The following is a 100,260-nucleotide window of genomic DNA, read 5'->3' as shown; positions in this document are numbered from 1 at the left end:
TGGGCATGAAGCTAAACATGCGATTATGGGTTCCGCTCCTGATACAGAGAGTAAAAAGGAACTCAACCGCCGCGGTGATCGCGCCTATCGCGACGCCATGCGTCGGTGGCAGGATTCATATCATAGGGCCGTCGGGGTACCTTCTGGGCTCACACGACTGGGGCCAGCGCGACGTCGCTTATCCAGGGAAGCATGGCATGCTGAGCAGGTGGCAGCGCAAGCCGTGAAAGCGGCGGAAGAGCGAGCCGCCAAGTATGTAGAGGCTGTGAAGTCCAAAGGCTCCGCGTACGCAGACAGGATCAAAGCGGAAGCAACCGACATCCGGAAGGACGCGGAGCTTCGGGCGTCGAAAGCGAAGGCGGCCCAAGCCCGGGCAAATCACCTTGAACGGCAGGCGCAGGGTGCCCTCGAACGCGCCAAGCTGGAAGCGGCACGAATCCTTTCCAGGGTCGCGCCATATCGAAAAGCAGGAGCGTTTGTCCGGTCCATCTGGGACGGCCTGAGCTCTTCAAGGATCCGGAAGAAGGTCCGATTTGAATTCGCCCAGCAGATCGAAAACCTCTCCCGGGAGGCGTCGGAAGAAGCGGCGTTGCGACGTCGCGCCGAACAACGGGCGTCGGAACTTGAAGGGGCCGTACGCAATTCCGAGCTGATTCAGGCCGCGACGTCTCGTGAGGTCTACCGCCTGAAAAGGCGGTTGGAGCCCGAAATCATCGAAAATCCAAATCTGTTGACGTCAGAAACGGCCCTCACAGTGCCTTCCGGAGGTGGCCATGGGTATTAGGTCGCGGAAATCCAGTTTTGAATCATTGATCTCTCGCGGACGCCGACGATCGTGTCTCGATAGATGGCGGCACGACGCCCTTGTCCGTTTCCGGAAGCGACGTCGTGTGACGCCGCGACGAAGGGTGGTCTGGCTTTTCCTTGTTCTCGCTTGGCTTTTGTCCACCTCACGACCAACAATCTTTGCACCATTTTTCAGGAGAAATTCGTATGCACCACACCGAAACCCGACGCCCGATGAAACTTCTGATCCGCGACGTCCTCAGAGCACGTCACGGACGGAGGGATTTTCTCGAGCACCCATCCGTCGCAGAAATTCACCGGAGGCTTCCGGACGATTTGCTCGAGTGGTTCGAGACGGTCGTGATTATCGACCGGGATCCATTGACGATCTTTTGCGGTCCGATCGAAAAGTCAGACCGGGGCTATTTTGAGATATGGAGGTACATGAGGGACCGAGACTATCCGGGTCCTGATCCGGAAAGGCCGACCGACGACCCCGACGGTGGTAACGACGGAGGAACAGATGCAGTCTCAGGCTTGCAGCCACCTCATTGATTTGCGGCTACGATCAGTACAGTAACTTGACGCTCGGTATCGGCCGCGGTATCGCTCCGAGTATCGCAACTCGTTGGCCGCCTCGAAGAATTGGCGGAGTCCTGCGCTCGAGTGGTCTCGCGGAGTGGAATCCCTCTCTCTCCGCCACTATCACCCTTTCGAACCCGTTCAGACCGCTTGCCCGAGGCGGATTTTCTCCTGTTTTCAAAGGGGTTTGCCGGTTGGGCGCGAACCGCTGAGACTCGGGTGCGCAGCGTTTTCCGTCTCTGAATGGCCTCTCGTCTCTGGTCGGGCGAACCGCGCTGATTTCGGTTCGGTCGAAAATTTCTTCATCTTTCCAATGACCTGACATACAACCCCGCCAAAACTGCGTGCCCTGTTTCCATCGCTGTCGAGCGAGACAGAGACCGAACATGCAGGAGGCGTAGCCGATGTGGTTGCTGGTAGTGGAACGCGTGCCGATGACGGCACTTGGCAGGGTTCGAGGCCGGAAAACGTTGGAGAAACAGTGATCTTCCACTTATCAAGGGATGCACAGTGCCCGTCCCACTCGGCCAAGCGTCACGCCGTCGGGTGGGTTAGTCGGCCGACAATATTGTGACCAAGAGAGCAGTGATGGCCACGTCTTTGAAAGCTGAAGAGTATCGCTTGGAGAAAATCTTCTCCGACGATTTCGTCTATTCGATCCCGCCCTACCAGCGTCCGTATTCGTGGACGGAAGATCAAGCCAGTGAGTTGCTGGACGACATTCTCGCCGCGCAGCCAGAGTCAAACCAGGAAGCGGTTCCTTATTTCCTCGGAAGCATTGTGCTGATCAAGGATGCGTCGCAGCCAGAAGCAGACGTGGTCGATGGCCAGCAACGACTGACAACGCTGACGATCCTTCTGGCGGTGCTGCGCGACATGGCCAAGTCCGCGGAGATCCGGGATGAACTGAACCGGTTCATATGGCAGAGGGGAAGCACGATCACAGGCAGAGCCGACCATTTCCGGCTCACTCTACGCCCGCGGGATCGAGATTTCTTTCGTGATCATGTGCAGAAGGACGGCGCGGTTATCGACCTGGTTGCGAAAGATCCGGCGGGGCTCGCTGACACACGCCGTCGGGTGCACGAAAACGCCCGGTACTTTTGGGGCGAATTGTCGAACCTTTCAGAAGCGGCGCGTGAAGGGCTGGCAGCCTATCTGATACAACACTGCTATCTCGTCGTCGTCGCAGCATCGGAGCCCTTCTTCGGCCGCGAGATCGGCGATGGTGGTGACCTCGCCGCGCTCCATCCGCTGCCGCCATGCCCATGCCCGGCCAATGGCGCGCAGCACGCGGGGATCCTGTCCCGGCGGCGGGTCCGGCGTCTCGACGTCCTTCGGCGGCAGGATGCGTGGCCGCCCGCCGCGTTTGCGGACCGTGAGCGGGATGTGGACGCGAATCGTGTCGTTCGCAGGCATCAGGCGGCATCCTCCTGCGCGGGCGTCATCAGGCTCGCCAGCGCCCCGAGCCCGTCATGGCGCAGGTCGATGTCGAGCCCACCGCCAACGCTCCAAGGTGCGGTGCGAAATCGTCCAGCGTTCTGCCAGTTCTTTCTGATTCAAGCAGGTTGGTTTCATCATCGTCTCCTTCTTCGCAACTCACAGCGGTTGTAGCGGGACGAAGGCGTGAAAGAAAAAAGAGAGGCAAGTCAGTGTTTTGAGGCGCGCTGCGCAAAGGAGCCGCGGCCGCAAAAAACCTTCAACGCGCCCGGCGAGAGCGCGAGGAAGCAATCGTATCGGACGCTATTCTTGGAGAAACGTGGCAGGTGGTCGGGATTTGAACCTGCCCGCTGAGCGGAGTTTTTGCGTATCGCTTTCCCTCCGCCATTTTATTTCCTGTGATTTCCTGCGGCTTTGTAAGCACGGGGGAATTGGAAGCACCTACGCAATAGGATTATCGCTTCAGGCACACCCCTCTCGCCGGTTTTCTCCGGCTTTTTTTTGCAAATCTGCAGTCTGTCAACCTTCTCCAGAGACCGGTTTGGGCATTGGCCTAAATGCGCCCCATCCGCCCTGCCCTTCCGGCAGACCGCTTTTCTCGATCAAAATTCCCGGTTTGGCCCGGGGTGCTGGCACATTCACCTCAGGCGCCATCTGCCAGGTCCGGATTTCATGACTGATATCGGCAGTGGGGCTCGACAAATAGCCTCTGTGTCCGCGCAGACCCATCGGATATAGCTTGTTTTGCTGCGCCTCATAAGCCGCACTTTGATTGCTGCAAACGCGCATGCGCATGTCTTGTGGGGATGTTCCGAGGTTGTTTTGGAGCGCCCCAACCGATTGCCCAATTGTATTCAAGCGGCCGTCAAAGGCCTGCGAAAGGAGCATTGCGGCGCGCTGCCCGCGCTCCCGGTCCGTGGTTGCGCCTAGCACCACCACCATCAAATGACGTTGCCCCCGTTCGGCGAGCGCGACAATATTCCGTCCGGAAGAACACAAGAAGCCGGTTTTCATGCCCAGTGTCCCCTGAAATCGCGTGAGCAAAGCATTCTTGGAGGTTAGTTCCTCGCCGTCGATCACGACCTTCGAGGTCTTGAAGATCGGACGGTGCTCCGGAAATTGCTGATAGATGCTCATCGCCAAGATACCGAGATCGCGCGCCGAAGTCTGTTGCTCCGGATGATGCAGGCCGTTCGCATTCTCAAAATGGGTCGCGGTCATTCCGAGGTTTGATGCCTCGGCATTCATGCGCTGGACAAAGGCTTGCTCTGATCCGGCAACCCTTTCGGCGAGTGCCACCGCAACATCATTGGCCGAGCCGACGAGGACGGCGTAAAGCGCATCCTCCACGGTCATCACCCGCCCCGCGGACAAACCGGATTGAAGTGACTTCTGGCTCATCGCCCGCTTCGACATCAGAACCGGCGTGTCGGGGCCAATTTCTTTGTTTGCCAGAGCCTTGAAGGCAACAAGGGCGGTCATCAGTTTCGTGGTTGACGCGGGATACCAGGGATCTCCCGCCTCCGTGGCATGAAGCACGGCCTGCGTATCCAGATCAAAGACAAGCTCAGGCGTCGCCAAGGCCGGCTGGCTGGCAAGACTGTAAAGGAAAACGGCAGCCAGCAGGAAGCGGCCCGCAATCGTATTCGGAAGGCAAATCAGGATACGGCGCATGGAGACGATCTGGGTCAGGAGGACAGTCAATTGTGGCTTATTTATCCGTAAAAGTGCCAACAATATGCCGAAAGAGTTTTTTGGTACATCTTTGCCCGGCTCAAACACTTCCCTTGCAGCCTCCCTGCCCGCTTTCGTCGCCACCAAAACCCCGCCGCCTTTACAAGAGCTGCAATTGTGCCGACCATCAAGGGCGAACCTTCGGAAAGACAAAACCGGGGCTGGCAAGGCAAGAAACCTGTCTGCGTCTCCGTACCAATTGTGCGGGTGTCTTTTGCATGCGCATGTTTTTGCCAACCCCGGCCATAACCGCATGGCTGGCCAATGCTAATGCTGAAGGATACGGTCATGAAGACCCTGATTGTCGGAGCCGGTCCGACCGGATTGAGCGCTGCCCTTCAACTCGCAAGCCACGGCCTGTCCTGCCGGATTGTCGAGCAGCGTACAAAAGCCTCGGAACTTTCCCGCGCAATCGGAATCACGCCGTCAACCATTGACGCGCTGAGACCTCTTGGCGCTGCGGATGCCATCATCATGGAAGCAATGCACCTTCAGAAGGTCGACCTGTATTGGGGCAAAAAGAGGCTGATGCAGCTGGACATCGGTGCATCCGGTTTCAAGGACCAGATGATCCTGGGATTGCCGCAGGACCGAACCGAGGAAATTTTGCGGGAGACACTGGCCGCAAAGGGCGTTGAGGTCGAATACGGAGTTTCGGTAGAGAACATCGCAACCGATGAGAGCACAGCGACCGTGACCTTCTCGGACGGCACGACAGAAAGTCATGACTGGGTTGTCGCCGCCGATGGTATTCATTCAAAATGCCGGAAGAGCCTCGGGATCGGCTATCCGGGGTATGATTTGCCCGAAGTCTGGTCGATCGCCGATGTCGACCTTGCAGAAGATTTCGATTCAGACCGCGTGAACATTCAATTGCACGGTAGAAGTGGCTCCGTTGTCATTACACTACCCATGGAAAAACACCGGGTTCGGGTCGTCTCGGCAACACCGGATGCACTGGCTGCGCTCAGTGCGCCCTTGCCCATCATCAATATCCGCCGCACCGCGACCTTTACGATTTCGGTACGTCAAGCTGAGAGCTATGTGAGGGGACGGGTTCTCCTCGCCGGTGACGCCGCCCACTGCCATTCGCCCGTGGGTGGACGGGGCATGAATCTCGGGATCGCCGATGCTGTTGCTGCTGGAAAGGCCATCGCGGAAGGAACGGTTCCGGAGTATTCGGATGCCAGACACCGGGAAGGCAAACGCATTCTTCAAAAGACCGAGGCGGCCCGCAAACTGATCACATCACACGCCCCCTGGAACAAGGCATTGGTCTATGCTGCCGCCATGGCAATCAACAGTTTGCCACCGGCCCGCAACGCCTTTCTCAGGAGTCTGACCCAACTCTAGGCCGGACAGACCATTGGCAAACAGCATTGCGTCTTATACCAAGTGCCCGAATTATGGCTTCCCTGAACCGCTGAAACGGTTCTTCAAGGCCAAACACGGATCGTCCCTCTCAATTGATCGTGTCAGCCAGATATAATCGGCGGGTGTGTCCCGCGGAAACAGACCTGCAACGGCTGCAAGCGTAGTGTTTTCCGGCACTTCCTCAAACATCACGGTTGCCACGGAGCCGTTCGCGTCTTTCAGATATCTCGGAACGCCCCGGTCCTTGCGCACATGGCCTTTGCCTGCAACCAGCACCGCCGGACCCGTGGCTGGCGTCTGCCGCAGAGCGTCGGCGAGATATGCATCCCGGAACCGCTGAACAGCACTCATGTTCGGGATCGCTTCGACCGGCAACAGATCGCAGTGAGAGGCCATGATTTCGGCACGCAAGCCTGCTGCTTGTCTCGGAGAAAGTGGATCGGTGAGGCCGAGGCGCGCCCGTTCGCCACCATCCAGCGCCACCAGTCCCGCCGCCGAGACCGACCGCGTCGCCTGCCGTCCGGGCAAACCAGCCGATATGCTGACATTCCGCGCAAGGGCTGCGTCGACAACCGGGCGGTAAAGATCAAAGCCCGGCCACCCGCTCCCGGCCCAATCCACCTGCTCGGCAAATATGCCGGAAGACTTTTCGCCAAGCTGGTCAAAAACCGAAAGGGCCTCCTCCTGATCCTCGCTCAGCATTTCCATCACGACTGCCGGACGCTGGTTAGGCGCGATGCGGCCGATCAGGTATCCTTGCAGCTGGTGATGGTCAGGATTGTCGTGGACTTCACCCAGAAGCACAAACCGCGCCTCTGACAACCGGGAAATCAGTTCTTCAGGCGACAGGAAAACCTGATCGGCGACAGACCAGATCCGGCCAGCTGCAACCTCGTTCTCAACATCCCCCGCCGCCCAATCCTTCCAGGAAGCTTGCGCGGATGGGGTCAAGAGCGCAACAGCGGCCAAAGTGCACAGGGTCGCCGCAAGGAAGGAACGCCGGGCCGTCCTGAACCAATCCGTCATCCCTTCATTCCTTCCCTGCAACTGTCACCCCGCGATCAACTAGGGCTCTAAGGTCATACCGCCATTGTTTACCGGTAAATATGGGCCTCGTCCGGGAAGCTGCGGTCGCGCACCTCTTCGGCGTAGGATTTGACAGCGGATTCGATTTGCTGCCCCAAATCCCCGTAAACCTTGACGAATTTCGGCGGCTGGTCGTTCAGACCCAGCATGTCCTCCAGAACCAGGATCTGGCCATCACATTCGGCTGAAGCACCAATACCGATGGTCGGAATATCGATCTGCTTGGTAATACGCGCCGCAAGAGGCTCGACCATGCCTTCCACAACAACCGCAAACGCGCCAGCTTCGGCAACAACACGCGCGTCTTCTTCATGAAGCGGCCAGCTGTCTTCCTGACGCCCCTGGGTCTTGAAGCCTCCCATCACATGGCTTGACTGCGGTGTCAGCCCGATATGGGCCATCACCGGGATGCCGCGCTCGGTCAAATAGCGAATGGTTTCTGCCATCCGCTTGCCACCCTCCAGCTTCACGGCCCCGCAGGAAGTCTCCTTCATGACCCGCGCTGCATTGCGGAAGGCGACGGACGGGCTTTCCTCATAGGTGCCGAACGGCATGTCGACAACGATCAAGGCCCGCCGGGTCCCGCGTACCACCGCCTGGCCATGCATGATCATCAGATCAAGCGGCACACCCACGGTGGTTTCCATGCCATGCATGACCATGCCTAGGCTGTCGCCAACCAGAATGAAATCCGCATACTTGTCGACAATCGCAGCCGTGTGGGCGTGGTAGGACGTCAACGAAACGATGGGCTCGCCACCCTTTCGCGCTGCGATTTGCGGCACCGTGATGCGGCGGACTGGTTTCTGCGTGCTCATGAGGCATTCCTTTCAGGAAAAGCAAAAAACGTTCGGCTTAAGGTGCCGGATGCGAGGGGCTGATCACTTTCTGGTCGATCAGAACAACCGGTCCGAACCGGACAACCAGCAACACGACGGCATCCGCAACCAGATTGCCGGACAGTTCGGCAAGCGTTTTGGCATCTCGAATGTCGACGCTTCTGACTTCGGCATCCGGCGCCTTTGCAAGCGCCGCCCGGATCACCCGGTCTATTTCAGTAAGATCAGACGTTGATAGCGCACAGTCTTGCGCGGCTTTGAGCGAGCGGTTCAGCGCAACGGCCTGGGCGCGGTGGTCCGGGCTCAAACGGACATTGCGCGAGGACATCGCCAGGCCGTCAGGTTCACGAACCGTCGGATTTCCAATCACTTCCACCGACATATCGAGGTCGTTCACCATCTGGCGGATCATGGCCAGCTGCTGATAGTCCTTTTCCCCGAAGACCGCCTTGTCGGGGCCGACAATATTGAAGAGTTTGGTCACGACGGTCGCAACACCACGAAAGTGTCCGGGCCGGAGGGCCCCCTGCAAAATGCCCGAGAGACCCGGCACTTCGACATGGGTGTCGCCAACGCCAGCATACATCTCGTCAACATCCGGCATGAACACCGCATCCACGCCTTCGGCTTCCAGAAGTCTCAGGTCGCGCTGCTCGTCCCGCGGATAGGTCTCAAGGTCCTCGTTCGGCCCGAACTGTGTCGGGTTTACAAAAACGGATACCACAACACGATCACACTCGGCTTTTGCCCGCCGTACAAGCGACAGATGCCCCTCGTGCAAAAAGCCCATGGTCGGCACCAGACCAACCGTCTCACCGTTCCGCTTCCAGTCCCTGACCACGTCACGGATCGCTCCCTTTGTGGAGCAGATCTGCATATTCCAATCCTCCCGCGGTTGGCTTTTTCAGACGCCAACTTCACTTCGCGGGTGCAACATATTCCAGGTGCGTTGGCGAGGTCTACCCAAAACGTCACCTGTCAATCATTGCAGTTAATTAAGCCGTCAAAATTTACCGTCATAGGAGCGGTTCGAAATCCGGCAGGCAAGCAACGTAAAGCCGTCCCGCTTGAGGGCAGCCAGCGCTTCAGTCTCAAGATCTGCCGTGTTGTCGATCCAGACCCCATGCCCGCCGTAAGCCCGCGCGACTGCCGGGAAATCGGTTTCGCCAAAATCGACCCCCACATTCGGCCTCTGGCTCTTGCGCTGCTTGAGTTCGATCAGCGCCAGCGACGTATCGACCATGACGCAAATGATCACCGGAAGCTTGAGATCGCGCAAGGTCGAGAGTTCCCCCAGGCACATTTCGAGCCCGGCATCGCCGACAAAGGCCAGCACCGGACGTTTCGCATCGACCAGCCGGTGCCCCATGGCAAGTGGAACCGCACAGCCCATGGTGCACAGGGCCGACGACTGGATCATGCCGCGCGTCTGGTCACACTCCCAGATCTGGCTGGCCAGGATCCGGTGCGCCCCGCTGTCGGCGCTGACAACGGTTTCGAATGGCATGACATTGCGCAGGACGTGAAAGGCCGTTGCGGGACCCCAGCCCTCCGGCTCCGGCGCGAAACTGGATTTCAGCTTTCCGCGCGTTTCCGACGGCTTTCCGTCCGGCCAACTGGGCATGCTCCGGGGCCGGGCCGCCGCAAGCGCTTCAACCGCTGGCCGGATATGACTGCGCAGACTCACGCGTGCGGCATGCATGCCATGGGTTCGCAAGACCGGGGTCACATCAATAACCGGTGCCGCATCCGGCCAGGGATTGCGCCAGTTGATCCGCATCTCGATCGGGTCATAGCCAAGCAACAGGATACAGTCACTCTGATTGATGAAGGGGAGCAGAATGTCGTCCGCTTTGGGAGACAATCCGGCCCCGCCCAGCGCCAGCGGATCGGATTCGGGCATCAAGCCCTTGCCCTTGTAGGTCGTCACAAGCGGGATCCGGAAAGACTTGCAAAGAGACGTAATCTCCGCCCCGGCCGCTTCATTCACCGCATCGACACCGGCAATGACGACCGGCCGTTCCGCCGATGCAAACAGGATCCTTGCAGCGTCCAGATCGGGCCCGCCCGCAGCTAAAACAGCCGTTGGACGGCTGGCGAAAGTTTCAGACCAGGGTTCACCGGTTTTGCTTTCCGCGACCCTGATCGGCACGTCGATGTGAACCGGCCCCGGCTGGCCATCAAGCGCAATTGCCAGCGCCTTTTCCATCATGACGTCGAGCGCACCGAGCCTCGCCGAAAAGCTCGCCTTCACGATCGGACGCAGCAGCTGCTGATGATCAAAAACCTGATGGGTATAGCTTTCCGCCTCCGCGTCATCGACGCAACCGGTCAGAAACACCAAGGGCACACGGTCCTGCCAGGCATTGGCAACCACATTGATGGCGTTGGCTGCCCCCGGTCCGATTGTCGCCAGCAAAACGCCCGGCGCGCCGTCCGCATGCCAGCCGCCCTCGGCCATGAACCCGCCCGCGTTTTCGTGCTTGACCAGAACAAAACGCAAACCGGCCCGGTCCAGACTGTCCATCAGCGCAAGCACCTCACCACCGGGGATCCCGAAGGCGTGGCGGCATCCGGCCGCGTGCAGTTTGCCAGCGATGATATCGGCGCCGGTGGTCATGGGCGGGGGTCCTTAAATCTTGTCGGGAGTAGAGGTCTTCTGAATGATACCGCGGCTTGCGAGCGCGTCGAGCTGGTCAGCTCCCAGCCCCAAATGGCGGTGCAGGATGTTGCCGGTATCAGCCCCGAGACACGGCGGTGCGGCTTTGTATTGAACCGGTGTGTCGCTCATCTTGATCGGTGAACCGATCAGATCCACCGAACCGCTCAAGGGATGGGGCAGCGTGATACGGAGATTGCGCGCCAATGTATGCGGGTCGCTGAAAACCGCGCCCAGATCGTTGACCGGGCCGCAGGGCACACCAGCTTCTTCCAAAAGCCTGATCCAGTCGGCTGCCGGCTTGTGAATTGTCAGCTTGCGGATGATCGGGACGAGCACTTTCCGGTTCCGGACGCGGTCCGCGTTGCGGGCAAATCTCGGATCCCCGGCAAGTTCCGGAGCGCCTGCAATTGCACAGAACCTCTCAAACTGGCTGTCATTGCCGACCGCGAGAATGAACGGGCCATCCTCGGCCGGAAATGTCTCATACGGAACAATTGTCGGATGCCCGTTGCCAAGCCGCCCGGGCACCTCGCCCGAAACGAGATGTGCCGCCCCCTGATTGATCAGCCACGAGACCTGGGCATCAAAAAGCGACATGTCGATATGCTGTCCCTTGCCGGTCCTGGTCCGGTGATTGAGTGCCGCGAGAATCGAAACCGACGCATACATCCCGCACATGACATCTGCTATCCCGACGCCGGTCTTGGTGGGCGTTCCGCCTTCTTCGTCCGGAAATCCCGTCAGAGACATGATCCCGCCCATCCCCTGGATCAGGAAATCATAGCCAGCGCGATGGGCATAAGGCCCGGTCTGGCCGAAACCGGTGATCGAACAATAGATCAATGCGGGATTTTGCCCTGCAAGCGTCTCATAGTCGAGACCGCGCCGCTTCAGATCCCCGACCTTGAAATTCTCAACCAGAATATCCGCCTTGCCTGCCAGCTTGCGGATCAGGTCCTGGCCCTCCGCAGTCGACAGGTCGATGGCGACCGATGCCTTGTTCCGGTTCGAGGAGAGATAGTAGGCGCTTTCGGCGGTTTCCTGTCCGTCCCGGTCCTTCAGGAAAGGCGGCCCCCAACCGCGCGTGTCGTCGCCCCGCCCAGGCCGCTCGATCTTGATGACTTCCGCTCCCAGGTCCCCAAGGATCTGCGTACATGTCGGCCCGGCCAGAATACGCGACAAATCAAGTACGACCAGACCATCGAGAGCGCCATTTTTGACAGGCGTTTCAGTCACTTTTCATCCTCAAACTGATCGTTGGTAGAGGACACAAAGCCGGTGATCGGGTCAACCGGAAAACGCCCGGCAACGATCACGTGCACTCACCATTGCGTCAGAGTCCGGCCGCAAGCTTGACAGCACTGGCTCAGGATTTCTTCTGTTGCCAGTCCCGCTTTTGGACAAGCGCAAGCCAGGCACGTTTGATCCAGTCGGCTTTCACGCTATGGCCTCCCTGATGCAGGCACAGTTCCAGAAACCCCTGTTCCGGTGTCCAGCTCTCGCAGGAAAGTTCGCCGTCATCATAGGTGTTTGACGAGGTTTCGGTCAGCCCGTCCCGGCGAAGCCAGACATTGAAGCTCTCCATGACATCGCCTTGGTGCCAGCGTCCGCCGCCCAGCGGGCGCCCGCCAAAGGGAACGGTCTTGTCTTGCGTACCGTGGACATGAAAAAGGTAGGGTGTCTTGGTGGCGCATTGATCCGGCAACGGTTTCCAAAAGGCTCCGGCGATCGGGGCATATCCGGCAAAGCGTTCCGAGTTGTCGCAGGCCATGTACCAGGTCACAAAGGCGCCGGACGAAAAGCCGCTCAGCATGATCCGGTTGCGGTTGACCGGAAAGCTCGCCACCACGCTGTCGATGACCTCATCAAAATACTGAAACTCGTTACGCAAGGCCCGCGGCGCATTCGGGAAGGACCAGGTTCCCTCGATGCCGTTGACCGCAACGAAGGCAACGCCAAGGTCATCGGCCATTTTCAGGAAGCTCTTGTTCCGGATTTCATTGAGCCCGCTCCCCTTGTAGCCATGGACAAAGAAAATCGCCCCGACCCCTTCACCTGGCTGGATACCGGGAGGCAGGTGGATGAAGTACTCGCCGTCGGCAACCTTGCAGGGCTTCTCGCCGCCGCACTTTTCCGCGTTGGCAAACGATGTTCCCCCGAGAATACTGAAGAAGGAGAAAAAGACCGCGACGAGAAAACGACCTGCCATGCGAAACCTCCGACAGCACAAACACCAAGACCGGTGCTCACAGTATGGCCGGGTACACTCAGTTCAAGACGCTCACGGGAATTTGCTCAAGCCCGGACACGCAGCAACACTTCCAAACGAACTGATTTTCAAACTCGCTGCAGGAACGGCACAGTCCAGCTTAAGTCCAGTCGCCTTCGGTTGGAATATTCAGAACCCGGCCGCAATGCTTGCAATGGACAGCATCCGGATCATGGCGGCTGAGACCGCAATCGGGGCACGGCAGATTGACTTTCGAAGGGCGGAAAATCGTCTGGACCAGCCGCAGGAACAAGGCCACACCGAAAATCATGATCACCACGGTCATGATCCGGCCCACCGTGTCGGTCATGGTAATATCGCCAAACCCGGTGGTTGTCAGCGTTGTGACGGTGAAATAGAGCGCATCCATATAGTTGTTGATGTTGGCGTTCCGGTCGTGTTCGACCACAAACACCACCGCCGTTACGACGAAGATGAACACGATCAGATTGACCGCCGACTGAAATATCTCCTCGTTCCGGCGAAACCATTTCGAGGCATCCCGCAATTCCTTCAAGAGGTGGTAGGACCGCATCAAACGCAGCATCCGCACCACACGCAGGAACCCGAAGTTTTCCATCAGCGCCGGTATGACCAGCGAAACGATCACGATGACATCCGCAATCGAGGTGAAACTGCCGACATATCTCCAGGGGCGGGGCGCGGCGATCAGGCGGGCGGCGTAGTCAAGAAACAAAACGCCAGCAATGACATAGTCGATATCGTGATAGACACGATCCGGATCGATCATGGCCGATACAATGAAATAGCCAATCGTCACGATATCAAAAACCAACAGCGCATAACGCCAGATCTTGGCCCGTGTTGACGACCCGAAATAGAGCTGCCGCAGCGCCTGCTGCAGGTCCTCCATGAGCGTATGGCCGCTGTCCTTGGACACCGGTTCCGATGACCCGGCGGTTTGATCGGTTTTAACGGTTCGCTCTTCAGTCATGTTTCTCGTCAAGTTCCATTACGGGTATCAGGATCTGGTCCGCTTTAACGGGTCACCCAGCGACACGGTTCTTTACCATCCCTTCATGCTGTTGAGAAAAGACAAAGCGATCGCCAAATTCTCCACAATCGATCCAAGAGGGTGGAGACCGAGTGCGCTCAACTGCTGCAAGACAGCTACGATTGGAAGAAAACTGTCCATTCCGGTCATCGCTTTGTTCCCCAAGGACCGTTCCGGGGATTAAGGTCGACCAGATTTCAAAGCCAGGGCTTCGAACGAAAGGACCTTGAATGTTTGACCACTCGGGAAAAGTGGCCCTTGTAACGGGTGCAAGCCGTGGAATTGGTGAAGCTGCCGTCCGCAGTCTCACAAAGTCAGGCGCTTCGGTTGTTCTGGCGGCCCGGAGCACGACAGATATCGAACGCATCGCCCAGGAAATTTGCGACGAGGGGGGGCATGCGGAAGCGATCTCTTGCGATGTCAGCAAGTATGATGATGTCGAAGCCGCAGTTTCCCTTGCTTTGTCCCGATTGGGCCGACTTGATATTCTGGTCAATAATGCGGGCGTGATCGAACCGGTGAGCCGACTTGAAACCAGCAAGCCAAGTGATTGGGACAAGGTTATCGATATCAACGTAAAGGGCGTTTACCACGGTCTGCGGGCAGCAGTGGAGCCGATGTTGAAGCAAAAAAGCGGAACGATCATCAACATCAGTTCAGGCGCAGCAACCGGTGCCCTGGAAGGCTGGAGCCATTACTGCGCTTCCAAAGCAGCGGTCCTGTCCTTGACACGCTGCGCCGACAAGGAATGGCGGGAGAAGGGAATTCGCGTGATGGGCCTCAGCCCCGGCACGGTTGCGACCGAAATGCAGGTCCAGATCAAGGCCTCCGGTATCAACCCTGTCAGCCAGCTCGACCCGAGCGTCCATATTCCGGCCGGCTGGGTTGGCGAAGCAATTTCATGGTTGGCAACCGAAGCAGGCGACGCTTACCTAGGAACGGATTGCTCGCTGCGCGATGAAGGCGTTCGCAAGGCCGTCGGATTGATCTGACGCCCCTCACACGGAAGCTCCGGGCCTGACTTTTCGGGCCCGAACAAGAACGGCGGCCGGAAGCCGCCGTTCGTTTTTTCCTGGATCGCAATCAGATCAGGTTTGAACCATCGTCTGTCAGATCCAGACCGACGATCAGCGGGTCGTGATCAGATGCGGCGAATACACCGTCATCATAGAAGGCCGAGTCGGTGAAGCTGTTGTCGTAGCTCAACAGATCCGGTTCGTCCGCATTGATATGCCATTCGGTGAGGCCTGTGACCTGATCGGAGAGACTATCGGACGCCAGAGCCTGATCCAACGTACCGCGCTGCCCGTCGAACACGTAGCTGTAAGCCTCGTCCTGACCGATATAAGTGTCGATCAGATCCGTGTAACCCGCATCATCACGCACCGACTGCACCGGGTCTTCCTGTGCATAGGCATTGAAGTCACCAAGCACCAGGAAGTCGTCATCGCTCACCCCGATCCCGGCAAGAGCCTCCGTATAATCGCCTTCCAGCCAAGCGGTCAGTTCGCTGGCCGCATCGGTCCGAACCTGGTTCCAGTAGCCTTGACCATTGCCTGTGTCGTAGTTCGGGTCGGTGACCAACGCTTCGAGAGCGGCTTCGACACTTGCGATCTCGTCCTCTGGGATTTGGTTTGCATCCAGTGCGGACTGAACGGCTTCAGCCAGATCTTCAAGGCCACTGTCGCCTTTCGACTTGAAGTGGTTCGAGACAACCGTGAAGGTTTCGCCAGACTCGATCTCCTCGAAAGTTGCTGCAACCGAAGGCCGGTTCCGCTGATTGTCATCGAGTTGATCCGACGAGGACACATATGGGTGCAAGGACTCGGCAACTGCAAACGTCTCTGCCGAGGAGGCTTCCTCGAACTCCAGGTAATCGGCATAAACAAGGCTGACTTTGGTGGTGTCATAGATGATGCCGGTCGTAATGGCATCGGTTCCAAGGAAACCGGTCTCGCCAAGTTCAGCCGGATCGACATATGCATAGACAGCGCCCGAGCCGAGCTCTTCCGCTTTGGCGTTAAGGGCATCCACGAGGTTGGCAATCGCCGAGCCCTCGCCAAAGCCGTTGTTTTCCAGCTCTTGCAGGGCATATACTTCCGCGCCTGTCGCGGTCAGCGCATTCACCAGCTTGTCGGTCTGGCGAACCAGCTCTTCCGCACTGTCTGCGCCGCGCGGGTCCAGCGTGCCGCTCGGCCCCGTTCCAGCTCCGGATTCATCAATCGTGGTGAAGTAGTTCAACACGTTGAAGCTGGCGACCTGGATCGAGCCGCCGACGTCTTCCGGCGTAGCCTCCCGGGCACCGGAATTGGTGGTTTCATCGATCGTCAGCTGACCATCGACCACCAAACGGTAGTCGCCTTGGCCTTCGGTAATCACACCGTCAACCGGCTCGATGATTTCGGTTCCAAGCCGCAGCGTCGGACCAGCGTCAGAGAAACTGTCGCCGCTGTCCAGAACACCATCCCCGTCATCCCCAACATTGGCGGGAACATAGCCGAAGCTGTCCGGATTCTGGCTCGAATTGCCGTCATCCAGAACGATCCGGTTGTTGGCGTTGGCCTCCTGCAAGGCGGCAATTTCATCGGCCTCGGTTTGAGCATCGTACAACTGGGTCGGCTGAACCTGGGTGCCGGCACTGATAGTCACATCTCCGTAGCGATCAAAATTGAAGTTCTCGATCACTGTGAGCGGCGCCTCGTTGTCACCGGATGACAGGGAAACCCGCATTCCCTCATACTGCTCGAGATTCGTTGTCGAGGTGAACGGCAGTTCCAGCGCGACTTGCGGCGGTAGAGCATAGCCCGTACCGACCGTGACAATCGATGTGATGTTGGAAAGTTGCGTCGCGCCCGAAAACTCCTCAACGGTTCCAGTGACCTCGACGAGATCCCCAACGGTTACGTCCGGCGCGCCACCGGTATAGACGAACAAGCCCTCGGATGTGAGGTCATCGCTGTCATAATCGGATTCTTCTTCCTGAATGTAGAAACCGTTTGCGGTGATCTGGGTCACCACGGCGCTGACCACGACATACTCTCCAACCAGCAGGCTCGCCGAGCCTGTCCCCTGGATTTCGGAAATGTAGCGGGCCGTTGCATCGCTTCCACCATCGTTCCCGGAGCCGCCAGCTGTCGGCGTATAGGTCGTGGAATCGGAAAAGCTGGTTGCAGCGAAGTCACCGGTGCCGTCCGTCGACCGAGCTGCACCGGCTGCGAGGAAAGAGCCATCGAGACCGACGACATTTTCCGAGTAGAGCAAGCTGTCCCCGCCGTCAGTCAGAGCAACAGAGTCGACCACATCGCCCGTCGTAAACTCGAGCACACCGTCATCATCCGCATCAAGATCGTCGCCAAGTGCGGCCTCAACACCGGAGACGAGAAGGAACGAAGATGCTTCGTTGGCCAAAGTGTTGTCCGCAAAGGACAGATCGCCTGTTAGACCGAAAGTGGTCTCGGCTTGAGCACTGGAGGCAAGGAAGAACCCGTTTTCACCGACCAACTGACCATCAAGATCAATTACACTTGTTACCTCGCCACTGCCGTCGATTTGCAGGATCGCATATCCGTCGAGCGAGGCGCCCGCCTCACCAAACAGCTCGACAAACTCCCAGTCTGTTCCGGACGTGCTGACAGCGATTTCGTTAATGACAACCCCGTCGAAGCTGCTGCCACCGTCATTTGATGCACCGGACGTTTCTGCTGCGGGCGCGTTCCAGCTGCCGTCCTCTGCGCGTTGTAGCGACTGACCGGCTTCTGTCGAGCTGGTTTCCGAGACGCCAATATCGGTTGAGGTCAGCCCTGCCGCAGTTCCTTCGGTCGCGGTTAAGGTACCCTCGTAGCTGAGGAATTCGACAACCTCGGCTCCCTTGGTCAATGCAATTCCGTCCGGGCTGCCGTTCTGGATGCCGTTGGAGGGCAACTCCCACACATAGTAGTCGTAGGTACCGTCGGTGGTCCTGGTCAGCGAGACAAGCTCGTTGCTGTTATAGACCGTACCATTCGATCCATTATAGAGTTCAAGGCCGTATTCACTGATATCGGCACCGGCCGTGACCCGGATTTCGATGAACTCTCCGGTGTCCGTGCCCGCATTGTCATAGTGAATTTCGTTGATCCGGGCCTCGACCGCCGGCGTGTCCGTCAGACCGTTAACCGTCACGCTGACGGTAGCCGTCGTTTCGCCCCCCTGACCGTCGCTGACGGTATATGTAAACGTATCGATAACCTGTTCGCCGTCGTTTAGATCCTCGAACTGACCGGAGGGGCTGTAAACAAGTTGCCCGTTTTCGAACGTGATTGCCGCCCCAAGCGCGCTGGTTGCCTCTACCGACGTGATTTCAAGCGCATCACCGTCAAAGTCGAAATCATTTGCCAGCAAGTCGGATGCGTTCAGCACCAGGTCCGTGTCTTCATCGGTTTCGGCCGCATCATTTTCGGCCAGAACCGCATTGTTGCGCCCATCGAGATAGGCGGTGTAATCGTCCGCTTCGAAATAGAGCGCTTCGACGCCGTTGAGCCAATCGGTCTCGACGACCGATCCATCTTCGGCGATCTGTGAGACCGTAGTCAGGTCGATCAAGCGCCCGCCAACACCGGAATACCCTGAAACCCCGTAGTCGCGCACCGATCCTTCGAAAGTTGCAGTGTCAAAGCCTTTTCCTCCCGCAATGAAGTCATTGCCGGCACCACCTGCGATGACATCATCACCGCGCCCGGCAAAAATCCGGTCATTTCCATCGCCGCCGAAAACACTGTCATTTCCACCGAGCGCGAAAATGAAATCGGCCCACTCGGAGCCCTCCAGTTCATCGGCCCACGGGCTTCCAAAAACCGACCCGAAACGAAAAAAGAAACTCATCACCACTCACCCTTGCCTTGTATCCGCAACTTATGCGCACTCCATTGGCAAGGGAGGATTTCAGTTTTATGTCGGAATTCAAGTCCATATAGTTAGCAGGCAAAATATTTTTTTGCCAATTAAATCAGCTAGTAAAAGAAACTGAGCTTTAATGGACTAGCCAAAAGTCTAAGCAATTACCCCCTAAAAAACGATAGAAGGCCAAAAAACCATGCCAGCGCTCACTTTAAATCAGAAGTTGCATAACGTTACGCAAACGGAATGCAACAGCTGAAAATTTTCCGGCCCGTCATATGTTCACTCTGGAAGAGTCAGACAAGAATCCTGATCATTAGCAATATTATCAATTTTTTGACCAATCGGTAAATTTTTAAAGACCCGCCACAAAGCCGAATTCTTGACGAACTCTGGGAGAGCTTTTCACATCAACCGCAACCACTTCGATTGCCCTTGCCGGAAAAGCGTTTTACGGTGGTGAAACCACTGTTGAAAAGGGGACACCGGCTTATGAAGACTCCGCTGATGCTTCTGGGAGCACTTTTTGCCGCTATTGGAACGAGCGGCTGCCAATCAAGCAGTCAAACGACAGAAGCGATTGTCGGGCCGGATTCTGTTACGGTGATCGAAGGTGGCGCAGTTGAAAGCGATGCTCCGGACCGGAATGTCGTTGATTCAATGCGCGGACCGGACGGTCCGCCGAACGATTGCCCAGGCATGCTTTCGGAAGGAACTTCCTTGAACGCGGGCTGTCCATAACCAAGTCTTGGCCGCACTGCTATGGGCTTTGTTTTCCGACACTGCCCGCCTTACGTCCTCGATTCATGTCAGAACCGTTTTATAATCCGTTGCTTGAGATTCTTGCGATGATTTCTGGCCCGGTGCTGGAAGTGGGCCGGATATAAACAGCGGGCAGGCAACTCATTTGAACAAGCAATCACAACAAAGAGGGCCGCTGAGCGGCCCTCCCATGAGATCGAATCGACCTGAAATCCGGACATGTCCCGGCGAATTACTTCGCTGCCAGAGGCTGCTCCAGCACCAAACCAATCCGCCCAGATCCCTGGGCCGCATTCGGATACTCACTAGACATGGGCACACCTCCTTTCTTGCTATTGAACACAGTTAAAATGTTAGGCGCCTAAACCAGATCCGCAAGTGCAAAAATGCAGCAACCGAGTGTGAATTTGCATCAATTCGTACCAGTCACGGCCCCGTCAGCTATCGCTTGAAACACGGTATCGAGTTCCTGCGCGAGCTGCTGCAACGCCTCGCCGCCTTCATTCATGTAGGGTTCGAATACAAAGCTTGGTGTTTTCCAGGAAAGCGTTGCGGTGCCATCGCTGTTTTCGGTCACATAGAACCGGATCGGCGCCTCAATCCCTGCCGCGATCGAAGCTTCCAGCATCCGGCGCGCATAGTCATTCCGGTAAACGCCCACGACCCGGTTTCCGGGAATTGTGTACCCTTGAGCCTTGGCTCCGGCGGAAGCGCTCGCCTGCGTCACCAATCCCATCTTTTGCGCCTTGACCGATGCTACGAGGCTGTCAACCAGCGCCGGAAAACTCTTGTCCGTGTTGATGATCTGCCAGCCTTTTCGTGGCTCGATACCTTCTGCCAGTGCCGAACTGCCGACAATCAAGGCGACGAGAAGAAGCGGATAAATCAGATAGTGTTTGGGCATGTGAACCTCCTGACCCTGCCATGTGCTCTCATATCTGGTCGGGATTTCTGTCAGAATGAGGCCTTCGGGTTCACACCTGCCTCACAAAGCAGTGTGCCGCGCTGTGATGTCATCGCATTCCGAGCCCGAGCCTGAGCCGGGTTCCGACAAGACTGCCTGCGAAACCAAAGAGCAACCACAGCCACCCGTGCAATGAGCCAGATACCAGCCCGCCAAGATAAGCGCCAATATTGCATCCATAGGCAAGCCGCGCGCCGTATCCCATCAGCAGTCCGCCGGCAAGCGCTGTGAGAACGTCCCTGCGAGACAAGTGCCAGACCGGCGCGAAGCGCCCTGCCAGTGCGGCCGCCAGCATGGCGCCAAGGATAACGCCGAAATCCATGACCGATGTCGTGTCGTGGAAAACACTGTTGTTCAGGGCGTTCGGTTGCCAGCTCCAGTAGGGCCATGTGTCGACCGGGACACCGGCTGCTTGAAATATCTTTGCACCCCAAAGAGCAAATGCGGATGTGATCCCCCAAGGCCGGCCGACGACGAGGAATGTCAGCACACCGGCAATCGCCAGCATTAGAGCTCCAAACACCACCGACCACGGCCCCCGCAGATAGGAGACGGTCTTGAGTGGCAGGGCAATGCTGCCATGGGCCCGCCGCTCGATGAAAATGGTTATCGCTCCAATCAGACCAAGGATCAAAGCCGTGATCGCAAAAGCCGCCGGCGGCCCGAAATTCTCGACAAGGGAATATGCGGGCAAGGACGGCAACCTGTTCCACAAGTGCAAATGTGCCGTCGCCAGAACCGAGCCGAGCACGAAGGCGGCGAGCGTTACCACCATTCGGGTTGAGCCGCCCCCGACGGTGAATAATGTGCCCGATCCACAGCCACCGCCAAGCTGCATGCCGATGCCAAACATGAATGCGCCCAATGCCGCAGCCACCCCAAACGGAAACACAAAGCCCCCGACCGGCCAGCCAAACTTGGCACCCCAGGCCATCAACGGAAAGGAAAACAGGCTTGTCAACAAAATGAGCAGAAATTGCGCGCGCAGTCCCGCGCCGCGTTTTTCGGTAACGATCCGCCGCCACGCAGCCGTAAACCCGAAACTTGCATGGTAGAGGGATATGCCCGCGAACCCGCCAATCAAAACCGCGAATGCCTGGCGCGCACCACCTGTTTGGAAAGCCGCCACAGTCACCGCAAAAAGCAGTGCCATTGCCCCAGTAAGAACAATTTTCTGGGTCGAGACTGGTGATGGCTTAAGCATGTGCTCTACTTAACTCTCCGGTTGGAACCTGTTAAGGTCCAACCGCCTTTTCGAAATACGGCCAGAAACCTTCCTGATGGTGTTCTGGCGCAAGAAATCGACACACACACAACACCTTTTTGTGTGTTGCAGTTCAACATTGCCCTGCGTTTTCTTGCATCGCAGGACAAGTCAGCGAAATAAAGGCGGCCGGATGCGGGTAACAGATCAGTTTGGATATGAATTGACCACTGCAACCGCAGCTGTGGCACCACATTGGGATCAAACCGCTCTTGGGTTTTTGGCGCATGGCAAATCAACGCCTGCCCATCTGGAAGCCGCCTTGTCCGAAGATCCCGACTTTGCGCTTGGCCATGCCGCGCGCGGGCTGTTTTGCCTTCTTCTCGGACGGCGTGAACTGATCGGGACTGCAGAACAGTGCTGGAAGGTGGCGGTGGCCTCGGCACAGAATGCGCCGATCACCCGGCGCGAAACGGCCTTTGTCGAGGCATTGCGGGCCTGGCTGGACGGTTGGCCTTCCCGTTCGGCCGACATACTCGACAGTGCGCTCGTGAAAGCCCCGAACGATGCTCTTCTGGTCAAGATGGTGCACGCGATCCGGTTTGTGCTCGGTGACGCCACCGGCATGCGCCGATCGATTGAAACCGTATCAAAATCCTATGACGCCAACCACCCGGCCTACGGATACATTCTTGGCTGCCGGGCTTTCGCCTTGGAGGAAACCGGAGAATACAAGGCAGCAGAGGCCGCCGGGCGTGAGGGCCTTGATCATGCCGCTGACGATGCCTGGGGTCTTCATGCAGTTGCCCATGTGCATGACATGACAGGGAATTCCGAGAACGGCATCTCCTGGCTGGAAAGCCGGCCTGCATCCTGGGCACACTGCAATAACTTCGGATATCATGTCTGGTGGCATCTGGCGCTGATGTATCTGGACCGGGGCGACGCCGACAAGGCACTGGTGCTTTATGATACCGAAATCCGCCGGGATCAGACCGACGATTACCGCGATATCTCCAACGCCGCGTCGCTCCTGTCACGGCTTGAAATCGAAGGCATAAACGTCGGCGGGCGATGGGACGAACTTGCACACCTCTCGGACCAGCGTGCGGAAGACGGCTGCAATGTCTTTGCAGACCTGCACTATCTCTTGGCTCTCTTGAATGGCGGCCGCCGGCTTGGCGCGGAACGGTTGCTGACCAGCTTGCGCGAGCGGGCCTTGCAACAAGGCGATCTGGCACGGATCTCGAAGCACGCGGGCGTCTCGACAGGAGCTGGTCTGGAGCAATACCGGTTGGGCAACTATGCCTCGGCCTACACCATGCTGACCGCTGCGCGCGGTGACCTGTTTCAGGTTGGAGGCTCACATGCCCAGCGCGATGTGTTTGAGCGGATCACCATCGATGCCGCCCTGCGTGCAGGGCTGTCGGACGAAGCGGAAGGTTTGCTCCATGATCGTGCGCACAAGCGCGGTGCATTTGACAGCTTTGCGGAGAGGCGCCTCGCCGTGTGCGAGCGCATGCGCAAGGCCTCTTTGATCATGGAGGACGAACGTTTGCGGGCAACACCCGCGTGATTTCAACCAGCGCCCCTCGGGCGCTTTTTCATTTGGAAGCGGCCACACCGGCCTTAGCAGTGATTTGAAAAGTGAACGCGCAACCTACGCAGAAAAGACCACGTGATCCCCGCCTCGACTTTTATCGGGGCATCGGGATGTTCATCATCTATATGGCACACTTGCCCTGGAACTGGTGGAGCCTTTGGATCCCAGCCCGTTTCGGCTTCTCCGACGCAACGGAGATTTTTGTTTTCTGCTCCGGCATGGCCTCGGCCCTCGCCTTCGGCAAGATCTTCGATATCCACGGAATGGCCATGGGTACTGCCCGTATACTGCATCGCATGTGGCAGGTTTACTGGGCTCATATCGGCCAGTTTCTGGTGATCGCCGCCGGGCTCGTTGCGCTTCACGAAAGCAACTACCTGCAAGAGTGCTGTGATCTCACCCAGGATTATGTCGGCAGTCTAAACATCTGGAAACTCTACACGGACACAGCTGTTACCCTACCCGCCTTCCTGACACTGACGTGGGTGCCCAACTACTTCGACATTCTGCCGATGTATGTGGTGATCCTCGCATTGATACCGGTGATCATGCTGGCATCCAGGGTGTCGGTGCGCGCCGCCTTCGCCCTGTCGATCGGTTTGTGGCTGCTGGCACAGTTCGGATTATTGAATCTTCCCGCAGAACCCTGGTCCGACCGGCCCTGGTTCTTCAATCCGTTTGCCTGGCAACTGATTTTCTTTACCGGTTTTGCCTTCATGCGCGGCTGGATACCCGCGCCGCCGGTCAGCCGGAAACTCATGGCTGTTGCTGCGACGGTGCTGATCGTCACCGTTCCCTTCGCCTATTTCCGGATTCATTTGAATGTCGAGTGGATCCAGGACGTTCGCGCCGTTATCAAACCGCTCTGGATCAAGACCGAATTCGGCTTGTTCCGGTTCATTCATTTTCTCGCGCTTGCCTATCTGGCGTGGGTCGTAGCCGGAAAACATGGCCAGCGCTTGATTGGTCATGGCCGCGTCTGGGACGGCTTTGTCGGTGTCGTGCAGAAAGTCGGCCAACAGTCTCTCGCCGTATTCATGGCAAGCCTTGTCATTGCCCAAGCCGCCGGCATCCTGCGCGATATGATCTGGGGCCGCGGCGAATGGATACCGCAGATCCTGTCGAACCTGCTGGGGTGTCTTGCCCTGGTTGCCGTTGCCTATGTGGTCAGCTGGTTCAAGAGCCAGCCTTGGCGCAAGCCCCCTGCCCTGCCACCGACCGCAGGTGATCCCATGGCGGGTGCCGGACATTCAACGGCGGGTGATCAAGCGTCTCTTCGGGCAAGGTCCTCGCGCACGCTCGCTGGCACTCCGGCTGCGCAATAGGCCTGAAATTGGCCTACATTCCCAGTCGACAGCTTGGAAAGCGGACATACCGGCCGGTTTCGGCCGGTATTTTTCAAACTGGAGGTGGCCAGCCGTCAGTGCAGGCTCACCATGCGAAGCTCCTGGTGAAAGGCATTCGCAAGTGCTGCTTCGCGGCTGTCAGATACGAGAATCGGGGTTCCATCCGCATTGAGCAATGCCCAAAGTGTAACGCCTTCGGGCACCGGCGGCATTTCGGGAAACAGCCGTGTAAGCTCGGCCGACTTCAACGGACGTATGTAACCGACTGTTCCGGAACCGAGTTCACACAAGGCATCCTTGCTCATGGCAACAGGGGGCCGATCCCGCCAATCCATGGCGGGGCTGTTTGGATCGTGCATCAGTATCTCCGTAATTGTTTTCCGGCAGTGAGTTACTCGCCGCTGGAGATTTCTATTCTTCGGATAACCCGTTCAGGTTCGGGGCGCGCAAGGTCAATGGACAACAAACCATCCTTCAGGTCCGCACCCAGGATTTCGATACCTTCCGCAAGAACAAAGGCACGTTGAAACTGCCGGGCCGCAATTCCGCGGTGCAAATAGTCCCTTGTCTTGTCATCCTCTTGCCGCCCGCGGATAACGAGTTGGCTTTCTTCAACAGAAACCTCAAGCTGCTCACGGGTAAACCCCGCGACCGCCAGCGTAATTCGGATCACGTCGCCACGTCCGTCATTCTTCGGCAAACGCTCGATGTTGTAAGGCGGATAACCGTCATTGGCGGCTTTGGACACACGGTCCAGTACCCGCTCAATATCATCGAACCCGAGCATAAACGGGCTGGAAAACGCAGACATGCGTGTCATTCTCAAAGTCCTTTTAAAGCGACCTTGTTCCTGAACCCTTCCGAGGCATTCAGGCTGGGGACCTTCCCCTTGATAATTTTGAATATGGCGTCTGCCGAAACCGGATTCAAGTTTCCGTAAAGTCGTCAAGTTTTTCCGGTATGAGGGAAAGCTGGCGACAATGCGATACAAGACGCGGATTTTCCTTTAGCAATCCGGCGATTGCCTTGGCAGCCTCCCGAATCGGCTGTTTGTACCGCGCATCCTGATGAAGCACCAGCCAGCGTTCCGTCGTCAGGTCTTTGACCGGCTCTCCCACCCTTTGGAACTCGGTGAAAGCATCGCCGACAAAACAGGGCAGGAGCATCAACAGGTTATGGCGCTGCATCAGGTGAACAGCGTGGAAGGAATTGTTGACCCGGACCACAATATCGCGGCCATGTAGTGTTTCTATCCACTGCGCCGTCGGGGACTGCGCCTGATCCTCCGACAAGCCAATCCACCCAGCACTTGACCTCCCGGAAAAGCGGGCGGCCCGATACACGCAAAAAGTCACGTGGCCAACCCGCTGACCGGCAAGCCAAGGCTCCGTTGGCCGCGCATTCCGGATCCCAATGTCAACTTGCCTGCGGGCGATGTCACGCCGTTTCAGGTCTGACAGGAACTCCGGGGACCACATGTCCTCCGGCTGCCAGATCCTGTCGGCGTGATCGATAATCAGACGCATGGTCCAGTCCCCGGCCGATATTCGCACCCGGGGCTTCAGGCCCTGTCCGTCACACCAGCCATCGATAGTTCGCGCCGCGCTTTCCATGTCAGCTGCACGCGACAAGAAGTCGGTGCCCGCCTCCGTGAGGGCATATCCTCTTGCACCCCGTTCAAAGAGCCGCCGGTTAACCGCCTCTTCCAGCGCAAGCATCCGGCGTCCCAGCGTGGCCGCACTCAAGCCGGTTTCACGTGCGGCCCCGGCCAGTCCACCATGCCGTGCAATCGAGAGAAACAGGCTCACATCCTGCCAATTGAGAGATTGTTTCATGAATGAAAGATCTTTTTCAAATTAAAAACAATGCTTTGAAGTCATCCTATACGAAACTGGCACCCATCAGAAAGAAATGTTGATAATTTGCAGGTGCCCGAAAATGAGCCACCCTCTGTTCCTGTTTGGACTGAGATCACCGCGCGGGTCCATCCCGCTCGCGCGCAACGATCCGAGAAAAGCCCTTTACCCAAATGCCGAAGAGTTCTGGGGGACAGGCCACCAATCCGCGCAAATTCAGGCAACTCTCGAAGGGCCGGGGTCTTCCCCTCTTGCCCGGGCATTATACCGCCTTCATGGTATCCTTGACCACATCGTTCGACGAGCATTGCGAAGGCGCCGCTTTGACCCCCAAGAACCTTGACACTTGCTGCGTATCTTTGCCGGCAAAGACCAATGTCTTCCAATCGGACGATACCCTGTTCCAGCAAGCCGGACCCGCTCCCGCCGCCAAGCTGGCCAAAAAACTGCGCAAGGACTTGCACCTGGATGGATGAGCGAGACCGGAAACCGTCCAAAACTCTTTCGCTCACGATCGTGATGCTCGCGCAAGTCGCGGGCATGAGTTTGTGGTTCATCTCCGCTGCCACCCTGCCCGAATTGATCGCCGAGTTCGAAATCTCAAAAACCCGGCAGGCCGCGCTTTCCAGTGCTGTGCCAGCCGGTTTCGTCGCCGGCGCGATCCTCTCTGCATTGGCGGGTTTGGCGGACCGTATGGATCCACGAAAACTTTTCGCCATGAGTGCCGTCGGTGCAGCCATGGTGAACGCCGCGCTTTTGATCACGTCGCCAGACGGAAATCCCGCTGTGCTGGCCCGTTTCGCAACGGGTGTTTTTCTGGCAGGCGTTTATCCGGTCGGTATGAAGATTGTTGTTGGTTGGGGCCTCAAGGATCGAAACATCCTCGTGTCCGCCTTTATTGCCGCGTTCACCTTCGGATCGGCTGCCCCCTACCTGATTGCCTATCTGGGCGGCGCGGAGTGGCGTTGGGCTGTCGGCATCACGTCAACCGCTGCCCTGATCGGCGGCGTTCTGTGTCTCGGGATCGGATTGGGCCCCTATCACAGCAGCGCAGGCCGGTTTGACATCAAAACCATCGCGGAGGCCTGGACAAACCGCCATGTTCGCCTCTCCTATGCCGGATATCTGGGACACATGTGGGAACTCTATGCCATGTGGACCTGGATCAGCGTTGCCTCTGCCGCGTCATTTGCAACAACACTCCCGCAAGCGGAGGCAAACGGACTTGGCCGACTGACCGCATTCGCTGCGATTGCTGCCGGAGGTATCGCCTGTCTCCTGACAGGCCCTTTCGCGAACCGGATCGGCAAAATCAATCTTGCGATCCTTGCCATGATCACAAGTGGCTCCTTCGCCGTTCTGACAGCTTTCAGTTTTGGCGGACCACCCTGGCTCACCATCGTCTTTGCTATCATCTGGGGTGCCGCCCTTGAACCGGATTCCGCGCAATTTTCCACCCTGGTCGCGGATCATGCCCCCGCAAGCAAAGTCGGGAGCCTTTTGACCATACAAACCGCGCTCGGCTTTTCCCTGTCCTTTTTCGCGGTGCAGGTGACACCGCTTGGCGCAGAGGCTGCCGGTTGGCCAGTCATGTTTGCCGTCATGGCACTCGGCCCGGCTGCCGGAACTGTTGCCATGTTGAGGCTCAAGAGACAGCCATGAAACCCGATCACAGTGCGCAAAAAATGACCGGCAGGCTTGAAGTACGTCTACCCTGTACCCTTGCCGTGCTCCAACGTTGCCGTCATGATCCCGTCAGTCACACCTTTCGAGCTCCCTTGCGAAGGTCACGCCTTGACACCTGAAAAATTCGACCAGTTCTGCGCATCGCTTCCGGCAACAACCAATGTGGTCCAGTGGGGCAATGCATCCGTCTGGAAAGTCGGTGGCAAGATTTTCGCGATTTGCTCACGTTGGGGAACTGGTGATCATCCGCGTTACGGGTTCAAGTGTTCGGATCTGTCCTATGACATGCTGATCCAGCAAGACGGGCTCATACCCGCTCCCTACCTCGCCCGTGCCAAGTGGGTGCAGATGGAAACACCCGGCGCGCTTTCGGACGAAGACCTTGCGGCCTATATCTCGGCCGCCCACCGGATCATTGCCGCCAAGTTGACCAAGAAGCTGCGCAAGGAGCTGAGCCTGGATGTCTGATCACGAAGCACCACATCCCGGCCGATCCCGGTTTACATCCCTCACGATCCTGTTGCTTGCCGAACTGGCGGGAATGAGCCTGTGGTTTGTGTCAGCGGCGATATTGCCGGACATGGTTGCAGAATCGCATATCTCGAGCACCCGGCAAGCGGCCATGTCCAGCTCCGTTCAGGCCGGATTTGTTGTCGGCGCACTGTTTTCAGCCATCTCCGGACTTGCCGACCGCATCGATCCGCGCAGGGTTTTTGCCGTTTGCGCGGTCCTTGCGGCGCTGGCCAATGCATCTCTGCTTGTGACACAACCGGGGGGCAATCTGGCAATTGCTGCCCGTTTTGCAACAGGAGCCCTTCTAGCCGGTGTCTATCCGGTCGGACTGAAGATCGTAGTCGGCTGGGGCCTGAAGGATCGCGGGTTTCTGGTCTCAATCCTGATTGGAGCCTTCACCCTCGGTTCCGCCGCTCCCTATCTTTTGGCGTATGTCGGCGGAACCGAATGGCGGTGGGCTGTAACCGCAACCTCGGTGGCTGCCGCAGCTGGCGGGATCGCCTGTTTGCTTACCGGATTGGGGCCCCATCATAGTTCGGCCAGCCGTTTCGACATCCGAACCATTTCAGAGGCCTGGACAAACAAGCGTGTTCGTCTGGCCAATGCCGGTTATCTCGGGCACATGTGGGAACTCTACGCCATGTGGTCCTGGATCGGGGTCGCATCTGCCGCGTCCTACGCTGCGACATTGCCCGGTTCCGAGGCGACCAGTCTGGGCAGGCTGACGGCCTTTTGTGCAATTGCCGCGGGCGGCATTGCCTGCGTTGTTGCAGGGCCGATTGCGGACCGTACGGGCAAAGCCAGAATCGCGATTTATGCCATGGTGATCAGCGGCTCCGGCGCGCTCCTGACTGCATTGAGTTTTGGCGGCCCTCCGTGGCTGACATTCGCTTTTGCGATTTTGTGGGGCGCTTCAGTACTTCCTGATTCCGCACAGTTTTCAACGCTTGTCGCAGATCATTCTCCGCCGGAAAAGGTCGGCAGCCTTCTCACCTTGCAGACAGCCCTCGGCTTTGCCCTGACGTTCTTCACGGTCCAGGCCACCCCGCTGCTGGCTGGAGCCATCGGCTGGCCGATTGTCATGGTGCTCATGGCACTAGGCCCTGTCGCCGGAACGATTGCGATGATCAGGTTCCGCGCGTTGCCCTGAACCCGGTTCACACTTCTTCCCCGCCTGCGTCCGTCGAAATGTTCGAAGCGGGAGGGGGAGAGGCCATGGCTGCCGGACAAAGCGGAATTGACGTATCCCACTATCAGGGCGATATCGATTGGCAAGCCGTTGCAGGGGCTGGCATCTCCTTTGCCTACCTGAAGGCAACGGAAGGCACCGGATACTCAGACACAACATTCGCCGGCAATTGGGCCGGCTGTCAGGATGCCGCCATCGCAAGTGGCGCATATCACTACTTTCTGCCACGAGACAGTTTCCTGCAACAGGCCGAGAACTTTGTATCCGCCCTGAAAAGCGTCGGCTATGACCGCAGCAAAGACCTTCCGCCTGCCATCGACTGCGAGGAAATGGACGGCAGCAGCCCGGCAGAGTATGTGCATGCGCTTGGCTCCATGACCCACCTTCTGGAGAAGCTTCTATGGGTCAAGCCGATGATCTATACGAGCCCCGGCTTCTGGAACGGCCTTGGCAACCCGGACTTCTCTCAATACCCGCTGTGGCTTGCCGAATACACCAGCGCGCCGCAACCAAACGTCCCGGCGCCCTGGTCGGCCTACACGATTTGGCAGTATTCCCAAAAGGGCCAAGTGTCCGGCATCAGCGGCTATTGTGACAGCGACATTTCCAACCCGAATCTCGCTCTCGGGCCATTCAGAGGATCAATCCTGAACTGGTTTTGAAAGAGATCATCCGCTATCCAGCAAGCAGCGCCGGTTCTTCCATCTGTAGCTCAAACGCGCTGTATCCAAAATCCTGTCCGTTGACCCGCAGCGAAACGGCCTGCGTGCCGGAATAGTATTTTCGAGTGGTGATCGGACGGATCGCATGGGTACGGGACAGGCGCAGCTGTTCGCCAGGCCGGAGGGTGACCGTCGTCCACTTGAACACCTTGCCCGACAGGCTACCATTAGCCTTCCTGAAGTGAACCACATAATCTACGAGCAGGGTTTGTTCCCTGGCACTTCTGGATGTCAGAACAACATCAAAGGCGAGCGCAGAGCCAAACCGGACGGTTTGGCCGGCGATCCCGGGTCCTTCCACGTCAATCAGGGGACTGTCGAGGCCGAAGGCGCGCAAGGCTTCCGGGTGGCCGTTTTTGATCAGGCTGCGGCAGGCATGTTTCACCAAACGCTGCCGGTTCCTGCCGGCACCCTGCAGCCAACTGGCTGCAAGGTCCGCAACCAGATCCGGATGATCCTTGGCAATGTCGTTCAAATGATTGGCCACCGACCGGCGCACATAGTCTTCGGGATCGTCCTTCAGGGCCTCCAGCAAAGGCAGGGTCGGGCTCGGGTCTGCGATCAACTGCTTGAGCTGCATGCCCCATGGCAGGCGGGGCCGGGTTCCTTCCGAAACCAGACGGCGGACATGCTTGTTCGGGTCGGCAACCCACAGAGACAGGATATCAAGGGCCGTGTCCTGATCTGCGTCCAGAAACGGTCTGACGTCGAATTCGGCAGTTGCACGTTTGGTCATCTCCTTCAACAACGCAAAGGAGGCCTCGAAATCACCAAGCCCGTACCGGCTCACGATCATTCCGAGCGGCATCATACCCCAACCCCGGATGCCGTCCGCGTCACTGCCACGATCAATACCGGCCCCGTCTTCACTCGGGTGCAGGATCTTGCGCAGCACCTCATAGCGTTTCGCAAGGTCCAGGGGCAGCACTTCATGCAGTGCATCGGCAATGCGCTCAGAACGCTGTTTCAGCTCCAGCGCAGGCAGGTCTGTCAGGAGCGCGTGTTCAAATACCTGCCGCTGAAAATCCGGAAGATGACGTTCCAGATGCCCGCCAAGGCACTGAACCAAGTCTGCCGAGATCTTGTTTTTAAAGGGTTCCATGTGGCCATACCGTTGCAATGTCGTGCCGGGACAGTTCCTCATCCGGCCATGAATGGCAATCCGGCAAGTTGCCCGCTCCTGACACCCTTTGTCAGGAGGCCGAGAATCGCGACGCTTGCAGAAAAGTACCGCTTGAAAACACATAAAAGCCGCCCCGGTTTCCCGGAGCGGCTATCCGCGATCGGCAGCCCCCTCGTCTGGCCGCCTCTCTTTAGATCCTAGTGCGGCACGCGTTTGCCCGTGCCGGCATCGAAGAAATGAACATCAGCCGGATCGGCCGCAAGTTGCAGCTTCGTACCTGGTGCGTAGCGCGCATGGCTCGGCACACGGATCACCATTTCCGGCCCACCTTTCCCAAGACTTGCGTAGACATAGCTTTCCGCGCCAACCGGCTCGAGAACATTCACATCAAGCTCCAGCAAGAGACCCGCGCCATTCCCTCCTTCGCCGTTCTCGACAACACGAAGGTGTTCAGGACGCACACCGATGGTGTAGCGATCCCGGCCATGGAGATTGGCCCCGCTCAAACCTTCGCCCTGTTCAAGCATAAGACCGGATCCGTTTGCCTTGACGGGCAAAAGGTTCATCGCCGGTGACCCGATAAAGCTCGCGACAAAGGTCGAAGCCGGCTTGTCATAGACGTCGATCGGAGAACCGATCTGTTCGATGTTGCCCTTGTTGAGCACCACCAGCCGGTCCGCCAGCGTCATGGCCTCCAGCTGGTCATGGGTGACATAGACGCTGGTCGTGCCCAGGGAGCGCTGCAAGCGCTTGATCTCGACGCGCATCTGGACCCGCAGCTTGGCATCCAAGTTCGACAGCGGTTCGTCAAAAAGGAATGCAGCCGGTTCGCGGACAATCGCCCGCCCCATGGCCACACGCTGGCGCTGGCCGCCCGACAGGGCACGCGGCTTGCGGTCGAGATAGTCGCCGATTTCGAGAATGCCGGCAGCCTCTTTTACCCTTCGGTCGATTTCCTGTTTGTCCATGCCGCGGTTTTTCAAACCGTAGGCGAGGTTCTTGTAGACCGACATCTGCGGGTAGAGCGCGTAGTTCTGAAACACCATCGCGATGTCCCGGTCTGCGGGATCGATCTTGTTGACGACACGCTCGCCGATTTTCACTTCACCGGTGGTGATGTCCTCAAGCCCGGCAACCATGCGCAAAAGCGTGGACTTGCCACAGCCGGACGGTCCGACAAGAACGATGAATTCGCCATCGTCGATGTCGATGGAAACGCCTTTGACCGCCTCCACATCGCCGCTGTAAACCTTGCGGACCGTATCGAGAGTTATCCTTGCCATTTGTTCCTCACTTGTCGCTCTCGACGAGCCCTTTGACAAACCAACTTTGGAAGACCACCACGACAATCACCGGCGGCACGATGGCCAGGATCGCCAGCGCCATGGCCTCGTTGAAATCCGGAATCTGCGCGCCGACCCAGACCTGCATGATCTGCTTGATGCCGCGCACCAGGGTGAACATGGATTCTTCGGTCGTGATCAGCGTCGGCCAGAGATACTGGTTCCAGCCGTAGACGAACATGATGATGAAGATCGCCGCGATCATGGTTTTAGACAGTGGCACCAGAATATCCACGAAGAACTTCCAGGGCCCTGCCCCATCAATCCTTGCCGCTTCCATCAACTCATCGGGAACCGACATGAAGAATTGCCGGAAGAAAAAAGTGCCCGTTGCCGATGCAATCAGGGGAACGATCAGGCCCGAATAGGTGTTCACCATCCCGAGCCCCTGCACGATCTCGTAGGAAGGCAGGATCCGCACTTCCAGAGGCAGCAGAAGCGTGCAGAAGATCACCCAGAAAAAGAACGTCGCGAACGGAAACCGGAAATAGACGATCGCGTAAGCCGCCAGCATGGAAATGACGATCTTGCCTATCGCAAAGCCCAGCCCGAGGATCAGCGAATTCTTGAGCATGACAAGACCGTCGACTTCCTTGGTAAAGCCGCCCGCCCGGGTCAGGACGGTTTCATAATTATGCAGGAACTGGCCGCCGAAATTGAACTGAAGGCCGTCCCGGTAGACCGTGATGGCATCATGGGTCGAGGTCAGGAAGGCAAGCGCGACCGGAGCGACCATGAAAAACACGCCGCCAAGCAGAATCAAATGGTCGGAGAGACGAATGCGGTTCATGGCGGTCCTCACGAATAATGCACGCGCCGCTCGATCAGGCGGAACTGGATGACGGTCAGGATGAAGACAAGCAGCATCAGGATCACAGACTGCGCCGAGGAGCCGCCGAGATCGTTGCCCCGGAAGCCGTCCAGAAACACCTTGTAGACAAGGGTGACGGGATTGTTGCCGGGCTCCTGTTTGACGATCACGTCGATGATGCCGAAGGTGTCGAACATGGCGTAGGTGATGTTGATGATCAGCAGAAAGAAACCGGTCGGGGCGAGCAGCGGAAAGGTGATGGTCCAGAACCGGCGGAAGCTCGACCGGCAGTCGATGCTCGCAGCCTCCTGAACGGACTTCGAGATGCTTTGAAGGCCCGACAGAAAGAAAATGAAATTGACCGGTATCTGCTTCCAGATCGCCGTCACCGTCATGGCAAAGCCGGTGTCGAAGTAATTTACGCCGACCTGCATGTTCCAGCCGAACAGACGGAAGAGGTCCACCATCGGCCCCACATGCTGGTCGAACATCAAAACGCCGAGCAAGCCCGCAACCGGCGGAGCAACAGCGTAGACCCACATCAGCAAGGTCTTGTAGGTCGATGCCCCGCGCAGAACCTTGTCCGCCTTGACCGCAAGCAAGAGCGCAATCCCGAGCGACAGGAAGGTCACCAGAAAGGTGAAGACGGCGGTGAACCACGCCACCCGGCCATAGTCTGTCGAGGTCAGCGTATCAGTGAAATTGTCGAGACCGACAAAGGTGGAGCCGAATCCGAAAGGATCTTCGAGATAAAACGAGGCGCGGACGGCCTCGGCGGCCGGCCACAGGAAGAAAATCGCGACAATGGACAACTGCGGCACAAGCAGCAGATAGGGAATAAGGCGCGACTGAAACTGGACTTTTTTCATTGCCCTACCGAAACAGGCAAGGCGGGCACGGACTATAAAAGTCTACCGGCCCGCCGGATTACCGAAGAAAACGGGGGCGCAACAGCACCCCCGCCAAGCTCATGGAGCCGAACGCCTAGTTCTCGGTCGTCTTTGCGAACCGCTCGAGCAGCTTGTTGCCATCGGTTTCGATGGTGGCAAAGGCTTCGTCGACAGTTGCATCGCCGGTGAGGATCTTGCCGTATTCGCGGTTCATGACGTCACGGATCTGGACGTAGAAGCCCATGCGATAGCCCTTGGTCCAGTCACCACCCGGCAGGGTCAGCTGCTTGATGCCGATTTCGGCAGCCGGCGTGCGCTCGTAATGGCCGTCCTTGGTTGCCAGTTCGTAAGCGGCGTTGGTGATCGGCACGTAGCCGGTGTCCTTGTGCCACATGTACTGGACTTCCGGAGACGTCAGGTACTCGTAGAAGGAAGCAACACAGTTGTTTTCATCAGCCGGCTTTCCGGCCATGGCAAAGAGGGCCGCGCCGCCGATGAATGTTCCGGTGCCGGCACCTTCAACGCTGTCCCAATAAGGCAGGTAGGTGGCCGAAAACGGGAACTCGACGGTTTTCTGGATGCCGCCGAAGGACCCGGAAGAGCCGAGCCACATGGCCACCTTGCCTTCGTTGAACGGGGTCTGGTTGTCGCCCCAGCCGGTGCCGTACCAACCGAAGTGGCCATCATCCAGCCACTGCTTGACGGCCTTGAAGTGGGCCTTGATCGGCTCGCCAAAGACCAGCTCTGTGCCGGTTGCACCTTCGTAGCCATTGTTGTTGGTCGCGAACTGCAGGTTATGACGCGACATGAAGTTCTCGGTAAAGATCCACGGCAGGTGAGACTGTGCCAGCGGAACGTACCCTGCGTCCTTGAGCTTGGGCGCGATTTCCTGGAATTCTTCCCAGGTTTTCGGCGCTTCGACGCCAGCTTTTTCCAAAGCCTCGACGTTGTAGTACAGGATCGGCGTGGACGAGTTGAACGGCATGCCGATCATCTTGCCGTCGCTGTCCGCATAAAAGTAGCGAACGCCGTCGATATAGTCTTCGATGTCGAATGCCACACCGGCTTCTTCAAGAATGTCCTGGGCCGGAACAACAGCACCCTTTGCACCGATGATCGTTGCAGCTCCTGCATCGAACACCTGAATGATGTTCGGCTGTTCACCGGCGCGGAAGGCCGCAATACCTGCGGTCAGGGTCTCTTCGTAGGTGCCCTTGTAGACCGGCGTGATCGCACAGACGTCCTGAGACTCATTGTAGCCATTGGCGATATCGACAACGACTTCGCCCAGACGGCCGCCCATGGCGTGCCACCAGGAAATGTCAGTTGCTGCAAAAGCGGTGCTGGAGGTGCCGAGCATGGCAGCCGCGGCCACAAGCCGTGCGGCGGTCTTCTGATAAGCCATTCCTGTGCTCCCGAATGAAAGGGGGAAATCCCGTGACGGAACTGATCAACACCCCGATTTTGCAGGGGCGCTGTTGTGATTGCCCGCGCTTGATATGATTTTCATATGAAAGTTATATGTCGTTCACATGAACGATAATTGACAGCTATACGAATACAGCTTCGTATTATGCGCGCATCAAATAAAAAAACTACTTTAAGTAAATTTCAGAACAGAACCCTGCGTGGTTTGCCATCTAACATTCTGTAATAAGATTGAAAATCCGGGCAACCAGTAAGCGCTCAACGTCAAACATGACAATAAGATTTCGCCTGTGAAAAGGTTTAAAGACCAGCATCTGTAATTAACACGCTCATATGAAAGACCTGTGTCGCTCGCACGACCAGTTTGCAACATCGCCTGATGGACAAATTCACAACCGCACCTGAACGGGCCCCATTTTAAACATGCGCATGCGGCATTGCGCTCATTTCCGCCATATTCGAGCAGCCTCGATTACACTGCGCCGTGACCAAGACCCGGCTGTCTCCGTCCTGTAGTCACGATAAGAATCTGAAGCCCCTGCGGAATTTTGGCGTTGCGACCAAGGCCCCGTCCCCATTAACAATTCGTAATAATTTCGCCACACGCCCGCCTATCCTGTCACTCCCAAGGGCTGGGTTATGACCGCGCCATTTGAAAAGGCGCTTACAGGTACGGGAGTTTTTTTCATGTCAGAGCCGAGCGCTTACGAGACATACATGCTCGAACTCATCAACCGGGCACGCGCTGATCCAGATGCCGAGGCGGCTCTCTACGGTATTGATTTGAATGAAGGTCTTGCGCCCGGCACGATCGATTCCGATGCCAAGGAGCCTCTTGCATTTTCCACCGACCTGAACGCTTCGGCAGAAGGTCACAGCCAGTCCATGCTCGACGACAATTATTTCAGTCACACCGGAAGCGATGGCTCCTCGGCTTCCGAACGCATTTTTGACGCCGGCTGGACATCGGCGACCGGAGGCTGGGCAACCGGCGAAAACATCGCCCTCAGCGCCAGCACCAGCCCGGAAGTCGGTTTCAACATCGAGACGATCGAAGAACAGCATGAAGGCCTGTTCCTGTCGGAGGGCCACCGCACAAACATCCTGAGCGACGACTTTTCCGAGGTGGGCATCAGTCAGCAGGTTGGCGGCTACACAAGCGGTGGGTTCACCTACTCCAATACCTCCATGATCACCCAGAACTATGCCGAGGGAGGGCGCACTTTCCTGACCGGCGTTGTTATTGATGACACGGATAGTGACGACTTTTACGATATCGGCGAAGGTCTTGGCGCAGTCACCATCACTGCAACCGGCGCCTCCGGAACCTACACCACCACGACTTGGGATTCCGGTGCCTATTCCCTCGAAGTCGAGGATGGCAGCTATACCGTCACCTTCTCCGGCGGAGATCTGGACGGGACCATTACCAAGCAGGTCACCGTCGATGGCGAAAATGTCAAGGTGGACGGCTTTGCGGATGAAGCGGCGTCAACGTCTCCCGCTCCCGATACGGATACGGATACGGATACGGGCGATGATGATGAGGAAGCGCCAGAGGATACATCCGGTACCGGCACGTCTGAGTCTGACGAAGAGCCTGTCACGGACCCGGATGTCGTGGCAGACACCGGAGTGTCCGATGATGTTGAAGACACTGACGAAGACACCGGGGATACGGCGGATGCCGGCACCGGTTCGGATGCCGATACCGGTGATACGGATCCCGACACCGTCACGGATACCGGAGATGACGAAACCGATGTCGCGGATGACAGCGCAGATGAAACTCCGGTCGAAGACACGGATGACGATGTGGCCGACACTTCGGAAGATGACACGGACACCGGCATGGGAGACGATGGCGAGGATGTGGTGATCGTGGATCCGGCTCCCGAACCCGATGAGGACCACGGCGTCTGTGGCGGATTTGGCGGACGCGATTGGGAACCCGGCCAGATCATTACCGAGACCTTCGCAATACTTGACGACTTTGCCAGCGACATCGGCGGGCGTTTCGGGCACAGGCTTTCCAACATCCTAGACCGGCTGGAAGACAGCTTTGAGCGCGTCAGCGACAACAACCGGCTGCTTGACCGGTTTGAAGACCGGATCGAGGACGGCCCGATCTTTTCACGCCTGCTGGATCATCAAGAAGAGGCGAACGTCCTTGCGGACGGTCAGACATTTGGCCGTGGAGATCACACCTCGGACGCAACATTCGACGAAATTGCGGATTACGGGTCGTTCTCCAATGAGCAGTCAGCCATGAGCGACGACGCTCACTGGTTCAGCTAACACATTGCATAGTGTGGTCAGACAACGCGATCAGTGCGTGTGTCTGACCACAGACTTGTCCAGCCATTCAACCATGCCGGGAAACCGGCATTGCCGTAATTCGACTGTCCAGGATAAGTCATGAAACGGAATAACGGGATACCGGATCCCGGGGGGCCTTCTCAGCAGCGAATGGCGCCGCAGATAGATCATCGGACACACAGACCAAGGGCAACGGCGGAGAACTCTATCCCGCTACCTGTCTGCACCGAAGCATATTTCAAACTCTGGAAAATGGTGGAGCCAAGGGGAGTCGAACCCCTGACCTCTACAATGCCATTGTAGCGCTCTCCCAACTGAGCTATGGCCCCTTCCGATATGGCCGCCGGATTGGGTCCCGGCGTCGATGGAGGCGGTTTATAACCACGCCGCCCCCATTGATCAAGCAGAAAATCGCGTTTTTGGGATCCTGTCGTGTGGATAACCAAAAAGAGATCGATTTTCCTTTTAAATCAGAGCCTTAACGATCTGTGTCGTCGTCAGAGATCTCGACGCGAATGCCAGGCACGGCTTCGCCATCCTCGTCTTCATCTTCAATGAAGACGTCGTCGTCGCTGGATGTGTCCGCAATCTCGACGTCATCATCATCGATATCCGGCACGTCCTCGCTTGCACCCTCGGCTTCGGCATCGGCCTCTTCCAGGGTGACGATCTCAGGACCTGCGACGTCCTCATCTTCATCATCGTCTTCCGTCGCCGCAGCTGCCTTGGCAGCCTTTGCCGACCGGGAAACCATGACGGCCTCGAAGATCGTGCCGCATTTCGGGCAGGTGATCGGATCGCGATTCAAATCGTAGTATTTGGCGCCGCAGCTTGGGCACAGCCGCTTCGTGCCAAGTTCAGGTTTTGCCACTGTGCTAACCCTTCGTCTTCTTTGGAGTGCGCGCCCCATAGCCTTAAGAGCGCCCCGGTGTCAAAGCCAAATCGACAAAAACACCGGCGAACCGTTGTTCTGCATGAGTGGACGGAAATTTCAAGATGTATGATGGATGACGCCCGCGCCAGCCCGTGATAGGGAAACCCCAGTTTCGATCACTGCAAAAAGTAAGGACCCGTCACCTTAATGTCGCATGCTTCCTCGCCCACCCCACTGCGGTCAAAGGCTTCCGGACCGCTCTCAGGCACCATCCGGGTTCCCGGCGACAAATCGATTTCGCATCGCGCCCTGATGTTTGGCGCATTGGCGGTCGGACGCACAACTGTCTCGGGTCTGCTCGAATCCGAAGACGTCTTGGCCACCGCGGATGCCATGCGCGCGGTCGGCGCGGTTATCGACAAGCACGAAGACGGCAGCTACACGATCGACGGCATCGGCCTTGGCAGCCTGCTGGAACCGGAATCCGTCATCGACTTCGGCAACGCCGGTACCGGTGTCCGTCTGACCATGGGCATTTTCGGCACGCATGACATTGCAGCCACCTTCGTCGGCGATGCGTCCCTGTCCAAACGCCCGATGGGCCGTGTCTTGGATCCCTTGCGCGAAATGGGCACCAGCGTGATTGCGCGTGACGGCGACCGGCTGCCCGCCAGCATTCGTGGCGCGAAGCAGCCGCTGCCGATGACCTACCGGGTTCCGATGGCCTCCGCACAGGTCAAATCCGCTGTCTTGCTGGCAGGCCTGAACGCGCCGGGCGAGACAACGGTCATCGAACCCATTCCGACCCGCGATCACACCGAAAAGATGCTGGCAGGCTTCGGCGCAGATATCACGGTCAAAAAGAACGAGGCCGGAGAACGGGTCATCACCCTCAAGGGTCAGCCAGAGCTGAAACCACAGGATCTCGAGGTCCCCTGCGACCCGTCCTCGGCTGCCTTTCCGATCGTGGCAGCCCTGATTGTGCCGGGCTCCGACATTACGGTCGAAAACGTCCTTCTGAACGAGCACCGGACCGGCCTGATCACCACCCTGATCGAGATGGGCGGTGATATCGAGATCTCGAACCGCCGGGTTTCCGGCGGAGAAGAAATCGGCGATATCCGGATCAAGGCCAGCAAGCTAAAGGGCATCACTGTCCCGGCGGACCGGGCCCCCTCCATGATTGACGAATACCCGGTTCTGGCCGTTGCCGCCGCCTTTGCCAAGGGCGACACCTTCATGCCCGGACTGGACGAGTTGCGGGTCAAGGAATCCGACCGCCTCGCTGCCGTCGCACGCGGGCTTGAAGCCAACGGCATTCCTTGCAAGGAAACCGAAGACACGTTGACCGTCACCGGCGCTGCGAATGACATCGGCGGCGGGATTGTCGCCACGCATCTGGACCACCGCATTGCCATGTCGTTCCTGATCCTGGGACTGGCGAGCCACAAACCGGTCACGGTTGACGACGGTGCCGTCATCGCAACCAGCTTCCCAACCTTTGCCAGCCTGTTTTCCGGGTTGGGTGGTGTGGTCGAGACTGCGGATGGTGAGCCGGAATGATCATCGCAATAGACGGGCCGGCCGCGTCCGGCAAGGGAACCCTTGCCCGCCGCCTGGCCACGCATTTCGAGCTGCACCATCTCGATACCGGTTTGACCTATCGTGCGGTTGCCGCAGCCCTGCTCGCCAATGGCTTGCCGCTCGGTGATGAACAGGTCGCCATCGACGTTGCCAGGAACCTTGATCTTGCCAAGATGGACAAGAGCGTCCTGTCTGCTCACGAGATCGGCGAGGCAGCCTCCCGGATCGCCGTGCTCGGCGGCTTGCGGGAAGAACTTGTCAATCTTCAGAAGCGGTTTGCAAGCACTCCGCCCGGAGCCGTTCTGGATGGCCGTGATATCGGAACGGTTGTCTGTCCGGATGCGGATGTGAAGCTGTTTGTCACCGCCTCGGCGGAAGCCCGGGCCCGGCGGCGCACCGACGAGATGGCGTCGAAGGGACAGGAGGCTGTTTTTGCGTCGGTACTGGACGATCTCAAGCGCCGGGACGAGCGGGACAGCACCCGGTCGGTCGCTCCGATGAAAATCGCTGACGATGCCCACTTGCTTGACACCACGGAAATGGATATAGAAACCGCGTTCCAGTCGGCTGTGGATATCGTGGCAAACGCCCGCAAGAACTGAGCCTGACCGAGCAAAAGCATGGGGTACACAGCCTGTACCCCTTTTTGCTTTGCGTTATCGGTTTGGCACAATTGCATTTTGGCATGGCTCCCCCATCTGGAACGAAGGTACGGACGGCGCATTTGCGCCCCCGTACAAACCAATAAAATACGGATTTCGGACCCTTTGCCCCGCCGGCTTGCGCGCGACTGACCTGATTGGTCCACGCAAATGGGCTCAAATCATCTGAGCCCCAAAGGGTGTCTTGAAACCGGATCGCAACACAAACCGGCCGGCGGCCTGCCAGGAATGGCATCAGGAGTTTAAATGTCTGAATTGAACCCCTCCACCGAGGATTTTGCAGCTCTTCTCGAAGAGTCTTTTGTCCAGCACGACCTTTACGAAGGTGCAGTTGTCAAGGGCACCGTTGTCGCAATCGAAAAGGACCTTGCCGTCATCGACGTCGGCCTGAAGGTCGAAGGCCGCGTTCCGCTGAAGGAATTCGGTGCCAAGGGCCGCGACGGCGACATGACCGTCGGCGACGAAGTCGAGGTTTACCTGGAGCGTGTTGAAAACGCCCTCGGTGAAGCCGTTCTGTCGCGCGAAAAAGCCCGCCGCGAAGAAAGCTGGGTTCGTCTCGAAGTCGCTTTCGAAGCCAACGAGAAAGTCACCGGCCAGATCTTCAATCAGGTCAAGGGTGGTTTCACCGTCGATCTCGACGGCGCCGTTGCCTTCCTGCCGCGCAGCCAGGTCGACATCCGTCCGGTTCGCGATGTCACCCCGCTGATGCACACGCCGCAGCCGTTCCAGATCCTGAAGATGGACAAGCGCCGCGGCAACATCGTCGTGTCCCGCCGTGTCGTTCTGGAAGAAACCCGCGCCGAACAGCGTTCGGAACTGGTCCAGAGCCTCGAAGAAGGCCAGACCGTCGAGGGTGTGGTCAAGAACATCACCGACTACGGTGCGTTCGTCGATCTCGGCGGCATCGATGGTCTGCTGCACGTCACCGACATCGCGTGGCGCCGCATCAACCATCCGTCGGAAGTTCTCACCATCGGCCAGACCGTCAAGGTGCAGATCATCCGCGTCAACCAGGAAACGCATCGCATCAGCCTGGGTATGAAGCAGCTCGAAACCGATCCGTGGGATGGTATCGAAGCCAAGTATCCGCTGGAAGCGAAGTTCACCGGCCGCGTGACCAACATCACCGACTACGGTGCATTCGTTGAGCTGGAGCCGGGCATCGAAGGCCTGATCCACGTTTCCGAAATGTCCTGGACCAAGAAGAACGTCCACCCGGGCAAGATCGTTTCCACCTCTCAGGAAGTGGAAGTGATGATCCTGGAAGTCGATCCGGTCAAGCGCCGCATCTCTCTCGGCCTGAAGCAGACCCTTCAGAACCCGTGGGATGCGTTTGCAGAACAGTACCCGTCCGGCACCGAAGTCGAAGGCGAAGTCAAGAACAAGACCGAATTCGGCCTGTTCATCGGCCTCGACGGCGACGTCGACGGCATGGTCCACCTGTCCGACCTCGACTGGAACCGTCCTGGCGAACAGGTCATCGACGAGTACAAGAAGGGCGACATGGTCAAGGCCGTTGTCCTCGACGTGGATGTCGACAAGGAGCGGATCTCCCTCGGCATCAAGCAGCTCGGCAGCGATCCGATGGAATCGGGTGCAGCTGGCGAAATGCGCAAGGGCTCCATCGTGACCTGTGAAGTCGTCGAGATCAAGGACAGCGGTCTGGAAGTCAAGATTGCCGACAGCGACCTGACGGCTTTCGTCCGCCGCGCTGACCTGTCCCGCGATCGCGAAGAACAGCGTCCGGAGCGTTTCTCCGTTGGCGAGAAGTTCGACGCACGCATCACCCAGTTCGACAAGAAGACCCGCAAGGTCGCCGCGTCGATCAAGGCACTGGAAATTGCGGAAGAGAAGGAAGCAGTCGCTCAGTACGGCTCCTCCGACTCCGGCGCATCTCTCGGCGACATTCTGGGTGCAGCCCTCAAGAAGGCCGGCGAAGACGAATAAGTCTTCAAAAGCTTGCAAAGCTCAGAAGCCCGGCGGGAATCCGCCGGGCTTTTCTTGTTAACCGATCCTGTTTCACCCCAACGGCACGTCTTTACAAACACATTTGAGCCTCTACGTTAGGCATACGCTCGAGGACCCGCCAAATGCGCAGCCTCAAAACTTACTCTCCAGACAGAATTGCGAGACGACAGATGACCGAAGTCAAATCGGGCGATACTGTTCGTATTCACTACAAGGGCACGTTGAACGACGGAACTGTATTCGACAGCTCGGAGGGGCGTGATCCGCTGGAGTTCACGGTTGGGTCCGGCCAGATCATTCCCGGCCTCGACAGCGCGATGCCCGGCATGCAGGTGGGTGACGCCAAACTCGTCAATGTCGCGGCAGCCGATGCCTATGGCCCGGTTCAGGAAGCGGCACAACAGGAAGTCCCGCTGTCCCAGGTGCCGGATCACATCCCTCTGGAGATTGGCGCGGAACTCCAGGTGGAAACGCCGGATGGCCAGATCATGACCGTCAGGGTCGCCGCATTGAGCGACGAAAGCGTTCTACTCGATGCAAATCATCCCTTGGCCGGGCAAGACCTGAATTTCGACATCACACTGGTCGAAATCGCCTGATTTGGTGCGGACTGCGACCTTTCTCGCAGTCCGCACACCCCGAACCGGACTGCCGCAAGACAGGCGGATTTCGGCAGCGAGCGGCCGCAACCCGGTTGTTTCGATTGCCAGCTTCCTCCCTCAGGCGCATCTGCGCCTCATAAAGTCCTGATATTTCTTGTTATCTTCCCTAAGCATTTGCATTTTTTCCGGTTCTGTCTCTATGTATGGTCAGTTTCCGATCTTGTGAGGAGTTTCGCCGAACATGACCCTCGATGCTGACGCGCTCGTTGACCGGCGGCGCTTGCGCCGAAAACTGACCTTTTGGCGCGTTGCCGCCTTTGCGATTGTTGCGATCGCCCTGATTTCAGCGATCGGATACGCAGCTGGTGTCGGTGGATTGTCGAAACGCGCCGCGCATGTGGCACGGATCGACATCAACGGCGTCATTCTCGATGACCGTGACCTGATCGAGATGATTGAGGAAATGTCGGAAACCGAAAGCGTTCGTGGCGTTGTCCTGTCAATCAATTCACCTGGCGGCAGCACCACCGGCGGCGAGGCCATCTATGGTGCCCTGAGAAAACTTGCCGACAAGAAACCTATGGTCGCCGAAATCCGGACGGTTGGCGCATCAGCCGGTTACATGATCGCACTCGCCTCCGATCATATCGTTGCGCGCTATAATTCGATCACCGGCTCGATCGGTGTGCTGTTCCAGTACGGAAATGTCGCAAGGCTGCTCGACACAATTGGTGTGAGCATCGATGCGGTCAAAAGCGCGCCCTTGAAGGCAGAACCGAATTACTATTCCCCCGCCTCCCCTGAGGCGGTCGCCGTTCTCGAAAACCTTGTGAATGATTCCTTCGAGTGGTTTACAGCCCTGGTTGCAGAGCGGAGAAACATGGAGCCGAACCGGGTCAAGGAATTGGCAAACGGCGCAATCTATTCTGGGCACGCGGCCAGGGAAAACGGCCTGATCGACGAAATCGGCGGTGAGGATGTGGCCATTGCTTGGCTCGAAGACAAGCGGGACGTGCCCAAGGACCTCCCGATCATCACCTGGAGCGCCGTTGATGAGACTGCAGACATTCCGTTTGCCTCTTCTGCTGCCCGCGCTTTCGGTGAAGGCTTCGCCAGTGGGCTAATCCCCGGTCTTGATGACGCTAAGGGGCTGATTTCACGAGGGCTTGTTCTTGACGGCCTTGTCTCGGTTTGGCAGGCTCCTGTAGCGGTAGAAAATGGCTCGTCCAATCGAGGGGACGGTAATGATTAAATCCGAGCTTGTACAACACATCGCAGAGCAGAACCCGCATCTGTATCAGCGCGACGTCGAAAACATCATCAATGCTATCCTGGATGAAATCACGGAAGCCTTGATGCGGGGCGACCGGGTCGAACTACGCGGGTTTGGTGCATTTTCAGTCAAGAACCGCCCGGCGCGTGTCGGCCGCAATCCGCGGACCGGCCAAAAAGTCGAGGTTGACGAAAAGCACGTGCCGTTTTTCAAGACCGGCAAGGAAATGCGCGAGCGATTGAACGACGGTGTGGATCACGGCGACGATGACGATTAATAAGCCGATCCAGCCGTCTGGACATATTCTCGCCGGGTGAACGTAGAAAATAGCCCCCGTTTTTGGACCACCATCTGGCGGCACCCGTTTGAAGCGGACAGGAGGACTTGTTTGTGAGCCGATTTGTCAAAAACCTGATCCTGTTCGTGATCGCCTTGTTCATTATCCCGCTGTCGGTCGCAAATCGGCATACGGTTTCCCTGTCTCTCAACCCGTTTGATCCGCAGGACCCGAGCCTGACGGTGACCAACATCCCCCTGTTCTGGATCATCTTTGCCAGCCTTGCGGTGGGGATCATCGTCGGTGGCATGGGGGCCTGGGCAAAGCAGGGGCGCTGGCGCAAGGAAGCCCGTGTCAAACGCCGCGAAGCTGACAAATGGCACAAGGAAGCCGATCAGTTGCGCGAACAGGCCAAGATCATGGCTCCCGATACCGGCCGTGCGGGTCTTCCCCGGCCGGATGATCGGCGCGCGGCATAGGATTGGGCAATGCGGGTCATCTCCGGCAAGGACATGGCTGCTGTCCTCGACTGGCGAGACCTGATTGAAACATTGCGCCGGGCTTTCCGGTCACAAACGGTTCACCCGGATCCAACCCGCTACCGCATAGACCGTACTGTCCAGACCTCCGGCGCTCTTAAAATTGATCCGGCATGGACGAATTTTGCCGCGCAGGGACATTGCGGCCGCGGTTATATCGGTTGCGGCCTGGCACTGGAACTGCCCGCCAACCAGCACGGAGCCGAACCTGCAGGGTCGGGGGTTTATGTTCTTTTTGCAGGTAGCAATGGCGCGCCGCTTGCCCTGCTCGACCGCACCTACATGGCAAGTTGGAGACACGCCGCCCTGCATGCCCTGGCAGCCTCCTATCTGTCCCGGGAAGACAGCAGCCGTGTTCTGGTCTTCGGCACATCTCCACTCTTGCCGTTTCTGCTGGCTGCCTATGCCTCTGTGCGTGAAATCCGGACTGTCCTGATCTCGGGAGCGGATGACACGGTCTGCCGCAAGCTGTCTTCAACACAGGGATTGTCCCGCCTCTCCATCAGGCCAACCGACGATACATCTGGCGCCATCTCCGGTGCAGACATCATTTCCGTCGTGGTCGGCGGTCTACCCGATCTTTCGAACCACGATATCAGCCCCGGACTTCATGTCGATGTCATCTCACCACAGGCCAGTGTCCCTCCATCAGTCCTTGACGATACGCGGCTGTTTGTCAGCGACAGGCGCGACGCTGCAAGTTTCGCAAGCTTGGAAATCGCGGCAGATCTGCAGGAAATCGCTCAGGGCGACAAGGCCGGGCGGCGCTTTTACGGGCAGTTCACCCTGTTCAAGTCCGGAGACAACACCGGACTTCTGGACCTCGCCACGGCCGGCCATATCTTTCTGCGTTGTTAACGGCTCTGATGCAGGTGGAGCCCTCTTTATACTTTGCTTCTTTGATACGAGTGTTGTTACGGGCGGAGTGAAGCGCACATCAGGATTTTTCCTGGATGACCTATGGCGGACATTGCACGACGGCTTCTATCTGAGAAAAGTCACCCTGCTTGACCTCGAATGGCTTTAGTCGGGCCTCTTGGTGTGCGGTGTGTAAACAGGCAAATGCCATCCGAAATGGATCGCCCCGCCTCTCAAGGCGAATGCAATTGCTCCGGCGATCAAGGCGGCCAACCATCCGTTCGAACCAAGGTGGCTCAACAAAACAAAACCGCCCGCCCCGGCAAAGGCTGCACTGACATAGATTTCCTGTTTGATCACCGCCGATGGCTCGCTGGCAATCACGTCCCGCAACACACCTCCGAATGTTGCTGTAGCCACACCCATCAAAATGGAAACCGAAACGGTTTCATTTACACTCAGCGCTTTGGCCGCTCCCATTACCGAGTAGGCTGAGAGACCGACCGCGTCGGCCCAACGCAGCGGTTTGCCCAAAGCCTCGACCACATGCGCAAAAAACCAAACAATTATACTGACCCCGAAACAGACGAGCAGATAGCCATTGGAGTGTGCCCAAAAGACGGGAACGCCCAAAATCAGATCCCGCAACGTCCCGCCACCGATCCCGGTCAAGGTCGCAAAAAAGAGGAAGGCGATGAAGTCCAGCCGTTTGCGCGAGGCTACAATCGCGCCCGAAAACGCGAACACAGCTACACCGAGGTAATCAAGAAGCTGAAACAGCACGTGAAACCCTCCAAAAAGAAACCGCTCCCGGCCAACAAGCCGGAAGCGGTCACATCATATAGCCTATCAAAAAGCGGTGTCAGGCGCTTTTGTCGACAGTCTGTCCCGGCTCTGCAGTGTTCGACACAGCTGCTTCCTTGGGTCCTCCCTTGGAAACACCAACCATGGCCGGCCGCAAGACGCGCTCCCCGATCACATATCCTGCCTGTACGACCTGAACGACCGTGTTGTTCGGCACCTCGGTATTCGGCACCTCGAACATGGCCTGATGGAAATTCGGGTCGAACTTCTGGCCTTCGGGGGTAAGTTTTTTAACGCCGTTCTTTTCGAGCTGATTGAGCAGCTCGCGCTCGGTCATCTCGACACCTTCGATCAGGGACGCGATACCTGCATCGGCGTTCTTGCGGTCTTCATCGGGCAGAAACTCAAGCGCCCGGCGCAGATTGTCGGACACCGTCAACATGTCGCGGGCAAATCCTGCGACCGCGTACTGGCGGGTATCCTTGAGCTCCTTTTCGGTCCGGCGGCGCAGGTTTTCCATCTCGGCGATGGCGCGCAACGCACGATCCTTGAGGTCGGCGTTTTCCGCCTTCAGAGCTTCGGTCGGATCCACGCCCGGTTCAGCCGCCGGGCGCTCCGCTGCAGCTTCGGCAGCCTCTTGGGCAGCGGCCGCTTGCGGGTCGGGCTGGTTGTCCTGGGTCGGTTTGGTCTCGTCGCTCATCTGTGATCCGTTGAAATGTCAGTCAGCTATCGCCGAACATCTAAATAAAGATGCCCGGAACGGTTAGGCATGAGCATAACCATTCCGAGCCGTCAAGGTTTTTGGCGCTAAATTCGCAAAGTGCCTTAGAGTGCGCTCTTGATCCAGTCGGAAAGCTTGCCCTTGGGAGCGGCGCCGACCTGAGTTGCCATCGGCTCGCCGTCCTTGAACATGATCAGCATCGGGATCGAGCGGACGCCGTATTTCATGGCCATGTCCTGGTTCTCGTCGATGTTGAGCTTGGTGATCTTGACCTGTCCCTGAAGCTCTTCGGAAATTTCTTCCAGCGCCGGAGCAATCATCTTACACGGACCGCACCATTCAGCCCAAAAGTCGACAACAACCGGCTCGGAAGACTTCAGAACATCTGTTTCGAACGAAGCGTCAGATGTGGTGGTGGTAGCCATATTCAGCTCACTTTCATTTTGCTCATCACGGCAGACGCCGTTTCATGTTGGCCCGAACGTAGGTACCCGGAAATGATCCGTCAAGCAGCAGTGCCATCGCTGCGCAGGCCTTTGAATGTTTCCTCAAGAACTTCTGAAGACAATGTCATCAGGCGGGGGGCAGAAGTCCAGAGCAATGCCGCTTCGATGGTTTTTCCGGGATAAATCTGCTTGAGCAATTCGCGGTAGACCGCAAGCTGGGCGCGGTATTCGAGAGGAACGGCTGCAGCGGAGCCGGGCACAAACGCATTCGTCTTGTAGTCCAGGATCAGGACGCGGTCTTCATCGACCAGCAACCGGTCGACCTGGCCGGAGACCTGCACCTCCTTGCCATCTGATGCAACCAAAGTCCCGACAACGGGCACTTCGGCCCGGGCATTGCGCGCAAACAGCGGTTCGAAAGCAGGGTTCTGCAAGATCGCATGGATTTCAGACAAGAGTTCTCCAGCGCGCTCCCGGAAAGGCTGCGCCAGAGCTGTCTCCACATACCGGCATGCAGCCTCTTCGCGCTGACCGTCATCAAGATCCGGCAACAATTCGAGCAAGCGGTGGATCAAGCGGCCCCGCTCCAAAGGCCAGGACCCGGCATCCTTGCGCGCCTCCAGCCTGTTTGCCGAGGAGACCGGTTCGACCCCTTCCTTCAGTTCCATGGTTTCAAACACCTTGGAAGGCTGCAGCCTGAGTTTGCGCTTCAAGGGTTTGGCCGGATCAAGAAGCCAGCCGGGAAGTGCCGGTTCCACGGTCTCGGCCGGAGCGATACTTTGCGCCTTCCTGTCCGGTTCCCGCGCCTCGCCTTTTTGCCATCGCCAGCCCATGGCAACACCGTCCGCCGAGACCAGCTCACGCGCCTCGGGACGCAAGGCCATGACCACCAGATTGTACCAGCACTGATCGTGCGCACCGCGCTTCGGCGCCCAGCCACACACCACCAGCCGGTCTTCGGCCCGGGTAAGCGCAACATAAAGCAGACGCCGGTATTCTTCTTCCGTGCCTGCCCTGAGTTCGGCAAGGGCCGTGTTGTGCCAGCTGGTCCGGTCCTGCTTGGGCGGCAACCAGACTAGCCCTGGCGGCACGCCATCGCCATTGCCGCGGGTGCGGGGCAAAAATGCAGGGTCATGCTGAGAGGAAGACGGCGCCGATCCCGGGTCGACCAGGATCACGAAGCGCGATTCCAGCCCCTTGGATCCGTGCACCGTCATGATCCGGACCATGCCCTTGGCGTTTGTCAGTTCGCGCTTGATTTCGGCAGGCGCGGCTCCCAGCCAGGCGAGAAAGCCTTCAAGACCCGGGGTGCCGGTCTGCTCGTAATTGATGGTCAGTGCCAGAAACTCATCGAGCACGTCGTCCACTTCCGCACCCAACCGGGCGCGGAACTCCCGCCGCCCGCCATCGGCCGACAGAAGCCGGGCATAAAACTCGAACGGCGGCATGAAGTCGGCGCGGGCCCGCCACATCTCGATGCGTTTGCGCACGCCCTGCCATTTCGGCGAACCGTCAGAGGCCTTGACCAGCGCCTGCCACAAGGTGCCCGCCCGTGCGCTACCCGGGGTCTCGCGCGCGATTTCGAACAGGTCTTCATCGCCGAGCTCAAACAGTGGGCTCTTGAGAACACAGGCCAGCGACAGGTCGTCTTCGGGCAGCAACAGGAACCGGCCCAGTGCCATCAAATCCTGAACTGCAATATGTTCGGTCAAAACCAGCCGGTCACTCCCGGCTGCCGGAATGTTGTGTGCCTTCAGCTCCCGGTTCAACACCTCGACAAAGGGGCCGCGCTTGCGCACGAGGATCATCACATCGCCGGGAGCCGCGATCCCCTCCCGCATCCAGTCCCTGATGGTTCCGGCAATCCGGCGCGCGACACGGACCATCGGGCTGTCATTTCCGACATGATCGACCGGCGTGCGCCAGTCCTCCGGCTCTGCCACCTCTTGCGCACTTTCAAGCGGCCAAAGGTCGACAATGCCCGGATCCCTGCGGATCGCCTCATGTACGGGGGCCTGCACTTCTTGCGAGAGACCACGGTGGGCGCTTTCGGCCTCGAACACCTTGTCGACCGCTCCAAGCACATCGGGGGTCGAGCGGAACGACAATTGCAAGTTCACCGAATGAAACGGGTGCTCCGCGAAATGGGCACGTTCGGAAAAGTCCCGGCGCATCAGGTCGAAATAGGCAGGCACCGCGCCTTGGAACGAGTAGATTGATTGCTTCTCGTCGCCCACCGCAAACACCGTGCGCGTGCGCTCCGTTGCCCCCTCACCTGCAAAAAACTCCTGTGCCAGCGCGGTGACCACTTCCCACTGGCGCGGGCTGGTGTCCTGCGCCTCGTCGACCAGAATGTGATCCAACCCCTGATCCAGTTTGTATTGCACCCACTGGGCGGCATCGGACCGGGACAAGAGCTGTGCGGTCTTGACCACAAGGTCCTCGAAATCGAGATAGCCGCGCGAGGTCTTGGCGTGTTCATATGCACCGATCACACCATGGGCGAGCCTGAGCACGGCCGATGTACCCTCAAAGGTGATGAGGGCCCTGCGCGCATCCAGCAAGTCCATGAGACGCATCTGTTCGGCCACAAGCGCCTCGACCACATGGGGAAAGCCCTCGTTGATCTTCTTTGTGGCGAGTGACTTGCGCGGCTCCAGCTGGGCGGTCAGAAAAATCGGCAACCATTTGGCCCGGAAGAGACCGGCATCGGAAATCCTGCAAGTCTCGGCAAGCGCTTCTGCCCGCTGGTTGTCGGTCTTTGTGCCCGTACGCAGGGCCTCGGCATAAGCGAGAGCCTCCGGTTCCGGGATCAGTGTCTCGGCCTTGAACCGGGCATCAAATGCTGTCAGCGAAGGTGACCCTGAAATACCAAGCTCTAGCGCGAGATCCACAAGGGCCTGTTCCAGTCCACCGGCATCATTGAGCCAGCGCCGGAATGCATCCCGGTTCTGGATCAGTTCTTCCAGTGCCTTTTGCGCGCCACCATCACTCATCAGGTCGATGACCGATCTCAACGCCCTTCCAAGCAGGCTGTCCGGATTGGTTTCGGCCGCATTGAGAACACCTGCCTGCGCCTCGGCCATCAGCTCTCCGGCGATCCGGTCATCCAAAACGGAAAAATGCCCGGCCACATTGGCCTCAAGCGGAAACTGGTGAAGCAAAGCTTCGCAGAAACCGTGAATTGTCTGGATCTTCAGACCGCCCGGTGTTTCCAGCGCCCGGGCAAACAATCTGCGCGCCATCGCAAGACGTGCGGCACCGGGAACCTGGCCCTCGATATCGGCCAGCTCGCGGCTCAGGTCCGCATCGTCTTTGGTGACCCATTCCCCGAGGATCTTGAAGACCCGCGTTGCCATTTCAGCCGCCGCCGCCTTGGTGAAGGTCAGAGCCAGAATGCGCGAGGGATCAGTCCCGTCAAGCAACAACCGGACAACCCGGCGCGACAGCACAAAAGTTTTGCCCGAACCGGCATTGGCACTCACCCAGGCGGAAGCCTGCGGACGGGACGCCAGATCCTGCCGTTGCCGGGTCGCTTCTGGGATTTGAAAGCCGCTCATTCTTCGCCCTCCCCGCCCGAGGACCATTCCTGAACCCGCGCCAGATGATCATAAGGTCCGCCGAACTGGCGCTCCTGAAACACCCGTGCCCGGGACAAATAGCCCGTCGCGGGATCGGCATAATGCGCGATCAGGGCTTCGAGACGGGCCCAGGCCTCCTCGATAAACTCGCCGATCTCGTGTTCTTTCGGCGTTCGGGGCAACTCCACCAGCGGATCGGACCCGCCTTTCAACTGAATGTACAAGAGCTCGGAAACCGGATTTGTCGACGGGACATTGGAAAAACCGCCTTTTCGGACAAGAGCCGCTTCCAGCGGCATTTGCGGGGCGAGCAGGGTCTCCACCTGCTTGATCGACGGGGCCTGACCGGTCTTGTAGTCGATCACCGAAATCGTCCCGTCCTTCATCAGATCAATCCGGTCGGCCCTGCCGCGCAATCGGAAAGACCGCCCGGGAAGCGTCAGTTCAACGCCACCACCGACTTCAAGAAACCGTTTGTCCACAGACGGCGCACGCTTGGCTTCAAAGGCGACAAAAGCGCTGGCAATGCGTTCGAAACGCGGCCACCAGAGCGCCCGCACCGCCGGAAAGGCGTCAAGCGGTGCGAACAGCTCCCGCCCAATCCCGATCAGGGCCTCGACTGCGTCCCCGTTGAGAGGTCCGTTCCAGTCACTCAGGAACCGCGCCAGCGCATCATGAATGATCACGCCCTTGTCAGCAGCCCCCGGAGCGCCACCAATCGGGTCCACCTCCTGCAGCTCAAGAACATGCCTTGCATAGATCGCATAGGGGTCCCGGATCAGTTTCTCGATCTCGGTGACCGACAGGCTGACAGGCCGTGCGTCAAGCGGCGGTTTAGGGTTTGGCCTTGCAGCCGGGCGTACCGGCCCGTCATTCTTGTCCAGCCGGTCCGCATAAGCTGTATAGATCCGGCCGCGCGCCTCCATAGCTGCAGCGACATCTGGGCCAGCCAGCGTCTGAAGGCGTTGCAGCCAGCGGGAGGCCACAGTCGGCGCGCCATCGGACCGCAAGGCGCGGGACAAAAGCACGCGGGAAGCACCCAGCCCCTGGACAAAATCATGAGCCGACGCCCCGATCCGCCGTTCGGGCGGGTCCAGCCCAAGATCCCGTTTCATCGGCCGGTTAAGCCAGGGATCATTGCGGGTTCGTTGTGGCCAGACGCCCTCGTTCAAGCCGCCGAGAATGACGCAGTCGGCGGTTTGCAGCCGGGCTTCGATCGGGCCCAGAATTTGGACACGCGGATCGCCCGGCAGACGTCTGCGCACGGCCGTTCCGGACATTAGCGCCGGCAATACGGACGGCCAGTCGCGCGGCACCAGGTCAAGCCCGGTGTTCTCCGCCTCCAGAAGCCCGGCAAAAAACGCTGCCAGTGCATCGCCGGTTTCACCCGCATAAAGTTCGGCGTCGCTCAGCGTTTCATCCATGGCGACTGCCGAGATCACCGCGACATGGGCCTTGGCGAGGTCCACAGCCGGAATGGCATCGGATTGGTCTGCCAAGGTCTCGAGCGGGGCAAGGGCCTTTTGAAGCCGTAGAACCAGCTCCTCGATCATGGCCCAGTCAGCGTCGTGGATCTTTTTCCAGCGCGGAACATGGCGGGAGCTCGCCGCTTCGTCACGGGATGCGTTGATCGCCAGCAACAGTCCCGCGGTCCCCGGTCTCGGGCGCGGCCCGCGCAAAACGCCACGCTCAAGCGCACGTGCAGCCGACCGGATGTCCTTGGCACTCAGGCCAAGGCGGCAGAGCGGGTGTTTCAGAAGCGACAGGAGATCAATCGGCTCACAGCCCTGCAACGCCAGTTTGGCGGCCAGAACGGCCAGAATGGCAGGCGGCGTCTGGTCCAGCGGACGACCCGCACTGTCATCGACCTGAATGTTCCAGCGCGCCAGCTCGGAGGCAACCCGGCGGGTCAGCATCCGGTCGGGCGAGATCAGCATGGCCGTTTCGCCGCGTTCCAGCGCTTCGCGAAGGGCAATTGACACGCTCAAGGCTTCGTCCGCCTCGTTGCGCGCGAGGATCACGCCGACATTGCCAAGTGCAGTGCTCGCCGAGATCGTGCCCGCCTTCAAAAACGCCATCCATCCGTCGGATGTGTCGGCCGGACGCAGGGCTTCGGAAATCAGGATGTCCCGCTGCAGATGATCCGGGTGCGGGGCGGCCCCCAACTCACGCACAGCCGACCGGTCGATCGACAGGCGGCGCAGAAGCTGCCGCAAGGATTGCTGCGGATGAGAGGCCAGAGATGTCGCGGGCGCGCGCTTTCCCGCTTGAAGCGGTGTTTCCGGCAGGTCTTCGGCAAGCGCCTTCCAGGAGGCTGCGTCCATGTGAAGGTCCAGCCCGGGCAGCACCAATACGCCTTGCGGCAGGGCTGCCACCGTTTTCAGAAGTTCGGCAGTTGCGGGAACCGACCCCGTGACACCGGCCACGATCACCGGTCCCTTTGGCGGATGGGCGGCCAGACGTGCAGCCCCCCGGCGGATCAGCTCGGACCGCCGCATCTTGGGATCCATGCGCTCTGCTTCACCCAGAAAGGCAGGCCACGCAGACTGGACGATTTGCAGGAACTCCAGCGTGACTTCCCAGTACCGGGCATGTTCTTGCGGAACCAGTCCGGTCAGGTCCGACCAGTCCGCTTCCTCGATCTGGATCTCGTCCATCAATACCAGCAGATCGCCGGCAAGCCAGGCTGCATCTGCCGCCGAGGCCGGGATGCCAAGAGGCTCTTCGGATCCGAGCTGCAAAACCTCACGGCGCAGTGCGCCCTTCCAGGCCATGACAAGCCGCGTCATTGCCAGATGGCGTTCAATCGGCGGCATGGCGGGGGGGAGCGGTTCACCGTCGCCTGCCCCGTAAAACGCGTCGAGATCCTCGTCCGCGTCTCCCACCGGCAGGATGCGGGGCAACAACACCGGACGGCCACCGAAGGCTTCCTGAAACAGCTCCGGTAACAGGCGTGCGGCACGCCGGGTCGGCAGATAAAGGGTTACTTCCGACAGGAGCAGCGGATTGTCGAGCGGACGGAAGCCGGGCAGCAACGTGCCATCGACCAGTGTCTCGACGAGCCGGGGCAGAAACGGGACAGAGGCGGGAATGGTATAAACGGTTTGACCGTGTTCACTGACTGTCATGTCCTACGCAGCGCTCTCGCGAACCGCATATTCCGCTGCCGCAATGGCATCGGGCGTGCCGATATGCAGCCAGATGCCCTCCATCTGCACACCGAACAAGCGGCCTTCCTCAATCGCCTTGTCGAACAGCAGGTTCATCGAAAACGGGCCATCCGGCGCGTCATCAAAAAGTCTTGGATGCAAGATCGCGGCACCTGCGTAGGCAAACGGAGTGACATCACGTTCCGGCCTGCGGCTTAGCGTACCGTCCCGCGCCATCTGGAAGTCGCCGCGGCCGCCATACCCAACCGCATGCACCGTTTCGGCCACCAGAAGAAGCGCATCCATGCGGTCTTCGTCCCAGGCATCTATCATGTGCTCCAGATTCGGCTTTACACCCTCGATCCAGTAGGCCGTGTCGGCATTCAGCTGGAAAAAGGGCTCACCGCCCAGCATCGGCAGTGCCTTCTTGATGCCGCCGCCGGTTTCCAGCAGCATGCCGCGCTCATCGGATACACGAATGTTCATGTCCTTGCGCCGGCGCACATGAACTTCAACAAGATCGGCCAGATAGTGGACATTGACGACGCAGGTCTTCACGCCCGCCCCGGCCAGACGGTCAAGGCCGTGGTCGATCAGCGCCTTGCCATTGACCTCGATCAGCGGCTTCGGTGTCGTTGCCGTAATCGGGCGCATTCGTTTGCCGCGCCCAGCCGCCAAGATCATTGCATTTTCCGGGCGAAACCGTTCTGTCGTCATGTTCGTTGTCCAACCTTCTGCGCGGACGCGCCCGGTGTCTCACCGGCGCAACGCGCAGATCCAATCCTTGATGTCCCGGAGGACAGGCGCATCAAGCACCCTGTCCAAATAGGCCTGCATGCGCGGCACATGTGCAAGATAGGCCAGCTTTCCGTCTCTTCGTGCCAGCCGGTAAAACAGACCAAGGATCTTGAAGATCCGCTGCGCCGCCATGACCGCCAATGCATCCCGAAACCCTATCACATCAAAGCCGGGCTGGTGTGCCATTCTTGTCTCGAGATACGTTTCCTCAAGCTGTTTTTCCAGTGCGCGATCAACTGTTGCCCGCGCATCATAAAGCAGCGACCCGAGGTCATAGGCGAGCGGTCCGATCATCGCATCCTGATAGTCGATCAAACCGAGGCGCAGCGCCCCCTGGTTGTCTTCCCGCCACAGGATATTGGGCGAATGATAGTCGCGCAGCACCAGCCCCTGTTCACTCTTGTTCGCCACATTGAGAGCGGAGTTCATCAGTGTCATGAATTGCTGGTGTTCATCCTGGGACGGCTCATGCGCCATTGTTTCCGGCACATACCAGTCGAGAAACAGCCGGGCTTCCTGAAGCAATGCATCGCGCGAATAAACCGGCAGATCATACACCCCGCCTTCCGGCAGCAAGATTTGCCTTTCCGCCGCCCCCTGGGCATGCAGTTCGGCCAACAGAATGGCCGCCGCTTCATAACGTTCGGCAACCGGTTCGCCACCAATGGCGATCCGTTCGTCGCCGAAGTCCTCCTGAAGGACAAATCCATGACCGCGATCAGCGGCAATCGTTGCGGGCACCGGCATGCCGAGGTTCTGCAAGCAAGACGTTACCGCAATCACCGAGGTTACATCCGACGCCCGGTATACTTTCCGGTTATAGGCGAGGGCGGCCCCGGACCCGGCTGTCCCTTCCGGTTCGGGCCAGTCCATCAGGATCAGGTTTTGTTCATCCGACTTGATGCGCTCGTACCGCCGGGTCGAGGCATCTCCTGCCAGATAGGTGCGTGATGACCCGGCGCTTGCCGACCGGTTCAAAAACGACCTGATCTCGAGCGTACGCGCGATCCGCCCGGACCAGGCAGGGTCGGCCGACGCAAAACGCGCCTCGCGGCCTTCGCCAACTTCGGTCAGTTGAATCCAGAGTGCTTCTTGAGGAAAAAGATGACCGGCCTGCTCGGGCCATTCCACCAGAGCCGCCCCGGTCTCGAGCAGCTCGTTCAGTCCGAGCTCGTCAAGCTCCTCCGGTTCTTCCAGACGGTAGAGATCGAAATGAGCGACCGGCAAATGCGGGAGGTCGTAGTTTTGAACCAATGTGAAGGTCGGGCTCGGCACTTCAAGATCTTCGTCACCGGCCAGATTCTTGATCAACGCCCGCGCAAACGTCGACTTGCCGGCTCCAAGGTCCCCCGACAAGGCCACTAGATCGCCCGGTTTCAGGATCATGCCGATATCTTCGGCCAGTTGGACCGTTTCAGCTTCGTTCAAAAGTGTTTTTACGGCAAACACGCCTTCAAGGCCCTGAAGGGTCAGTTCGGACAAATGCATCGCTCCGGCTTACTCCGCAGCAACCCGTCCGGTTGCCTGCGGCTTTTCGGGGAAGGAACAGGTCACTGTCGTGCCTTTGCCTTCCTCGGACGCAATGTCAACAGTTCCGCCATGCAATTCAACAAAGCTCTTGACGATTGACAGTCCAAGACCTGCTCCCTGACGTTTGGCGCCGGAATCGTGCCCCACAAAGCGGTTGAACACCTGATTCAGGACCTCTGCCGGGATCCCGCAGCCACGATCCTTGACGACAAACAGGACATCCCCCTTGTCGCGGCTGCAGGTAACATCGATGACCCCTTCTTCTTCCGAGTAGCGGACCGCGTTCGAGATCAGATTGAAAAGCACCTGACGCAGACGCTTTTCATCGGCAACCATGACACCGATGTCCCCCTGAACATGAGTGCGCAGATTGATCCGGGCTTCCTTCAACCGGTCCTGCAGCCCTTCAATGGCGGCATCCACGGTTGCTGCGACATCCACTTCGCCAAGATCCAGCTCCATGATTCCTGCATCCAGCGTGGCGAGGTCGAGAATGTCGTTGATGATCGCAAGCAGTGCTGCCGACGACGACAAAATGTAATTGGCATATTCATCCTGCCGGGCAGAGAGATCTCCGAATTTGGGATCGGAAAGCAGCTGCGCAAAGCCGATGATGTTGGTGAGCGGGGAACGCAACTCGTAGGAGACGTGCTGAATGAAGGCGTTCTTGAGTTCATCGGCCTGTTCCAGCGCCTCGTTCTTTTCCAGGAGCGCACGCTCGACATTCACGCTGTCGCTCACATCGACAAAGGTCACGAGCGTTCCGCCATCCGGCAGCGGAACCACCGAGTAATCCAGAACGGTTCCGTCATGGCGCTCCATCCGGTCCCCCGCCTGAATGCGATTGACCGGCAATCCGGTAACACGTTCGGCAAGCCTGTCCCATGCGTTCCTTTCGTCCGGCCGCAGCATGCAGGCCTCGACGATTTTCTTCACATGGGGCATGTCGGTGAGCTGGTCCTCACCGAGGCTCCACACCCGGGCAAAAGCCGGGTTCCATAGATTGAGGCGGCCATCGGAGCCAAACACGGCAACCGCCTCGGACAGATTGTCGAGGGTTTCGCCCTGAACCCGCGTCAATGCGTTGAAACGGCTTTCGAGATTGAGCTGTTCAGTTACGTTTTCGTAAATGTAGGTGACGCCACCTTGCGGGTGCGGGTTGGCAATCACCCGCAAGGTGCGCCCGTCCGGCAGATGCCACCAGGTTTCGCGCGCCCTGACCGACTGGTAGCTCTCGAGCATCTTGCTGCGCCAGCCGCGATAATCCGCCTGTTCCGGCAACTTGCGCGCCGCCCGCAAGGCATCCAGAACGGCGCCGTCCTCCGGACGGCCTTCAAGAAACGCCTGATCGAGGTCCCACAATTGCCGGAAGGCTTCGTTGTGGAATTGCAGCCGATGATCGGCGCCGAAAATGGCCACGGCCGTCGCCAGCTGGTTCAGGGTCCGGCCATGGAATTCTTCCGTTCGCTTCAGTTCTTTCCGAACGCTGTCGAGCTCACTGACATCAACGGCCATGCCGGATGAGCCGACATTCGCCGTCACATCGGTCACCTCGAACACCCGCCGCTCTCCGGATGTGACGATCGGGATGCGATCCGTGTAAACGCCGTCCTCCTTGCGGCCTGCATCCATGGCCGACAAGGCATCTGCATCAAGGAACATTCTCGCATCACGAATGGCGCTGCCGGTGTCCGGTGCCTCGACCGCTGCAGCATAGGCCGCGTTTGCCCAGATCAGCCTGCCTTCCGCATCGCGCTGCCAAGCCGGTGCAGGCACCGCATTCAATAGCGCATGCAGCATGTGCAGCTCACCGGAAATCCTGGCGTTGCGTGCGGCGAGCTCCGCCTGCATCTGACGCTCACCGCTCAAGTCGCGCAAGCGCAAGACCACGGCGCCACCGGTCGTGCGGCCTATGGCTTCCACAAACGTTCCGGTCAGTGTTTTCAGCGTCAAGGTAAATGCTTCGCCACGGCTGAACAGAACATCCAGATGACTTTCCAGATCCGCCGCGCTTTTCGGGTTGAGCCAATTGCCGAAGGCCAGAAGGGAAACTGCGTTTTTCGGAACGCCGGATCTCTCTGACAAAATGCCCCAAACCTGCGGCACAGCCCCGTTGCCGGTCCATGTGATGACCCTCTGCTCATCCGTGTTGAGCATGGTCTCGAGCCGGTCGACCTGAAACTTCAACTCCCGGTTTTCAGTTTCCAGTTGCCGTGTCAACCGGACAGCTTTCCGCCGGTAACGCACGAGGGCTGCGGCAGCGGTGACAGCAAAAAGCGAGAGACCTGCGGCAGTTCCGAGAAGCATGATCTCGTCGGGACTGATGTCGCGGGTCGGCAGATTCCAGAACCCGTCGGCCAGCGCCGGGGTCCACGGTGCGAAAACGGCAAGGACAGCCGCCCCGGCCATTCTGATTTTTGCTGGAATCCTGCCGTGCCACGCCACACGCAACCGCGCGCCGCCCGATTTGCCTTTCGGCATCTGATGTTCCCCTTACGCCGCCTTGCCCGAAGAACCCGGACCGCCCCGACCGCCGAAGCAGAAGCCGAATCAGAAAACACATGTGCCTCTTGTTTCCTGATTCGATAAAAACATAACTTTTTTTGGATTCGCGCTGAAGAGTCTCTTAGCGAAAAGTTAACGGATCGAGCAAAATTTGATCTGACTGGCCGCCAAACAAAAAGGGCCGCCAAACCGGCGGCCCTACATATTGTGTTTATTCCAACCTCAGATCAGTACTTGTAGTGCTCAGCCTTGAACGGTCCGGTCTTGCTAATCCCCAGATATTGGGACTGCTCGTCCGACAGCTCGGTCAGCGTGACGCCGAGTTTTTCCAGATGCAGGCGTGCGACCTTCTCGTCGAGATGCTTCGGCAGGACGTAGACCTCGTTCTTGTACTTGTCGCCCTTGGTAAACAGCTCGATCTGCGCAAGCACCTGGTTGGTGAAGCTTGCAGACATCACGAAACTCGGGTGTCCGGTTGCATTTCCGAGATTCACAAGACGGCCCTGCGACAGAAGGATCATCCGCTTTCCGTCCGGAAACTCGATCATGTCGACCTGATCCTTGACCGGACGCCACTTGAAGTTCTTGAGTGACGCAACCTGAATTTCATTGTCGAAATGACCAATGTTGCAGACAATCGCCATGTCCTTCATGCCGCGCATGTGGTCAAGGGTGATGATATCCTTGTTGCCGGTCGCGGTTACATAAATATCGCCTTCCGGCAGAGCCTGGTCGAGGGTCTTGACTTCGTAACCGTCCATGGAGGCCTGCAACGCGCAGATCGGATCGATTTCGGTCACGATCACCCGTGCCCCGGCACCTGCAAGCGACTGGGCAGACCCCTTGCCGACATCGCCATAGCCGCAGACAACTGCAACCTTGCCCGACATCATCACGTCCGTGCCGCGGCGAATGCCGTCAACCAATGACTCACGGCAGCCATAACGGTTGTCGAACTTGGACTTGGTGACGCTGTCATTGACGTTGATCGCCGGGAACGGCAGCTCGCCCTTCTTCTGCATGTCGTAAAGACGCAGAACACCCGTGGTGGTTTCTTCCGAAACACCCTTCAGATTTGCCTTCACCTTGGAGAACCAGCCCGGGTTCTTTTCCAGCCGGCGCTTGATCGCCGCGAACAGCGCCTCTTCTTCCTCGTTGGACGGATTGTCCAGAACACTCGGATCCTCTTCCGCACGCGCGCCCAGAAGCACCATCAAGGTCGCATCGCCACCGTCGTCGAGGATCATGTTGGCGGTTTCGCCATTGCCCCAATCAAAGATCTTGTCCGCATAGTCCCAGTATTCTTCAAGGGTTTCGCCCTTGATTGCGAAAACGGGAATGCCAGCGGCGGCGATTGCAGCGGCAGCCTGGTCCTGCGTGGAGAAAATGTTGCAAGACGCCCAACGCACCTCGGCACCCAGTGCCACCAGGGTTTCGATCAGAACCGCGGTCTGGATCGTCATGTGCAGCGAACCGGCAATGCGGGCGCCTTTCAGCGGCTTTGAGTCCCCGAACTCCTCGCGGCAGGCCATCAGACCCGGCATTTCATGCTCTGCGATTTCGATTTCGGTGCGGCCCCAGTCCGCCAACGCAATATCCTTGACGATGTAGTCGGTCATGAAAATGTCCTGAATTTTCCGGCTCTCGGCAGCCGTTTTGGGAGAAGGCGGGAGGCGCTGAGCCGGGATCAGCAAACAGCCGCCGCCACAATATTCGCGGTTATAGCGCAGCGATTTCCCGACTTCAATAAAGATATAAAGAATTCTTTATATCGCAAATTCTCAGATCTTTGTCGTTATCAAGTCCTTGGGAAGCAGGTCATATCCATATGCCCCGTCGAACCAGACAATCGCAATCGCAACGACAGCCGCCCATACAATGCTGGCAAGTGACCCGATCAGAAAATATTCTGCAAAGTCCCTGTGGTCGAGTTCCTTGTGGCGCGCCACGGTTTTCAAGGCGATGACGGCCAAAATCACTTCCCAGCGGTCCAGAACGAGCCCGACCATGATCAGACCACGCTCCAGATGGCCAATCAGCCGTCCGGCATTCATTTCACTCCGGACCTCGGGAGCCGGTTCGCCAGTCCGGGGCGCCCCGCTTAGCCGGATCACGGCACGGGCAACCAGTGTTCCGGCAGGAAACAGTGCCAAAAGGGCCGCGAAATACCCGAGCACAGGCCAATAAGAGAGAATACTCACGTGTCACAATCCCTCAAGCCTGCCAACCGGTCCTGTTCTGCGAGAAACCCGGAAACCGCCGAAACCTGGCGCTGGTATAGATCCCAATTGGCGGAGTGCAGCCCCTTGTAAACCGACCGTACGCCGACACCTCTCGTTTTCGCGACCGCTCCGACATCTCCGCCCAAGTCGCGCAGAGCAAGCACATACCCGAACTGGCTCGTGCTCCAGCCGGTTTCCATATCCGTTAGCCCCTCCCCCACCGCATCCAGCAAATCGGACACAGGCTTTTGCCGGCCAAGGACAAACCGGTAGGCAGACGGATCTTTCTTGGCGTTCAACCGGTCTCTGGTTTCGGCCAAACCTTCGCCCAGCATATTCCAGGCCCGGTCCCGGTTCAGCGGTGTATGAAGCGTCACCAGACCGAGCGCGAACCGGCAGGCAATGCCGGACTTCAGCAGCTCGAGCCGCAAATGATGAATGACCTCAAAACCGGAGTGCAGGCTCCGGCAGAGCCCTTGAAACTCGTCGCCAAGGGTAATGGTAAGAGGCGAAGAAATGGTTCCATCATTGGCGCGATTGGCCTGGTCTATGGCCTCATTGAATCGGGAGTTCAGTTCTGTGGCGCGCGCAGGTGTATCAGCGCTGGCGCTGCTGCCAACAATATCGCCCATTACAACAGCATATCGGCATTCTTGCTCGATCAAGGCCAAAGCACCTCAAATCATGCATCAAACCGGACCATAGGAACATAATGAACCATATTAGGTTCAAAAATCAACTATGAACTGAAAATGGGTCAATTCGATCAGGTGAACCGATCGTGGTGCGGCTTTAGTCCCGCTCACCGAAACCATCTTCGACCAGCTCCGTGATCGCAATGAGAACTTCACCAGCCTGAGGGCCGGAAGCGGAAACGAAAATGCAGCATCCCGGGCTCGCCGCCAGCATCATCAACCCCATGATCGATGTTCCGCCGACTGTCTGACCGTCCTTGGAAACCGTTACTTCGGCGTCAAATGTCTCGACCAGCTTGACCAGTTTGGCGGATGCACGTGCATGCAAACCGCGCTGGTTGACAATGGTCAGTTCTTTTTGAAACGAATGTACGTCCATACGTGTGTTTAGCTTTGTCCCGACAAGACCTGGCTTGCGACCGAGATGTATTTCTGTCCGGCTTGGCGCGCTTCGTCAACCGCTTCGGAAATATCACGATCCGTCCGGACACTTGCCAGCTTGATCAGCATCGGCAAATTGACCCCGGCGACCACTTCAACCTGCTTGCCGTCCATGACGGATATGGCAAGGTTCGACGGCGTTCCGCCAAACATGTCTGTCAGCAGCACGACACCCTTACCCTTATTCACGGCCTCGACAGCCGACAGGATATCCTGCCTGCGCTGCTCCATATCGTCGTCGGGACCGATCGAGATCGTTTCCACCTGTTCCTGTGGCCCAACGACATGCTCCAGCGCTGCCTTGAACTCCTCCGCGAGGCGGCCATGCGTGACAAGTACTAGTCCGATCATCCGTCCTGCAGCCCATCCCCAGCTTGTCATAATCTACAATTCAGCCTGCGTTGCGGCTTGATGCAATGTCGACAACACTTGGACGACTTGCAAGCAAAATCGGGCGGAAATGATCAAATGTAAACTGGCACATTGGGGAAAAGACGTTTCAACGCCCACCTCAACCGGCATACGGCATCGTCCGGACGGCCTTGTGCCACTGTGACAAGAGGCAGGTTTGTCCCTTCAAGCTCAATCGCACCTATGCAGTCTTCCGGCAGGCGTTCAATCCGGTCAATCGCCGCGAGCTTCATAACAATATGCACCATCGATGCCGGTTCGAAAGCTGTTTCAACAATTCCGAAGCCCCGTAATTCCAACAATCCGGCAAGTTGATCCGGAACACGCGCAATCAGACTGCCTGACCGGGCAGTCAACTCGACCCGGTCATCGGCGACAAGGGCTGCAAAATGGCCTTTTGATCCGGCCAAGCCAATCATGTGTTCACTCAGCGCCGATTTTCCTGCCCCGGACGGTCCGAGGATCAGAACACCAAGGGTGCCAATGACAACACAATTGGCGTGTTGCGTCTGCCGGGTCATCTGTCGGCGCCTGCCGGCAAAGTGATGACAAACCGGGCCCCGGCAATCCGCTCCTCCCCGGTCGTACGATCCACCTCGAGGCGGTTCTTTGCACTGATATGCCCCTTGTGGGCCTCAATGATCTGCCGGGAGATCGACAACCCAAGACCGGAATTGTTCCCAAACCCTTCGCCTTCCGGCCGGTCGGTATAAAACCGCTCAAAGATACGGTCAGGATTCTCGGCGCGAATGCCGCGGCCGTCATCATCGACGGTGATCTGCGCCATTTTGCCCTGCCGGCTCAAACCGATGCGAACCGCGCCATCTTCAGGCGAAAAGGACCTTGCATTGTCGATCAGGTTGCTGATCACCTGACCAAGGCGGATATCGTGTCCGAGAACCTCATATGGTTTGGCACCGGGCGCATTCGAGACCGTCAGCAGAACGTCGGCCAGATCCTCTCCGCCACGCTGGTTCGCGGCATCGGCAATCGCGCGCAAAAGAACCGCGAGGTCGACCGGCTCAGCCTGCGCACGTGCAAGCTCGGCGTCCAGACGCGATGCATCCGAAATATCGGTAATCAACCGGTCGAGCCGCCGGACATCATGCTGGATAATATCGAGCAAACGATCCCGCGAACTATCCGTTTTGGCCAAAGGCAGGGTCTCAACGGCGCTGCGCAAGGATGTCAGCGGATTTTTCAATTCATGCGCCACATCGGCGGCAAATTGTTCGATTGCGTCGATCTTGTTGTAAAGCGCGTTGGTCATGTCGCGGAAGGCCCGCGCCAAGTGACCGATCTCGTCCTGCCGATCAGAAAATTCCGGGATTTCCTCGCGGGTGTTGGACCCCTTGCGCACACGTTCTGCAGCCGCAGCCAGGCGGCGGATCGGCCCTGCGATGGTGCCTGCAAGCAATATCGACAGAAGTATGGTCACTGTCGCCGCGACCAAAAAGACCCGCATGATCGCGATCCGTTCGGCACGGACGATCGCATCAATGTCGCCACCTTGTGTCGACAGCAACAAGGAACCGAGGACAGCCCGGAACCGCTGGATCGGCACAGCTACGGAGACAATCAGCTCGCCGCGCGGGGTCACGCGGGTGAACGTCGCAGGGGCACCCGAAAGAGCGGCCTCCACTTCGGGATAAACCCGCCCGTCTCCACCGCCCGCCTCCTGATAAACCGGCAAGTCCCCCTGACGAAACCACAACTTCAAGCGTTGCCAGACGGTATCGACCAATCCTGGTTCGTCCGCTGTTGGCGGCGGCAAGTCGAACTTCAAAATCTGCGGACCGGAATAAAGATGCCGGGAATCGAGGATCAGGGTTCCTTCGGGATCATAGATCCGGGCACGGGTTTTCGTTGGTGAAATCAGGCGCCTGAGCACCGGACCAACACGCTCCGGATTGATTGGAAAGTCGAGACTGTCCAGATCGTCGACACTCGGCGTGAGACTCTCGCCCGCCTGAAGTTCGAGCAATCGTTCCGGATCGACGGTGATGGCTCCCGTGTCGACCGTTGCCGAGGCGGCAATCGCCCCCGCAATAATCTCGCCTTGGGTCAGCAGGCTTTGTACCCGGGCATCAATAAGCCCCGCCCTAAACTGGTTCAGATAGAGAATCCCGATCACCAGCGCGATCAGACCGATCAGGTTGATCAGCAAAATCCGCCGCGTGAGCGACGACAGGACATAGGTTCCGAAAATCTGCCCAAGATGACCGAACAACCGGCGGCGCATCCGTTTGCTTCGCAGACGGCGCAATTGCCCTTTGTCCGGGGCCCCAAAAGCCTTCCGGGACTGAACTCCGCCGGGTTTGTCCGTATCAGCCGTCATGAACGGGGGTTTCAGACCTCTTTGAACCGATAACCAACACCATATAGCGTTTCAATCATGTCAAAGTCGTCGTCAACCACCTTGAACTTTTTCCGAAGGCGCTTGATGTGGCTGTCGATCGTCCGGTCATCGACATAAACCTGATCGTCATAGGCGGCGTCCATCAGGGCGTTCCGGCTCTTGACGACACCAGGACGTTGCGCAAGGGCAGACAAGATCAGAAACTCGGTCACCGTCAAGGTCACCGGCCTGTTGTTCCAGGTGCAGGTATGACGTTCCTGGTCCATCACAAGCTGCCCGCGTTCCAGCAACTTGTCGCCGTCCTCACGCGGTGCCGTCGCATCTCGCGGTGCGACCCGCCGCAGGACGGCGCGCACTCTCTCCACCAGAAGACGCTGAGAGAATGGCTTCCGGATAAAATCGTCGGCCCCCATCTTGAGACCAAACAGTTCGTCGATCTCGTCATCCTTGGATGTCAGAAAGATCACGGGCAAGTCGGAAGACTGGCGCAGCCGGCGCAATAGTTCCATACCGTCCATACGCGGCATTTTGATATCAAAAATTGCGAGTTGGGGCGGATCGGTCTCCAGTCCGTCAAGCGCCGAAGTACCGTCCGTATAGGTCTGGACGCGATAGCCTTCGGATTCGAGAGCGATCGAGACAGACGTCAGGATGTTGCGGTCATCATCTACCAGCGCGATTGTCGGCATGCTGTGTCATTTCCATTTTTTAAGTCGAACGAAGTCAGTTCCGTTTCATCTTGAACATAGCGGCGCAAGTCTTGGAACTTTCATGACGCGCTGCTCGGCCTTTGGCACTCCAAATGCGCAGAAATTAAGGCGGACTCTGCGTATATAGCATGTAGCATCGCAAATTAAACCAATATGCCAGCAAAACAATTGCGGCGTCGCACTAAGTCTTTCTTTACGTAATATCGCAAATGACAGGCTTCACCGGCCACGCAACCTAACCGGCTTCCGGCCTCTGAGAGACACGTCGTGATGCGGATGAAAACCGCACCGGGCATTTTCGCACCCCCATTTACGGATTTCGTTTTTTTCCTTTCTTTCGAAAGAACTCAAAAAACGAAACTTTGCGAAACCAAAATATTTATCTTCATCATGCGCAAAAATAAAAGATGGCAAAAGACTATCATTAAATCGATTTAACAGCCCAACCTATCCTTTCGCAGCCTTGTTGACCATGACGACTTCCCATAGGTTCGCAAGCCTCCCCACCGGCCATTGCAAATCCATATTTTTTCTCGGCGGGGATAGATTATCAATGCATAAGGACATGCGAGATCATGCTAGAAGTCGGTGTCAGGAATCCCTCCAACGGCGTTGAAACCTTCGGCCTGAGCGGGTTGAACGCCGTTTACTGGAACCAGAGTGAACCTGCCCTTTACGAATATTCGATCTCGCGCGGCGAAAGCCGGGTTGCCGCCGGTGGTGCCTTGGTTGCCGATACCGGCGTGCACACGGGACGCTCTCCGAAAGACAAGTTTGTCGTGCGTGATGCCCAGACAGACGGCACGGTCTGGTGGGACAACAACGCTGAAATGTCGCAGGAGCACTTCGAAGTCCTGCTTGCCGACTTCAAGGCCCACGCAAAGGGACTGGATCTGTTTGTCCAGGATCTGTATGGCGGCGCAGATCCGGAGCACCGGCTGAACGTTCGGGTCTTCAACGAATATGCCTGGCACAATCTGTTCATCCGCAACATGTTGCTGCGGCCGCAGGCGGCGGAGCTTGAAGGTTTCGTGCCTGAAATGACGATCATCGACCTTCCGAGCTTCAAGGCCGACCCGGCTCGACACGGCTGCCGCAGCGAGACGGTCATTGCCTGCGATTTCAGCCGCAAGATCGTTTTGATTGGCGGAACGTCCTATGCGGGCGAGATGAAGAAATCCGTCTTTACCTTCCTGAACTACCTGTTGCCGCAAAAGGGTGTCATGTCGATGCATTGTTCGGCAAATGTCGGCAATGAGGGGGATACGGCGGTGTTCTTCGGCCTTTCGGGAACCGGCAAGACAACACTCTCCGCAGATCCGCAGAGGACCCTGGTCGGAGACGACGAACACGGCTGGAGCAAGACCGGCGTGTTCAACTTCGAAGGCGGCTGCTACGCCAAAACCATCAAGCTGTCAGCCGAGGCCGAGCCGGAAATCTACTCGACCACCCAACGTTTCGGCACTGTTCTTGAAAATGTTGTGCTCGACGACAACCGGGTTCCGGACTTCAACGACGGCTCCAAGACGGAAAACACCCGCGCCGCCTATCCGATCCACTTCATCTCCAATGCCAGCAGCACCGGCCGCGCACCGGTCCCCAAAACAATCATCATGCTGACAGCCGATGCGTTTGGCGTCATGCCTCCGATCGCCAGACTGACCCCGGCCCAGGCGATGTATCATTTCCTCTCGGGCTACACCGCAAAGGTCGCCGGCACGGAAAAGGGCGTCACCGAACCGCAGGCGACCTTCTCGACCTGTTTCGGTGCCCCATTCATTCCACGGCACCCATCGGAATACGGCAATCTCCTGCGCGACCTGATTGCCGAGTATGATGTCGACTGCTGGCTCGTGAACACCGGCTGGACCGGCGGCGCCTACGGAACCGGATCACGCATGCCGATCAAGGCGACACGCGCCCTGCTTCACGGCGCTCTGGACGGGACCTTGCAGGACGCCTCTTTCCGGACCGACACGAATTTCGGGTTCGAAGTGCCTCTGGAAGTGCCCGGCGTCGATGCCAGGATCCTGACGCCCCGGGAAACCTGGGCCGACAAGGAAGCCTATGACGTACAGGCCCACAAGCTCGTCCAGATGTTCATCGACAATTTCGAAAAGTTCGAAGACCATGTCGATGGCGCCGTTCGTGAAGCGGCTCTGGGGATTTTGACCGCAGCGGAATAAGCCGGACCACGGAACACACCTCCATTGAAAAGGCGCTGCGCTTGCAGCGCCTTTTTGCGTTCGGGCATCACGAGATTTGCGCTTTAAGATTGGTTGTTCCACCGCCTATACTCGGGCCAACCGGGAGCGCGTCATGAGTGAACAACCCTTTCCTTCCAATCTTGATATACTGGCGACCGCAGAAAGCTGGGCGAAGGCCGGGCGGGCGATTGCACTGGCAACGGTGACCGAAACCTGGGGCTCCGCACCACGGCCGGTCGGGTCTCATCTTGTCATTGATCAGGACGGCAACTTCGAAGGCTCGGTTTCAGGAGGCTGCGTCGAGGGCGCTGTTGTGGCCGAAGCGGTCGACGTCATCGCCAGCGGACACCCTACGACCCTGGAATTTGGCGTCGCCGATGAAACCGCCTGGCGGGTCGGCCTGTCCTGTGGAGGCCGCATCCGTGTCTATGTCGAGCCGGTCACGAACTGAGGAACTTTTTTACCCATGCCCACGTTGGAAACCCTGATTGCCTTTACGGCTGCGACAGCCTTGTTTGCCTATATGCCCGGTCCGGCCCTGCTTTACACGGCTGCACAAACACTTGCGCGGGGCCGCGCGGCCGGGTTTGCGGCGGCGTTCGGCATCCATGTTGGTTGTTATGCCCATGTGCTTGCAGCCACTTTCGGGCTTTCGGCCATTTTCTCGACCGTCCCGGCGCTTTATCTTGCTCTGAAACTGGCGGGCGGTGCGTATCTGGTCTTCCTCGGCATCCAGATGATCCGAACGCGCATGGCAGGCGGCACACCTGATGTTTCGATGCCCGCAAAGTCCGGCAGACGCGCCTTTATCGACAGTGTTCTGGTCGAAGTGCTCAATCCCAAAGTCGCCGTGTTCTTTATTGCCTTCCTGCCGCAATTCGTCTCAGCAGAGGCCACCTTGCCCATCTGGGCACAATTCCTGATCCTCGGCACCATCGTGAACTTCGCTTTCACATCTGCCGATATTTTTACGGTTCTGTTTGCATCAGCCGTGAAAAAACGCATCGGTGGCAGCTCAAGGTGGCAGGATATCACCCGGTGGCTTGGCGGAAGCCTTCTGGTGGGCCTCGGATTGAAACTCGCAACAGACAAGGCCTGAACCGTGGACCTTCACCTGCTTTCGAAACTCAACGCAGAGCGAGCTGCCCGGCGCGCTGCGATCCTGATCACCGAAATGGAGAGCGGCCGGCAACGTCTTGTGGGACAGGGCGATGCCATCGCCAGCGACCCGTTGGGCGGGGAGCTGGAACAACGTTTCCGCTCGGGCAAATCCGGGATGGTTGAAACCGATGGCGGCCCTGTTTTCCTCACGGTCAATGTCCCTCCCCCCCGCGTCGTCGTGATCGGTGCTGTCCATATCTCGCAAGCTCTGGTACCCATGGCGCAGCTGGCGGGATTCGACATCACGGTGATCGATCCCCGCACCGCCTTTGCGACCGAAGACCGGTTCCCTGCAGACACGCTTCTTGCCGAGTGGCCGCAAGACGCCTTGAACAGGGTTCAGCTGGATGCCTATACGGCGCTTGCAGCGGTGACACATGATCCGAAGATTGACGATCTGCCGCTGCAACGCGCGCTCGAAGCCGGGTGTTTCTACGTTGGTGCTCTCGGAAGCCGGAAAACACATGGCAAACGCCTCGAAAGGCTGGCCCGGGCAGGTGTCGGCGAGACGGCACTTGCCCGCCTCGACGCGCCGATCGGCCTCGACATCGGAGCGGCCAGCCCGGCGGAAATCGCCGTCGCCGTCCTTGGAGCCATCATCAAGGCCCTGCGCAAAGGTTCGGAGTAGTCATCAATGAGATTCGGCCCCATCCCGGTCGTTGAAGCCGAAGGATGTGTTCTGGCGCATTCCACCCGATTGAATGGCGAGACCTTCAAGAAGGGCCGGATTCTCTCCAGTGACGATATAGCCGCTCTTGAAGGCTGCGGTCTCGAGACTGTCAGCGTCGCAAGACTGGAAATCGGCGATGTTCTGGAAGACCAGGCCGCCACACGCCTGGCAGCAGCTGCCGCGAACACCGGGTTGAGACCGGATCCTGCCTTTACCGGGCGTGTCAATCTCTTTGCCGCGCATGCCGGGGTTTTCACCGCGGACGCCGAGGCGATCAACTCCGCCAATCGCATTGATCCGTCTCTGACAATCGCGACCCTTCCAGACTATTCGAGCGTAGAAAAAGGGCGGATGGTGGCAACGGCCAAGATCATTCCCTTTGCTGTTCACGAGGAAGACCTGAAAGCCGCGGAAAAAGCCGTGCACCGGTCCTTGACCCTCCATCCATTCAAAGCCCACCGTGTCGGATTGGTCGCAACCAGGCTGGAACATCTGAAGATTGCCACCATGGACAAGACCCGCCGCGTGCTGGAGGACCGTCTCCGGCCGAGCGGAAGCACGATCATCTCCGAAAATCGCACTGCCCACGAGGTCACCGCGGTCGCAGATGCGATTCGGCAACAGCTCTCTCTCGGCGCCGAACTTCTGGCCCTGTTCGGCGCATCCGCCGTGGTTGACCGCGATGACATCTTGCCCTCCGCGATCGAGAAGGCGGGCGGAACCTTGCTTCACTTCGGAATGCCGGTTGACCCGGGGAACCTGTTGCTGCTGGGGTCCGTCGATGGCAAACCGGTGATCGGAGCGCCCGGCTGCGCCCGCAGCCCGAAAGAAAACGGATTTGACTGGGTGCTGGACCGTTTGCTTGCCGGCCTGACCATAGCACCGGAAGACATCACCGGGATGGGGATCGGAGGGCTATTGATGGAGATCACTTCGCGGCCGCAACCGCGCGCGCCCAAACCGGCCCGGCAAAGCCCGAAGATCGCAGCCGTCATTTTGGCGGCAGGCAAATCCCGGCGCATGGGAGGCCCGAACAAGCTTCTTGCAACGCTCGACGGCAAGTCCCTGATCCGGCGGGTCGCTGAAGCGGTAGGCGAAACGGGCTTTGCGCAAAGGATCCTCGTGACCGGGCATATGGCCGAGGCAATAGAGCAAGAAACCGCCGACTTGGGCATTGCCCCCGTCTTCAACCCGGACTTTGAAGAAGGCATGGCAAGTTCCATCCGCAAAGGGATAGCAGAACTTGATGACTCAATTGATGCGGTCATGATCCTGCTCGGCGACATGCCGGGAATCGATGCCAAGGTGATGGACAGGATCATCAACACCTACCGTTCGTCGGCAACGGCAAAGATCGTCCTTGCAGCCGCGGGAGGCAAACGCGGCAACCCGGTCCTGTGGGACAAAACATTTTTTGGTGACCTGTCAAATCTGGTGGGCGACATCGGGGCCCGTCACCTGATAGGTGCGAACCCGGACGTTCTGGAACAGATCGAGATCGGAGATCCGGCCCGGCAAGATCTCGATACCCCGGAAGCCCTTCAGGCAGCGGGAGGAAAGCTTCCCGTGTGATTAACCCGGTCGCTTCTGCTTACAGCAGTGGCCGGGATAGATCTGCTTTGCTATGCGTTATACGCAATTCTCCCATGTTAGCTATTCTATTGCAATTTTATGACGGGGCTACTATTTACCTTGAGCGCTCGCAAATGAGCACCTGACGGGTGGGGTCTGTTGACCTGGGCGCGAGCAAAATCCGTTTTAACCAAGGCTGTTCGGATCCTCTCCTCCCGAGGATGGTCGAGCGCTTTCGCCGTAGGCGAGTTTAAAAAGGTAGGAAAAATGAGCGATCTGAGCCTCCCGCGTCCGGGCCGTTGCAAATGGGCTGAAGGCGAGTCCGGCAACTACACATTCCCTTGCGCCAACCGCGTTGAACCGGGCGTATCCTATTGCACAGACCATGCTGCAATTGTTTACATCCCGCCGGAAGAGCGCCGCCGCAACCGCTCGGGCGGCGGCATGAGCCTGTCCTTCAAGCGGGCAGCATAAGTTTCAAGCTGCTTGAAAATAAAAGCAGAATTGTGCGGGCCCCGAGGGGTACAAGCACATACTTGAGAACCCGGCCTTTGGCCGGGTTTTATTTTTTAGCCATCCAATCCGGTTTGGCGTCTGTGTACGATCGGCCGAACTACCGATCTGCCCCACCGATCCTGAACACACAAAAATCGCCGATACCGGCAAGACAGCAGACCAAATTGGTTGCGGGCCACAGCAGGGCTTTACGCTGCACCAACAAAAAACGCGGCCAGTGGCCGCGTTCAAGAATTCTGTTCGGGAAAGCCCTGAAGATCAGGCGGATTTCAAAGCTTCGGCCACTTCGCGAAGTTGGGTCAGATGCTCTTCCGCCCGCTGCCTGGTTTCATCGTCACGCGCATCCGCCACATCTTCTTCAGCATCCTTGATGTGCTGATTGAGAATGTCGGCATTGATCTCGGTGACAGGTGTCGCCTGTTCGGCAAGAACCGTCAGACCCGCTTCCGTCACATCGGCAAAACCGCCGCGAACGAAATACTCGTCAAGTCCATCGCCGTTCTTGCGCACCTTGAGAATGCCCGGCTTGATCGTCGACATGAAGGCCGCATGGTTCTTCATGACGCCAAATTCGCCCTCGGTGCCGGGAACGATGACTTCCAGAACCTGTTCGGAGAGGAGCTGGCGCTCCGGAGAGACCAACTCAAACTGGAAAAGTTCAGCCATTTGGCGTCTTCCTTGTCAGTCCTGTTGTTGTGATGGCCACAATCAGCCACCAGAAAAAGCCAGCCGGACACCGCACACAGCGGCATCCGGCAAGACAAGCTTATCAGGCAGCTTCAGCAGCCAGCTTCTGAGCCTTCGCGATTGCTTCGTCGATGGAACCAACCATGTAGAACGCAGCTTCCGGCAGATGGTCGTATTCACCGTCCACCAGACCCTTGAAGCCCTTGATGGTGTCTTCCAGGGAAACCAGCTTGCCCGGAGACCCGGTGAAGACCTCAGCCACGAAGAACGGCTGCGACAGGAAGCGTTCGATCTTACGCGCACGGGCAACGGTGAGCTTGTCTTCTTCGGACAGCTCATCCATGCCGAGGATGGCGATGATGTCCTGAAGCGCCTTGTAGCGCTGCAGCGTCCCCTGAACGGCACGGGCCGTTTCGTAGTGCTCTTCACCGATGATGCGCGCATCCAGCATGCGGGACGTGGAGTCCAGCGGATCCACAGCCGGGTAAATACCCTTTTCCGCGATGGAGCGGTTCAAAACGGTCGTGGCGTCCAAGTGGGCGAAGGTCGAAGCCGGCGCCGGGTCGGTCAAGTCATCGGCCGGGACGTAAACGGCCTGAACGGACGTGATCGAACCCTTGGTCGTTGTAGTGATGCGCTCCTGCATGGCACCCATGTCGGTTGCCAGCGTCGGCTGATATCCCACGGCCGAAGGAATACGGCCAAGAAGCGCGGAGACCTCGGAACCGGCCTGGGTGAAGCGGAAGATGTTGTCCACAAAGAACAGCACGTCCTGACCCTGATCGCGGAAGTGTTCTGCAACCGTCAGACCGGTCAATGCAACACGTGCACGTGCCCCGGGAGGCTCGTTCATCTGGCCGTAGACAAGGGCTGACTTGGAGCCTTCGCCGCCGCCTTCCTTGTTCACGCCGGATTCGATCATTTCCCAGTAAAGGTCGTTGCCTTCACGGGTCCGCTCGCCAACACCGGCAAACACGGAGTAACCGCCGTGCGCTTTCGCGACGTTGTTGATCAGCTCCATGATCAGAACGGTCTTGCCGACGCCTGCGCCGCCGAATAGGCCGATCTTGCCACCCTTTGCATAAGGCGCCAGAAGGTCAACGACCTTGATGCCCGTCACAAGGATTTCAGCATCGGTGGACTGCTCGATGAACTCCGGCGCTTCCTGGTGAATGCCACGCTTGGCTTCGTGCTTGATCTCGCCTGCTTCGTCAACAGGTTCACCAATCACGTTCATGATGCGGCCCAAGGTGCCTTCACCAACCGGCACCATGATGGCGGACCCGGTGTCGACGACTTCCTGACCACGCACCAGACCTTCGGTGGAATCCATCGCGATGGTGCGAACAGTGTTTTCGCCGAGATGCTGAGCCACCTCGAGAACCAGGCGGTTGCCCTGGTTTTCTGCTTCAAGAGCGTTCAGGATCAACGGCAGGTGGTCATCGAACTTGACGTCGACAACGGCGCCGATGACCTGGGTGACCCGTCCGACTACTTTGTCAGCCATATCCCTAATCCTCGTCTCGATCCCGTCAGAGCGCTTCCGCGCCCGAGATAATTTCAATCAGTTCCGTCGTAATCTGAGCCTGACGCTGGCGGTTGTAGCTGATCGTCAACTTGTCGATCATGTCGCCTGCGTTGCGCGTCGCGTTGTCCATTGCGGACATGCGCGCGCCCTGCTCGGAGGCCGCATTTTCAAGCAGCGCCCGGAAGATCTGAACGGAGATGTTGCGCGGCAGAAGATCGGCAAGGATCTCTGCTTCGCCCGGCTCGTATTCGTAAACCGTATCGTCCTCGGTGTTCTCGTCGACTTCCGGCAGCACAACCGGGATCAACTGCTGCGCAGTCGGCTCCTGGGCGATCACCGATTTGAAGTGCGAATAGAACAACGTACAGACGTCGAACTCGCCGGCTTCATACATGGCCAAGACCTTGCGCCCGACTTCATCCGCATTGGCGAACTGGACGTTCTTGACGCCGCGCAGCTCGACGGTTTCGATCACATATTGGCCAAGGTCGCGCTTGATAGCGTCGAAGCCTTTTTTGCCGACACAGATAATCTTGACCGTCTTGCCCTGCGCAATCAGGCTGCGGGCATGTTCACGCCCGCGCTTGGCAATATTGGTGTTGAAGCCACCGCAGAGACCGCGTTCTGCCGTCGCAATGATCAGAAGATGCGTCTGATCATTGCCGGTTCCCGCCATCAGCTTCGGCGCGTCGTCGCGGCCCTCAAAGGCCACAGCGAGGTTGGCCAGCACCTCACCCATGCGATGCGCATAGGGCCGGGCGGCTTCCGCAGCTTCCTGAGCACGACGCAGCTTCGCCGCGGCCACCATCTGCATGGCCTTGGTGATTTTCTGCGTCGCCTTCACGGAGGCAATGCGGTTTCGTAAGTCCTTCAGGCTCGGCATGGCCGCCCCTGCTCCTTATCCCGGCGTGAAGTCTTATGCGAAGTTCTTGGTGAAGCTGTCGAGAGCTGTTTTCAGCTTGCCCGTCAGTTCGTCATCAAGAGCCTTCTTTTCCCAGATGGCATCCATGAGATCCGCATGCTCACCCCGGAAATACAGAAGCAGAGCTTCTTCGTATTCGCGGACCCGGTCGACCGGCAGCTTGTCGAGATAGCCGTTCACGCCGGCAAAGATCACAACAACCTGCTCCTGGGTCTTCAGCGGCGAAAACTGCGGCTGCTTCAGGAGTTCGGTCAGACGCGCACCCCGGTTCAAAAGACGCTGGGTGGTCGCATCCAGATCGGAGCCGAACTGGGCAAAAGCCGCCATTTCGCGGTACTGCGCCAGCTCACCCTTAATCGGGCCTGCAACCTGCTTCATCGCCTTGATCTGGGCCGAAGAACCCACGCGGGACACCGACAGACCGACGTTCACGGCCGGACGGATACCCTGATAGAACAGATCGGTTTCAAGGAAGATCTGACCGTCAGTGATCGAGATCACGTTGGTCGGAATAAACGCGGACACGTCGTTGCCCTGGGTTTCAATGACCGGAAGTGCGGTCAGGGAGCCCTTGCCGTTTTCTTCGTTGAGCTTCGCAGCGCGCTCCAGAAGACGGGAGTGCAGGTAGAAAACGTCGCCCGGGAAAGCTTCACGTCCCGGCGGACGGCGGAGCAGCAGGGACATCTGACGATAGGCAACAGCCTGCTTGGTCAGATCGTCATAGCCGATCACGGCATGCATGGAGTTGTCGCGGAAGAACTCACCCATCGCGCAGCCGGCAAATGGTGCCAGGAACTGCAGCGGAGCCGCATCGGAAGCGGTCGCGGCAACAACGATCGAATACTCGAGAGCACCAGCGTCTTCCAGCGTCTTCACGAACTGGGCAACGGTGGAACGCTTCTGACCCACGGCAACGTAGATGCAGTAAAGCTTGACATCTTCGTCGTCGGAAGCGTGCAAAGGCTTCTGGTTCAGGAAGGTGTCGAGAATGATAGCGGTCTTGCCGGTCTGACGGTCACCAATGACCAGCTCGCGCTGACCACGGCCAACCGGGATCAGGGCGTCAATCGCCTTCAGACCCGTCGACATCGGCTCATGCACGGACTTGCGCGGCAAAATGCCAGGCGCCTTGACGTCCACACGGCGCTTTTCGGTCGCCTCGATCGGGCCCTTGCCGTCGAGCGGATTGCCGAGCGGATCAACGACGCGGCCGAGAAGACCCTTACCAACCGGAACTTCCACGATGGCACCGGTCCGCTTGACCGTATCGCCTTCCTTGATGTCACGGTCGGAGCCGAAGATAACAACACCGACGTTGTCGGATTCCAGGTTCAGGGCCATGCCCTTGATACCACCCGGGAATTCGACCATCTCACCGGCCTGGACCTTGTCCAGACCGTACACACGAGCAATACCGTCACCGACGGACAGCACCTGACCGACTTCAGAGACCTCGGCTTCCTGGCCGAAGTTCTTGATCTGGTCCTTGAGGATAGCGGAAATTTCCGCGGCCCGAATATCCATCAGCCGACCTCTTTCATCGCGAACTTAAGTGAGTTGAGTTTGGTACGCAGCGATGTGTCGACCATGCGCGAGCCGAGCTTGACGACGAGGCCGCCGATCAGCGCAGGATCCACTTTCGCTGTGATTTTTACGGTTTTGCCGGAGGATGCGGACAACGCGTCCTTCAGGGCAGCGGCATGCGCGTCGGACAGCGGGGAAGCCGAGGTCACTTCAGCCGTGACTTCACCGCGCTTTTCAGCCAACAGCATCTTGAATGCCGTAATCATGCCGGGGAGAACGAAGAGGCGCCGGTTCTGGGCGGCCAGCTTCACGAAATTTGCAGCGAGGCCAGAGATGCCCGCCTTGTCGAGCAGTGCAGCAAGGGCAGCAACCTGCTCTTCAGCACTGAAAGCGGGGCTTTTCACGAGACGGTCGAGATCTGCGCTTTCATTGAGGAAACCCTCAATCTTGCCAAGATCCCGCTCCACGTCTGCCGTCACGCCTTGCTCCTCGGATAGATCGAGAAGAGCGGAGGCATATCGTTTTGCCACGCCGGATACGAGAGATACGTTGTCAGTCACCAGGTCCGAGCTCTCTGACGCATTTCAAGCCCCGCAAAGCCGGAACGGCCGCAAGGCATTGAAAAATTGATTTTATTCAGGGTCAGAAGGTATGACGGTTAAACCGCTCCCCCAAAGCCGCGCCTCAATTAGCACAGGGTTTTCAAGCTTGCAACTTCACCGGAGGCCTGTTCTTGCCGTTTTGGCGCGGTTTTTAACGGGAGAGGCACAAAACATCGCCAAATCAATAGCGTAAGACTACGGCCGTATTTAGCCGTATTCATTGATAGAAACCCTGGGAGACGCTTCAAAGCAGTGGAACACCAGCGCTCCCTGTCAAAAATGCTAAGATTCTTCGGATCAGACGGTAGCCGTAACGGCGTGCTTCTCCAGCATGGGTTCAAATCCGCCGAAGATCATGCGCTTCATGCTGAATACTTCGTCTGCGTTCGGCATGGCTGCCTCCCAGCGGGGATCGTCCTGCATCTTGCTCATGCAGGCGTCGGCAGTCGATTTGTCTGGCCAGATAATCCAGGAGAGCACGACCGTTTCGTCCTCTTCCTTTTTGACCGCCATCGGAAAGGATGTGACTTCGCCATCGGGAACATCGTCGCCCCAGGCCTCACAGGAACTGAGCGCACCGTATTCTGCAAACAGCTCCCACGATTTTTCAGCTATTTGCCGGTACTCTTCCTTCCTGGCCGTTTTCACCGGCGCCAGAAAACCTTGGACATATGCCATCGTCATTCCTCTTGACGAGAACTCTTTCAAAAGCTTGCCACAGGGTTGTGTTGTTATCAACGCAATTGACCGAATTGAACACTTCAAGCGACACCGACCGCGACTGAATCAACGGCGCGGATATGGCTGCAGCCCTGTCGAAGCCCGTCAGAATGCAGATACACCCTATAAAAAATGCTGCGGATCGATATCGACCTGCACACGCAAACCCTTGACCGGCTTCGGCCCAGCGGCAAGCCAGGCCCTTATATACCCCTGCAAGTCAAATTGCCGGGGCGCCATCGCCAGAAGCCGGTAGCGGTAACGTCCGCGCACCATGGCAAGGGCCGCCTCAGCCGGCCCTAGAATGGTTACTGCACCATCTTGCGGCGCAGCCCGTGCAACAGCCCGGGAGAATCCGTCAGCCATGGCCTTGTCCGGCCCGGACACGACGATTGCCGCAAGCCGTCCGAAGGGCGGCAATCCGGCATTTCTGCGCGCGTCGATCTCTGCGAGATAAAAAGCATTGGCGTCAGAGGCAAGCAACGCCTTGATCACCGGATTATCAGGCGCATAGGTCTGAAGAAAACCAACCCCGCCGCCTGTAACGCGCCCTGCCCGGCCCGTTACCTGCCCGAGAAGCTGAAACGTCTTTTCCGCAGCCCTTGGATCTCCATTTGCAAGGCCCAGATCCGCATCAATCACACCGACCAGCTTCATTTTCGGAAAATTATGGCCCTTTGCGACCAGCTGGGTCCCGATCACAATATCGGCGCCGCCGTCCTCGACGATTTTCATCTCGCGCCGCAGCCTGTCAGGACCACCGGGCAGATCAGAGGACAGGACAAGCACCCGGGCTTCGGGAAACTTGCCGCCGACCTCTTCGGCGATTCTTTCCACACCCGGTCCACAGGCGACAAGCGAATCGGCCGTGCCGCAAGACGGACAACTGTCCGGCACCTTCTCCGAATGCCCGCAATGGTGACAGACAAGCCGCTTTTGAAACCTGTGCTCCACCAGCCAGGCGCTGCAGTGACCGCATTGAAACCGGTGGCCGCAGGTCCGGCACAGGGTGAGTGGCGCATATCCGCGCCGATTGAGGAACAGAAGCGTTTGTGCTCCGTTGCCGAAGGCATCCTTGATCGCGCTCAACAGCTGTGGCGCGATCCACTGCCCGCGCTCCGGCCCGTCATGGCGCATGTCGATCGCCTTCAGCTCCGGAAGCTCTGCACCTGTGGCCCGTTCAGGCAGAAGGACGTGCCGGTACCGGTTGAGATCCGCATTGACGCGGCTTTCCACCGAGGGCGTTGCAGAAGCGAGAATGACGGGAAAGCGCGAAATATGCCCGCGCACCACGGCCATGTCGCGGGCACTGTAGGGCACACGGTCATCCTGCTTGAAGGCCGTATCATGCTCTTCGTCGACGACGATCAGCCCGAGATCGCTGAAGGGCAGAAAAAGGGCCGAGCGGGCCCCGATCACCACACGCACATCCCCACTGGCAACACCGCGCCAGACCCTTGCCCGGTTCTTGGGCGAAATTTCGGAATGCCATTCGGCCGGGTAGACGCCGAACCGCTTTTCAAACCGGCGCAAGAACTGTTCGGTGAGCGCAATTTCAGGCAAAAGCACCAATGCCTGCTTGCCCCGGCGGATCGCCTCGGCGATGGCCTCGAAATAGACTTCCGTCTTTCCCGACCCTGTCACCCCGTCGATCAGGGAAACGGCGCTGCCGCTGTCAAACGCCTCGATCAACTGGTCTGCTGCCCGCTGCTGTGAGGCCGTCAGGACGGTTCGCGCATAATCGACATCGGGTATGGGAGGCGGCGGAGTGGCAGGCAAGGCCACCCCTTCCAGAACATTTTGCTGCAACAGGCCGTCAATCACCGACGCGCTGACGCCAGCGGCGTGCGCAAGTCCGCTCTTGGTCCAGGCAAACCCGTCTTCCATGGCCGCCAGAACACGCTGGCGCGCCGCAGTCATTCGATCAGGTTCCGCCCCCTCGATCCGCCGTACGCCCGGTACCGGCGGCTCCGGCTGAAGAGCCTCCTCGGATCGCAGCACCATGCGCAAGACCATTCCCGGCGCAGCCAGCGTCCAGTTGGCGACCCAGTCCACGAACCGGCGCAAGTCCGGGTCGAGCGGACGCGCGTCCTGGTAAACATGCGCCATTGCCTTGAGTTTTTTGGGATTGATGGCCGCATCCGGCTCACCATCCCAAACCGCGCCAAGAACTTCGCGCGTCCCGAGCGGCACCCGGACAATGGTGCCCGGCTGCACATGGCACCCCACCGGCACACGATAGGTATAGGGCCCCGGGACGGCGACCGGCACCAGAACACTGGCAATGCGATCAGGTTCGAAGTCCGGTTCGTCAAAAAACACGTCTTGCCGCCTTTCGGCCCATATCGTCCGTCACCACCCGGCAGTGCCAAACAGGCGATTCCGGTATCTGCAACTCAGATTCCATTCGAATCGGGGTTCTTCTGACCATAATCCTACGCTAAACAGGCGCCGATAAGAGATCCACGGTGCGGTCGTAGACCGCCTGCAAAGCGCATGTCTATAGGACGTGCCATAGGGAGCTGTACATGAAGTTTTTCGTCGACACCGCAGACACGGCAGAAATTCAGGAACTGGAAGCCACCGGCCTGCTGGACGGGGTGACCACCAACCCGTCGCTGATTGCCAAGTCCGGCCGCCAGTTCAAGGATGTCATCAAGGAAATCTGCGGCATCACCAAAGGCGATGTCTCTGCCGAAGTTGCAGCGACCGATTTCGAAACCATGATCAAGGAAGCCCACGAGCTGCGCAAGATCGCCGACAACGTCGTGATCAAGCTGCCGCTGACCTTTGACGGACTGAAGGCCTGCAAGCAGCTGAGCGAAGAAGGCACCAGGACGAATGTCACGCTGTGCTTCTCCGCCAACCAGGCGCTGCTCGCCGCAAAGGCGGGTGCAACCTACATTTCGCCGTTCATCGGCCGTCTGGACGATATCCATTTCGACGGTCTGGAGCTGATCCGCGAAATCCGTGTGGTCTATGACAACTACGGCTTCGACACGGAGATCCTTGCGGCCTCGATCCGGACCCCCAACCATGTCAAGGAATGCGCAATCATCGGTGCCGACGTCGCAACCGTCCCGCCGGCAACCCTGAAGGCGCTGGTCAAGCACCCGCTGACCGACAAGGGCCTCGATGCATTCCTCGCAGACTGGGCAAAGACCGGCCAGAGCATTCTCTAGGAACCGGTTTCCGGACTGATTTTGAAAGCCCGGGCCGCGTGGTCCGGGCTTTTTTCAATGGATTAACCCTTCGGTTGGCCCTTTCTGGCATGAAGGGAACATGACTGCGCATCCTGATCCAGACGCCCTCCTTGTCTTTGCAAGAAAAGACGTCCTGACCCGCATCTCGGCCTGGTTGGACCATCTGGGCGAAGAACGCCGTTTGGCCGACAAGACGCTTGTGGCCTATGAGCTGGACTTGGAACAATTCCTGCGGTTCCTCACAGGGCATTTGGGTGGCGCACCTTCCCTTGCCGACATCAAGGATCTGCGGCCTGCCGACTACCGGGCCTTTTTGGCGTATCGCCGGGCGAACGGGGTGCAAAGCCGGTCCCTGGCGCGAAGCCTTGCCGGGATCCGGTCGTTTCTCAAGTTTCTGGAGCGGCGCGGCGAGGTCAATGCGGCGGCGTCGGATGCAGTGCGCCCGCCACGCCCTGCCAAATCCCTGCCCAAACCGGTGCCCGTGAAGGAGGCCAGGGACATTGTGGGCGGCGATTTCGGTCTGGAAAGCGCCCCCTGGATCGAGGCGCGCAACACCGCCGTCCTGACGCTTCTTTATGGGTGCGGTCTGCGCATATCAGAGGCGCTGTCGCTAACCGGACGCACAGCACCAACCCCGGAGACAAGAACCATCCGCATCACCGGCAAGGGCGGAAAGGAACGCATCGTTCCCACCCTGCCGGTCGTGGGCGAAGCCGTGGAAGCCTATCTGAAGCTTTGCCCCTATGTTGTTTCAGCCGATGGCCCGTTGTTTCTGGGTGCGCGCGGCGGTCCGTTGAACCCGCGCATGATCCAGCTCGCCATGGAAAAGCTGCGGGGCGCACTCGGACTTCCCGATTCTGCCACGCCCCACGCCCTGCGGCATTCCTTTGCAACGCATCTTCTTTCCGGCGGCGGAGACTTACGTACAATTCAGGAATTGATGGGGCATGCGAACCTCTCAAGTACCCAGATTTACACCGAGATTGACAGTGTTCAGCTGCTCAATGCCTACGACAAGGCGCATCCACGCAAGTGACACCCGAAAATCTCCTAGAATTTAGGGCTTTTTCGCATCTTAGGGGGTGCATTTTCATAAAAAGCTGCTAGGGTCCGGCACTTCCACAGCGTATATGATCACGCATTCCCTACGGCGGCCGTCCGGCACCCCGGCGCTCGTCGGCAGACATCAGGAGAGAACTTGCAAGTACTTGTCCGCGACAACAATGTCGACCAAGCCCTTCGTGTGCTGAAAAAGAAGCTGCAGCGCGAAGGCGTTTTCCGTGAAATGAAAACCCGCAAGGCTTTCGAAAAGCCTTCCGAAAAACGTGCCCGCGAGAAAGCTGAAGCTGTCCGCCGCGCCCGCAAGGCTGCGCGCAAGCTTGCTCAGCGTGAAGGCCTGCTCGGCGCTCACAAGCGCTAAGTTGAACTGCTCCAGTCACGACAAGGCCCGGATTGCGCGCTCTTAACCAGCTGCGCACCGGGCCTCGTTCCATTTGCAGTGTCAGATTTGGCATTGTCTGCCGCACGTTTAATCGACCCTTAACACGATCCGGGCCACAGTCCTGTCTCCATCACATTTGAGGGAGGCATCTTTTGCGCATTCCGGCTCTGGTCCTCGTTGCATTGTTTTTGAGCGCCGGTCCCGCCAATGCGGACGCGGCCTGCCCGCTGCCTGAAGACGGCGTTTGGGTCAATCCCTACGCCAAGCGGAAAGAAATCACACGCATAGAAATCGAAAGCACGTGTCAGGACGGAACTGTCCGGGCGCGCGTCCGGGCGTTTACGTCTTGCTCCCCCCGCGACTGCAAATGGGGTTGGACCGACGCGGACTTGCGCGAGCGCGGTGGACTGAGGGTGGATCTGGTCGGTTTTCTCGGCACAAAAGCGATGACCCTCACCCGGTTTGGCAACCTGCTGGATGCCCATGTAATCGACAAGCCTCATGATCCGGACATTGCCGCGCAGGAGACGACATACAACTTGATAAAAAAATGAAAGAAACCACCCTTATATTCGCAATATTATTTCATAGTAAACATTGATTCATTTTGTATATGACCTATCCTCAACCCTGGTTGCACAAAACCGTGCAAGACACGAGGATGGAGAAGCCTATGCGTATCCTTTCCCTGACAGTCGCGACCCTCGCGGCCTCCGCTTTCGCGATCGCTCCAGCTGCAGCCTGCAACTGGATGAAATCGGCTGAAAGTGAACAAATGACCGTGGCAACCCTGCCGGCAGACGATGACGCAGGAACCGTTTCAATCGCAACGAACGATCTGAGCCTTGAAACAATCAAGCAGATGGACTTGCAATCCGGGACCGAAACCACGGAATAATATCAGACCTCCCAAAACCCGGCCGTTCATCCCGTGGACGGCCGGGGATTTTTCAAGAGTTTCCATCAAACACCGGACACTTGATGGCTCAGAACGTCGTGGCGGTACTCCCTGATGCCTTGCACAAGGATCTGCCAAGCAGAGGTTAGGAACAGGGCCGCCATCAGTCCCGCAACGACCAGATCCGGCCAGCCGGTCGTCGTTGACCAGACACCAAGGGCCGCGAACATCACCGCGATGTTTCCGATCGCGTCATTGCGCGAACACAGCCACACGGACCGGACATTGGCATCTCCGTCCTTGTATCTCAAAAGCAAAAGCACGCTGGCCAGATTGGTCACAAGCGCAAGAACACCGATACTGCCCATGACCGCTGCCTGCGGGACCCCAACGAAAATCACGTGATAGGCCGTGGATCCGAACACCCAAAGACCCATCACGCTCAGGCTTGCTCCCTTGACCATGGCTGCCATTGCCCGCGTCTTCAAGCTCGCACCGATCACGGCGAGGGAAATGCCATAGGTGACTGCATCACCGAAGAAGTCGAGAGCATCCGCCTTGAGCGCTTGCGAACCGGCTGCCTGTCCGGCAATCATTTCGATAACGAACATCGCGCCATTCAAGAAAATCACCAGCCAAAGGCGGCGCTTGTAGTCTTTCGACAAGCCCTCAAAGGCCGTTCTCGAGGTGTTTGCGCAGCAGGCACCCATTGCTCTCTCCAGATTGCTCTTTTCTGTTCCTGTCTGCTACCTTACCTAAAGGCTATAGCGACTAGAGGTTCAAGAGGCGTTCGATGGATTTTTCGATTGGAGAATTGTCCCGGCGCACAGGCGTCAAGGTGCCGACCATCCGCTACTACGAGAAGGAGGGGTTGATCGACGATCCGGTGCGGACTGAAGGCAATCAGCGCCGCTACCTTGAGCGCGACCTTCAGCGCCTCACCTTCATCAAGCATGCCCGCGATCTCGGCTTGCCCATGACCGCGATCCGCTCCCTCATCGACTTGAGCGCCAGCCCCTGCCACTCATGCGAGGATGCAGACAGGATTGCGAAAGAGCAACTGATAGCCGTTCGTGACCGGATACGATCATTGCGCAAACTGGAGGCGGAACTGGCCCGGATCGCGGACAGCTGCGGCGGCGGCCACACGGTTGCCGACTGCAACGTGCTGAAAGCTTTTGGCGATCACAGCCTGTGTCACGAGGAGCACTGACGCCGGACCCGGCCGCGCCCGCATTCTGGCTTTGTCATTGGCCTAGTCGGGACGTTTGTTGGCCTCTTATTTTCATCAGTGATCTGCTGGTGTCAGCTGGAACGGACGTTCGCGGAAAAGGCTGCTGAATTCAGTTTTACCGGTCTCTCCGATCCCGGTTCGCGCGGACACTTGTCCGGGATTGTTTGTCCGGGGCAGTGCTGTTGTGAGAGTGGCCTCCCGGAGCGCAATTCCGAAAGATTGAGGCAGTCCCCAATAGGCCCTTGTAAGCCGACACGTCAGAACGATAACCGCCAAAAGGCTGTTTTGGGTTTCTTTGCAAAAATCGTCTGCGAGGTTTCACTCGCAAAGTGCTTCTGACATTCACGTTCGTCATCCCGGATGTGCGATAGCGCAGAGCTGGAATCGGTCAGCCCCAAAACCCGGCCAAAATCAGCTGCTCCCCGATCCCGCATAAAACCTCTGGTTTTTCCGGCATGACAGAGCAGAGGCAAAAACGCAATCGGCCAACCACCTAACCAAAGGGGGCATGATCACGCGCGATGGTTCACGCTCACGCTCCATTTCCGCCCAAACAGATGACCGCACCCACCAGACAAACAAAAAGCCGGGCGCAGGGCCCGGCTTCAAAGATCAGAAAAGTGCCGCTGATCAGGCGTGGATCGGCTTTGCAAAAACACCCATGGCCGCTTCCTTGACCGCTTCGGACATGGTCGGGTGTGCGTGGCAGGTGCGGCCGAGATCTTCCGAAGAGCCGCCGAATTCCATCAAAACGGCAGCCTCGTGGATCATTTCGCCAGCACCAAGGCCAATAATATGGACACCCAGAACCCGGTCGGTCTTGGCATCGGCGATGACCTTGACCAGACCGTCCGTTGCATTCATCGCCCGGGCGCGGCCATTGGCGGTGAAGGCGAACTTGCCGACCTTGTATTCGACACCGGATGCCTTCACTTCCTCCTCGGTCTGGCCGACTGAAGCAACTTCCGGCTGGGTGTAGACCACGCTCGGGATGACATCATAATTTACATGGCCGGCCTGACCGGCGAGGGTCTCGGCAATCGCAACGCCTTCGTCCTCGGCCTTGTGGGCAAGCATCGGACCCGCGACCACATCGCCAATGGCGTAGATGCCGTCGACATTGGTCTTGAAGTGACTGTCGATCTTGACCCGGCCGCGTTCGTCCAGCGCAACGCCTGCCGCATCCAGCCCCAGACCCTCGGTGTAAGGCTTGCGGCCGATCGAGACGAGAACGATGTCCGCATCCAGAACTTGCCCCTCGCCGCCCTTGGCCGGTTCAACGGTGACAGCGAGACCCTTGCCCTTCTTCTCAACCGAGGTGACCTTGGTCGACAGCTTGAAGTCCACGCCCTGCTTTTTCAGGATCCGCTGGAACTGCTTGGAGATCTCCCCATCCATCGGCCCAAGGATCTTGTCGAGGAATTCGACGACCGTCACTTGCGCGCCCAGACGGCCCCAGACCGAACCGAGTTCCAGACCGATCACGCCGCCGCCGACGACAACAACCTTGCCCGGAACCTTGTCCAGCTCGAGCGCGCCGGTGGAGGAGACGATCTGCTTTTCGTCAATCTCGACGCCCGGCAGCGGCATGATGTCCGAACCGGTCGCAATGACGATGTTCTTCGTGTCCAGAACGGTCTTCGACCCGTCGCCGGCGGTGACTTCCACCTTGCCGGCAGACAGGATCTGAGCCGTGCCGTGATGGTTGTCGACCTTGTTCTTCTTCAACAGGAAGGCAACGCCGTTAACGTTGGCGTCGATGGTATCCTGCTTGTGCTTCATCATGCCGGGCAGGTCCAGCTCCGGCTTGCCGACCTTGATGCCGAGCTTTTCAAATCCGTGACCGGCTTCGGCGAACATTTCGGAAGCATGCAAAAGTGCCTTGGACGGAATACATCCGACATTCAGGCAGGTGCCGCCATGGGTTGCCCGCTTTTCGACAACTGCGGTTTTGAGGCCGAGCTGTGCAGCCTTGATCGCGCAGACATAGCCGCCCGGGCCGGTTCCGATGACGACGAGATCGTATTGGGACATTGTGGTCGCCTTTTACTTTCCGTTCAGATGCGGCCCGGAGCCGGGCCATTGTTTCGATGCCGGAGACCTCCGGCCTGTCAGCGAGCCCCGCAGTATGCGGGAAATTTCGTGTTCCTGCCTCGCCTAACGATCGGCCAGCGCCAAGCGCACTCCAAAACCGCAGAATGTGGCCGCCACCGCACGGCGCATCCAGCAAAGCGCCTTTTCGCTTTGCATGAGCTGGTGTCCGACCCGTGCTGCGCACAAGCCGTAGACAACAAAGACCGCAAAGGTCATCGCCATGAACACCGCGCTCATTCCCAGCATCTCCAGAACCGCATTGCCGGAGCCCGGCGATACGAATTGCGGAAGAAACGCGAGGAAGAACACCGTCAGTTTCGGATTGAGAACATTAATGAGACAGCCCGAGCGGGCAATCGCCCAAAAGCTCGCGGGCGTTGCGTCGGTTGGCGTCAGCGCCAGCGGCCCGCTTTCGCGCAAGGTTTGCCAGGCGAGATAAAGCAGATAGGCAACGCCGGCATATTTGACAGCCTGAAACACCAATGCGCTGGTGTGCAGCAGGGCAGACAGTCCGAAGACCGAGGCCAGTATGGCCGGAACGATGCCGAGCGTACAGCCAAACGCGGCCGCAACACTGGCCTTCCGGCCTTTGCCCAGGCCGATAGCAACCGTGTAGACCACACCCGAACCGGGAACCAGAACAACCACAAGGGCGGTGATCAGGAACTCCAGGCTCAACATGACGGCTCCAGTGCTATCGGCAAGAGACGGTTGGTTTAAAGATCCAGAACCAGACGCTGCGGATCTTCGAGGCTTTCCTTGACCCGGACGAGGAAGGTCACCGCTTCCTTGCCGTCGACGATCCGGTGGTCATAGGACAGCGCCAGATACATCATCGGACGAATCACGACCTGCCCGTTCACCGCCATCGGACGTTCCTGGATCTTGTGCATGCCCAGAATACCGGACTGCGGCGCGTTCAGGATCGGCGAGGACATCAGCGAGCCGTAGACCCCCCCGTTGGAGATGGTGAAGGTGCCGCCGGTCATGTCGGCCATGCCGAGCTTGCCGTCGCGCGCCTTGCGGCCGAGATTGCCGATTTCCTTCTCGATTTCGGCAATCGACATCTGGTCGGCATCCCTGACAACCGGAACCACAAGACCCTTGTCGGTGCCAACCGCCACGCCGACGTGGCAGAAGTTCTTGTAGATGATGTCCGTGCCGTCAATCTCGGCATTGACCGCCGGGATTTCCTTCAAGGCATGGGTGACCGCCTTGGTGAAGAAGCCCATGAAGCCGAGCTTGACGCCGTGCTTCTTCTCGAACAGGTCCTTGTACTGCTTGCGCAGTTCCATGACCGGGCCCATGTCCACTTCGTTGTAAGTGGTCAGCATTGCGGCCGTGTTCTGTGCGTCCTTCAGGCGGCGCGCGATCGTCTGGCGAAGCTTGGTCATGCGGACGCGTTCTTCACGCGGCTCGTCTTCGGCTGCCACCGGACCGCGGGCAACCGGGGTCGCTGCCGGAGCGGAGGCTGCAGCTGTCACGCCGGAGGCAATCGCGTTGATGACATCGCCTTTCAGCACCTGCCCGCGCTTGCCGGAGCCGGACACCTGATCGGCCGGCACACTGTTTTCCGCCATCATCTTGGCAGCGGACGGCGCCGGCGGCATGCCGGAACCTGCAGACGCCGCCGGAGCGGGGGCTGCTGCGGCAGCAGGCTGAGCCGGAGCAGCGCTGGCGCCGGCACCGGAGGTATCGATCTGGCACAGCAGCGTGCCCGGTTCGACGGTCGCGCCGGTTTCTGCCGCAATCCTGACGATCTTGCCGGCAATCGGCGCCGGAACTTCCTGGGCCGCCTTGTCGGTTTCCAGTTCAACCAGCGTATCATCGGCCTTGACGAGATCGCCGACCTTGACGCTCCACTCGCCGACTTCGGCTTCGGTCACGGATTCACCGGCACTCGGCGTCACCACGTCGACGATCTGGCCAGCGGATGCCGGAGCAGCTGCTTCGGCAGGCTTTGCGTCCGCCTTGGCTGGTGCAGCGGCTGCGGGCGCAGCTGCGGCTGCTCCAGAACCTTCTGCGATCTGACCGAGCAGAGCGCCGACTTCGACCGTGTCGCCCTCGTTGACGACGATGCTTTCAAGCGTGCCGGACGCGGGTGCTGGAACCTCGACGGTGACCTTGTCGGTTTCCAGCTCCACCAGCGGTTCATCGGCCGTGATTGCTTCGCCCGGTTTCTTGAACCATTGCGCAATCGTTGCTTCGGATACGGATTCGCCCAAAGTGGGCACGCGGATTTCGGTTGCCATGGTTGCCTTCTCTTAAAGTTCCTGGCCAATTCCGTTAGAGAACCGGGCCCAGATGGCCCGGTCCGAATTACTGGTCGAATGCCTCGTCGATGAACGCCCGCAGCTGCGCGAGGTGGGTCGACATGAGGCCGGATGCCGTGGAGGCCATTGCCCACCGGCCCGCATAGCGCGGCCTAGTGTGCTTGGCACCGATCTGGCCGAGCACCCATTCGATGTAGGGCTCGACAAAGGACCAGCTGCCCATGTTCCGGGGCTCTTCCTGGCACCAGACCATGTCGGCGTTCTTGAAGCGGTTGAGCTCCATCGCCAGAGCCTTTTTCGGGAACGGATAGAGCTGTTCGACCCGCAGCAGATAGACATCGTCAATGCCGCGCTTCTCGCGCTCTTCCAGCAGGTCGAAATAGACCTTGCCCGAACACATGATCACACGCCGGATCTTGTCATCGGCCACGAGCTTCGTTTCCGAATGACCCATTTCCGCATCGTCCCACAGCAGGCGGTGGAACGTGGAATCGATCCCGAGATCATCAAGGCTGGACACGGCCCGCTTGTGGCGCAACAGCGACTTCGGCGTCATCAGGATCAGCGGTTTGCGGATGTCGCGGCGGACCTGGCGGCGCAGGATGTGGAAGTAGTTTGCAGGGGTCGTGCAGTTGGCGACCTGCATGTTGTCTTCCGCACACAGCTGCAAGTAGCGCTCAAGCCGTGCCGAGGAGTGTTCCGGACCCTGGCCCTCATAGCCATGCGGCAGAAGGCAGACGAGACCGGACATGCGCAACCACTTGCGTTCACCCGACGAGATGAACTGGTCGAACACCACCTGGGCGCCGTTGGCGAAATCGCCGAACTGGGCTTCCCACAAGGTCAGGCCATTCGGCTCGGACAGCGAGTAACCGTATTCGAAGCCCAGAACCGCTTCTTCGGAGAGCATCGAGTTGATGACCTCGTAACGCTCCTGGTTCTTGTCGATGTGGTTGAGCGGAATGTAGCGGCTTTCGGTTTCCTGATCGTAGAGCACCGAATGACGCTGAGAGAACGTTCCGCGCTCGCAATCCTGCCCCGACAGGCGGACCGGATGGCCTTCCTTCAGGAGCGCTGCAAAGGCCATCGCCTCGGCAGTTGCCCAATCGACCCCCTGACCGGTCTCGATCATCCGCTCCCGGTTCTTCATGAAACGGGCTATGGTGCGGTGAATGTTGAAGTCGTCCGGAACATGGGTCAGCGCCCGCCCGAGCTCCTTCAACTCGTCCATCGGCAGGCCGGTTTTCCCGCGCCGCGGATCCTCTTCGTTTTCCGCCCGCTTCATACCGGCCCACTTGCCGTCCAGCCAGTCGGCCTTGTTCGGCTTGTAGGCCTGGCCTGCATCGAACTCCCCGTCCAGATGCTTACGCCACTCGGCCTTCATCGCATCGACTTCTTCAGCCGACAGCACACCTTCGTTGACCAGCCGCTCGGAGTAGAGCTGCAGGGTCGTCGCGTGCTTGCGGATCTTGCGGTACATGATCGGCTGGGTGAACGCCGGCTCGTCGCCTTCGTTGTGGCCGAAACGCCGGTAACAGATCATGTCGATCACCACCGGGCGCCCGAAGATCTGCCGGTATTCGATGGCAATCTTGGCAGCAAAGGTCACTGCTTCCGGATCATCCGCATTGACGTGGAAGATCGGAGCCTCAATCACCTTCGCCATATCGGAGGGATAGGGCGAGGACCGCGAGTAGCGCGGATTGGTGGTAAAGCCGATCTGGTTGTTGATGATCACATGAAGCGAGCCGCCGGTGCGGTGTCCGCGCAGCGCCGACAATCCGAAACATTCGGCGACCACGCCCTGACCGGCAAACGCTGCATCGCCGTGAAGCAACAGCGGCAGCACCTTCGAGCGGTCGACTTCGGTCGTCTCGATGAACCGGTCGTCTTCGGCAGACCATTGGTCCTGCTTGGCCCGGGCCTTGCCGAGCACCACCGGATTGACGATTTCCAGATGCGACGGGTTGGCCGTCAGCGACAGGTGGACGTCATTGCCGTCAAAGCTGCGGTCGGAAGACGCGCCAAGGTGGTATTTCACATCGCCCGAACCTTCCACATCGTCGGGCGTAAAAGAACCGCCTTTGAACTCGTGGAAGATGGCGCGATGCGGCTTGCCCATCACCTGGGAAAGCACGTTCAGGCGGCCCCGGTGGGCCATGCCGAGCACGATTTCCTTCAGCCCCATCTGGCCGCCGCGCTTGATGATCTGTTCAAGCGCCGGGATCAGCGCCTCGCCGCCATCAAGACCGAACCGCTTGGTGCCGGTATACTTGACATCCAGGAACTTTTCGAAGCCTTCCGCCTCGATCAGCTTGTTCAGGATGGCGCGCTTGCCTTCGCGGGTGAAGGCGACCTGCTTGTCCGGCCCTTCGATGCGCTCCTGGATCCACGCCTTTGCCGCCGGATCGGAGATATGCATGAACTCGACACCAAGCGTCGAACAATAGGTCCGCTTCAGGAGGTCCAGCATCTCGCGGATGGTGGCATATTCCAGCCCGAGCACGTGATCGATGAAGATCTTGCGGTCCCAGTCGGCTTCGGTGAAGCCGTAGGACGACGGGTGCAGCTCCTCATGATCGCCCTTGCCGGCAAGGCCGAGCGGGTCGAGATCCGCATGCAAGTGACCACGCATGCGGTAGGCGCGGATCATCATCAAAGCCCGGACGGAATCGCGGGTAGCCTGATGGACTTCCGCATCCGTGACCGGGGCGCCCTTGTCCTCGGCCTTTTTCTTCAGCTTGTCTCCAAGCTTCTTTTCGATCGGTGCCCAGTTTCCGTCAAATGCATTGACGAGGTCGCCATTGGCCTCGATCGGCCAATCCTTGCGTGTCCAGGTTGCGCCCTGCGCTTCCCTTAAAACCGCGTCCTTCTCGTCCTGAAACGCAGCAAAGAAGTCCCGCCATTCCGGTTCAACCGAATTCGGGTCCGTCTTGAACTGTGCGTAGAGGTCTTCGATATAGGCTGCGTTGGCGCCGTAAAGCAACGACGTCAGTGCGAATACGCTGTTCGCTTCCTGCCGTGCCATCTCCGTCCAGCGAGGGGTTGCCCCGCCCTTTATGTTCAGCCGGGCCGCTGGCCGGATGGCCGGACAGCCCGCTCTGGGTTCGTTTTCAGACCCGCCCCTCACGGACGGGCCCGCTCAAATTCGGGTCAAGACGCAGGGCGTCTTGACCAATCCTGACAACATGCAGAGCGAAAGGTAAAGCCAAATCGCCCTGCACAAAGCGGTTTGTGCCGCTTTAGCCCTTCAAGACTTCGAGAAGGGTCTCGCCGAGCTTCGCCGGGGACGGGGAAACCTTGATACCGGCTTCTTCCATCGCCGCGATCTTGTCCTCGGCACCGCCCTTACCGCCGGAAATAACGGCACCAGCATGGCCCATGGTGCGGCCTGGAGGCGCAGTCCGGCCTGCAATGAAGCCTGCCATCGGCTTTTTGCGGCCCTTCCTGGCTTCGTCCTTGAGGAACTGGGCCGCTTCTTCTTCGGCAGAGCCGCCGATTTCGCCGATCATGATGATCGACTGGGTTTCGTCGTCGGCCAGGAACATTTCCAGGACGTCGATGAACTCCGTGCCCTTGACCGGGTCGCCACCGATGCCAACCGCCGTGGTCTGGCCAAGGCCGGCATTGGAGGTCTGGAAGACGGCTTCGTATGTAAGTGTACCGGAGCGGGAGACAACACCCACCGAGCCCTTCTTGAAGATGGAACCCGGCATGATGCCGATCTTGCACTCTTCCGGGGTCAGGATGCCGGGGCAGTTGGGACCGAGCAGGCGAGACTTGGATTTTTCAAGCCTTGCCTTGACCTTGACCATGTCGGCCACCGGAATGCCTTCGGTGATGCAGACGATGAACGGAATTTCCGCATCGATCGCCTCGATGATCGCAGCGCCCGCGCCTGCCGGCGGAACGTAGATCACCGAAGCATCCGCACCGGTTGCTTCCCTGGCATCGCCAACTGTGGCGTAGATCGGCAGCTCGGCAGCGCTTTCCATTCCGGAAGACCAGGTCTCGCCGCCCTTCTTCGGATGCACACCGGCAACCATCTTGGTGCCGTAGTATTCCAGCGCCTGTTCCGTATGGAACGTTCCGGTCTTGCCGGTCAGGCCCTGAACGATAATTTTCGTGTCTTTATTGACGAGGATGGACATTTACGCCCCCTCCTTAACGGCTTTCACGATTTTCTGGGCGGCGTCGTCGAGATCATCGGCGGCGATCACGTTCAGACCGCTTTCGTTAATGATCTTCTTGCCAAGTTCGACATTGGTGCCTTCAAGGCGGACAACGAGCGGAACCTGCAGACCGACTTCCTGAACCGCGGCGATCACGCCTTCCGCGATCACGTCACAACGCATGATACCGCCGAAGATGTTGACCAGGATGCCCTTCACGTTCGGATCGGAGGTGATGATCTTGAAAGCGGCCGTCACCTTCTCCTTGGAGGCACCGCCACCAACATCGAGGAAGTTGGCAGGCTCTGCACCATAAAGCTTGATGATGTCCATGGTCGCCATGGCAAGGCCGGCCCCGTTGACCATGCAGCCGATGTCGCCGTCGAGAGCAACATAGGCAAGGTCGTATTTGGAGGCCTCGATTTCCTTGGCGTCTTCTTCCGTCTCGTCACGGAGCGAAAGAATGTCATCGTGGCGGAACAGGGCGTTGCCGTCGAAGGAAACCTTGGCGTCGAGAACGCGCAAGTGGCCGTCCTTCATGACAATCAGCGGGTTCACTTCCAGAAGTGCCATGTCCTTTTCGACAAAGGCCTTGTGCAGGATCGGAAACAGCTTCATGCCGTCTTCGCGTGCCGCACCGCTCAGCTCGAGCGCGTCACAGAGTTTGGACGCATCGGCTTCGGTGACGCCCGTGTCCGGGTCGATCGGCAGGGTCACGATCTTTTCAGGCGTTTCTTCCGCAACCGCCTCGATGTCCATGCCGCCTTCCGTGGAGACGACGAAGGCCGGACGGCCGACCGTGCGGTCCACGAGGATGGAAAGGTAAAGCTCGCGCTCGATATCGGCACCGTCTTCGATGTAAAGGCGGTTGACGACCTTGCCGGCATCACCGGTCTGCGCGGTGACCAGCGTGTTGCCAAGCATGTCCTTGGCGTGTGCGGTCACTTCATCGAGCGAGAAGGCAAGACGGACACCGCCCTTGGCATCGGCCGGCAGTTCCTTGAACTTGCCCTTGCCACGGCCACCGGCGTGGATCTGTGACTTGACGACCCAGAGCGGACCGGGAAGGCTTTTTGCAGCTGCTTCGGCTTCGTCTGCGGAAAAGATGGCAACACCTTCAGCCACCGGTGCGCCGAACTCCTTCAGCACGGCCTTGGCCTGGTATTCATGAATGTTCATATGAATTCCCCGTTGTCGGAGGACCGCCCCGTTTCAGGGGCGGCCACTGAAACGTGCGCGGCGGCTCAGGCGAGCGCCGGCTGAATTTTCTTGCAAGCCTCGACAAGACCCGCGACGGAGCCGACAGACTTGTCGAAGCCGGCCTTTTCATCGCCCTGCAGGTCGATCTCGATGATGCGCTCGACGCCTTCCGCACCAATCACCACCGGCACACCGACATAGGTGTCGGTCAGGCCGTACTGGCCGTCGAGAGCTGCCGCACAGGGCAGAACCCGCTTCTTGTCCTTCAGGTAGCTTTCCGCCATGGCGATTGCCGAGGAAGCCGGCGCGTAGAAGGCAGAACCGGTCTTCAGCAGGCTGACGATTTCCGCGCCGCCGTCACGGGTGCGCTGAACGATCTCGTCGAGACGCTCGGCCGTGCACCAGCCCATCTTGACCAGATCGGGCAACGGAATACCGGCAACCGTGGAGTAGCGGGTCAGCGGCACCATGGTGTCGCCGTGGCCACCCAGAACGAATGCAGTGACATCTTCAACGGAGACGTTGAACTCGTCTGCCAGGAAGTAGCGGAAGCGGGCGCTGTCAAGAACGCCGGCCATGCCGACGACCTTGTTCTTCGGCAGCCCGGAGAACTTCTGAAGCGCCCAGACCATTGCGTCGAGCGGGTTGGTGATGCAGATGACAAAGGCGTTCGGCGCGTATTTCGCAATGCCGGCCCCGACCTGTTCCATTACCTTGAGGTTGATTTCGAGCAGGTCGTCGCGGCTCATGCCCGGCTTGCGCGGCACACCGGCTGTGACGATGACAACATCGGAGCCCTCGATCGCCTGATAGTCGTTCGCACCGGAGAGTTTTGCGTCAAAACCGTCGACCGGCGAACTCTCGGCCAGGTCCAGTGCCTTTCCTTGCGGCGTGCCCTCTGCGATGTCGAAGAGCACGATGTCTCCGAGTTCCTTCAAACCAGCAAGATGAGCGAGCGTGCCGCCGATCTGACCAGAGCCGATCAAAGCAATCTTGTTCCGAGCCATTATCGAAAGTTTCCCTTTACGTAAGATGGAACCTCATGCCATCCGCCGATGACGGCGATGGCACTACTCCCTTTGCGGCCCTTGCGCAACCTAAACAAAACGATATTGCGCGCGGGCCAGTCGAAATTTTAGAATCTTCCCGCATACTTAGCTGACGTATACGGAACGCACACCTAAGCGTGCTGCACCCGCCTTTCTCCCGCGAGATATTCCTCCGACCGCATCTCGATCAATCGCGAGACCGTCCGGTCAAATTCGAAAGCTTCCGTGCCATCCGCCGCCACATATAAACCATGGGGTTCGGCCGCAGCAGACACGACCAGCTTGATGCCGTTGTCATAAAGTGTGTCGATCAGTGTGATGAATCGCTTCGCCTCGTTGCGCCGCGCCTTGGTCATGACCGGCACGTTTTCAATGAACACTGTGCCGAAAGCATGGGCAATACGAAGAAAGTCGCTGGCGCCAAGCGGATTGGCGCACAGGTCTTCGAAAGAAAACCGCGCCGCACCGGCAGCCGCCATCGGAACCGGGATGATCCGGCCCTTGTTTTCGAGCTCTTCACGATGCGCGGCGACACCGCATGTCAACCGGCGCCACAGCAGATCCACCTCGTCACCCGCCCCATTGCCAAGCGGCGTAACATAAACCGGGGTTCCCGCGAGTTTCTCAAGCCGGTAGTCGGTCGGAGAGTCGAGATGCAGGACATTCACCTTCGACTTCAAAAGCTTGATGAAGGGCAGGAACAGCTGCCGGTTGAGACCATCCTTGTAAAGGTCATTCGGATCGACATTCGACGTTGCAACCACAATGACGCCGAGCTCGAACAGCTGGGTAAACAGACGCCCGAGGATCATGGCGTCGGCAATATCGGTGACCGAGAATTCGTCGAAACACAGGAGCCGGGTTTCACGCGCAATTTGCCGGGCGACCGGCGGAATCGGATCGTCTTCCTTCACCTCGCCGCGCTTGTGGGCCTGGCGGTGGGCATGAATGCGTTCATGCACATCCAGCATGAATTCGTGAAAATGCGCACGCCGCTTGCGCCGGATGACCGTGACTTCAAAGAACAGGTCCATCAGCATGGTCTTGCCACGCCCGACGCCGCCCCACATGTACAAACCCTGCACGGCCGCCCAAAGCTCGTTCTTCCGCTTGGCGAACAGCCAGCCGAGGGAGCTTTTCTTGGAGGCCAGCCGGGTCTCGGCCAGTTTGGTGTTCAACAGATCAAGGCAGCGGACAGCCTCCAGCTGAACAGGGTCTTCCGAAATTTCTCCCGCTGCAACCAGCGCCTTATAGCGCGAGGCGACTGCACGGGTGACAGGCAGTTCCATTTTCAAGAGTGGCGCTCCAGTTGCCTGCGCCGGATTTGCGCTCCTTGCGACCCAAGGGCGTCAAACCGCCGCGGTGCAAGGCGGGATAAAAGCAAATTAAGGCAGATGCAAGGGCGGAGTAACATTTGCGCAACAGTGCAAGCAACAAAATCGATTTAACGCACAAAATGCAAAGGGCGGCAACCGCCGCCCTCATTGACCAACGCAAGCTCAAAATGCCCGCGCGATTACATGATAATCTGCTTTGCGTCCCGCTCTGCCTGCAGTTCCTGAACATAGAGCAGCTGGCCAACCAGAAGCCGCTCCTGCTCACTGTCCAGATCGGCCTTCCGGCCACGCCCGTCCGTCAGGAGCCATGCGTTACCCGGGCGTACGACATCGCATTCCATCGGAGCCGACCGCTCCATCCCGAGTTTTTCAAGCAGAGCATCCGCCGATTCGCCGTCATCGGCCCCGTCCACCCCCTTGAGCGCCATGCGCAGGCGCCGATAGGCCGCCTGAACCTCCGCTGTCGGCAAGATCACGGTTGACGGCTGTCCGTCCTGCAAGGTGATGGCACGGATGATCCCCGCCCCTTTGGGAAGCACCGTCGAAGAACAGGGCACCTTGTGAATGTCGCCCAGAACCGTCCACTCGGCCCTCAGGGTCACCGTCACCGGCTGCCGCAAGCTGGAAGCCACCGAAGACAGGCGCTTTTCCTCGTCGGACCTGCGGTCCGTTCGCGCTGCCGAACCATTGGCGCGGCCCGCAAGTGAGGTTCCCCCGATCCGCAGACGCCGGAACACCACAACATTGCGCATCAGGTCGGTCCGCTCGACCCGCCAGCCGGCATCCAGCCACGCGTTCTGATGGACGAGGCTACCACCGGAGTTCGCCCACCAGGTTCTGTGCTCCCGGGCGCTCTTTGGAAGTCCCGAGCCAAGTATTTCCTCTACATCCTCAAGCCGCGCTGCCCACACCACATCGTCAAGGCGCGCAAGATGTTCGCGCAAAGGATCATATTTGGACATAATTCGCTACCTTTCCGTTTATTACCGGAAAGGTAACACACCTCAATAGGGTGCCGTCCAGATAAAAATACCTAAAGTTGTTATCTAAAAAGAGAAACCGGGCTTCCTGAAGAAGTCTGACCGTTAAATTGCTGGGCGGACGTTGCGTAAAGCTGGGCAACAGGCGCCCCGCTGCTGTCTTTCAACACAACCTGCTTGCCGGACAAGTCCCATGCAGACACGTTGGCAAGCGCCGGAGACGAACACCCGCGCGTATTTGCCCTGTATCCGCCGGACCAGGTGGTCAGGGTCATGAAAGCCATGCAGTTGTCGCCTGCAGAAGACAGTTTCCAGCCACCAAGCATGTCGCTCCGGCCAATGTTCAGAGCACCGGCAGGCTCTGCAACAGACGCAACATCAGTGCCCTGGCCCGTGCCGTCAAGCGTGGTTCCAGGGGCAGGTACAGACTGATCAAGCGGCTGCAGTTCCCCCTGCCCCACAGGCGTTGTCGGTGTTGCCGGAAGGGGGGCAGCATATTTCGGCCCCCCGCTCAATCTCTGGCAACCAGCCGAAACCAATAGCACCCCGATCGTCAGGGCCGTGATCACTTTACGCTTCATGTCGAATCAATCCCAGTTCCGCCGCGAACAATGTGACGCCACTCTTAGCCCAGATTTTGACGAAATGCCAAAGTCCACGCTTTTGCGGAGGCGCAAGCTTGTTGACTGCGGCCTGCCTGGCGCGATTTTCTTTCGAATAAGCTTTTGACCGGTCAAGGACGAACAGCTGCCCAAAATTTCAGTTGCCCGGAAGGAGATGTGTCCCGCACCTTAGACACGGTGGATCTCGGCCGTGAAGTGCAACAAGGTAACGGGACGG

86 protein-coding genes, 1 tRNA gene and 1 pseudogene are annotated in these 100,260 nt (G+C 58.6%); 33 read left to right on the top strand and 55 right to left on the bottom strand.

Annotated features, from left to right (window positions below; translation table 11 throughout):
• The 3 genes and pseudogenes from E1297_RS30450 to E1297_RS30440 all read left to right on the top strand — a co-directional run.
• Positions 1–784: pseudogene (locus tag E1297_RS30450) on the top strand (hypothetical protein); the annotation flags it as partial.
• A 209-nt stretch (positions 785–993) separates the two neighbouring features.
• Positions 994–1,341: a hypothetical protein gene (locus E1297_RS30445; protein WP_155144744.1), complete on the top strand. Its 348-nt coding sequence runs from the start codon at positions 994–996 to the stop codon at positions 1,339–1,341.
• Positions 1,342–1,956: 615 nt separating this feature from the next.
• Positions 1,957–2,982, top strand: a complete 1,026-nt coding sequence (locus tag E1297_RS30440; RefSeq protein WP_155144743.1) for a DUF262 domain-containing protein — start codon at positions 1,957–1,959, stop codon at positions 2,980–2,982.
• Positions 2,983–3,327: 345 nt separating this feature from the next.
• Here the strand turns inward: E1297_RS30440 and E1297_RS30435 are convergent, their stop codons facing one another.
• Complete coding sequence (locus tag E1297_RS30435) at positions 3,328–4,512, bottom strand: D-alanyl-D-alanine carboxypeptidase family protein (protein ID WP_209016087.1); 1,185 nt, start codon at positions 4,510–4,512, stop codon at positions 3,328–3,330.
• A gap of 318 nt (positions 4,513–4,830) precedes the next feature.
• Here E1297_RS30435 and E1297_RS30430 point away from each other — a divergent pair, with 318 nt between their 5' ends.
• Positions 4,831–5,895: an NAD(P)/FAD-dependent oxidoreductase gene (locus tag E1297_RS30430; protein WP_196223442.1), complete on the top strand. Its 1,065-nt coding sequence runs from the start codon at positions 4,831–4,833 to the stop codon at positions 5,893–5,895.
• Between the two features lie 51 nt (positions 5,896–5,946).
• Here the strand turns inward: E1297_RS30430 and E1297_RS30425 are convergent, their stop codons facing one another.
• The 7 genes from E1297_RS30425 to E1297_RS30395 all read right to left on the bottom strand — a co-directional run bounded on the left by E1297_RS30425 (position 5,947) and on the right by E1297_RS30395 (position 13,646).
• Entirely contained in the window at positions 5,947–6,942 is a 996-nt protein-coding gene (locus tag E1297_RS30425; RefSeq protein WP_155144741.1) for a ChaN family lipoprotein, read from the bottom strand.
• A 68-nt stretch (positions 6,943–7,010) separates the two neighbouring features.
• Positions 7,011–7,820 carry a 3-methyl-2-oxobutanoate hydroxymethyltransferase gene (gene panB / locus E1297_RS30420; RefSeq protein WP_155144740.1) on the bottom strand — a complete coding sequence of 270 codons (810 nt, stop codon included), beginning with the start codon at positions 7,818–7,820 and terminating at the stop codon, positions 7,011–7,013.
• A gap of 37 nt (positions 7,821–7,857) precedes the next feature.
• Positions 7,858–8,718, bottom strand: a complete 861-nt coding sequence (gene panC / locus E1297_RS30415) for a pantoate--beta-alanine ligase (protein ID WP_155144739.1) — start codon at positions 8,716–8,718, stop codon at positions 7,858–7,860.
• Between the two features lie 126 nt (positions 8,719–8,844).
• The gene (locus tag E1297_RS30410) at positions 8,845–10,461 is read right to left on the bottom strand and encodes a thiamine pyrophosphate-binding protein (protein ID WP_155144738.1); all 1,617 of its coding nucleotides are present in this window, start codon (positions 10,459–10,461) and stop codon (positions 8,845–8,847) included.
• Positions 10,462–10,473: 12 nt separating this feature from the next.
• On the bottom strand, positions 10,474–11,739 hold the full coding sequence (locus E1297_RS30405) for a CaiB/BaiF CoA transferase family protein (protein WP_368669746.1): 1,266 nt from the start codon (positions 11,737–11,739) through the stop codon (positions 10,474–10,476).
• A 130-nt stretch (positions 11,740–11,869) separates the two neighbouring features.
• Positions 11,870–12,712, bottom strand: coding sequence for a PHB depolymerase family esterase (locus E1297_RS30400; protein WP_155144737.1), 843 nt, complete (start codon positions 12,710–12,712; stop codon positions 11,870–11,872).
• A 160-nt stretch (positions 12,713–12,872) separates the two neighbouring features.
• The gene (locus E1297_RS30395; RefSeq protein ID WP_155144754.1) at positions 12,873–13,646 is read right to left on the bottom strand and encodes an ion transporter; all 774 of its coding nucleotides are present in this window, start codon (positions 13,644–13,646) and stop codon (positions 12,873–12,875) included.
• Between the two features lie 371 nt (positions 13,647–14,017).
• Between E1297_RS30395 and E1297_RS30390 the strand changes: the two genes are divergently transcribed.
• Positions 14,018–14,779, top strand: a complete 762-nt coding sequence (locus tag E1297_RS30390) for an SDR family oxidoreductase (protein ID WP_155144736.1) — start codon at positions 14,018–14,020, stop codon at positions 14,777–14,779.
• Between the two features lie 91 nt (positions 14,780–14,870).
• Here the strand turns inward: E1297_RS30390 and E1297_RS30385 are convergent, their stop codons facing one another.
• From E1297_RS30385 to E1297_RS30375, 3 genes are all read right to left on the bottom strand, one after another.
• Positions 14,871–18,647, bottom strand: coding sequence for an ExeM/NucH family extracellular endonuclease (locus E1297_RS30385; protein ID WP_155144735.1), 3,777 nt, complete (start codon positions 18,645–18,647; stop codon positions 14,871–14,873).
• A 1,189-nt stretch (positions 18,648–19,836) separates the two neighbouring features.
• Positions 19,837–20,328: a DUF302 domain-containing protein gene (locus E1297_RS30380; RefSeq protein WP_155144734.1), complete on the bottom strand. Its 492-nt coding sequence runs from the start codon at positions 20,326–20,328 to the stop codon at positions 19,837–19,839.
• 109 nt (positions 20,329–20,437) lie between these two features.
• Positions 20,438–21,592 carry a YeeE/YedE family protein gene (locus E1297_RS30375; RefSeq protein WP_155144733.1) on the bottom strand — a complete coding sequence of 385 codons (1,155 nt, stop codon included), beginning with the start codon at positions 21,590–21,592 and terminating at the stop codon, positions 20,438–20,440.
• Positions 21,593–21,815: 223 nt separating this feature from the next.
• On the opposite strand from E1297_RS30375, the gene E1297_RS30370 reads away from it, so the two are divergent.
• Both E1297_RS30370 and E1297_RS30365 read left to right on the top strand, forming a co-directional pair.
• Positions 21,816–23,168 (top strand): tetratricopeptide repeat protein, encoded by a 1,353-nt coding sequence (locus tag E1297_RS30370; RefSeq protein WP_209016086.1) that lies wholly within the window; start codon positions 21,816–21,818, stop codon positions 23,166–23,168.
• 71 nt (positions 23,169–23,239) lie between these two features.
• Entirely contained in the window at positions 23,240–24,520 is a 1,281-nt protein-coding gene (locus E1297_RS30365) for an OpgC family protein (protein ID WP_368669745.1), read from the top strand.
• Positions 24,521–24,615: 95 nt separating this feature from the next.
• Here E1297_RS30365 and E1297_RS30360 read toward each other — a convergent pair whose 3' ends face one another.
• The 3 genes from E1297_RS30360 to E1297_RS30350 all read right to left on the bottom strand — a co-directional run bounded on the left by E1297_RS30360 (position 24,616) and on the right by E1297_RS30350 (position 26,376).
• Entirely contained in the window at positions 24,616–24,900 is a 285-nt protein-coding gene (locus tag E1297_RS30360) for a DUF1150 domain-containing protein (RefSeq protein WP_244327943.1), read from the bottom strand.
• A gap of 32 nt (positions 24,901–24,932) precedes the next feature.
• The gene (locus tag E1297_RS30355) at positions 24,933–25,361 is read right to left on the bottom strand and encodes an Hsp20 family protein (RefSeq protein WP_155144730.1); all 429 of its coding nucleotides are present in this window, start codon (positions 25,359–25,361) and stop codon (positions 24,933–24,935) included.
• A 106-nt stretch (positions 25,362–25,467) separates the two neighbouring features.
• Positions 25,468–26,376, bottom strand: a complete 909-nt coding sequence (locus E1297_RS30350) for a LysR family transcriptional regulator (protein ID WP_155144729.1) — start codon at positions 26,374–26,376, stop codon at positions 25,468–25,470.
• Between the two features lie 194 nt (positions 26,377–26,570).
• On the opposite strand from E1297_RS30350, the gene E1297_RS30345 reads away from it, so the two are divergent.
• From E1297_RS30345 to E1297_RS30325, 5 genes are all read left to right on the top strand, one after another.
• Complete coding sequence (locus E1297_RS30345; protein ID WP_155144728.1) at positions 26,571–26,873, top strand: hypothetical protein; 303 nt, start codon at positions 26,571–26,573, stop codon at positions 26,871–26,873.
• On the top strand, positions 26,866–28,059 hold the full coding sequence (locus tag E1297_RS30340; RefSeq protein ID WP_209016085.1) for an MFS transporter: 1,194 nt from the start codon (positions 26,866–26,868) through the stop codon (positions 28,057–28,059). The genes E1297_RS30345 and E1297_RS30340 overlap by 8 nt, the downstream gene beginning before the upstream one ends.
• Positions 28,060–28,191: 132 nt before the next feature.
• Positions 28,192–28,551: an MmcQ/YjbR family DNA-binding protein gene (locus E1297_RS30335; protein WP_155144727.1), complete on the top strand. Its 360-nt coding sequence runs from the start codon at positions 28,192–28,194 to the stop codon at positions 28,549–28,551.
• Positions 28,544–29,746 carry a nitrate/nitrite transporter gene (locus E1297_RS30330; protein WP_155144726.1) on the top strand — a complete coding sequence of 401 codons (1,203 nt, stop codon included), beginning with the start codon at positions 28,544–28,546 and terminating at the stop codon, positions 29,744–29,746. The genes E1297_RS30335 and E1297_RS30330 overlap by 8 nt, the downstream gene beginning before the upstream one ends.
• Before the next feature lie 65 nt (positions 29,747–29,811).
• Positions 29,812–30,447 (top strand): glycoside hydrolase family 25 protein, encoded by a 636-nt coding sequence (locus E1297_RS30325; protein ID WP_155144725.1) that lies wholly within the window; start codon positions 29,812–29,814, stop codon positions 30,445–30,447.
• A gap of 13 nt (positions 30,448–30,460) precedes the next feature.
• Here the strand turns inward: E1297_RS30325 and E1297_RS30320 are convergent, their stop codons facing one another.
• The 5 genes from E1297_RS30320 to E1297_RS30300 form a co-directional block, all read right to left on the bottom strand.
• A complete protein-coding gene (locus tag E1297_RS30320; protein WP_155144724.1) occupies positions 30,461–31,609 on the bottom strand; it encodes a DNA alkylation repair protein in 1,149 nt (382 codons plus the stop codon).
• Between the two features lie 218 nt (positions 31,610–31,827).
• Positions 31,828–32,913 carry a sn-glycerol-3-phosphate import ATP-binding protein UgpC gene (locus tag E1297_RS30315; RefSeq protein WP_155144723.1) on the bottom strand — a complete coding sequence of 362 codons (1,086 nt, stop codon included), beginning with the start codon at positions 32,911–32,913 and terminating at the stop codon, positions 31,828–31,830.
• A gap of 7 nt (positions 32,914–32,920) precedes the next feature.
• Entirely contained in the window at positions 32,921–33,763 is an 843-nt protein-coding gene (ugpE, locus tag E1297_RS30310) for a sn-glycerol-3-phosphate ABC transporter permease UgpE (protein WP_155144722.1), read from the bottom strand.
• An 8-nt stretch (positions 33,764–33,771) separates the two neighbouring features.
• Positions 33,772–34,653, bottom strand: coding sequence for an ABC transporter permease subunit (locus E1297_RS30305; protein ID WP_155144721.1), 882 nt, complete (start codon positions 34,651–34,653; stop codon positions 33,772–33,774).
• Positions 34,654–34,768: 115 nt separating this feature from the next.
• Positions 34,769–36,079, bottom strand: coding sequence for an extracellular solute-binding protein (locus E1297_RS30300; RefSeq protein ID WP_155144720.1), 1,311 nt, complete (start codon positions 36,077–36,079; stop codon positions 34,769–34,771).
• Positions 36,080–36,789: 710 nt separating this feature from the next.
• Between E1297_RS30300 and E1297_RS30295 the strand changes: the two genes are divergently transcribed.
• Positions 36,790–38,400, top strand: coding sequence for a CAP domain-containing protein (locus E1297_RS30295; RefSeq protein WP_196223441.1), 1,611 nt, complete (start codon positions 36,790–36,792; stop codon positions 38,398–38,400).
• Positions 38,401–38,674: 274 nt separating this feature from the next.
• On the opposite strand, the gene E1297_RS30290 is transcribed toward E1297_RS30295, so the two are convergent.
• Both E1297_RS30290 and E1297_RS30285 read right to left on the bottom strand, forming a co-directional pair.
• Positions 38,675–38,750 (bottom strand) — tRNA-Ala (locus E1297_RS30290).
• Positions 38,751–38,899: 149 nt separating this feature from the next.
• Entirely contained in the window at positions 38,900–39,292 is a 393-nt protein-coding gene (locus tag E1297_RS30285) for a TIGR02300 family protein (protein ID WP_368669744.1), read from the bottom strand.
• 210 nt (positions 39,293–39,502) lie between these two features.
• Between E1297_RS30285 and aroA the strand changes: the two genes are divergently transcribed.
• The 8 genes from aroA to E1297_RS30245 all read left to right on the top strand — a co-directional run bounded on the left by aroA (position 39,503) and on the right by E1297_RS30245 (position 47,058).
• Positions 39,503–40,858 carry a 3-phosphoshikimate 1-carboxyvinyltransferase gene (aroA, locus tag E1297_RS30280; RefSeq protein WP_155144717.1) on the top strand — a complete coding sequence of 452 codons (1,356 nt, stop codon included), beginning with the start codon at positions 39,503–39,505 and terminating at the stop codon, positions 40,856–40,858.
• Complete coding sequence (gene cmk / locus E1297_RS30275; protein WP_155144716.1) at positions 40,855–41,481, top strand: (d)CMP kinase; 627 nt, start codon at positions 40,855–40,857, stop codon at positions 41,479–41,481. Before aroA ends, cmk begins: the two co-directional genes overlap by 4 nt.
• A 306-nt stretch (positions 41,482–41,787) precedes the next feature.
• Entirely contained in the window at positions 41,788–43,488 is a 1,701-nt protein-coding gene (gene rpsA, locus E1297_RS30270) for a 30S ribosomal protein S1 (protein WP_155144715.1), read from the top strand.
• Between the two features lie 191 nt (positions 43,489–43,679).
• Positions 43,680–44,108, top strand: a complete 429-nt coding sequence (locus E1297_RS30265; RefSeq protein ID WP_155144714.1) for a peptidylprolyl isomerase — start codon at positions 43,680–43,682, stop codon at positions 44,106–44,108.
• Positions 44,109–44,352: 244 nt separating this feature from the next.
• Entirely contained in the window at positions 44,353–45,363 is a 1,011-nt protein-coding gene (gene sppA / locus E1297_RS30260; RefSeq protein WP_155144713.1) for a signal peptide peptidase SppA, read from the top strand.
• Positions 45,356–45,661 (top strand): integration host factor subunit beta, encoded by a 306-nt coding sequence (locus E1297_RS30255; protein WP_155144712.1) that lies wholly within the window; start codon positions 45,356–45,358, stop codon positions 45,659–45,661. The genes sppA and E1297_RS30255 overlap by 8 nt, the downstream gene beginning before the upstream one ends.
• 113 nt (positions 45,662–45,774) lie before the next feature.
• Positions 45,775–46,140, top strand: coding sequence for a lipopolysaccharide assembly protein LapA domain-containing protein (locus E1297_RS30250; RefSeq protein ID WP_368669743.1), 366 nt, complete (start codon positions 45,775–45,777; stop codon positions 46,138–46,140).
• Between the two features lie 9 nt (positions 46,141–46,149).
• Positions 46,150–47,058: an ornithine cyclodeaminase gene (locus tag E1297_RS30245; protein WP_155144711.1), complete on the top strand. Its 909-nt coding sequence runs from the start codon at positions 46,150–46,152 to the stop codon at positions 47,056–47,058.
• A 165-nt stretch (positions 47,059–47,223) separates the two neighbouring features.
• On the opposite strand, the gene E1297_RS30240 is transcribed toward E1297_RS30245, so the two are convergent.
• From E1297_RS30240 to E1297_RS30160, 16 genes are all read right to left on the bottom strand, one after another.
• Positions 47,224–47,841, bottom strand: a complete 618-nt coding sequence (locus E1297_RS30240; protein WP_368669742.1) for a trimeric intracellular cation channel family protein — start codon at positions 47,839–47,841, stop codon at positions 47,224–47,226.
• A 79-nt stretch (positions 47,842–47,920) separates the two neighbouring features.
• Positions 47,921–48,562, bottom strand: coding sequence for a nucleotide exchange factor GrpE (gene grpE, locus E1297_RS30235; protein ID WP_155144710.1), 642 nt, complete (start codon positions 48,560–48,562; stop codon positions 47,921–47,923).
• A 125-nt stretch (positions 48,563–48,687) separates the two neighbouring features.
• Positions 48,688–49,008 carry a thioredoxin gene (trxA, locus tag E1297_RS30230; protein ID WP_155144709.1) on the bottom strand — a complete coding sequence of 107 codons (321 nt, stop codon included), beginning with the start codon at positions 49,006–49,008 and terminating at the stop codon, positions 48,688–48,690.
• Positions 49,009–49,088: 80 nt separating this feature from the next.
• The gene (gene addA, locus E1297_RS30220) at positions 49,089–52,589 is read right to left on the bottom strand and encodes a double-strand break repair helicase AddA (protein ID WP_155144708.1); all 3,501 of its coding nucleotides are present in this window, start codon (positions 52,587–52,589) and stop codon (positions 49,089–49,091) included.
• Positions 52,586–55,738, bottom strand: coding sequence for a double-strand break repair protein AddB (gene addB, locus E1297_RS30215; protein ID WP_155144707.1), 3,153 nt, complete (start codon positions 55,736–55,738; stop codon positions 52,586–52,588). Before addB ends, addA begins: the two co-directional genes overlap by 4 nt.
• 3 nt (positions 55,739–55,741) lie before the next feature.
• Positions 55,742–56,476 carry a nucleotidyltransferase family protein gene (locus tag E1297_RS30210; protein ID WP_155144706.1) on the bottom strand — a complete coding sequence of 245 codons (735 nt, stop codon included), beginning with the start codon at positions 56,474–56,476 and terminating at the stop codon, positions 55,742–55,744.
• A gap of 39 nt (positions 56,477–56,515) precedes the next feature.
• Complete coding sequence (tsaE, locus tag E1297_RS30205; protein WP_209016083.1) at positions 56,516–58,039, bottom strand: tRNA (adenosine(37)-N6)-threonylcarbamoyltransferase complex ATPase subunit type 1 TsaE; 1,524 nt, start codon at positions 58,037–58,039, stop codon at positions 56,516–56,518.
• Between the two features lie 15 nt (positions 58,040–58,054).
• Complete coding sequence (locus tag E1297_RS30200; protein ID WP_155144704.1) at positions 58,055–60,568, bottom strand: PAS domain-containing sensor histidine kinase; 2,514 nt, start codon at positions 60,566–60,568, stop codon at positions 58,055–58,057.
• 251 nt (positions 60,569–60,819) lie between these two features.
• A complete protein-coding gene (gene ahcY, locus E1297_RS30195; RefSeq protein ID WP_155144703.1) occupies positions 60,820–62,211 on the bottom strand; it encodes an adenosylhomocysteinase in 1,392 nt (463 codons plus the stop codon).
• Positions 62,212–62,373: 162 nt separating this feature from the next.
• Positions 62,374–62,793, bottom strand: a complete 420-nt coding sequence (locus tag E1297_RS30190; RefSeq protein WP_155144702.1) for a hypothetical protein — start codon at positions 62,791–62,793, stop codon at positions 62,374–62,376.
• Positions 62,790–63,446 carry a SatD family protein gene (locus E1297_RS30185; RefSeq protein ID WP_155144701.1) on the bottom strand — a complete coding sequence of 219 codons (657 nt, stop codon included), beginning with the start codon at positions 63,444–63,446 and terminating at the stop codon, positions 62,790–62,792. The genes E1297_RS30190 and E1297_RS30185 overlap by 4 nt, the downstream gene beginning before the upstream one ends.
• Before the next feature lie 160 nt (positions 63,447–63,606).
• A complete protein-coding gene (locus tag E1297_RS30180) occupies positions 63,607–63,888 on the bottom strand; it encodes an HPr family phosphocarrier protein (RefSeq protein ID WP_155144700.1) in 282 nt (93 codons plus the stop codon).
• Between the two features lie 8 nt (positions 63,889–63,896).
• Positions 63,897–64,301 carry a PTS sugar transporter subunit IIA gene (locus E1297_RS30175; RefSeq protein WP_155144699.1) on the bottom strand — a complete coding sequence of 135 codons (405 nt, stop codon included), beginning with the start codon at positions 64,299–64,301 and terminating at the stop codon, positions 63,897–63,899.
• 113 nt (positions 64,302–64,414) lie between these two features.
• Positions 64,415–64,882 carry an HPr kinase/phosphorylase gene (locus E1297_RS30170; protein ID WP_155144698.1) on the bottom strand — a complete coding sequence of 156 codons (468 nt, stop codon included), beginning with the start codon at positions 64,880–64,882 and terminating at the stop codon, positions 64,415–64,417.
• Positions 64,879–66,699, bottom strand: coding sequence for a stimulus-sensing domain-containing protein (locus E1297_RS30165; RefSeq protein ID WP_155144697.1), 1,821 nt, complete (start codon positions 66,697–66,699; stop codon positions 64,879–64,881). The genes E1297_RS30170 and E1297_RS30165 overlap by 4 nt, the downstream gene beginning before the upstream one ends.
• An 11-nt stretch (positions 66,700–66,710) precedes the next feature.
• Positions 66,711–67,409, bottom strand: coding sequence for a response regulator transcription factor (locus E1297_RS30160; RefSeq protein ID WP_155144696.1), 699 nt, complete (start codon positions 67,407–67,409; stop codon positions 66,711–66,713).
• 596 nt (positions 67,410–68,005) lie between these two features.
• Between E1297_RS30160 and E1297_RS30155 the strand changes: the two genes are divergently transcribed.
• From E1297_RS30155 to E1297_RS30130, 6 genes are all read left to right on the top strand, one after another.
• The gene (locus E1297_RS30155) at positions 68,006–69,616 is read left to right on the top strand and encodes a phosphoenolpyruvate carboxykinase (RefSeq protein ID WP_155144695.1); all 1,611 of its coding nucleotides are present in this window, start codon (positions 68,006–68,008) and stop codon (positions 69,614–69,616) included.
• Between the two features lie 133 nt (positions 69,617–69,749).
• Positions 69,750–70,088: an XdhC family protein gene (locus tag E1297_RS30150; protein WP_155144694.1), complete on the top strand. Its 339-nt coding sequence runs from the start codon at positions 69,750–69,752 to the stop codon at positions 70,086–70,088.
• Between the two features lie 15 nt (positions 70,089–70,103).
• Positions 70,104–70,736, top strand: a complete 633-nt coding sequence (locus E1297_RS30145; RefSeq protein ID WP_155144693.1) for a LysE family translocator — start codon at positions 70,104–70,106, stop codon at positions 70,734–70,736.
• 3 nt (positions 70,737–70,739) lie between these two features.
• A complete protein-coding gene (locus tag E1297_RS30140) occupies positions 70,740–71,426 on the top strand; it encodes an XdhC family protein (protein WP_368669741.1) in 687 nt (228 codons plus the stop codon).
• 6 nt (positions 71,427–71,432) lie between these two features.
• Positions 71,433–73,040: an NTP transferase domain-containing protein gene (locus tag E1297_RS30135; protein WP_155144692.1), complete on the top strand. Its 1,608-nt coding sequence runs from the start codon at positions 71,433–71,435 to the stop codon at positions 73,038–73,040.
• Between the two features lie 267 nt (positions 73,041–73,307).
• The gene (locus tag E1297_RS30130; protein WP_155144691.1) at positions 73,308–73,514 is read left to right on the top strand and encodes a hypothetical protein; all 207 of its coding nucleotides are present in this window, start codon (positions 73,308–73,310) and stop codon (positions 73,512–73,514) included.
• Between the two features lie 300 nt (positions 73,515–73,814).
• On the opposite strand, the gene E1297_RS30125 is transcribed toward E1297_RS30130, so the two are convergent.
• From E1297_RS30125 to E1297_RS30095, 7 genes are all read right to left on the bottom strand, one after another.
• Positions 73,815–74,222 (bottom strand): F0F1 ATP synthase subunit epsilon, encoded by a 408-nt coding sequence (locus E1297_RS30125; RefSeq protein WP_155144690.1) that lies wholly within the window; start codon positions 74,220–74,222, stop codon positions 73,815–73,817.
• 103 nt (positions 74,223–74,325) lie between these two features.
• On the bottom strand, positions 74,326–75,750 hold the full coding sequence (atpD, locus tag E1297_RS30120) for a F0F1 ATP synthase subunit beta (protein ID WP_155144689.1): 1,425 nt from the start codon (positions 75,748–75,750) through the stop codon (positions 74,326–74,328).
• A gap of 25 nt (positions 75,751–75,775) precedes the next feature.
• Positions 75,776–76,654: a F0F1 ATP synthase subunit gamma gene (locus E1297_RS30115; protein WP_155144688.1), complete on the bottom strand. Its 879-nt coding sequence runs from the start codon at positions 76,652–76,654 to the stop codon at positions 75,776–75,778.
• A gap of 33 nt (positions 76,655–76,687) precedes the next feature.
• Positions 76,688–78,217: a F0F1 ATP synthase subunit alpha gene (gene atpA, locus E1297_RS30110; RefSeq protein WP_155144687.1), complete on the bottom strand. Its 1,530-nt coding sequence runs from the start codon at positions 78,215–78,217 to the stop codon at positions 76,688–76,690.
• A complete protein-coding gene (locus tag E1297_RS30105; protein WP_368669740.1) occupies positions 78,217–78,777 on the bottom strand; it encodes a F0F1 ATP synthase subunit delta in 561 nt (186 codons plus the stop codon). The genes atpA and E1297_RS30105 overlap by 1 nt, the downstream gene beginning before the upstream one ends.
• 339 nt (positions 78,778–79,116) lie before the next feature.
• Positions 79,117–79,497, bottom strand: a complete 381-nt coding sequence (locus tag E1297_RS30100; RefSeq protein WP_155144685.1) for a DUF1428 domain-containing protein — start codon at positions 79,495–79,497, stop codon at positions 79,117–79,119.
• 165 nt (positions 79,498–79,662) lie between these two features.
• Positions 79,663–81,861, bottom strand: coding sequence for a primosomal protein N' (locus E1297_RS30095; protein ID WP_368669739.1), 2,199 nt, complete (start codon positions 81,859–81,861; stop codon positions 79,663–79,665).
• A gap of 206 nt (positions 81,862–82,067) precedes the next feature.
• Here E1297_RS30095 and fsa point away from each other — a divergent pair, with 206 nt between their 5' ends.
• The 5 genes from fsa to E1297_RS30070 all read left to right on the top strand — a co-directional run bounded on the left by fsa (position 82,068) and on the right by E1297_RS30070 (position 85,081).
• Entirely contained in the window at positions 82,068–82,721 is a 654-nt protein-coding gene (gene fsa, locus E1297_RS30090) for a fructose-6-phosphate aldolase (RefSeq protein ID WP_155144684.1), read from the top strand.
• 100 nt (positions 82,722–82,821) lie between these two features.
• Positions 82,822–83,778: a tyrosine recombinase XerC gene (locus E1297_RS30085; protein ID WP_155144683.1), complete on the top strand. Its 957-nt coding sequence runs from the start codon at positions 82,822–82,824 to the stop codon at positions 83,776–83,778.
• Positions 83,779–83,940: 162 nt separating this feature from the next.
• Positions 83,941–84,162: a 30S ribosomal protein S21 gene (gene rpsU / locus E1297_RS30080; RefSeq protein WP_155144682.1), complete on the top strand. Its 222-nt coding sequence runs from the start codon at positions 83,941–83,943 to the stop codon at positions 84,160–84,162.
• Between the two features lie 173 nt (positions 84,163–84,335).
• Positions 84,336–84,737, top strand: coding sequence for a hypothetical protein (locus E1297_RS30075; RefSeq protein WP_209016082.1), 402 nt, complete (start codon positions 84,336–84,338; stop codon positions 84,735–84,737).
• 119 nt (positions 84,738–84,856) lie between these two features.
• Positions 84,857–85,081, top strand: a complete 225-nt coding sequence (locus E1297_RS30070; protein WP_155144681.1) for a hypothetical protein — start codon at positions 84,857–84,859, stop codon at positions 85,079–85,081.
• Positions 85,082–85,146: 65 nt separating this feature from the next.
• Here the strand turns inward: E1297_RS30070 and E1297_RS30065 are convergent, their stop codons facing one another.
• A complete protein-coding gene (locus tag E1297_RS30065) occupies positions 85,147–85,791 on the bottom strand; it encodes a cation transporter (protein ID WP_155144680.1) in 645 nt (214 codons plus the stop codon).
• A gap of 83 nt (positions 85,792–85,874) precedes the next feature.
• On the opposite strand from E1297_RS30065, the gene E1297_RS30060 reads away from it, so the two are divergent.
• On the top strand, positions 85,875–86,294 hold the full coding sequence (locus E1297_RS30060) for a helix-turn-helix domain-containing protein (RefSeq protein WP_155144679.1): 420 nt from the start codon (positions 85,875–85,877) through the stop codon (positions 86,292–86,294).
• Positions 86,295–86,945: 651 nt separating this feature from the next.
• On the opposite strand, the gene lpdA is transcribed toward E1297_RS30060, so the two are convergent.
• From lpdA to E1297_RS30010, 10 genes are all read right to left on the bottom strand, one after another.
• Positions 86,946–88,349: a dihydrolipoyl dehydrogenase gene (gene lpdA / locus E1297_RS30055; protein ID WP_155144678.1), complete on the bottom strand. Its 1,404-nt coding sequence runs from the start codon at positions 88,347–88,349 to the stop codon at positions 86,946–86,948.
• Positions 88,350–88,472: 123 nt separating this feature from the next.
• Positions 88,473–89,087: a LysE family translocator gene (locus E1297_RS30050; protein ID WP_209016088.1), complete on the bottom strand. Its 615-nt coding sequence runs from the start codon at positions 89,085–89,087 to the stop codon at positions 88,473–88,475.
• Positions 89,088–89,125: 38 nt separating this feature from the next.
• A complete protein-coding gene (odhB, locus tag E1297_RS30045) occupies positions 89,126–90,661 on the bottom strand; it encodes a 2-oxoglutarate dehydrogenase complex dihydrolipoyllysine-residue succinyltransferase (RefSeq protein WP_155144676.1) in 1,536 nt (511 codons plus the stop codon).
• Positions 90,662–90,728: 67 nt separating this feature from the next.
• The gene (locus E1297_RS30040) at positions 90,729–93,710 is read right to left on the bottom strand and encodes a 2-oxoglutarate dehydrogenase E1 component (protein ID WP_155144675.1); all 2,982 of its coding nucleotides are present in this window, start codon (positions 93,708–93,710) and stop codon (positions 90,729–90,731) included.
• Between the two features lie 214 nt (positions 93,711–93,924).
• Positions 93,925–94,833, bottom strand: coding sequence for a succinate--CoA ligase subunit alpha (sucD, locus tag E1297_RS30035; protein ID WP_155144674.1), 909 nt, complete (start codon positions 94,831–94,833; stop codon positions 93,925–93,927).
• On the bottom strand, positions 94,834–96,033 hold the full coding sequence (gene sucC, locus E1297_RS30030; RefSeq protein ID WP_155144673.1) for an ADP-forming succinate--CoA ligase subunit beta: 1,200 nt from the start codon (positions 96,031–96,033) through the stop codon (positions 94,834–94,836).
• 65 nt (positions 96,034–96,098) lie between these two features.
• A complete protein-coding gene (gene mdh / locus E1297_RS30025; RefSeq protein ID WP_155144672.1) occupies positions 96,099–97,061 on the bottom strand; it encodes a malate dehydrogenase in 963 nt (320 codons plus the stop codon).
• Positions 97,062–97,234: 173 nt separating this feature from the next.
• Positions 97,235–98,392 (bottom strand): cell division protein ZapE, encoded by a 1,158-nt coding sequence (gene zapE, locus E1297_RS30020; RefSeq protein WP_155144746.1) that lies wholly within the window; start codon positions 98,390–98,392, stop codon positions 97,235–97,237.
• A 227-nt stretch (positions 98,393–98,619) separates the two neighbouring features.
• The gene (locus E1297_RS30015; RefSeq protein ID WP_155144671.1) at positions 98,620–99,402 is read right to left on the bottom strand and encodes a hypothetical protein; all 783 of its coding nucleotides are present in this window, start codon (positions 99,400–99,402) and stop codon (positions 98,620–98,622) included.
• 80 nt (positions 99,403–99,482) lie between these two features.
• Positions 99,483–100,001, bottom strand: coding sequence for a protease inhibitor Inh/omp19 family protein (locus tag E1297_RS30010; protein WP_155144670.1), 519 nt, complete (start codon positions 99,999–100,001; stop codon positions 99,483–99,485).
• Between the last annotated feature and the right edge of the window lie 259 nt (positions 100,002–100,260).

Source organism: Roseibium sp. RKSG952, from assembly GCF_009711355.1.
Note: the sequence above shows the minus strand (reverse complement) of the source record. Positions and strands in the feature narration are given on the sequence as shown.

Bases quoted from the DNA above. Each gene is read 5' to 3' on its own strand.
- zapE (WP_155144746.1), bottom strand. From the start codon at position 98,392: ATGGAACTGCCTGTCACCCGTGCAGTCGCCTCGCGCTATAAGGCGCTG.
- panC (WP_155144739.1), bottom strand. From the start codon at position 8,718: ATGCAGATCTGCTCCACAAAGGGAGCGATCCGTGACGTGGTCAGGGAC.
- panB (WP_155144740.1), bottom strand. From the start codon at position 7,820: ATGAGCACGCAGAAACCAGTCCGCCGCATCACGGTGCCGCAAATCGCA.
- rpsA (WP_155144715.1), top strand. From the start codon at position 41,788: ATGTCTGAATTGAACCCCTCCACCGAGGATTTTGCAGCTCTTCTCGAA.
- E1297_RS30440 (WP_155144743.1), top strand. From the start codon at position 1,957: ATGGCCACGTCTTTGAAAGCTGAAGAGTATCGCTTGGAGAAAATCTTC.
- atpD (WP_155144689.1), bottom strand. From the start codon at position 75,750: ATGGCTGACAAAGTAGTCGGACGGGTCACCCAGGTCATCGGCGCCGTT.
- E1297_RS30305 (WP_155144721.1), bottom strand. From the start codon at position 34,653: ATGAAAAAAGTCCAGTTTCAGTCGCGCCTTATTCCCTATCTGCTGCTT.
- E1297_RS30345 (WP_155144728.1), top strand. From the start codon at position 26,571: ATGCCGAAGAGTTCTGGGGGACAGGCCACCAATCCGCGCAAATTCAGG.
- E1297_RS30085 (WP_155144683.1), top strand. From the start codon at position 82,822: ATGACTGCGCATCCTGATCCAGACGCCCTCCTTGTCTTTGCAAGAAAA.
- addB (WP_155144707.1), bottom strand. From the start codon at position 55,738: ATGACAGTCAGTGAACACGGTCAAACCGTTTATACCATTCCCGCCTCT.
- ahcY (WP_155144703.1), bottom strand. From the start codon at position 62,211: ATGACCGACTACATCGTCAAGGATATTGCGTTGGCGGACTGGGGCCGC.
- ugpE (WP_155144722.1), bottom strand. From the start codon at position 33,763: ATGAACCGCATTCGTCTCTCCGACCATTTGATTCTGCTTGGCGGCGTG.
- E1297_RS30255 (WP_155144712.1), top strand. From the start codon at position 45,356: ATGATTAAATCCGAGCTTGTACAACACATCGCAGAGCAGAACCCGCAT.
- E1297_RS30170 (WP_155144698.1), bottom strand. From the start codon at position 64,882: ATGACCCGGCAGACGCAACACGCCAATTGTGTTGTCATTGGCACCCTT.
- E1297_RS30100 (WP_155144685.1), bottom strand. From the start codon at position 79,497: ATGGCATATGTCCAAGGTTTTCTGGCGCCGGTGAAAACGGCCAGGAAG.
- sucD (WP_155144674.1), bottom strand. From the start codon at position 94,833: ATGTCCATCCTCGTCAATAAAGACACGAAAATTATCGTTCAGGGCCTG.
- E1297_RS30160 (WP_155144696.1), bottom strand. From the start codon at position 67,409: ATGCCGACAATCGCGCTGGTAGATGATGACCGCAACATCCTGACGTCT.
- addA (WP_155144708.1), bottom strand. From the start codon at position 52,589: ATGAGCGGCTTTCAAATCCCAGAAGCGACCCGGCAACGGCAGGATCTG.
- E1297_RS30295 (WP_196223441.1), top strand. From the start codon at position 36,790: ATGTCAGAGCCGAGCGCTTACGAGACATACATGCTCGAACTCATCAAC.
- E1297_RS30340 (WP_209016085.1), top strand. From the start codon at position 26,866: ATGGATGAGCGAGACCGGAAACCGTCCAAAACTCTTTCGCTCACGATC.
- E1297_RS30400 (WP_155144737.1), bottom strand. From the start codon at position 12,712: ATGGCAGGTCGTTTTCTCGTCGCGGTCTTTTTCTCCTTCTTCAGTATT.
- E1297_RS30375 (WP_155144733.1), bottom strand. From the start codon at position 21,592: ATGCTTAAGCCATCACCAGTCTCGACCCAGAAAATTGTTCTTACTGGG.
- E1297_RS30330 (WP_155144726.1), top strand. From the start codon at position 28,544: ATGTCTGATCACGAAGCACCACATCCCGGCCGATCCCGGTTTACATCC.
- E1297_RS30145 (WP_155144693.1), top strand. From the start codon at position 70,104: ATGCCCACGTTGGAAACCCTGATTGCCTTTACGGCTGCGACAGCCTTG.
- E1297_RS30135 (WP_155144692.1), top strand. From the start codon at position 71,433: ATGAGATTCGGCCCCATCCCGGTCGTTGAAGCCGAAGGATGTGTTCTG.
- E1297_RS30125 (WP_155144690.1), bottom strand. From the start codon at position 74,222: ATGGCTGAACTTTTCCAGTTTGAGTTGGTCTCTCCGGAGCGCCAGCTC.
- E1297_RS30060 (WP_155144679.1), top strand. From the start codon at position 85,875: ATGGATTTTTCGATTGGAGAATTGTCCCGGCGCACAGGCGTCAAGGTG.
- atpA (WP_155144687.1), bottom strand. From the start codon at position 78,217: ATGGATATTCGGGCCGCGGAAATTTCCGCTATCCTCAAGGACCAGATC.
- E1297_RS30175 (WP_155144699.1), bottom strand. From the start codon at position 64,301: ATGATCGGACTAGTACTTGTCACGCATGGCCGCCTCGCGGAGGAGTTC.
- fsa (WP_155144684.1), top strand. From the start codon at position 82,068: ATGAAGTTTTTCGTCGACACCGCAGACACGGCAGAAATTCAGGAACTG.
- E1297_RS30155 (WP_155144695.1), top strand. From the start codon at position 68,006: ATGCTAGAAGTCGGTGTCAGGAATCCCTCCAACGGCGTTGAAACCTTC.
- lpdA (WP_155144678.1), bottom strand. From the start codon at position 88,349: ATGTCCCAATACGATCTCGTCGTCATCGGAACCGGCCCGGGCGGCTAT.
- sppA (WP_155144713.1), top strand. From the start codon at position 44,353: ATGACCCTCGATGCTGACGCGCTCGTTGACCGGCGGCGCTTGCGCCGA.
- E1297_RS30070 (WP_155144681.1), top strand. From the start codon at position 84,857: ATGCGTATCCTTTCCCTGACAGTCGCGACCCTCGCGGCCTCCGCTTTC.
- E1297_RS30130 (WP_155144691.1), top strand. From the start codon at position 73,308: ATGAGCGATCTGAGCCTCCCGCGTCCGGGCCGTTGCAAATGGGCTGAA.
- E1297_RS30380 (WP_155144734.1), bottom strand. From the start codon at position 20,328: ATGCCCAAACACTATCTGATTTATCCGCTTCTTCTCGTCGCCTTGATT.
- E1297_RS30185 (WP_155144701.1), bottom strand. From the start codon at position 63,446: ATGGGCGATATTGTTGGCAGCAGCGCCAGCGCTGATACACCTGCGCGC.
- E1297_RS30015 (WP_155144671.1), bottom strand. From the start codon at position 99,402: ATGTCCAAATATGATCCTTTGCGCGAACATCTTGCGCGCCTTGACGAT.
- E1297_RS30165 (WP_155144697.1), bottom strand. From the start codon at position 66,699: ATGACGGCTGATACGGACAAACCCGGCGGAGTTCAGTCCCGGAAGGCT.
- E1297_RS30300 (WP_155144720.1), bottom strand. From the start codon at position 36,079: ATGGCTTATCAGAAGACCGCCGCACGGCTTGTGGCCGCGGCTGCCATG.
- E1297_RS30180 (WP_155144700.1), bottom strand. From the start codon at position 63,888: ATGGACGTACATTCGTTTCAAAAAGAACTGACCATTGTCAACCAGCGC.
- E1297_RS30200 (WP_155144704.1), bottom strand. From the start codon at position 60,568: ATGCCGAAAGGCAAATCGGGCGGCGCGCGGTTGCGTGTGGCGTGGCAC.
- E1297_RS30425 (WP_155144741.1), bottom strand. From the start codon at position 6,942: ATGACGGATTGGTTCAGGACGGCCCGGCGTTCCTTCCTTGCGGCGACC.
- aroA (WP_155144717.1), top strand. From the start codon at position 39,503: ATGTCGCATGCTTCCTCGCCCACCCCACTGCGGTCAAAGGCTTCCGGA.
- E1297_RS30355 (WP_155144730.1), bottom strand. From the start codon at position 25,361: ATGACACGCATGTCTGCGTTTTCCAGCCCGTTTATGCTCGGGTTCGAT.
- E1297_RS30040 (WP_155144675.1), bottom strand. From the start codon at position 93,710: ATGGCACGGCAGGAAGCGAACAGCGTATTCGCACTGACGTCGTTGCTT.
- E1297_RS30410 (WP_155144738.1), bottom strand. From the start codon at position 10,461: ATGACCACCGGCGCCGATATCATCGCTGGCAAACTGCACGCGGCCGGA.
- E1297_RS30360 (WP_244327943.1), bottom strand. From the start codon at position 24,900: ATGCACGATCCAAACAGCCCCGCCATGGATTGGCGGGATCGGCCCCCT.
- odhB (WP_155144676.1), bottom strand. From the start codon at position 90,661: ATGGCAACCGAAATCCGCGTGCCCACTTTGGGCGAATCCGTATCCGAA.
- E1297_RS30245 (WP_155144711.1), top strand. From the start codon at position 46,150: ATGCGGGTCATCTCCGGCAAGGACATGGCTGCTGTCCTCGACTGGCGA.
- E1297_RS30385 (WP_155144735.1), bottom strand. From the start codon at position 18,647: ATGAGTTTCTTTTTTCGTTTCGGGTCGGTTTTTGGAAGCCCGTGGGCC.
- E1297_RS30065 (WP_155144680.1), bottom strand. From the start codon at position 85,791: ATGGGTGCCTGCTGCGCAAACACCTCGAGAACGGCCTTTGAGGGCTTG.
- mdh (WP_155144672.1), bottom strand. From the start codon at position 97,061: ATGGCTCGGAACAAGATTGCTTTGATCGGCTCTGGTCAGATCGGCGGC.
- E1297_RS30430 (WP_196223442.1), top strand. From the start codon at position 4,831: ATGAAGACCCTGATTGTCGGAGCCGGTCCGACCGGATTGAGCGCTGCC.
- E1297_RS30325 (WP_155144725.1), top strand. From the start codon at position 29,812: ATGGCTGCCGGACAAAGCGGAATTGACGTATCCCACTATCAGGGCGAT.
- trxA (WP_155144709.1), bottom strand. From the start codon at position 49,008: ATGGCTACCACCACCACATCTGACGCTTCGTTCGAAACAGATGTTCTG.
- grpE (WP_155144710.1), bottom strand. From the start codon at position 48,562: ATGAGCGACGAGACCAAACCGACCCAGGACAACCAGCCCGACCCGCAA.
- E1297_RS30210 (WP_155144706.1), bottom strand. From the start codon at position 56,476: ATGACGACAGAACGGTTTCGCCCGGAAAATGCAATGATCTTGGCGGCT.
- E1297_RS30265 (WP_155144714.1), top strand. From the start codon at position 43,680: ATGACCGAAGTCAAATCGGGCGATACTGTTCGTATTCACTACAAGGGC.
- E1297_RS30445 (WP_155144744.1), top strand. From the start codon at position 994: ATGCACCACACCGAAACCCGACGCCCGATGAAACTTCTGATCCGCGAC.
- sucC (WP_155144673.1), bottom strand. From the start codon at position 96,033: ATGAACATTCATGAATACCAGGCCAAGGCCGTGCTGAAGGAGTTCGGC.
- E1297_RS30315 (WP_155144723.1), bottom strand. From the start codon at position 32,913: ATGGCAAGGATAACTCTCGATACGGTCCGCAAGGTTTACAGCGGCGAT.
- E1297_RS30390 (WP_155144736.1), top strand. From the start codon at position 14,018: ATGTTTGACCACTCGGGAAAAGTGGCCCTTGTAACGGGTGCAAGCCGT.
- E1297_RS30320 (WP_155144724.1), bottom strand. From the start codon at position 31,609: ATGGAACCCTTTAAAAACAAGATCTCGGCAGACTTGGTTCAGTGCCTT.
- cmk (WP_155144716.1), top strand. From the start codon at position 40,855: ATGATCATCGCAATAGACGGGCCGGCCGCGTCCGGCAAGGGAACCCTT.
- E1297_RS30350 (WP_155144729.1), bottom strand. From the start codon at position 26,376: ATGAAACAATCTCTCAATTGGCAGGATGTGAGCCTGTTTCTCTCGATT.
- E1297_RS30010 (WP_155144670.1), bottom strand. From the start codon at position 100,001: ATGAAGCGTAAAGTGATCACGGCCCTGACGATCGGGGTGCTATTGGTT.
- E1297_RS30395 (WP_155144754.1), bottom strand. From the start codon at position 13,646: ATGGAGGACCTGCAGCAGGCGCTGCGGCAGCTCTATTTCGGGTCGTCA.
- E1297_RS30115 (WP_155144688.1), bottom strand. From the start codon at position 76,654: ATGCCGAGCCTGAAGGACTTACGAAACCGCATTGCCTCCGTGAAGGCG.
- E1297_RS30150 (WP_155144694.1), top strand. From the start codon at position 69,750: ATGAGTGAACAACCCTTTCCTTCCAATCTTGATATACTGGCGACCGCA.